Origin of the sequence: Rhizobium sp. R339 (assembly GCF_002211395.1) — a bacterium.
Taxonomy (GTDB): domain Bacteria; phylum Pseudomonadota; class Alphaproteobacteria; order Rhizobiales; family Rhizobiaceae; genus Rhizobium.
In genome coordinates, this window is sequence record NZ_LOKV01000004.1 from 113,617 (window position 1) to 203,649 (window position 90,033).

Below are 90,033 nucleotides of genomic sequence, written 5' to 3' on the forward strand. Positions count from 1 at the left end.
GCGTGCCGGGATACTGGAAGATCGCGCCGAAGACGTCGACAGGGTCGAGATCGGTGAAGGGATTGCCGACGATGACGCTCCAGCCGAGCGGCTCGGCGCGGGTGCGGATCAAGGCAATGGTCTGCGGATGGCAGTCGGCATCGACGAAAAAGGCCTTGGCCTTCGACTTGGAGACGCGCTCGGCCATCGCCATGCCTTCGGCGGCGGCCGTCGCCTCGTCGAGCAGCGAGGCATTGGCGACATCGAGGCCAGTCAAGTCGCAGATCATCGTCTGGTAGTTCAGCAGCGCTTCCAGGCGGCCCTGGCTGATCTCCGGCTGGTAGGGCGTATAGGCCGTGTACCAGGCGGGGTTCTCAAGGATGTTGCGCTGGATTACCGGCGGCGTGATCGTGCCGTAGTAGCCCTGGCCGATCAGCGAGACCAGCACCTTGTTCTTGTTGGCGGTCTCGCGCAGCTTGTCGAGCGCCTCGCGCTCGGTCATCGGCGCGCCCCAGACGAGCGGCGCCTTCTGGCGGATCGCGGGCGGCAAAGTCGCATCGATCAGGCCATCGAGGCTGTTATAGCCGATCACCTTCAGCATATCGCTCATTTCAGCCGGCGAGGGACCGATGTGACGGCGATTGGCGAAGTCGTAGGGCTGATAATCGGTGAACTGGAATTCCGTCGGCGTCGTCATTACGCGATGAGCTCCTTATAGGCGGCCTCGTCAAGCAGGCCGTCGGCATCGGCACGATTCTTGAGCTTCAGCTTGAAGAACCAGCCGGCGCCCTGCGGGTCGGAATTGACGAGCGACGGATCGGCGACGATCGCCTCGTTGACCTCGGTGATTTCGCCGTCGAGCGGACAATAGACTTCGGAGGCAGCCTTGACGGATTCGACCGTCGCGGCATCGTCGTTCTTCGCGAAGCTCTTGCCGACTTCCGGCAGCTCGACGAAGACGAGATCGCCGAGCTGTTCGACGGCAAAGGTGGTGATGCCGACGGTCGCGACATCGCCGTCGAGCTCGAGCCATTCATGTTCAGCGGTAAATTTCAGCATGGAAATATCCTCTCGGAAAACAGGGTTCAACGTTTGTAAGTCGGCTTGACGAAGGGCAGGGCGGAGACGGCAACAGGCAGGAACTTGCCGCGGACTTCGGCATAGACCTGAGTGCCTACGGCAGCGTGGGATACCGGCACATAACCCATGGCGACGGGGCCTTCGACGGAAGGGCCGAAGCCGCCCGAGGTGACTTCGCCGATTTCGGTCTTGCCCTCGGCATCGGCATAGAGCTTGGCATGGCCGCGCACCGGCGCCTTGCCTTCCGGCTTCAGGCCGACGCGGCGGCGCGCAGCGCCATTTTCGAGTTCGGACAGGATGCGGCCGGAGCCAGGAAAGCCGCCGGCGCGCGCGCCGCCGAAGCGGCGTGCCTTCTGCATGGCCCATTCGAGAGCCGCTTCGACCGGCGAGGTGGTGGTGTCGATATCGTTGCCATAGAGGCAAAGACCGGCTTCCAGACGCAGAGAATCTCGGGCGCCGAGACCGATCGCCTGCACGTCGGGATGCTCGAGCAACCGCATGGCGACATCCTCGGCCTTGTCTGATGGAACCGAGATTTCGAAGCCGTCTTCGCCGCTGTAGCCGGAACGCGAGACCAGACAGGAGACGTCGTGCAGGCGGCAATGACGCACGTCCATGAATTTCATCGCCGCGACGTCGGCCCAGAGTTCGGCGAGAACCTCGACGGCACGCGGTCCCTGCAGCGCGATCAGGGCGCGGTTCAGGAGGGTAATATCGCACCGGTCGCCGATATGGGTCTGCAGATGGGCGAGATCGGCCTCCTTGCAGGCAGCGTTGACGACGACGAAAAGATGGTCGTCGAGATGGGTGATCATCAGGTCGTCGAGAATGCCGCCGGTCTCGTCGGTAAAGAAGCCGTAGCGCTGGCGGCCCTCGGCCAGGCCGAGGATATCGACGGGGACCAGGCTTTCCAGCGCGAGCGCGGCATCCTCATAGCTGCCGGATTTCGCCTTCACGATGACCTGCCCCATGTGGGAGACATCGAAGAGGCCGGCTGCCGTGCGGGTTTGAAGATGTTCCTTCATGACGCCAGCGGGATATTGCACCGGCATGTCATAGCCTGCGAACGGCACCATACGGGCGCCGAGCGAAAGATGCAGGGCATGCAACGGGGTTTTCTTCAGGGCAGCAGTTTCGTCCAAAAGACGCCTCCGGGGTTTGCGCCTCTTTCCAAGGCGCGGGCTCAAATCTGAAGGCGCGGCTGCGCGCTTCTCTCCTGAGCCCCCTCTGTCCTTGACGCCTGAGATTGTTATCCCTTCGGCGAGCGTTTCGAGAACGCTTCTCTCCAGAGTTCCGTCTGCCCCTTGCTGGTCCTTTTGCCTGAGAGTTTCCGGGGCGGTTGCTCCTTCGGCACCGGTGGCGAAAGCACCGGATTCTCCCAACATGGTTGGCGCAATTATCCGGCGGGTGCGGCGCTTGGCAAGACCAAATGTCGTGACCTGACAAATTTTTGTCGCCACAGCCGGGGGTAAGCCCGTGATCTCAAGCAAATCTGCTTTTGCATTCGGGTGCGAAACCGGCTATCGCGACATGCTGTTGAAGGGGATCTCATGCGGCAGACCGGACTAAAAGCGACGCTCTTCCTGCGCATGCTTTGCGCACTGAGCCTGCTTTTCCTTGGCGTTGCCCACCGGCCGCCACAGGCCCTCGCTTCTGAAGGTTATGACGCCGCCGCCTATATGCTGCCCGACGGCACCTTTGCGTCCCTCTGCGTGACGGCAAAGGACGACGATGGCAAGACGGTCGCCTTCAAACCGAATTGCGAAGTCTGCCGATTGTCGGCTTCGGTCATCCTGCGGACGCCCGATGCGGGCTCATGGCTCGGGCGCAAAGTCGCCTCGCTCGTCAACGCGCCGATAGAGACCGCCGCCGTTGCCGGCGCAAGCGCCGTCAGCCGGGCGAATTCTCGCGCGCCTCCCATCCTCGTCTGATTTTCCCTCGCAATCAGAACGCAACAGCCGGTTCGCCTTTGAGAAGGCCGAGGCCGGCGAGGAGATTATCCGATGAGAATGATCGACACACAGACTATCAAGACATTGGGCAAGACCTTGGGGCTCGCCGCCCTTCTTTCCGCCTGCGTAGCAGCCGGCGCCGAGGCGCATGTGAGCTTTCTCGATAAGGAAGCGACGCAGGAAAGCACCATTCTCGCGACGCTGCAGGTCCCGCATGGCTGCGACGGCAAGGCGACGACCGAGGTGCGGGTCAAGCTGCCGGAAGGCTTCGTCTTCGCCAAGCCGCAGCCGAAGGCCGGCTGGGAGCTCGAGGTGATCAAAGGCGACTACCAGAAGACCTACGACAATCACGGCGACAAGGTGAAAACAGGCGCGGTCGAGGTGCGGTGGAAGAACGGCGACCTCTCCGACGACTTCTACGACACTTTCGTCATCCAGGGTAAGGTTTCGGGCGTTGAGGCCGGCACAGCGCTCGCCTTTCCGGTGACGCAGATGTGCGGCGAGGCGGTCGAGGCTTGGGATCAGGTCGCGAAGGACGGCGGCGATCCCCATAGCCTCAAAAGCCCGGCGCCGATCTTGAAAGTGGTCGCCGGCGAGGATCACGGCCACGGCCATGACGACATGGCCGGCATGGACATGTCCGGTATGTCAGCTGCCGCGCCGGCCGGCGAGGCGATCAAAGCAGGCGATCTGGAAATCTCCGGCGCGTTCGCCAAGGCGATGCTGCCCGGCCAGCCGGTCGGCGGCGGCTTTTTCACGGTGAAGAACGACGGCAAGACGGATGACCGCCTTCTATCGGTATCCTCGCCCGTGGCCGGCGAGGTTCAGATCCATGAGATGGTGACCAAGGACAACGTCATGCGGATGCGCCAGTTGAAGGACGGCATCGCCATTGCCGCGGGCGAGACCGTGAAGCTCGAGCCCGGCAACCTGCATTTGATGTTCCAGAAGGTGAAGACGCCGTTCAAGCAGGGCGACACGGTGCCGGTGACGCTGACCTTCGAGAAGGCCGGCAAGGTCGATCTGGTGCTGCAGGTGCTGTCGGCTCAGGGCAAGTGAGTAGAAACTGGTCAAAACAGAAAAGCCCGCGATGCGGGCTTTTCGCTGGAGGCAGCGGCCTTAGAAATCTTCGTAGGATTGCAGCGCCTGTTTCAGGCCGGCCTGCGGCTGGCGGTTGCCCTTCGTCATCAGGTCGAGCGCCACTTCGGTCGATTGAATGATGCTGGAGGGGTCGTCCACCCCTTCGGTGCTTTCGGCCTTCAGTTGCCGGTCCGCGAGACGGCGAGATTCGCGCGCGGCGGTGCTGTTGGCGACACGCTGCGGTATTCTCAGCGTTTCAGCGGCAATGGCAGCGGTATTTGCCGAAATGGAAAGGAGCTGGGTCATGCCGGCACAGTAACCGGCAGGATCTTGGCGCCAGCATAAGAAAACCTCTGGCATTTTACTGAATTATAAGAATTTATTCCATCACGACTGAAAGCGTTCCCAAGTCAGGATATTCCACCCATGATCCAGGCTCTCCTCGTCGCCGTCGGCGGCGCTATCGGTTCCGTGCTCAGATATTATGTCGGCCGATGGGCGCTGAAGCTCATGGGACCGGCGTTTCCCTGGGGCACGCTCGCCGTCAATGTCGTCGGCTGCTTCGTCATCGGTGTCTTTGCGGAACTGATCGCGCGAAAATTCAACGCCTCGACGGAACTGCGCCTGCTGCTCATCACCGGCTTCCTCGGCGGCTTCACCACTTTTTCTGCCTTCTCGCTCGACGCCATCTCACTGTTCGAGGGCGGCGAGGCGGTCGCCGGCGGCATCTATATCGCAGCCAGCGTCGGCCTTTCGATGGCGGCGGTGTTCGCCGGGCTCGCCATCATGCGCGCTTTGGTCTGATTCCGGTTTCCGTTTTCGATGAAAATGCTCTAAAGGCTCCGGCAAGAACGCCGGCTTGGCCGCGCTGCAATTTCCGAAAGGCCGTTCATGGCTGGCATAGAACATATCAAGGTTGAACCCGACGAAGCGGGCATGCGGCTCGATCGCTGGTTCAAGGTGCATTTTCCCGGGCTCGGCTTCGGGCCGCTGCAGAAGCTCTTGCGCTCCGGCCAGGTGCGCGTCGATGGCGGACGTGTGAAGTCCGATGCGCGCGTGCAGCCCGGCCAGATGGTGCGCGTGCCGCCGCTGGATGTCGATGCGAAGCTGAAATCCGGTCCGATCGCCGGCAAGGATCTCAAGCATTCCAGCGATTTCGAACTCCTGTCGCGCATGGTGCTGCATGAGGACGAAAAGGTGATCGTGCTCAACAAGCCGCCCGGTATTGCGGTGCAGGGCGGCTCCGGTGTGGCCCGGCATATCGACCAGATGCTCGAAGCCTGGACCAGCCCGAAGGGCGAAAAGCCGCGGCTCGTTCACCGCCTCGACCGCGACACCTCGGGCGTTCTTGTCATCGCCCGCACCCGCGGCGCCGCACAGAAGCTGACCGCCGCCTTCCGCGAGCGCGACACCAAGAAAACCTATTGGGCGCTGGTCAAGGGCGTGCCGCGCAAGCACGAGGACAAGATCTCGACCTGGCTCGTCAAGGAGCCAACCGCCGATGGCGACCGCATGCGCATCGCCAAACACGGTGAAGACGGCGCCGACCATGCGATTTCCTTCTACCGCGTGCTGGAGACGGCGGCGCAGAATCTCGCATGGCTTGAGATGGAGCCGTATACCGGCCGTACCCACCAGCTGCGTGTGCATGCCCTGCATATCGGCCACCCGATCATCGGCGATCCGAAATATTTCGACGACGATCCGAATTGGGATTTTCCGGGCGGCATCCAGAAGAAGCTGCATCTGCACGCGCGCCACATCGACATCCCGCATCCATCGGGCGGCCGCCTGCGCGTCAGCGCGCCGCTGCCGCCGCATATGGTGCAGACCTGGAACCTGCTCGGTCTCGACCTTGCCGGCGCTGAAAGGGACAGCGAATGAAAATCGCTCTTTTCGATTGCGACGGCACGCTGGTCGACAGCGCCGGGCTGATCCATGAAACCATGCGCCGGACTTTCGACAAATTCGGCAAGCCGGAACCTCGGTTTGAGGACACCAAGGCTATTATCGGCCTGTCGCTCGATATCGCGATCGCCCGGATGCAGGGCAGGCCGCATGTCGAGCAGCAGGACATCGACATGACAGCACATTACAAATCGCTGTTTACAGTCGTGCGTCAGGATCTCGATTATAAGGAACCGCTGTTTCCCGGCATTCGCGAGATGATTGACGCGATCAGCGGCCGCGAGGATCTGCTGATCGGTGCGGTGACCGGCAAATCCCGACGCGGGCTGAAGCTGGTGATGGAGACGCACGGCTTCGACCGGCATTTTGTCGTTGCTCGTACTGCCGACGATTGCCCGTCCAAACCGCATCCGGCGATGGTCACGGAATGCTGTGACGAAACCGGCATGAATGCGCGCGATGCCATTGTCATCGGCGATGCGGTTTACGATATGCAGATGGCAAAGGCTGCCGGCGCCAAGGCGATCGGCGTTGCCTGGGGCTATGCCAGCGTGGATGAGCTGATCGCCAACGGCGCCGATGCGATCGCCTATCATCCGAACGAGATATTGCGCCATTTTTCCTGAGGTGACGCCATGCGCGATCTTCTGAACGATCTTTCCGAGGGACTGAGCCATCCCGACCCCATCCGCCGCGCGCAGATCCAGATGAAGAAGCCGCTGCCGAAGCGTTTCTATTCCGAGGTCGCCGTCGCCGAGCACGAGGATGGTTTTGCGATCACACTCGACGGCAAGCTGGTGCGCACGCCGGCGCGGCAGGCCCTTGCCGTGCCGACGGAGGCGCTTGCAAGGCTCGTCGCCGCGGAATGGGAGGCCCAGAGCGAGGTCATCGACCCGATCACCATGCCGGTCACGCGGCTGGTCAACACCGCAATCGACGGGATCGCCACCAATACGCAGGCGATCTTCGAGGATATTCTGCGCTTTTCCTCGACCGACCTCATCTGCTACCGCGCCGAAGGGCCGGAACGGCTGGTCGAGCGCCAGGCCGAGCGCTGGGACCCCGTCATCGACTGGGCGGCCAACGATCTCGGCGCCCGCTTCATTCTCGTCGAAGGCGTGATGCATCACGAACAGCCGCGCGAGGCGACGGCCGCCTTCGCCGTCACGCTCAAGCGGCATGAGAGCCCGATGGCGCTCGCCGCTCTTCACACGATCACGACGTTGACGGGGTCGGCGATCCTGGCGCTCGCCTTCGCCGAAGGCCGGGTGACGATGGAGGAGGCGTGGTCGCTTGCCCATCTCGACGAGGACTGGACCATCGAGCATTGGGGGAGCGACGAGGAAGCCGAGGAGCGCCGCGCCAAGCGCTTTGCCGAGTTCAAGGCGGCGGCGGATGTTTTTTTCGCCCTAAGCGCCTGAAACATATTGCCTTCCCAGGCATTATGACGAAATCTGCGACTCCAATGGAGAGTGCGGGATTTTGCAATGAATTGGCTGAGGTCGTGTTTCTGCCGGGCCGCACTGATCTGCATTGCGCTCACGGCCTGCGTCAGCCTCTCGGCCAACAAGCCGGAGGCGCCGCTTTACGACGTTCGAAGCGCCGTCGTTCTCTCAGGCCCGAACATGCCGGCCGAATTGCTTTCCGGGATCAATGACCGCGTCAATGCCGCAATCAACGCAACCGTGCGCAACACCGTGCTGCCGCGGGTGGTGCTGACGATCCGCGTAGTGTCGATCCAGAAGGGGCTCGGCTTTCAGAAAGACCGCAACGTTGCGAAAATCAGCATAGACGCGGCCTCGGTCGAAGACGGCTCGGTGATCGCCGTCAGCGCGTTCGACGTCACCAGCATGGCAGCCGACCCGAAGCTTGCCGACGAGATCATGGCCGAGGATGTCGCCGCACGCATTCGCTCGGTTTTCTCACTCAGCGGACGCAGCCGCTAACCCATATCGACCACGGAGCGGCGAGGGGAGATCGCATGAAGGAAATTCTCGAAGAACTGGAACGCCGCCGCGGCGTCGCCCGCCTCGGCGGCGGCAAGGAGCGCATCGACGCCCAGCACAAACGCGGCAAGCTGACGGCGCGCGAACGCATCGACCTCTTCCTCGACGAGGGCTCCTTCGAGGAGTTCGACATGTTCGTCGAACATCGCTCCACCGATTTCGGCATGGACAAGAGCCGTATCGCCGGCGACGGCGTCGTTACCGGCTGGGGCACGGTCAACGGCCGCACCGTGTTCGTCTTCGCCAAGGACTTCACCGTCTTCGGCGGCTCGCTTTCGGAAGCGCATGCCGAGAAGATCATCAAGGTGCAGGACATGGCGCTGAAGAACCGCGCACCGATCATCGGCATCTATGATGCTGGCGGGGCGCGCATCCAGGAAGGTGTCGCCGCACTCGGCGGTTATGCCGAGGTCTTCCAGCGCAATGTGCTGGCCTCAGGCGTCATTCCGCAGATATCCGTCATCATGGGACCCTGCGCGGGTGGCGACGTCTATTCGCCCGCCATGACCGATTTCATCTTCATGGTGCGCGATACGTCCTACATGTTCGTCACCGGTCCCGATGTGGTGAAGACCGTCACCAACGAGACCGTGACGGCAGAAGAGCTTGGCGGCGCCACCGTGCATACCACACGCTCTTCGATTGCCGACGGCGCCTATGACAATGATGTCGATACGCTGCTGCAGGTGCGCCGGCTCATCGATTTCTTGCCGCAGTCGAATACGTCGCCAGTGCCGGAAATCGAATGTTACCAGTCGGTGACCGAGACGGACAATTCGCTGGACACGCTGGTGCCGGCAAATGCCAACAAACCCTACGACATCAAGGAATTGATCCACAAGGTGGCGGACGAGGGGGATTTTTTCGAGATCCAGGCGAGCTTTGCCAAGAACATCGTTTGCGGCTTCGGGCGCATCGAAGGATCGACGGTCGGCTTCGTCGCCAACCAGCCGATGGTGCTGGCCGGCGTGCTCGACAGCGACGCGTCGCGCAAGGCGGCACGTTTCGTGCGCTTCTGCGACTGCTTCAACATTCCGATTGTCACCTTCGTCGACGTGCCGGGCTTCCTGCCGGGTACGGCGCAGGAATATGGCGGGCTTATCAAGCACGGCGCTAAGCTGCTCTTCGCCTATGCCGAAGCGACGGTGCCGAAGCTCACCGTCATCACCCGCAAGGCTTTCGGCGGCGCCTATGACGTGATGGCGTCGAAGCATCTGCGCGGCGACCTGAATTATGCCTGGCCGACGGCGCAGATCGCCGTCATGGGCGCTAAAGGCGCGGTCGAGATCATCTTCCGCAAGGATATCGCCGATCCTGAAAAGATCGCGGCGCATACGAAGATGTACGAGGACCGGTTCCTCTCGCCCTTCGTCGCGGCCGAGCGCGGTTATATCGATGAGGTGATCATGCCGCATTCGACCCGGCGGCGGCTGGCGCGCGGACTGAAGATGCTGCGCAACAAGGACCTCGCCAATCCCTGGAAGAAACACGACAACATCCCGCTTTGACATTCGTCGGCGAATAGAACCGTTCGCTCAAGTGTTTACCTGATGTCGAGCAGGTCTTTCCGCTGTCGAAAAAGTGAACGGCCGTCAGTGATCCGTGTCTTCAAACCTTACCGGGGACAAGCTAACGCTCGGCTCTTATTCTTTTAAAGGAGAGGTTTAATGTCAAGTTTCGAGCGTCTTTCCGCCTATCGCCCCCATGCGCTGGCCGCTCTCAGAATCATCACCGCGCTCTTGTTCATCGAGCACGGCACGATGAAGCTTTTCGGTTTCCCGGCTTCGCAGATGTCCGGCCCGCTGTCGCCGCTGATGATTTTCGCGGCCCTTCTGGAACTGGTCGGCGGCCTGCTCATTCTCGTCGGCCTGCTGACGCGCCCGGTCGCCTTCCTGCTGGCCGGCGAAATGGCGGTCGCCTATTTCATGGCGCATGCTCCGAGCAGCTTCTTCCCGGCCGTCAACCAGGGCGACGCCGCGATCCTGTTCTGCTTCGTTTTCCTTTATCTCTTCTTTGCCGGTCCCGGCGCTTTTTCCGTCGATAACCGCAAGACGGCCTGAAGGATAAACGAGGGGCGTCGGTGACGCCCCTCAGATCCCATCAAGCTGTAAGCTTGAGACCGGCGATACCGGCGACAATCAGCATGATGCAGGCAAGGCGGGAGACACTTGCCGAATCGCCGAGCAGCCAGATGCCGAGAATCACCGTGCCGACCGTGCCGATGCCGGTCCAGACCGCGTAGGCGGTGCCGATCGGCAGGTGCTTCACCGCAAGACCGAGCAGCACGATGCTCACCACCATGGATAGAACGGTCAGCGTCGTCGGCAGCGGCCGCGTGAAGCCTTCGGTGTATTTAAGACCGACCGCCCAGCCACATTCGAAAAGACCAGCGAGAAAAAGCAGAATCCAGGCCATGCGCCTCTCCTTGTTAAAGAGCGAGGCCGTCCCCGCGACGTTGCATCCTGAGATGCCGCAGTCGTCTGCGATGGCATCTATATGCGCTAGGAGACGGCCGTCTTCAAGGTAGGAATCGGCATGGCTGCCATGCCACCCGTTTCCTGGCGCCTTGCATGGCCGGGCATCATCGCGGCCCGCCGGCCTCGCTGGAAAGGCTCTTGGCGCGGCGGCAGAGACGGTCGAAGGTTTCGAGGAAGCGCGAGCGGTCCTTGGGGCTGAAGGCAGCGTTGTAGCCCTTGCTCTCGCCGGTTTCGCGCAGGTGCGCGCCGAGATCGCGCATGGCGCTCGCCATGCCGATATTGGTCTCGTCGAAGACACGGCCCGTCGGACCGCTGACGAAGGCGCCGCCGGCAACACAGCGCACGGCGAGCGGCACATCGGCGGTGACGACGACATCGCCGGCGCCGGCGCGCTCGGCAATCCAATTGTCGGCGGCATCGAAGGCGTTGGAGACGATGACGTTATGGACCATTGGATCGCGCGAAGGCCGCAGGCCGGAATTGGCGACGAAGGTGACTTCGAGGCCATGGCGCTCCGCGACCTTCAGGACTTCCGGCTTCACCGGGCAGGCATCGGCATCGACGTAGATCATAGCGATATCCTCATGCCGGCTGAGCGGCCGGCTGGCGGACCATATCGATATGGGGAATGCCGTCTTCCAGATATTCCTGCGATGTCCCGATAAAGCCGAAGGATTCATAGAAGCGGCGCAGATGGGCCTGCGCCGACAAGGCGATGGGATTTTCTGGATAAAGCCGCTCGCAAACGGCGATCGCTTCGCTCATCAGCGCGTCGCCCAGGCGCTTGCCGCGATGGGCAGGAGAGACGACCACGCGGCCGATCTTCGACGCATCCCGCGGCTCATGCGGCTTCAGAATCCGCGCCGCAGCCAGCAATCGCCCACCCTCCAGCAACCGCAGATGCAAGGCATCGATATCCTTGCCGTCGAGTTCCGGATACGGGCACTTCTGTTCGACGACGAAAACGTCGACGCGCATTCTCAGGAGATCATAGAGTTCCCGTGCGGAGAACTCATCGAAACCCTTGAGATCGGTCGTGTAAGTCGTCGGAGCCATGAATAGAAACCACGTTTGGATGCCTCGCCGGAATGCACGAGGTCGAGGTTATATGTACGACGGGGCTGCTGACTTCAAGCGAGGAAGTGGCGGGCTGGCCCGCCCTGCCTCAGGCGAACTCCATGATCACGGCATCGACGGCCAGGCTTTCGCCGGCGGCGGCATTGATCTTGGAGACGACGAGATCCCGGTCGGCGCGCAGCACATTTTCCATCTTCATCGCCTCGACGACGGCGAGCGTCTCGCCGGCCTTGACCTCCTGGCCCTCAGCAACCGCGATGGCGACGACCAGCCCGGGCATCGGGCAGAGCAGCAGCTTGGACGTATCGGGCGGCAGCTTCACCGGCATCAGCCTGTCGAGCTCCGCATGGCGCGGCGAAAAGATCTTGGCGGCAACAGAAAGCCCCTGCCAGGCGATGCGCAGGCCGTTCAAAACCGGGCGGATCTGGGCGGTGACATCGAGGCCGCCGACCTTGCCGCTCCAGACCGGGTCGCCCGGTCTCCAATCGGCGACAACACCCGAAGGCTCGCCCTCTATCGCCATCTCCATATCGAAGGGGATGGTGACGAGACCGTCGAGCAACTTGGCGGCGACATAATTTTCCCCGAGCTTGATCACCCAGTCCTCGCGCAGCACGCCCGAGGCAACACGCAGACGATCGGCGAAACGCTCGCGGCGGTTCGTCTCGATCAGGAAGGCGGAGAGGGCGATTGCCGCAAGCACGGCCTCTTCGGCCCGGTCCGGCTTCATCGGTGCAAAACCGTCGGGATATTCCTCGGCGATGAAGCCTGTGGAAAGCCGGCCCTCGCGCCAGCGCGGATGTTTCATCAGCGCCGACAAGAAGGGAACATTGTGCTCGATGCCATCGACGACGAAGCCGTCGAGCGCCTGGCCCATGGCATCAATCGCTTCGCTGCGCGTCGGCGCCCAGGTACAGAGCTTGGCGATCATCGGATCGTAGTACATCGAGATCTCGGCGCCTTCGAAGACGCCGGTATCGTTGCGGACGACGACATTGCCGGTCCTGCCCTCCGCCGGCGGCCGGTAGCTCGTCAGGCGGCCGATCGAAGGCAGGAAGTTGCGGTAAGGGTCCTCGGCATAGAGCCGGCTCTCGATCGCCCAGCCGTCGAGCCTGATCTCCTTCTGGGTGAAGGGAAGGGGCTCGCCTGCGGCGACGCGGATCATCTGCTCGACGAGATCGATGCCGGTGACGAGCTCGGTGACGGGATGCTCGACCTGCAGGCGGGTATTCATTTCGAGGAAATAGAAGTTGCGGTCGCGATCGACGATGAATTCGACGGTGCCGGCGCTCTGATAATCGACCGCCTTTGCCAGCGCCACCGACTGTTCGCCCATGGCCTTGCGGGTCTTTTCGTCGAGGAAGGGCGAGGGCGCCTCTTCCGCCACTTTCTGGTTTCGCCGCTGGATCGAACATTCGCGTTCGCCGAGATAGACGACGTTGCCATGCGCATCGGCCAGCACCTGGATTTCGATATGACGCGGCTCGACGACGAATTTCTCGATGAAGACGCGATCGTCGCCGAAGGAGCTTTTCGCCTCCGAGCGGGCGCGCTCGAAACCATCGCGCACGTCCCCCTCGTTCCAGGCAATGCGCATGCCTTTGCCGCCGCCGCCGGCGGACGCCTTGATCATGACGGGATAACCGATCTCGCCGGCGATCGTTTCGGCGTGGGCAGCATCCTCGATGATGCCGAGATGGCCGGGGACGGTGGAAACGCCGGCGGCACTGGCGAATTTCTTCGATTCGATCTTATCGCCCATCGCCATGATGGCCTTCGGCTTCGGGCCGATGAAGATAATCCCCTGCTTTTCCAGCTCGGCGCAAAAGGAGGCGCGCTCGGAGAGGAAGCCGTAACCGGGATGCACCGCCTCGGCGCCTGTCGCCTTGCAGGCCGCAATGATCTTCTCGGCGACGAGATAGCTCTCGGCGGCAGCGGCAGGACCGATATGAACGGCCTCGTCGGCCATTTCGACATGCAGGGCATCCCGATCCGCATCCGAATAGACCGCGACGGTCAAAATACCCATGCGGCGCGCAGTCTTGATCACGCGGCAGGCGATCTCGCCGCGATTCGCGATCAGGATTTTCTTGAACATCGAGACTCCACCCAGAAATGCGTTCCGAAGTTTTACGCATAAAACACCGGAACGCACAATCGGGCTTGAGGCAGGCGCGCCGAAGGCAGCAGATTGCGCTTCGAAGGTCAGGCGACGGCGGCGGCCGAGACGGGTTCGTCGTCAACGATGCGCAGCCAGCGGCTGCGCCGCGGCTCGGGACGATCACGCAGCTCGACGGCGGCCATGATGCCGGTCCAGTGCGGGTGATTCGCGCCCGGCAGGGTTGCCTGCTCGATCTGCTGGAGCACGCCATATTCGGCCGGCGAGACGGGGATGACACCGCCTGCCGAGATGCTTCTGAAGATGCGCATCGCGAAATCGACATCCTGGCGGGCGATGCTTCGGCGGTCGACGGCGCGCGTCAGGTGGTAGCCGCCGATGCCGTCGGTGATCGCCAGACGAAGCTGATCGAGGGCAAGCGCTCTCAGTTCACCCGGGACTTCGGCCGAAATCTCCATGACGTGGAGAATGAGCTCGAGCTCCAGCGCCGAGTTGACGACGCCCTCGGTCGTGAACATGCGCATGATCCAGGCGACGTTGATTTCATCAAGCGAGCCTTGCGGATAGGTGTGGTTGACGATGAAACCGGCCAGCTGCTCCACGAAGAAAGCATTCCACTCGGCACATTTTTCAGGACAGGAATTGTTGAGCGCCAACATCGCCACGACATCCTGGGATGTCCGGATCCCCTCGGGAAAAGCATGTTTGCGCAGCAGCACTATATCTTCGGCCGTCAGCCGATGCTTGCCGGCCACGACACAGGCCGGAAAAGCGAGACGGAATTCGCTCATGTTTTAACTCCAGGCTTCATCATGAAGCCGGAGACAGTTTTACCGCCCGCGCATTGACGATCCCTCAAGAAGAGGAGTTAACCCTGTATTCTCCAAGTCAGGAGGATTTTAACGATCGTGCCTGCACCCGCTCGCGCCAAATGATGAAGAGGCCGGACGCGACGATGATGAAAATGCCGATCCATTTGGAGAAATTCGGGAAATCGTTGAACAGCGCATAGCCGAGCACCGTCGCCGAAATGATCTCGAAGTACTGGAACGGCGCGAGCAGCGACAGCGGCGCAAGCCGGAAAGCCTTAACCACCAGGATATGCGCGTAGCCCGAGATCGAGCCGAGGATGAGAAGCAGGACGAGGCCGAGAGCCGAGGCGGGCAGAGACATGGCAAAATCGGCGTTGCCGGCGCCGCTTCCGACGAGCAGGGCAGCCGCCATAAAGGCGGTTCCGCCGATGCCGGCCATCGTCTGCATGGTCAGCGGCGAATCGGCCACGCCGATCGCGCGGTTGAGAAAGAGGTAGAGCGAGAACAGGAAGGCGCAGGCGACCGGCAGCAGCGCCTTCAGGCCGAAGATCTCGTAGCTCGGCTGAATGACGATCATCGCGCCGCCGAAGCCGACCACGATCGCCATCCAGCGCCGCCAGCCGACCCTCTCCCCGAGAAACAGGGCCGACATGGCGGTCAGCATGAAGGGCTCGACGAAATAGATGGCGAAGACATCGGCAAGCGGCATGTATTTGACGGCGACGAAGAACAGCAGGCTCGCCGCGCCATGCAGCACGCCGCGCAGCAGGTTCATCCATGGCCGTTTGGCCGAAAGCGCCTTTCGTCCGAAAAGGGCGAAGAGAATCGGCACGGTGCAGGCGATCTGGAAGAAGAAGCGGTAGAAAGTGACCTGGCCAGGCGACATCGCCTCGAAGGTCGCCATATATTTGGCGATGGCGTCCATGATCGGCAGGATGAGCATGGCGCCGGACATGATGGCCATGCCCTGCATGGTGTTTTGATGGGCTGGATGCTCTGCCATGGCTGCCGATTCTTGCGGGGAACGGCCCCATCAATCACGGGAAACCCAAGCAGATCAAGCCACGGTTTCGCCGAAAACCGCCTCGAAAGCGGCGCGCAGCCGGATATCGACGTCCGACATCATGACAGGCAGGCCGAGATCGACGAGGCTGGTGACGCCATAGGCCGATATACCGCAGGGCACGATGCCGCTGAAATGATCGAGATCTGGATCGACGTTGAGCGACAGGCCATGGAACGTCACCCATTTGCGCAGCCTGATTCCGAGGGCGGCGATCTTGTCCTCGGCCATGGCGCCATCGGGAAGCAGCGGCTTCTCAGGACGGCGCACCCAAACGCCGACGCGATCCTCGCGCCGCTCACCGCGCACGTTCATCATGTCGAGCGTGCGGATGACGACATCCTCCAGCGCGGCGACGAACGCGCGCACATCCTGGCGCCTGCGCTTCAGGTCGAGCATGACGTAAGCAACGCGCTGGCCGGGCCCATGATAGGTATATTCACCGCCGCGCCCCGTCGCAAAGACCGGAAAGCGGTCCGGCTGAACGAGGTCGCTCGCATTGGCGCTGGTGCCGGCGGTATAGAGCGGCGGATGCTCGACGAGCCAGACGAGCTCGTCGCCGCCATCGGCGATTGCCGCCACCTCGCGCTCCATCGTCTCCACTGCTTCCTCATAGGGAACGAGTCCCTCGGCAATGCGCCAGCGCACCGGGCGGGCGCCGGGTTTCGGAAGCATGGAGAATTCGAGATCGGTGCGAAGCATGGCCATTCCTTGCCGCCTCCTCGAAATGCCTGACAGAAAGGGGCGGCAGAAGACCTATATGGACGCGTTTCGGCGGCAATTCAAATGCTGTGAAAGGTTTTGAAAAAAACTGTCATATCGCCCTTGTGCACCCCAAATGCTTTTGCTACATGCTGCCCCGCCGACGCAAATCGGCACCTACCACGATGCGGTCGTGGCGGAATTGGTAGACGCGCAGCGTTGAGGTCGCTGTGGGGCAACCCGTGGAAGTTCGAGTCTTCTCGACCGCACCATCTCCTTTCAGGAGAGCAATCGCCGAGCGACTATTCCGGCAGATCCCCTCTATTTGATATGCCTGTAGCTGTGGCTGCCGCCTGGCGTCGCGGCCGCCTTCTGCGGCCGAAACGAAATAACAAATCATCGCCATCGTGAGAATTGAGTCGGTTGTCTTAACCGACGATTAGCTGTCGCAAAGCTATAGATCAGCTTATTCTTATGGATGCGAAAGTTTGCGATCAATGAAAAAGAAGGCGGCGTCAAGCTGGTCACTCCTCGACGTCCATTTCGCTCTCGATATCGTCGAGAAGGTACTTATCAGCTATTTCTTTGTCGCTATCGTCATGCGCGTGCTGCCGCAGATGCAAGACAATCGTGCAGTCATCGATTGCCTGCTGCTCATTTCCGAGGGCGCGGCCGCCTTCCTCATTCTGATGCGCCGGCCGACGAGAAATACGTCGCTGCGCCTCTTCGACTGGACGGTCACGGCCGTCGGCACGCTTTTCCCGTTGCTGGTTTTGCCTTCGGCGACGCAGCCGCTCGCGCCTCTTACGCTTTGCGTGATGGTGATGGCTTTCGGCCTCGCCCTGCAGATCTCTGCAAAGCTGACATTGCGGCGAAGCTTCGGTCTGGTACCGGCCAATCGCGGCGTCAAGATCGGCGGACCCTACAAGTTTGTCCGCCATCCGATGTATGCCGGTTATCTGCTAACCCATATCGGCTTCTTCCTGGCTCACCCGAGCCTTTGGAATTTTGCGATCTACGCAACGGCTCTTATGGCGCAGTGCTTCCGCCTGCTGGCGGAAGAGCGTCTGCTCAAACAGGATGCCGCCTACACGGCCTTCATGGCCACGACACGTTACCGGCTCGTTCCATTCGTGTTCTGAGGCGCCATCGGACATTCATCGACAAGAAAAAGGGCCGTTTTCCGGCCCTTTCCTCCCGATATATGTCGCCGTCGCTCAGTGGGTCGCACGGCATGCATCCGTGCGGGACGCGCCGCTGTCGGCACCCTTGGTGTGGGAACCGCTTGGGCCGATCATGCTATGGCACGGGGGCAGGGGCTTGATGCTGGCGGTCGCGGTCTTGTCGACCGAAGGAGCCGTCATGGCGACGGGGGCGAATCCATCGCTGTCGTTGGTGTAATCGCTGGAATAGGCCGGAGCCTTGTGGTTGTTGCTGTAGTGAACGGGGGCAGGCTGTGCCATCTTGCTCGGGGCAAAGCCGTCACTGTCATTGGTGTAGTCGTCGGAATAGGTAGGCTGGGCGAAAGCGGCGCCTGCAAGGCTGACAGCGAATAGGGACGCGGCGAGGGCAAATTTGATACACATGGTTCATCTCCTCAATCTGCTGTTGAATTCAACAACATAAACCAACCCCTGGCGCTTCCAAGTTCGCGCCCCAATTCTGGCAATTTTGTGAACGAAAAATGCGCTGCCCGCGACCTTTTGTCCAAATGAAATCACGGTCTTGTCAAGGATTTTGACGTTTTCGTTACAGGGGCTAGATGACGAAAGCAGGCGACCGTCAGCAGCTTTACCCACAATCTGAAATTGTTAACTTTTGGTAATGTGGAATGGAGATATACGGGAGGCAGCGGACTTCCTCCCGTATAAGATTCCGTTCGTTTTCTGGGGTGTGATCAGTCCTCATTCGGAATATGCGCATCGACGCCGGTCAGCTGCAATTTGTTGCGGACATGATGAACGCCGTCGACCGAAAGCGCGCCGAGCTCAACCTTGCGGGCCATGCCGATGGTCTCCACAGAGCCTTCCAAAGTGACGACATGGCCATCGGCGTGAACTTCGATACTTTCGATGTCGACGCCGGGGATGTTCTCGATATTGTCGTTCACACGCGCTTCGAGATCGTCGCTTTCGTCGCGGTCGATCATACCGGCGCGCAACGAATCCTTCAGACGGTTTTCGTTGCCGTCCTCATCCGTGCCGTCGACCCGGAAACCCTGGGTGGGATCGCTGTCGAAATTGGCAGCCGTTTCGCCATAGGGGCGGTTGGCAGGGCCGCTGGCGCCATTGCCGTCGGCATAGGGCCAACCGTCGTCGAGATTGCGTTCCTCGAGGTCGCGATAATCTTCTTCGCGCGAAAGCTCCAGCTTTTCGCGAGAGGGCGAAGTCTTTTCACCTGTTCTTGCCATTGCATTCGCTCCTTGTTTCTCTGTTGGAAACGTCGGCAGCTGCGAATGGTTCGGCATGAAGCGGGCGATTTGTCAGCCCTGCGCCTTCTCCCATTTCTTGACGAGGCGCTCGCGTTTCAGCCGGGAAAGGCGCTGCAGCCAGAAAATGCCGTCGAGCTGGTCGACCTCATGCTGAATGCAGATGGCGAGAAACCCTTCGGCAGCATCCTCGTGCACGGCGCCTCCGGCATCCTGATAGCGGAAGCGGATCGCCCGCGGGCGCGTAACCTCGTCTGTTGCGCCGGGCATGGAAACGCTGCCTTCGGCATGGCTCATCGTCTCCTTCGAAAACCACGTGATCTCCGGGTTGACGTAGAGGCGTACGCCGTCGGCCTTGTCGAGTTCCAGCACCGTCACGCGGCTCGCGACACCGATATGCGCGGCGGTGATGCCGACGCCGGGAGCGGCGCGCATCGTCGCCAACAGGTCGTCGGCAAGTTCGGCGAGCGACGAATCGAAGGCCGTCACCGGCGCGCAGACAGTCTTCAGGCCGGGATGCGGATAGCGCAGAATCGGACGAATGGGCATGTGACGGGCTCTCTCTGCATGGATGGCGGCGGAAACTATCGCCGGCCGCGGGCATTGTCATCACGAAGCATGGTTTGCCGCTTTACGACAAGCATGCTTTGAGCTAGCAGGAGCAGGAATCCGGCTGCGGGAACCCCGCGTAGGATTTGCTTATCCGCTTGTTGATAATGTGTTTTCCGCCGACATTTGCGAATGCGGGCGGCAGTCGTTGAAATTCGAACCATGCGAGGGCGGCAGATGACGACGACCGACACAGACGACCGCATCCGCAGGCGTCCCGACGACGAGGAAGCCGATATCTACGATGAGGACGGCAATGTCCGCAGCGATTTTCTGGCGCTCGTCGGCGCCGCGATCGCCGACCGCGACACGCTGTTCCTGCGCGAGAACGTCGCCCGCCTGCATGAATCGGAGATAGGCGACCTGCTGGAATCGATCCAGCCGGATCAGCGCCTTGCGATGGTGCGCCTGCTCGGCGACGATTTCGACATGACGGCGCTGACCGAGGTCGACGAAGCGATCCGTCGCGAAATCGTCGACCAGATGCCGAACGATCAGATCGCGGCGGCGATCGGCGAACTCGATTCGGACGATGCGGTCTACATTCTCGAAGACCTCGACAAGGAGGATCGGGAAGAGATCCTCGCCCAACTGCCGTTCACCGAACGCGTGCGGCTGCGGCGGGCGCTCGACTATCCCGAAAGTTCGGCCGGGCGCCGCATGCAGACGGAATTCGTCGCCGTGCCGCCGTTCTGGACCGTGGGCCAGACGATCGACTACATGCGCGACGAGGAGGATCTGCCCTATTCCTTCTCGCAGATCTTCGTCATCGATCCGACCTTCAAGCTGCTCGGCGCCGTCGATCTCGATCAGATCCTGCGCACCAAGCGGCAGACGAAGATCGAGCAGATCATGCGCGAGACCAACCATCCGATTCCGGCCGAGATGGACCAGGAAGAGGCCGCGCAGCTCTTCGAGCAATACGACCTTCTCTCGGCCGCCGTCGTCGACGAGAACGGCCGGCTGGTCGGCGTCTTGACAATCGACGACGTCGTCGACGTCATCCATGAAGAGGCGGACGAGGACATCAAGCGCCTCGGCGGCGTCGGCGACGAAGAGCTGTCCGACAATGTGCTCTCGACGGCGCGTTCGCGCTTTCTCTGGCTGCTGATCAATCTCGGCACGGCGATGCTGTCGGCGAGCGTCATCGGCCTGTTCGACGCCTCGATCGAGAAGATGATCGCGCTTGCGGTGCTGATGCCGATCGTCGCCTCGATGGGCGGCAATGCCGGCACGCAGACGATGACGGTGACGGTGCGCGCGCTCGCCACCCGCGATCTCGACATTTACAATGCCGGCCGCATCATCCGCAGGGAGGCGGGCGTCGGCATCCTGAACGGCATGGTCTTCGCGACGATCATGGGCGCGATCGCCGGCACGTGGTTCCACGACTACCAGCTCGGCGGCGTGATCGCGGCGGCGATGATCATCAATCTAATGGCGGCGGCCCTTGCCGGCATCCTTCTGCCGCTGCTGCTCGACAAGATGGGGGCCGACCCGGCGATCGCCTCTTCCGTCTTCGTCACGACGGTGACCGACTGTACGGGCTTTTTCGCCTTTCTCGGCATCGCCACATGGTGGTTCGGCATCTAAGCCGGCTGCACAAATTGACTATTACGTAAAAGTCAATATTATGGCCCATGCAGATGGGGAAGACATGCCGGTGAACAAATATTATAGCATAACGGAGCTGACGCGCGAATTCGGTGTATCCACGCGCACACTTCGCTTCTACGAAGACGAGGGACTGATCCATCCGGAGCGGAGAGGGCGTACCCGTCTCTTCCGGCCCGCCGACCGGCGGCTCATCGCCGAAATCCTCCGCGGCCGGCGCATCGGTTTCACCATCGCGGAGATCCGCGAAATCATCCAGGTCTACAAGGAGCCGCCGGGCGAACTCGGCCAGCTGAAGCTCCTGATGAAGCGCGTGGACGAGAAGCGCGAGGACCTCCGCCAGAAGCGCAAGGATATCGACGACACGCTGACGGAACTCGACAATATCGAAGAGGCCTGCCTCGGTCGCCTCGCCGAAATCGGCGTCACCACCTAAGCGCTCACCACTCTTTATTCCGCCTCGGCGCTGCATTGCGCGGCAATCGTCTGCACGCGCTCGTCGTTCTGAACGTCGATCGTGCCTGCCTGCAATGGTGTGAGCAGAGCCTGCGACTGCAATTTCTGCAGCGTGCATTCGCAGAAACTGCGGCAGAGCGCTTCGCCCTGCTGCATCACGCAGGCGGCGTTGCATTGCTTTAGGTAAGTCTCGACCGGATCAGGCTTGGCCGGCGGGACCACAAGGGAAAGCCCGTAGGCAATGGCGATCAAAACCGGCTGGTGAATGAGGTAGAAGGCAAGGCTGTGACGGCCGAGCCTTGCCGGCCACGAGGAGCCGGTGCCGATGGCCGCAAGCCGGTTCGGAAGCCCGGTTCTGAGCGCAATCGAGGCGAGGCTCAACCCGACGAAAAAGGGCGTCGCCCAGGGAAACAGTGGCACATAATCGTTGGACCGCTCGGGCATCTCGGCAAGACCGATCCAGGCAAGATATCGGGGATCGAAGAAGGATGACCGAAGCAGCCCCGGCATTCCGAAATTGTCGGTGATCCAGGCGGCAAGGAGGGCGACCGTCATGACCAGCGTGAAAGCAAGCGGCAGCCGCACAAAGACCACGCCGATGAGCGTGAGCACCGCGATGCAATGCAGGATGCCGAAGTAGATCCACTCGTTGGGCATGGCGATGCGCGTGGCGACCGAAATGAGCGCGGCCGCCGCCGCGATCATGCCGAACCGTTTCCAGAAGGAGGGCCAGCGGATCTCGGGCGTGCTGGAGAGCACCAGGCTGATGCCGACAATGAGGATAAAGGTCGTGGCAATCGCCCGGGCGTAGATCTTCAGCCAGCCGGTCTCCGCCGCACCGGCCGGGAGATAGCCCATGAACTCCATGTCCCAGCTGAAATGGTAAGTCGCCATGGCGATCAGCGCGACACCGCGCGCGGTGTCCAACAGACCGATGCGCGGCGGCTTGGCCGCCGCGTCGGCTTCAAGTGCCGGCAATGTCATCAGAGGCCCTCGGGCAAATCGTTTCCGTCGCGCGACGGCATATCGCGGCGAATAGCAGAAAGGTGGAGATTTGATGGCGGGCCGGCATCCATGATCGCCAGTCTCGCCTCAGAAAAGAACTGCCGGCGAGCCAGCACGAAGATGACGACCGCCGTCGTCAAGATGAAGACATAGGGATTGATGAACCAGCCTAGATAACCGATCGACAGGAAGATCGCCCTCAGCCCCTCGTTGAAATTGCTGCCGGCAATGACATTCATGCGAATGACGCGTTCGGCGGCCCGTTCGGCGGCGATGACGTCGCTCTCGGTGTCGCGCACCATCGGAATGGAGCCGAAGAGAATCGTGCAATAGTTGAACAGCCGATAGGACCAGCCGAACTTGAAGAAGGCATAGCCGAAAAGCGCCGCAAGCCCGCCGACCTTGAGCTCGAACGCGGCGTGACCGCCATGGAAGACGAAGGGCAGGTCGGCGAAGACGGCATCGACCTTCTCCGTCGCCCCGAGCAGCGCAAAACAGCTGCCAAGCGCAAAGATCGAGGTCGAAGCGAAAAAGGCGGTGCCGTTCTGCAGGCCGGACATGATCTGCGTATCGATCATTTTCAGGTCGCGGCGCAGCGAATTGTAGATCCACTCCCGGCGCCTTTCGGTCATCGCATGCGTCAGGCTGGTGCGTCCGAAGAAGGTGCGACCCTTCAAAAGCCATGAATAGCCCATCCAGACACAGGCAAAGAAGGCCAGAGCGAGGTAATCCGCCGTCGTCATCAGTGATTCAGTCTCCGCATGAACGCGGGCCACTCTACATATGCATTGAAATGCTGCAATGACTGGTAAGGCGGCTCGTCTGCATTTAGTGTTCAGCCGGAATGTCGCACCGGCTCCATGCGATGTCGGTCCGCCGCCCGGGTCGCAAACCGGCCTCGCTTAAGCTTGCATCCTCCTGTTCAGAAAGCGCATCCATGTTTCTTTCGGTATTCGATGTCTTCAAGATCGGTGTCGGACCGTCGAGCTCCCACACGATGGGTCCGATGTCGGCGGCCAACCGCTTTCTCGAGCTGATCCTGTCGAACGAGTGGCCGCGTCCGTCATCGGGCGCACAGGTCGCCGCGATCAAAGTCAGCCTGCACGGCTCGCTCGCCCATACCGGCATCGGTCACGGCACGGGCAGGGCTGTGATTCTCGGCCTGATGGGTGAAGCGCCCGACAGCGTCGATCCCGACAAGATGGACGGCATTATCGATACGGTGGAGCGCAGCGGCCGCATCACGCCGGCCGGCCATCCCGGCTATCAGTTCCAGCCGAAAACCGACCTGATCTTCGACAAGAAACAGCCGCTGCCCGGCCACGCCAACGGCATGTCGTTCTCCGCTTTCGACAGGGACGGCCGGCTACTCCTCAAACGTATCTATTATTCGGTCGGCGGCGGTTTCGTTGTCACCGACACCGAACTCGAGCAGATGCGGGCAAAAAAGAACGCCGCCGGCGGTGCACGCGTACCCTATCCCTTCTCGACCGCCAGACAGATGCTCGACATGGCCGAGCGCTCCGGGCTTTCGATCGCTCAGATGAAGCGTGCGAACGAGGAGAGCCAGCGCCCGCGCGAGGAGCTCGACGAGGGGCTCGACCGCATCTGGGAGGCGATGCGCTCCTGCATCGAGCGCGGCCTCAAGGTCGAGGGCATTATGCCCGGCGGTCTCAACGTCAAGCGACGCGCGCGGCGAATTCACGACAAGCTGCAGGAGGAGTGGCGCAGCAACCGCATCAATCCGCTGCTCGCCAATGATTGGCTGAGCGTCTACGCGATGGCCGTCAACGAGGAGAATGCGGCCGGCGGGCGCGTCGTCACCGCGCCGACCAACGGCGCGGCCGGCGTCATTCCGGCGACGATCCGCTACTACGAGCATTTTCACGAGGATTGGGACCAGAACGGCATCCGCGACTATCTGCTGACGGCCGCCGCCATCGGCGGCATCATCAAGCACAATGCCTCGATCTCCGGTGCCGAGGTCGGCTGTCAGGGCGAGGTGGGCTCGGCGGCCGCGATGGCGGCTGCGGGGCTTGCCGCCGTCATGGGGGGAACACCCGAGCAGATCGAAAACGCCGCCGAAATCGCGCTGGAACACCATCTCGGCATGACCTGCGATCCGGTCGCCGGCCTCGTCCAGGTTCCTTGCATCGAGCGAAACGCGCTCGGCGCCGTCAAGGCGGTCACCGCGGCCTCACTCGCCGTCAAGGGCGACGGCCAGCATTTCGTGCCGCTCGACGCCTGCATCGAGACGATGCGCCAGACCGGCCACGACATGAGCGAGAAATACAAGGAAACCTCGACCGGCGGGTTGGCCGTCAATGTCGTCGAATGCTGAGTGTGTGGAGACTTTCGCTTCACACTTGACGCCCGCCGCCAAAAGGATTTCAACGGCGGCATGGCATTGCATCTCATCAAACTCTGTGTCGGCGCCGACTCGATCGACGATCTGCGCGAATGGGTGGCGGAACGGTCGCTGCGCGCCATCGCCGCCGGGCTAGAGCCGCATTCGGTGCACACGACGCGCATGGTGCCCAAGCGCATGGAGGATCTGCTCGACGGCGGCTCGCTCTATTGGGTGATCAAGGGGCAGGTGCAGGCGCGCCAGAAGCTGCTCGACATTGAGACCTTCACGGACGGCGAGGGGATTTCGCGTTGCCGCCTGATGCTCGGACCTGAGGTCATCGAGACCGCCGTGCAGCCGAAGCGTCCTTTCCAGGGCTGGCGCTACTACGTGCAGGACGACGTGCCGCCGGACCTGACGAGCCTTGGCGCCGGCATTGCGGAAATGCCGGCCGACCTTCGCCGCGAACTTACCGAACTCGGCCTGCTCTAAAACTCAGCGCAGACGCAGTTGCACCGGCGCGCTGCCGTCCGGCGAGGTCACATGCAGATGAATGCGGGCTTCCGGCTGGGAATAGCGCCAGGCGCGGGCGCCATGGCAAAGCAGCAGATTGATGAGATCCCGGGTCTTCGGCGATTTCGCCCTCGGCCGCTGCAAACCGATTTCGGCAAGGCGCATCGCCGCCTCGTGCAGAGGATGCAAGGATGAACGCGTCCTGGCCGCAGCGCGGCGCTCTGAAGGCGTTCCCGGAACATTCTCATTGATCGCCATTGTTTTCCCCGTAAGCAATACTGATCGAGTTCAAAAATGGTGGCCGGAAACGCAAACACCGATTCCGGCCGTCACCGATGCCGCCGGCACTTCTGTGGGCAGCATCGAATTCCTCATTGGGCAGCCGCCCAGCACTTGACGCCGGCCTTCTTCAAGGCCTTGCAGGCGTTGACGGCATCACGCTGATCGTCGAAGCCGCCGAAGCGCGCACGGTAGACCTGGTCGCTGCCAGCGCCGTAGGCGACTGCGAAGGGCTTTGCCGAGGCCAGCGCCTTGCCGCCCTTGTTCTTGGCGCCTTCCAGCAGGTCCATCGCCATCTCACGGCTTGGCGAAACGCCGACCTGTACGACCCAGCCGGTCGGGCCGGCATTCGTCGAAGCGGCGCTGGTCGAAGCGGTCGTGACGTGATCGACGCCGCTATCGCCTTGTTCCGCCGGAGCAGCGGCCGGAGCCTGCGGCTTGAAAGTCGAGGTCTTGACCTTGGTCGGCGCAGGCATTGCCTGTGTCACCAGCGGGTTGTCTGTTTTCGGCGCAGCGGTCTCGGCATAGGCGACTTCGGTCTCGGCGACCTGATAGCGTGCATCCGGCAGCGGCCCCTTATGCGGCAGGCTGAGATCGGCGGCGGCAGCAGAAACCGGCGGCTGCGCCGATGTAATCGTCTTTGCGACCTGCTGCGGCGTCTTCTTCGGCATAACGGGAGCGGGCGTTTCGATGATCGCCGGCGCAGGGGCAGGGGCTGCCTGAGCGATCAGCCCCGAGGACCCGCCGCGGCTCGATGCCTTCGGCAGATAGGTCGCGATCAGGTTGCGCATCTGGGCGTCGCGGGCAGGCGTCGAAGTGCCGCCCATGACGACGCCGACGATCGACTTGCCGTCCACCTGCACGGAGCTCACCAGATTGAAGCCGGCAGCGCGGGTATAGCCGGTCTTGATGCCATCGACGCCGCGCACTGAACCGACCAGGCGGTTGTGGCTGCGGATCGTGCGGCTGCCGAACTTGAAGGCGCGGGTGGAGAAATAGCCGTAATATTGCGGGAAATGCTGACGAAGGGCGATGCCGAGACGAGCCTGGTCGCGCGCCGTCGTCATCTGCGCCGTGTTCGGCAGGCCGTTGGCATTGCGATAGGTCGTGCGCGTCATGCCGAGAGCGTGCGCCTTAGCGGTCATCAATTGAGCGAAGCGATCCTCGCTGCCGGCCAGCATTTCGCCGAGGGCGGTCGAAGCATCATTGGCGGACAGGGTGACGAGACCGAGAATACCCTGCTCGACGGTGATGGTGCCGCCGGCGCGCACGCCGAGCTTCGTCGGCGCCTGGGCTGCAGCATGAGCGGAGAAGGGAACCGGCGTATCGAGACGGATGCGACCCTGCTCCAAGGCTTCGAAGACCAGATAAAGTGTCATCATCTTGGTCAGCGAAGCGGGATATTGCAGCCGGTCGGCATTCTCGCTGTAGAGAACGTTGCCGGTCTTGGCGTCGACGACGATGCCGGCATATTTCGGATTGGCCGTTTTCGCTTCGGCGCCTACCGAATCGACCAGGACGATCGTGACAGCCACCGAAAGGATCGCCAGCAGCTTTGCGACAAAACTGCCGGATCGGGACGATGATACGGAGGAGACTGACCTTGACACTATTCCACTCTTCGCTTGCATTTCAGTTATTTGGCGGGAACCGCACACACCCCCCGCCGCACAGTCCGTCTTTTGAAATTACCGATTGGGCGTTACCAATCCGTTTATGATGAATCGTTTATTTCATTGTCCGGGAAGCATTTTAGGGACTTGTCGCAGAACGGTTCATAAGACGCGCCTCCACAAAAGTCCGGATAGCGGCATCAATATGTTCCCAGTCACCGAGATGGCTGCTGGAGAAGCGATAAAGCACGCTGAGATCCTTGCCGACCTTGATATCGCGCTGGCAATCTCCGCTCGCCGCGTTGTCGGGGGCTGAAGGCAATATGCAGCGCACGACGTAATCCGGTCCATCCTTGGCGGGGGCCGTCAGCAGTACCTCGTCGCCATAACCCGCGTCGGCGCGCAGACGATGCAGCGTCAAGCCGTCGCGAAACGGCTCGGCCGCTCCTTCGAGCAGATGGGAATAGATCGGCTCCAGACGCCCGGACATGTCGCGCGACATCGTGCTCTGGGCGATCTGCAGGAAGATCAGGCCGGAGGATTGGGAGACATCATCGAATCGGAGATGATTTTCCTTGCCGTACCCCCGCATTTCCGGCCATGCGAGATAGAGGTCGACGCGTTCGGCGGCGCCATCATGTCTCTGGCTTGGAAAGCGGATGGCGTTCTCGGGAAATTTGACGGTATCGCGGCCGATGGTCAGCGTGATCTCGGCGGTGCTGTCGGTGTTGCCGGCAAGCGAGATATGCCGGCCGAACCAGCGCCCGCCAATGCTGATCGCAACGGTCAGCACGGCAAGGACGGCGACCACCGCCATGGTGCGGAGGAGGAAGCCCATGGAAAGAAGCGGCTGCTCGTCGGGTGCGCTCTGCACGGCGTGGCTCATGGCGGTTCTTCGCGTTTCGGCCCGCCGCAGGAAGAACATGAGCCGCCGGCGCCGATGATGAATCTCATCGGCATGATCGGACCGGCAAGGTTAATACTTCGCTAAAATTTCAGGGGGCGGGCTTCCAGGGAATGAAACGCCTGTGCCAAAAAAGGGCGAGCCGTTCCCGGGACAGCGGGAACGGCTCTTGGGCACCGGTCGGGGACGGGATGCGGGGACTGACCGGGCCGAGGCCTTCTGCCGGTATTGCCGGCGGCCTGTTCTTACTTGACGCTGCCGACCGCCTCAGCGCGGCCGTCCTGAAGCTTCGACCAGCGGCCCGGATCGCTGGCGGACTGGCGCTTCAGATAGGTATATTCGGTATCCGACCAGAGCAGCACCTTGTTGCGCATGTTGTCGAGGATGAAATCGCCGTGGTCGGTGCGGACGGTCAGCACGGCATGGCCTTCGCCGTTCGGCTGCAGCACGACGGTGATCAGCGTGTCGGACGGCGAGAAACCGTCCTCGATCAGCATCTTGCGCTTCAGCAGGACATAATCCTCACAGTCGCCGACGGTGGTCGGATAGGCCCAGCGCTCTTCGACACCGTAGATCTGTTCATCCGTTTCCGGCTGGATCGACGAATTGACGGTGTAGTTGACCTTGAGGATTTCCTTCCAGCGGTCCTCGGTGAGAATGGCCGGTCCGGCATCCCCGCCGGAATAGGCGCATTCCTTCGGGTTCGCCTTGCAGAATTCATAGTGTCCGATCGGCGGGCTGGCATTGCCTGCCAGGGCCATGCTGGCGGGCGTCGCCTGTCCCGAACCCGCCATTGCCATCATGATCGCACCGGCCAAAAAGCCGCCTTTCAGGATATTCGCACTTGTCATTGCCGTCTCCCCGTAAGTTGGGACGACAATGGCACACACGTTTTTATCTCACGGAAAATTACGCAATAGAATTAAAGGCTTAGTTGATTCAAATGCCGATAAATCTTGACTAAAAACAATCTCGAATGCGCATAAAATTTGAAGCGGATTTGTCTCGAATTCGATTAAAATTGAAACATCCGCAACAAGGCTTTCCTTCGTGAAAGGCTTGCATCGCCATTCCCGCGTTAAGGATTTTGCTGAGCCGGATAAACTGCCGCGGGGCTGCCAATGGTGGCTGGTCGGCGGGCGAATACTGTCGAGACGGATCGATTCGGCCGGTTCAGAACCGGAATATCGCTCACTTCCCTGATTTCGACGGAAAATTATTTTTGAGAAAAATCGCGAAATCGATCGGTGGCGGCGACGATTGCCGCACTCATATCCGGCTTCGCTGTGGAATGGGCTGCACGCGGAAGGATCCTGAGCTCGCTCTGCGGCCAGGCGCGCGCCAGTTCCCATGCGGTGACAAGCGGCGCCTCGATGTCGAATCGCCCCTGGAGGAGGATACCTGGAATGCCGGCAAGCCGCCCGGCGTTCTTCAAAAGTGCGCCTTCTTCCAGCCATGCGCCATGCACGAAGTAATGGGTGATGATGCGGGCACGCGTCAGCAGAAAGGCCGGATCGGACCACCGGGACGGCAGGCCTGCGGGGTCGGCAAGCAGGATCGGGGCTGCTTCCCACGCATGCCAGTCGCGTGCCGCCTTGAGGCGCGTCTCGGCGTCCGGATCGTTGAGGAGACGGTGATAGGCGGCAACCAGATCGCCTCCTCGGTCCTGACCGCCCAACGGAATGGCCTCACGGAAACGGTGCCATTCCTCGGGAAAGAGGGGCGCCATGCCGCGATAGAGCCAATCTATTTCAGAGCGCCGCGTCGTGGTCACGCCCGCAATCACAATGGCTGAGACGCGCTCGGGGTGGGTTTCGGCATAGGCGAGCGCCAGCGTCGCGCCCCAGGAATTGCCGAAAAGAAGCCAGCTGTCGATGCCGAGATGGATCCGCAACCGCTCGATATCGGCAACGAGATGCCAGGTGTTGTTGAGGGAGAGGTCGGTTTCGGAATCGGCGGCACTTGGCAGGCTGCGGCCGCAATTGCGCTGATCGAAGAGAATGATTCGATAGGCGTCGGGATCGAACTGCCGCCGCGCAGCAGCCGAACAACCGGAGCCCGGCCCGCCATGCAGCACGAGCGCCGGTCTGCCTGCCGGATTGCCGCAGGCCTCCCAATAGATCAGGTTGCTGTCGCCCGTATCGAGCAGGCCTTGATCATACGGTTCGATCTCAGGATAGAGAGATGACATCGGCGCGCCCAAGCGAGGAAACGAACCTTATCCACCATATTGGTGACGAGTAAAAGACAGCCTAGAGGAATTCGCGCAGCGTCTCGCGGGACTGGATCGAGAGGAATTCGATCGCGACGCCTTCGACGAAATGGCGCACGACACGGCCACGCATATTTCCGAGACGCACCGCCGTACCGATCGACGGGCGCATTTCGACGTCGATGGCGGCGCCTGACAGCGAAAGGTCCATGATGCGGCAGGAATAGCGCGTGCCGTCATCGAGCGTGAGTTCGGTCTTCACGTCGCGCGGCGTCAGACGGTCGTGGCGGCGATCCTCGGGCAGGCCCAGCTCGTGTTTGTTGGCAAGCCAGGTGAGCTGGGCGGCGAGCTTCTCACGCTTGCGTTCGGTCGCGTTGATCGACATGGTGAAGCCGCGGCCATCGAGCGTCTGGACATAACCTTCGACGCGGCCAAGATGGTCGATATAGGCGACGACGCGCTCATTGGCGCGCGGCCGGCCGATGCAGGTGACGTACATGTCGCCGGGCGACATGTCGATCACCATGCATTCGAATTCTTCGTAGTTCGCAAGCATCAGCCGGCCCTGCATGTTGATGGGCACACGCTGAAAAACGCCCTGTTCAGGGCGCGGCGCAGGTCGTTGCGTCTGTGCTGGCTGGAACGAGTGCATCAAAGGGCTTCTTCATCAAATCTGAGAGTCCGATCATTACCCGCAATCCATTAACAGAAGGTTGTTTCGCCTTATTCCCGTATAGCCGAAAACGAGTATGCCAGATGTTCCGAAACGGGACAGTCAGCGTGCCTCCGCGCTCAGCAGGTGCGACACCATGCGGCGCATGACCTGGCCGAAACGGGCGCTTTTGCCGGCGACAATCTTGTTGATCGGACGCATCTCGACCGACGCAGCCTTGCCGAAACGTGTCGGCAGCAGACGGCTGCGATCGAGCGCCAGAAATTCGAGCGGCACGATCTCCAGCCAGCTTGCGGCGGCGGTCGGCGTGATTGCGCCGAGCAGCCGGTCGCAGGCGCCGTCCTGTGAACGCAGCGGCATCATGATGATCTCGAAGGAGGCCTGGTGACCAACGGTGCTGTAGCCGGTGGCATTGAACAGCGCCGGCATGGCATGGTCCATGACGCCCATCGCCGTGCGTTCGATATCCATATGCTGACCATGCGCCCATAGCGACGAGAAACGCTCGCCGCGCAGATCGCGTCCGAAGAGATCGCAGATGCGTGTGCCGGCAAGCCGGAAGCCGATGTCTCTGCCTTCGCGCATCTCCAGAATGAAGAGGCTCTGGAGAAGATGGGGGACGGCAGAGGGTTCGACTTGTGACTTCAACGGCGCATCAGCAGTGCCGCGGATGCGATTCCAGTAGTCGAAGATTTCGATGGTCGTTTGTAAACGCATTTCACACCAACCTGTCCCATTCCGGAGCAATTTCAGGCCCTCATGGCCCTTACAGGCTTTACCATGCGGATTTCATGCCAAAGCCGGGCCGGTAAGGTTAACGAATGGTTTCGGTTGAGCTGCAATGCCCGTCGTGACACTGTTTCACATCGCTTCGACTTTCGAAGTTCTGCACAGCCTGACCGGGCCAAAGTCTTTCCTTGGGATCCCGGTATGCCGTCCGACACTCCGGGCGGCTTTTTTTTTGACAGGCGCTCCTGTATGGCTGTGGCCTCAACGAGGCGAAATACAGATGAACGAGCAGACGGCCGAGCCGAACACTGTGCCCGAACCTCCAAGGGGCCAGCCGCCGGCACAGCCGCCACGCGTACCGGTCTTCAACCTTCCGCCGGCGCTGTTCTTCAGCCTTTGCCTGCTGGTCGCGATCTATGCGGTGCAGGCGCTGGTGCTGTCCGACGATGCGGTGGAGTGGCTGCTTTTCACCTTCGGTTTCATTCCCGCACGTTATCTGATCCCGCTGTCGCAGCAGGGGCCGGAACTGTTCTGGACGCCGGTCACCTATTCGCTGCTGCATGGCGGCGTCGAACATATCGTCTTCAATGCCGTCTGGCTGATGGCCTTCGGCGCGCCGGTCGTGCGCCGCATCGGCACGCTGCGCTTCGTGCTCTTCTGGCTCTTTTCTTCCGTTGCGTCCGCAGCCCTGCACACGGCGTTGAACTGGGGGAACATATCGCTGCTGATCGGCGCGTCCGGCGTCATTTCCGGACTGATGGGGGCGGCCTGCCGATTCGCTTTCCCGCCTGAACGGCAGCCGATGCAGCCAGCGCATCTCAATGCGCGGCTTTCCATTTTCGAGGCGATGAGGAGCCGGACCGTCGTCATCTTCATGCTGTTCTGGCTGTTCGGCAATGCGCTGATTGCCGTCGGCGTCCCGCTTGTCGGCGACGGCAGTCAGGAAATCGCCTGGGATGCGCATATCGGCGGCTTCTTCTTCGGCTTCCTCCTGTTTGCGCTTTTCGACCGGGCGCCGCGCCCGCCTGTGGAACCTGCCGAAGCGGAGAAGGATCTGTTGCAATCCTGAGCCGGGCGGTGCACGATCGAACGATCCGCGATGGGGGGAGAAACTGCCGCGGATGCCTGTGACACTTGTTTCACGGACATAGGAGGTTCGAATGACCAGTTCAGTCAAAGCAATCCTCGACCTGAAGGGTAGGGACGTCGTCACCGCCGCGCCGAATACCACCGTTGCCGAGGCGGCCGCCATTCTAAGCAAGAAGAAGATCGGCGCCATCGTGGTCGTCGGCATGGAAAACCGGATTTCTGGCATGTTCACCGAGCGCGATCTCGTGCATGCCATTGCCAAGCACGGCAAGGAGAGCCTCGATCAGCCGCTCTCCCAGGTCATGACGTCGAAGGTCTATCGCTGTCACGAGGAGACGACCGTCAACGAGTTGATGGAGCTGATGACCAGCCGCCGTTTCCGTCACGTGCCGGTGGAAAGCAACGGCAAGCTTGCCGGCATCATCTCGATCGGCGACGTGGTGAAGTCGCGTATCGCCGCGGTCGAGCGTGAGGCTGAGGAAATTAAGGCCTATATCGCCGGGTGAGGTTTCGTTGCCTCGTTCCGTGCCGTTGTCCCAAGCCGCCTTGGGACGACGTCTGCATCAGGGATGGCTGGCGTAGACTTCCTGCATGCGCTTGATTTCGGGGAGTCTGGCCCTGGCTTCCTCATAGCCGCGTTCGATCGCTTCACCGGCCCGGTGAAACTCGGAAAGGCCGATGTCGCTTAGACGCGGCTGCAGCGAGATATCAGGCGGGTCGCCGGCAAGGCGGGCGCGGGCAATCCTATCCTGGATGATGTTGAAGGCCTGCACCATGACGCCGGTCATGCCGAGCCGCGCATAGGGCGCCTCTTCCTGCTTCTGAACTTCCTGCGGCGAGAGGCTGGCATTATGCCGGACGACGGCAGAGCGGCCGTAGAGATCATAATTGAGATTGACGGCAACGACGAGCAGCTGCTCGTAAGCGCGGCAGACGGAGACGGGAACCGGATTGACCAGCGCTCCATCGACCAGCGTGCGGTGATTGCTGCGCACCGGCTCGAAAATGCCGGGCAGGGCATAGGAAGCCCTCAGCGCCGTGATCAGCGAACCATTGGCGATCCAGACTTCGTGGCCGGTATTGACCTCGGCCGCGACCGCGACGAAAGGCCGGTCGAGATCCTCGACGTTGAAGCCTTCGAGATGTTCCTGCATGCGTTTGGTCAGCCGCATGCCGCCGAAGAGGCCGCTGCCGCCGATCGTGAGATCGAGCAGGCTTGCGATGCGGCGCATGGTCAGCGAGCGGGCGAAGCTTTCGAGCTCATCGAGTTTGCCGGCGAGATAACAGCCGCCGACCAGCGCGCCGATCGAGGTGCCGGCGATCATGCCTATCTCGATTTTGGCCTCGTCGAGCGCACGCAGCACGCCGATATGGGCCCAGCCGCGAGCCGCACCGCCGCCAAGCGCAAGCGCGATCTTGATTTTTTTTGCAGGCGCGGGGGGAGGGATCGTTTCGAGTGTGGTGGACATGCCGGAGCCGGAACCCTCGCCTTCAGAGCTTTGACGATGCAGACTCCAGCTCAGCATGGCGCTCTCCCCTCCCAGCAGAACACGTGATTTCCGATAGTGTGCCCGATCCGTTTCCAAATCGTATATAGAGGCGGTTTCTGGCGCAATAAGGGACAATTGTCAGGGAATTCGGGCTATTTTCCGTAGATGTCCTTGGGATCGAAATGACGCTCGTCGTCAACGATATCGAGCATCGGCTTTCCGTCCTGAAGGGTGACCGTCCGGTAGAAGCAGGAGCGCCTGCCGGTGTGGCAGGTGGCGTCGTGACCGGCGACCTCGACTTTCAGCCAGATGGCGTCCTGATCGCAATCGGTGCGGATTTCCTTGACAGTCTGGAGATTGCCCGAAGTCTCGCCCTTTTTCCAGATCTTGCCGCGCGATCGGCTGAAATAGTGGGCCGTGCCGGTCTGGATGGTCAGCGCCAGCGCCTGGGCGTTCATATGCGCCACCATCAGCAGCTCGCCGTCGCCGGCATCGGTGACGATCGCAGTTATCAGGCCGCGATCGTCGAAACGCGGCGTGAAATCGCCGGCGTCTTCCAAGGCGGACTTGTCCTCGGACGGTTGATTGAAGATCAGTTGCCCCATCGCGGCCCTCCTGAGGGAGCCGGTATCAGCGGCTCCGCACCATGCTCATGAAACGGGCCTGGTCGGCCGGCTCGGTCTTGAACGTTCCCGTAAATGTCGTCGTCAATGTGTTCGAGCCTTGCTTCTGAACGCCGCGCATCGCCATGCACATATGTTCAGCCTCGATCATCACCGCAACGCCGCGCGGATTAAGGATATCGTCGATCGCCCGGGCGATCTGCGCGGTCATGGTTTCCTGCGTCTGCAGACGGCGGCCGTAAATCTCGACCACGCGGGCGATCTTCGACAGGCCGAGCACGCGGCCATCGGGCATGTAGGCGACGTGGGCCTTGCCGATGATCGGCACCATGTGGTGCTCGCAATGCGAATAGAAGGGAATGTCCTTGACGAGGACCATGTCATCGTAGCCGGCGACCTCTTCGAAGGTGCGGCCGAGCACGTCTTCCGGCGCCATATCGTAGCCGGAGAAAAGCTCGCGATAGGATTTGACGACACGGGCCGGCGTTTCCAGCAGGCCTTCGCGCGTCGGATCGTCACCGGCCCAACGCAGCAAAACGCGAACGGCTTCCTCCGCCTCCTGCTGGGAGGGGCGGTCGGACTCGCGGTTCGTCTGCGGAAAGTTCTTCACGATGGCGTCCATGATCAATGGTCTCCTGGTCCGCACCGCGGACCCATCTGTCGGAATTGCCACTGGTCAGTCCCATTCGGGAATTCTTGCACCTTTGGCAGGCTCCGGGGCTTTCAGGGCCATTCAGCCCGTCCGGCACGGTTTCCCAATCAAACTTACACGAGGCCATTGCATTTTCATGGCCTTCGAACGACATACATATAGGAAGACGGCCGTGCTATGTAAGTATCCTTAGAGGACACGGTGTGTTTTTTGTTTCAACGATAATAACAGGCTGAAAAAACGGCCAATCCGCAGCGATTTTGGAGCGGAATCCAGCATGGACGACATCTACAACAGCAAGATCCTCGAATTCGCCGGTAATATTCCGTTGACCGGGACGCTCTCGGACGCCGATGCGAGCGCCCAGGCCCATTCCAAGCTCTGCGGCTCGAAGGTGCGGATCTGGCTGAAGATGGACGGCGATACGGTGACGGGTTTTGCTCATGACGTGAAGGCTTGCGCGCTCGGGCAGGCGTCTTCCTCGATCATGGCCCGCCATGTCGTTGGCGCGACATCGGTCGAGGTGCGCCAGGCACGCGAGGACATGCTCGCCATGTTGAAGGCGGATGGGCAAGGCCCCGTCGGGCGGTTCGAAGACATGCGCTACCTGCTGCCGGTGCGGGATTACAAGGCCCGCCACGCCTCGACGATGCTGACCTTCGATGCCGTCGTCGATGCGATCGGGCAGATCGAGGCAAAACGGACGGAAGTTGTCGAGGCGTAAGCGAGATGTGCGAGTTCTGCGCCCAGCAGATCGGCGATGAGGACGACGGCGGCGCCGCCGGCCCCGAAAAGGCGCGCGAAGCGCCGGCACACCGGTCCCGCAACTATGCCGGCCCCTTCCGGAAAACTCCCGACCGCCTTCTCGGCATGGGACTCATCCGTTTCTATCAACTTACGCTTTCCGGTTTTGTCGGCAATTCCTGCCGCCATATCCCGACCTGTTCCGAATATGGCTACGAGTCGATCGCCCGCCACGGCCTTTGGGCAGGCGGCTGGATGACGCTCTTCCGCGTCGGCCGTTGCGGCCCGGGCGGCACCAGCGGCCTCGACCAGGTGCCCGAGAGGCTTGGCGACGATTTTCGCTGGTGGACTCCGTGGCGCTATCTCGCCCTCGGGCGCAAGAAGGGGTGAGGGTGATGAGCATGTTCGTAGCGCTCCTGCACAGCATCGTCCTGACGCCCGACCGGCGCGTCATCATGGAAGATTTGCGCGCGCTTGCCAAAGAGCTCGGTTATCGGGAGCCGCGCACGCTGGTTTCGACAGGCAATCTCGTCTTCGAAGCCGACGACGTGCGGCCGCACGAACTCGAAGTCGCGCTGGAAGAGGCCTTCGAAGAGAAGTTCGGCAAACACGTCGACATCATCGTGCGCAGCGACTGCACCTGGATGGCGCTCTGCGGCACCAATCCCTTCAGGGATGGCAGCGGCGATCAGGTGATCGTCCGGGTGATGCGCCTGCCGATCGATCCCGAGAAGGTGGAGGCGCTTAAACCGCTGATGGCGGAAGGTCAGCGCATCGCCGTCGTCGGCGGCGATCTCTGGATCGATTTTGCCGGCAAGCCGAGCCAGTCCAAGCTGCTTTCGGCGCTGACGACCAAGCGGCTCGGCATCGGAACGATGCGCAACTGGAATACGGTCTGCGGTCTCGCTCAGATGATCATGTAGGCCGGCTTCTTCTTTACTCCCGCGGCAAATCTCAGTATCAGGCGACAGCGCATCCCACAGCGATGACGCTTCCGTTTCAACCACCCGCATTCGTTGGCGGGACTGGACAAGGAGAATTTCGATGTCCCAATTCGTTTCCCTGACATTTCCCGATGGTTCGGTGCGCAGCTTCCCGGCTGGCGCGACCGGCAAGGATGTCGCCGAATCCATTTCCAAGTCGCTTGCCAAGAGCGCTGTCGCCATTGCGATCGACGGCACCGTGCAAGACCTTTCCGATGCCGTCACCGACGGCAAGATCGAGATCATCACCCGCAAGGATGGCCGCGCGCTCGAGCTTATTCGGCATGACGCCGCGCACGTGATGGCCGAAGCCGTGCAGGAACTCTGGCCCGGCACGCAGGTGACGATCGGCCCCGTCATCGAGAACGGCTTCTACTACGACTTCGCCAAGAACGAACCCTTCACGCCCGACGATCTGCCGAAGATCGAAAAGAAGATGAAGGAGATCATCGCCCGCAACGCGCCGTTTACCAAGCAGGTCTGGTCGCGCGAGAAGGCCAAGGAAGTCTTTGCCGCCAAGGGCGAGCAGTACAAGGTCGAACTCGTCGACGCGATTCCCGAAGGGCAGGATCTGAAGATCTACCATCAGGGCGACTGGTTCGATCTCTGCCGCGGCCCGCATATGGCTTCCACCGGCCAGGTCGGCACCGCATTCAAGCTGATGAAGGTTGCCGGCGCCTATTGGCGCGGCGACAGCAACAACGCGATGCTGTCGCGCATCTACGGCACGGCATGGGCCGACCAGGCCGATCTCGACAATTACCTGCATGTGCTGGCGGAAGCCGAGAAGCGCGATCACCGCAAGCTCGGCCGCGAAATGGACCTCTTCCACTTCCAGGAGGAAGGCCCGGGCGTCGTTTTCTGGCACGGCAAGGGCTGGCGCATCTTCCAGACGCTCGTCGCCTATATGCGCCGACGGCTGGCCGCCGACTACCAGGAGGTCAACGCGCCGCAGGTGCTCGACACATCTCTCTGGGAAACCTCGGGTCACTGGGGCTGGTATCAGGAAAACATGTTCGCCGTGAAATCGGCGCATGCGATGACGCACCCGCAAGACAAGGAAGCGGACAACCGCGTCTTCGCGCTGAAGCCGATGAACTGCCCCGGCCACGTGCAGATTTTCAAGCATGGCCTCAAGTCCTATCGCGAGCTGCCGATCCGCCTCGCGGAATTCGGCCTGGTGCATCGCTACGAGCCGTCGGGCGCGCTGCACGGGTTGATGCGCGTGCGCGGCTTCACGCAGGACGACGCGCACATCTTCTGCACGGACGAGCAGATGGCCGCCGAGTGCCTGAAGATCAACGATCTGATCCTGTCGGTCTACGAAGATTTCGGCTTCAAGGAAATCGTCGTCAAGCTTTCGACCCGTCCGGAAAAGCGCGTCGGTTCCGATGCACTCTGGGATCGCGCCGAAGCCGTCATGACCGATGTGCTGAAGACGATCGAGGCTCAGTCGGAAGGCCGCATCAAGACCGGCATCCTGCCCGGCGAGGGCGCCTTCTACGGTCCGAAGTTCGAATATACGCTGAAGGATGCGATCGGCCGCGAATGGCAGTGCGGCACGACGCAGGTCGACTTCAACCTGCCGGAACGTTTCGGCGCCTTCTACATCGACAGCAACTCCGAAAAGACGCAGCCGGTAATGATCCACCGCGCCATCTGCGGCTCGATGGAGCGCTTCCTCGGCATCCTGATCGAGAACTTCGCCGGCCACATGCCGCTCTGGGTCTCGCCGCTGCAGGTGGTGGTGGCGACGATCACCTCGGAAGCCGATGCCTACGGGCTTGAGGTGGCCGAGGCGCTGCGTGATGCCGGTCTCAACGTCGAGACCGACTTCCGCAACGAGAAGATCAACTACAAGATCCGCGAGCACTCGGTGACCAAGGTGCCGGTGATCATCGTCTGCGGCAAGAAGGAGGCCGAGGAGCGCACGGTCAATATCCGCCGCCTCGGCAGCCAGGACCAGGTTTCGATGGGGCTCGACGCCGCCGTCGAGAGCCTAGCCGTCGAGGCGACACCGCCGGACGTGCGCCGCAAGGCCGAAGCAAAGAAAGCCAAGGCGGCTTGAAAATAGCCGGAATACGACAGCGCCGAACCTCGGCGCTGTCGAAAATGAAGGCGCGGCATTCCGAGACCGGCTGCTCTTCGAGGTATCTCTTCGCTAATGATGGAAACCGGCGCTTAAAGCGCCGGCCGATCGGCGCGATCTTTCACGCGGCCTAGGCGCGTGCGCGGTAAAATCAATCCAGGCTGGCTCCGTCGCCGCCTTGCGGTGCGAGCTCTTCATAGGAGGGCAGCGGCGCTTCCGGGGCCGGCTGGACACCCGGCGGCGGCGGCGTGCCGGCCGGCACCTGCTGCACCGTGCGCGCCGCACTTTCCGGCTGCTGCGGCTGCTGGTCCTTCATCAGAACCTCGACATCGGTATTCCTGCCGGCGACCACTTTGAAATCGCGCTGGTAGATCTTGTCTTTGTTGCGGGCGACGGCGGAATATTCGCCTTCGGCGAGAACCATGGTCGGAAAGGCGCTGACGCTTTCGCCGACACTGTCGCCGGCTGCCGTCAGGATCGACCAGGCGGTATCGGCGATCGCTTCGCCCCCGGCCTCCGAGACCAGCTTGAAGGTGACCTGTGCGGCGCGGTGCTGGATCGTCGCCTCGGTGAGCTTGCCGGCTTCGACCTGGATATCGGCGCGGATGACGGCGTTGACGCTGCCATATTCGGAAACGATGTGATAGGTGCCGGCATTGAGGCGTACGACGGTGTTCGGCGAGACATCCGCCACCACGAGACCGCGCTCGCCATCGTCGCGCACTTCCGAGGAATAGATCGAGAAACTCAACTGATCCGGGCGGATGCGGGAGTCGGTGCCGGAGACGGCGTTGAGCAGGAGACCGCCGGCATCGAGCACCATCACCTGCTTGTCGACCTCGCCGTCGGCAGGCACGGTCAGCTTCTTGGTGACGCCGGCGCGGCCGAAGGAGACGTTGACGAAATAGTCGCCGGGAGCAAGCTGGAAGGCGGCGGGTCCGCCCTTGGCGCTGGCGATCAGCGGGAGCTTGCCGTCCGTGCCGGCGATCGGGCTGAAGACGTACCAGGAAAGCCCATCCTCGACCGGCGTGCCATCGGCCGTCAGCTTGGCTTCCATCGCGACGTCGCGCAGCTTGTTGCCTTGCGACGCAGTGCCCGGCGCGATGAAGGCGTTGAGCTTCGGCATCTTCGATGTCGAATCGAGCTGTTTGAAATCCTTGAAAGCATCCTGCGCGCCGGCGCCGAGGGGCATCAGGACCATCAGGGCGATGGCGAGGCCGGTGCGTGCAAGAGGCGAAATGCCAAACATCTGTTTCGTGAACCGATTGACTTCTGAAATCGCAAAGGCCACTTCAAGACCAACGCGGTGGCAAATTCAAGACCCACCCTTTGCAGCAGCATAAAAATGAAAGCTTCTCCCGTATGAAATCCGATATCAAGCTGATCGACTACCTCGCGGTGCGCCGCTCCATCCCCGCTTTCCAGATGTGCGAACCAGGCCCCGAGAAAGCCGAGATCGAGGAGATCCTGCGGCTTGCCTCGCGAGTTCCCGATCACGGCAAGATCGCGCCCTGGCGTTTCATCGTCTTTCGCGGACAGCAGCGCGCCGAGCTCGGCGAGGAACTTCTGAAGCTCGCGCTCGAGACGAAGCCCGATCTGTCCGAGAAGATGATCCAGGTCGAGCGCACCCGCTTCACCCGCGCGCCCGTCGTCGTCGCCGTCGTCAGCAAGGCAGGTCCACATATCAAGATCCCGGAATGGGAGCAGTTGATGTCGGCCGGGGCGCTTTGCCTCAACGTCATCCTCGCCGCCAATGCCAGCGGCTATGTCGCCAACTGGCTGACGGAATGGTTCGCCTATGACGAGCGCGCCTATCCGCTGCTCGGCGTCGAGGCGGGCGAAAAGGTCGCGGGCTTCATCCATATCGGCTCGACGACATTTCCGGCGATCGAACGTCCGCGGCCGGAGCTTGCCGATACCGTCACCTGGGTCGGCGGAGAAGACTGATGTTCTACACCACCGACAGCAACCGGCACGGGCTCGCGCATGATCCCTTCAAGGCGATCGTGTCGCCGCGCCCGATCGGCTGGATCGGCAGCAAGGGCAGGGACGGGTCGATCAATCTTGCGCCCTATTCCTTCTTCAATGCCGTTGCCGACCGGCCGAAGCTGGTGATGTTTTCGTCCGCCGGACGCAAGGACAGCCAGCGCAATGCGACCGAGACCGGCGTTTTCACCTGCAATTTCGTCAGCCGCGATCTTGCCGAGAAGATGAACCTCTCCTCGGCGGCGCTGCCCTACGGCGAGAGCGAATTCGGCTTCGCCGGGCTGACGCCGAAGCAGGCCGAACTGATCGACGCGCCCTATGTCGGCGAGGCTTTTGCGGTGCTCGAATGCAGGGTCACCGAGATCATCGAGCCGAAGACACTCTCCGGCACGCCGTCCGAAAACGTCATCGTCTTCGGCGAGGTGGTCGGCATCCATATCGACGAGGCGATCGTCAGGGACGGCCGGCTCGACATGTCGATCGCCCGGCCTGTCGCGCGCATGGGGTATATGGATTACAGCGAAGGCAGCGATGTCTTCGAGATGTTCCGGCCGCAGATGCCAAAGGTGGATGTCTGAGAAGGCATACAAAGGCTTAAGAAATATGGTGAACCAATCTTAAACCTTTTGCCGCTACGGTCACAGCAATGAAAGGAACGCGAAGGAATCGCGTTCAAGTGCTGGGGCGTCGCGTGATCGTAGAAGCTTTCCTTCGTTGGATCGAAACCGCCAAGACCGGCGACCGGGCTCGGGCAGCCAATGCACTCGGGCGAGCCTATCTGCAGTCCGACATGTCCAGCGATGAAAAGAAGGCGGCCGAGATGGCGATGACCTTCCTGCTCGACGACCCGTCGCCGCGCGTGCGGCTTGCGCTCGCAGAAGCGATCGCCTGGTCGCCGGACGCGCCGCGCAGCCTCGTGCTTTCGCTCGCCGAGGACCAGCCCGAGGTCGCCTGCCATGCCGTCACCTGTTCGCCGCTTTTGAGCGATGCCGATCTTGTCGATCTCGCCGCGCGCGGCAATGGCGCCACCCGCATGCTGATCGCAGCTCGAGCCCATGTCACGCGCCCGGTCTCCGCCGCTCTTGCGGAGGTCGGTGACGAAGAGGAATTGCTCTGCCTGCTCGAAAACGACGGTGCGGCTATCTCCAGCCAATCGCTGAAACGCATCGCCGAACGGCTCGGCGACAGCTGCGACATCCGCAACCTGCTGCTCGACCGCAGCGATCTTCCGGCCGATGCCCGCCAGTTGCTGACCCAGCATGTCAGCAATGCGCTGGTCGGTTTGCCACTGGCGCAGGCCGCGATCGGCCTGCAGCGGCTCCAGCGCATCAGCCGCGAGGCGACCGAGGCTGCCATCGTTTCGATCGCCGGCGACATCGCGCCGCGCGAAATACCCGATCTCGTCGAGCATCTGCGCCTCAACGGCCGGCTGACGCCGTCCTTCCTGATGCATGCGCTCTGCGCCGGGAAGGTGGATTTCTTCGCGGCTGCGATCGTCGACCTGACGGGTTGCGGCGAGCGCCGGGTGCGCTCGATTCTCGCGACCGGACGCATGCATGCGGTGCGCGCGCTCTATGAATCCGCCGGCCTGCCGCGGGACATCAGCGTCATCTTCGTCGAGGCGACGCTGCTCTGGCGCGACGCCGCCAGGAAAGCGCCGGACAGCGTGCTCGGCAATATCTGCGGCCGCCTCCTCGAAAAATTCCGCCATCACGATGGTGCACATGGTGCGATCGGCGAATTGCTCGATATGGTGGAAAAGCTTGGCGTCGCCGAACAGCGGCAATCGGCCCGCGTCTATGCGGCGCTTGCTGCGGCCTAATCGTTCAGCCGCGTCACCACCCAGGAATAGCTGGTCGATACGAAGTGCACGGGCTTCGATAGGGTTTCTTTGACGTCGCGGCCGGATGGAAGATGCGCGCGGACCTGGCCGGCGATGTTTTCAGCGAAGCCGGCCAATCTTCCCACCGGCTCTTCGGCAGGCTCGGGAGCAGTTCCCGCTGCGGGCAAGGACGCAGGCTTCGGCGGCTCGGCGGCGGCAAGCGCTTTCGGCGCCTCGCAAACCGCGATGACCGAGGGGTAGCTGACATTGGCATAGGTTTTCAGCCGGCGTTCGGCCTCGGCATCGCAAGCGGCAACACTTTCCCAGCGCTTGTCGACCGTCGCGACATAATTGCATTGGGTAACGGAATCGTCGCAACCGAGAATGGTCATCGCGATGAGCACCGCTTGCATATTCTGTTTCCTTGCTTATTGAACCTGACATCGCCTTAGACGGCGCAATTCCAACCGAAACAAGGCGGAGACATTAACTCTTCGTCATGTCGGGGAAAAATTGCGCCTCTTGCAAACACCGGGAATCAGCATGTCCGTCACCATCGCCCAGGAGCCGCCGCGCCAGGACGGCGTCATTCGCCTTCTCGATCTGTCCGATGCCTATGCGCAATCGCTCTATCCCGCCGAAAGCAACCATCTGGTCGATCTCTCATCGCTGGAGAAGCCTTCGGTGAGCTTCTTCGTCGCCCGCAACGACGGTGCGATCGTCGGATGCGCTGCGCTGGTCGAGGCAGGCGACGGCACGGCGGAGATCAAACGTATGTTCGTCGATCCCGGGGCGAGGGGACTGAGGATCGCCAGCGGACTGATGAATGCGCTGGAGACGATCGCGAGGGAAAAACAGCTGACGGCGATCCGGCTCGAAACCGGCATCTATCAGCCCGAGGCGATCGCGCTGTACCGCAAATACGGATATCGGGACATCGAAGCTTTCGGCAGCTATCTGCCGGACCCGCTCAGCCTGTTCATGGAAAAGCGGCTGGGATAGCGCTCGGCGAAGGCGGCTCAGCCTTCGGCGACCCGGGGAATCGGTTTCGACGGGGGCGGCGCCTGCTCGTCGATGAGGACTTGCGGGCCTGTTTCGATCTTTTCGGCATTGCGCGCCTCGTGGATCCATTCACGCCAGATGGCGACGATCAGTGCCATCAGCACGGGACCGATGAAGAGGCCGAGGAAGCCCATCGTCTTCACGCCGCCGACGAGGCCGAAGAAGGTCGGCAGGAAGGGCAGCTTGATTGGGCCGCCGACGAGTTTCGGCCTCAGCGTCTTGTCGACGATGAAGAGCTCGACAGTGCCCCAGACGAAGAGGCCGACGCCGGCGACATGCGAGCCGCTCGCCAGGAGATAGACGGAAACCAGCGTGAAGGAGAGCGGCGCACCGCCGGGTATCAGCGCCATGACGCCGGTGAGCACGCCGAGCGTGACCGGCGAGGGAACGCCGGCGATCCAATAGGCCACGCCAAGCACGATGCCTTCGCCGATCGCGATCAGCGTCATGCCCATGACGGTGGAGCTGATCGTCGCCGGCACGACGCGGGAAATGCGCTCCCAGCGGTTCGGCAGGATGCGCTCGCCGAGCATATCGATCTGCTTGGAGAAGGAAAAACCGTCGCGATAGACGAAGAACAGCGCGATCAGCATGAAGAGCAGCGTCAGCAACAGATGGAAGGCGCCGCCGCCGGCCGCCAGCACGGCGCGATAGATATTGCCGATATGGGCGCCGCTGACCGCCTGGATGAGTTCACCCAGCGCGCCGGGGCTACCGATATATTTTGTCCAGAGATCATCGAGATAGGGGCCGGCAAAGGGAAGCGCGACGATCCAGTCGGGCGTCGGCGCGCCGGCGCGGTTGGCATGGATCGCCCAGGCGAGCCAGGTGCGCACTTCGCCGGTCGTATAGGTGACCGCAAGCCCGATCGGAATGACCAGAAAGGTGACGATCATGACGATGGCGATGGTCGCGGCGATCGTCGTATTGCCGCCGACGCGGGCGAGAAGCTTGCGGTAGAGCGGCCAGCTGGCAAAGCCGATGACGAGGGCGGCGAGCACCGGCACGAGGAAGCCGTAGAAGAAATAAACGCCGGCCGCGACGATCAGCACCAGCAGCCAGCGCGCCGCCGAGATGGATGGAATCAGCGGCGTGCGCGTTTGCGCTGACGACCCCAGCCATCGCGGTTCATGATTGGTTTTCTGACGATCGAACACACCCACGCGCGCCTCTTCTTTTTATACTCTGGTTATGGGCCATGATCCGGGCGGTTTCAAGGTGCGTGGCGTGAAAGCGTATACAAAGCGTCGCTATCCGTCCGTCAGACGGAGCATCTTACTGCTGCGGACGGCGCAGAAGCTTGAAGGCGTAAAACTGCGTCTTCTGAGCGACCGAGAAATTGTTGTCGGAGCCAAGGATGAGAACGTCGGTGCCGTCCTTGCCCTTGCCGAGCGACATGGCCTCGATATTGTCGGGGACGAGACCGATCGCACGGAGATCGAGGACCTGGCTCTTGCGGACGGGGACGACGCGCTGGTCGTTCTTGGCGAGCGAGGCGATGGCGGATATGTCGGTCGCGTCGGCGAGATCCATCATCATGATCTTGATGTTATTGCCGAAGCCTTCGGCATAGCTGCGCTCGACGGCGAGCAGGCGCTGATCGTCGAGAGCAAGCATTTCCGACATGCCGTTGTCATTGCCGCCGTCGGCCTTGGGGGCTGCCTGCGGGATTGGCGAGACAGGGTAGACATACTGCGCCTTCGGCTCGCCGGTTGCGCCGTCATAGCGGATGATGCGCGACAGGCTGCCCGTCGTCAGCGACGGCTTCGGGCCATCCTGATAGAGGGCGGCTTCGACGCCGAGGAAGACGTCGCCCGAAGGCGCGACAGCGAGATCCTCGAAAGCGAGGTTGTCGCGGATGCCGGTCGACTTGTCGACGGTCGGAGCAAAACCTTCCGGCAGCTTGAATTCACGCACGAACGACCCATCCGGCGCGGTGACGCGGACGAAGGGCGGCAACAGCACCTTGGCGTCGCCCTCGCTGCCCCAATAGATGCCGTCCTTGCCGAAACGGATCGATTCCGGATCGACGGTCTTGGCAGCGAAAGGCTCGCTATTCTTGGTCCTTCAGCGTCACGTGCTTGACGACGGAAACACCCTTGAGGCCGGACGCATCGACATCGATGTCCAGTTCATAGAAGCGGGCCGGGGCCTTGTCCGAGCGATCGTCGCTGAGGGCGATATAGTGCCCGGTGGCGGCATCGAAATCGAGGCCGGAAATGCCGCCGAATTCGACGCCGTGTTCCATCTGGCCGGTGGGTATAATGAATTCACCGAGATAGGAGAGCGAAATGCCGGCGGCGCAATCGCCGAAAGGGCAGGCGGTTTCGAAGGTGGCGCCGATATCTGTAGCGCTGGCGGTGACGGTGCTGGACAAAAGAACGAAAGCGGCAGTCGCGGCAAAACGCTTGGTCATGGCAAATATCCGGCAAGGGTTGAAAACGGTTCGAACCGGCGCAGCCGCTCTTCCCAAGGGAGGCCGTGCGCCGACCGCTTCATGCGCCGGTTGTTTGACGGAGTTGTTACGGTTCTTCGTCAGTTCCGTGAAATCGAAAATGCTTAAGTGCGACGCGCCGAATGGTATCTATCCGACCGTTCGGCGCCGCATATGCTTTAAATATCGAGGTTTTCGGCGAAGGCGGCGCGCTCCTGAATGAAGCGGAAACGGGCTTCCGGCTTGGTGCCCATCAGATCATCGACGGCGCTGCGGGTGCCCTCGAAATCCACCTCGTCGATCAGCACCCGGAGCAGGGTGCGCTTGGACGGATCCATGGTGGTTTCCTTGAGCTGGGCGGGCATCATCTCGCCGAGACCTTTGAAGCGGCTGATCTCGACCTTGGCCTTGCCCTTGAATTCCGTCTGCATCAGCTCGGCGCGATGATTGTCGTCGCGGGCATAGGCGGATTTCGCCCCTTGCGTGATCTTGTAGAGCGGCGGCACGGCGAGGAAGAGATGGCCGCCGCGCACCAGTTCCGGCATCTCCTGATAGAAGAAGGTGATCAGCAGCGAGGCGATATGGGCGCCATCGACGTCGGCATCGGTCATGACGATGATGCGTTCGTAGCGCAGGTCTTCGTCGCGGTATTTCGACCGTGTGCCGCAGCCGAGCGCCTGGATGAGATCGGCGAGCTGCTGGTTGGCGCCGAACTTCTCGCGGCCGGCGCTGGCGACGTTGAGGATCTTGCCGCGCAGCGGCAGGATCGCCTGATTGGCGCGGTTGCGCGCCTGCTTGGCCGAGCCACCTGCCGAATCACCCTCGACGATGAAGAGTTCGGCGCCTTCGGCGGTGTTCTGCGAGCAGTCGGCGAGCTTGCCGGGCAGGCGCAGCTTGCGCACCGCCGTCTTGCGGTTGACTTCCTTTTCCTTGCGGCGGCGCAGCCGCTCCTCGGCGCGCTCGATCACCCAGTCGAGCAGCTTGGCCGCCTCGTTCGGGTTGTCGGCGAGATAATGATCGAAGGGATCGCGAAGCGCGTTCTCGACGATGCGCTGGGCCTCGACGGTCGCCAGCTTGTCCTTGGTCTGGCCGACGAATTCCGGCTCGCGGATGAAGATCGACAGCATGCCGACGGCCGAGATCATTACGTCGTCGGTGGTGATCTGCGCGGCGCGCTTGTTCTGCGTCAGCTCGGCATAGGCTTTCAGACCCTTGGTCAGCGCGATGCGAAGGCCGGCCTCATGCGTGCCGCCCTCGGGGGTCGGGATGGTGTTGCAATAGGAATGCACCTGCGGATCGCCGCCATACCAGGTGATCGCCCATTCCATCGAGCCGTGGCCGCTGGTCTTTTCCGTCTTGCCGGCGAAGATTTCGCGGGTGACGGTGAACTCCTTGCCCATCGTCGCCTGGAGATAGTCCTTCAGGCCGCCAGGGAAGTGGAAGACCGCCTTATCCGGCACTTCGGACCCTTCCGGCAGCACGCCCGGCTCGCAGCTCCAGCGGATCTCGACGCCGCCGAAGAGATAGGCCTTGGAGCGCGCCATGCGGAAGACGCGGGCGGCGTCGAACTTCATGTGCTCCCCAAATATCTGGGGATCGGGATGGAAGCGCACGCGGGTGCCGCGGCGATTGTGGACGTCGCCCAGCTCTTCGAGCCCGCCCTGCGGCAGGCCGCGGGAGAAACGCTGGCGGTAGAGCTTGCGGTTTCGCGCCACCTCGACTTCGAGGAAGTCGGAAAGCGCATTGACGACGGAGACTCCGACGCCGTGCAGACCGCCCGAGGTCTCGTAGGCCTTGCCGTCGAATTTGCCGCCGGCATGCAGCTTGGTCATGATGACTTCGAGGGTCGACTTGCCCGGCACCTGCGGGTGGTTTTCGACCGGGATACCGCGGCCGTTGTCGGTAACGCTGAGATAGCCCTGCAGATCGAGATGCACCTCGATGAAATTGGCGTGTCCGGCGACGGCCTCGTCCATCGCATTGTCGATGACTTCGGCGAAGAGGTGATGCAACGCCTTTTCGTCAGTGCCGCCGATATACATGCCGGGGCGCATGCGCACCGGCTCAAGTCCTTCGAGGACGCGGATCGACGAGGCGCCGTAGTCATCCGCATTCGAGGCGGCGGGCGCAGGGCGGGGAGAAACGGGCGGGGCAGCCGCCGGCGCGCGTTCGGCCGCGGCGACGGGCTTCTGTGCCTCCTCGCGTTTTTCAGAAAGGGGCATTCCGGAAAAAAGGTCGTTGCTGTCGTCCATGGAGCCGTTCAGATCTTCATCCTGTCTTGAGCTGGCGCCGCCGGCCCAAAATCACCGCATTTCACGTCACGTTTGCGAATCAGGCAGATTCTGCCAGAAAGCACCTCTATACGCGACACCGCCTCATTTGGCGGGCTTTTCAGAAATGATTTGCGTTGCCGGGCGCGGAATGGCAAGCGGCGGCAGGCTTCAGGAAACCATCCGCATGCGAATGTCCACAAGTCATTGCACTGTTATATCGATAATTGCGGCCTTTTTGCTGTCCGCAGCTCTCCTTTCGGCCGGCGGACCGGCGCGGGCGGCCGATGCGCTGCCGCCGTTCAAGGACGATCTCTTCTCGAAACAGACCGTGCTGCAGACAAGCGACGACGGCGCTTTCGAGGTGATCGACTATGACGAGATGCGCGATATCAACGGCCGCGACCAGATCCCGGAGAAGCGGGCGCAGCAGAAATATGTTGCGCTCGGCATCCGCAAAGCCCAGACCGACGAAACCCTCTCGCTCGACGGCATCAGGCTCGATGTCACCAGGGTGGGACCTGTTCAGAATGCCGCGTTCACGGTGATCTTCATCCACGGCCGCGACGGCGACCGCCGGCTCGGCGCCAATGACTACAGCTTCGGCGGAAACTTCAACCGGCTGAAGAACCTCGTCGCCGGCAATGGTGGCGTCTATTATTCGCCGACGGTCAGGAGCTTCGACAGCAACGGCGTTGCTGCGATCGAAGGCCTCATCCGCTATGCGAGCGCGCAATCGCCCGGCCGGCCGATCATTCTTGCCTGCGCCTCCATGGGCAGCCAGATCTGCTGGGGCGTTGCGCGTGACGGCGACAGCGCCAAGCGGCTGAAGGGCATGCTTGTCATGAGCGGGGTCACCGATCCCGATTTCACCAGGAGCGCCTTTTACAAGGCGAAGCTGCCGCTCTGGTTTGCGCATGGCAGCCGTGATCCTGTCTATGCCGCCAGCGACCAGCAGGCGCTGTTCGAGACCCTGCACAAGGCGAAATACCCAACGCGCTTCACACTGTTTCAGACCGGAAACCATGGAACGCCGATCCGGATGATCGACTGGCGCAGGGTGTTGAACTGGATTCTTGCCCGCTGACGGCGATTTCGGCAGAAAAATGCGCGAGATCGCAGAGATTCCCGTTACGTCAAGGGCATGATGCTTTTCATTGCCGCAAGCTTTTGATAATGCGGCCGAGGATATGAAGTTAGGAAGGCCGGCATGACACCTGACGTGCGCCCGCTGGTGGCGGGAAATTGGAAAATGAACGGCACGCGTGCCTCGCTCGATCAGATCAAGGCGATCGCCGAGGGCGTTCGACCGCCGCTCTCCGGCAAGGTCGAGGCGCTGATCTGCCCGCCGACGACGCTGCTCTATGTGGCAACCGCGCTCTGCACCGAAAGCCCGCTTGCGATCGGCGCACAGGACTGCCACCAGAAGCCGTCAGGCGCGCATACCGGCGATATCTCGGCCGAGATGATCGCCGACAGCTTCGGCACCTATGTGATCGTCGGCCATTCCGAGCGCCGCACCGACCATGCCGAGACGGACCATCTGGTCCGCGCCAAGGCGGAGGCTGCTTTCGCCGCCGAGCTCACGGCGATCATCTGCATCGGCGAGACGGCCGACGAACGCCGCGCCGGGCAGGAGCTCGACGTCATCAAGCGCCAGCTTTCCGCCTCGGTTCCGGATACCGCGACTGCCGAGAACACTGTTATCGCCTATGAGCCGATCTGGGCGATCGGCACCGGTGTGACGCCGACATCGGCTGATGTCGAAAAGGCCCACGCCTTCATGCGCGCGGAACTCGTCGCCCGCTTCGGCGATGAAGGCCGCAAGATGCGCCTTCTCTACGGCGGCTCGGTCAAGCCCGCCAATGCCGTAGAGCTGCTCGGCATCGCCAATGTCGACGGAGCGCTGATCGGCGGGGCGAGCTTGAAAGCCGCCGACTTCCTCGCCATCTACCGGGCCTATGAGGCGCTGCTCGCCTGATGCATTGTTTATTCCTGGGTTTATTCCTGGCCGAAGGGCTTGGAATAGGCGAAAGCCTCATGTAAAGACCCGCCAGAATTCTTACTTATGTCCGTCTCCAGGCGGGCAGGACTGGACCCATGCAGACAGTATTGATTGTCATCCATCTCATGATCGTGCTCGCCCTCGTCGGCGTCGTGCTCATCCAGCGCTCGGAAGGCGGCGGCCTCGGCATCGGCGGCGGATCGGGCTTCATGTCGGCCCGCGGCACGGCCAATGCGCTGACGCGCACGACCGCGATCCTGGCGACCCTGTTCTTCCTCACTTCGCTCGGCCTCGGCATACTGACGCGATATGAACGCCGTCCGACCGACATTCTCGACCGCATTCCGGCGACGAGCGGCCAGGGCAGCGGCATTCTCGATTCGCTCGGCGGCGGCGCGCAGGCTCCGGCAACCCAGCCGGCCGGCAACGGCGTTCCGAACGGCGGCGCTGCTGCTCCGGCACCGGCCGCCCAGGCTCCCGCAGCGCCTGCGCCTGCAACTCAGGCACCGGCTGCCAGCGCACCTGCGGCGACTGCCCCGGCAGCTCCGTCGGCCACTGCTCCGGCAACGCCCGCTGCTCCGGCCACACCGGCACCGGCTCAGCCCTCCGGCGTCCCGACGGGACAGTAAACCGGGCAACGACATAAACCGCCGGCAGGCCCTCGGGTCTGCCGGTTTTCTTTTGTTCAGATTCCCGCGGCACGCTCCGAAAGTTCTGGAAAAGAATTTTTGGGCTGGTGGAATCGTTTTTGAAAAGGTATCCGGTGAATCCCATGGCGCGATACGTATTCATCACTGGCGGCGTGGTTTCTTCCCTCGGAAAAGGAATCGCGGCCGCGGCTCTCGGAGCGTTGCTGCAGGCCCGTGGATATCGGGTGCGGCTTCGCAAGCTCGACCCCTATCTGAACGTGGACCCGGGCACGATGAGCCCGACCCAGCACGGCGAAGTCTTCGTCACCGACGACGGCGCGGAAACCGATCTCGATCTCGGCCACTACGAACGCTTCACAGGGCGTTCGGCGACCAAGACCGACAACATCACCACCGGCCGCATCTACAAGAACATCATCGACAAGGAGCGGCGCGGCGACTATCTCGGCGCGACGGTTCAGGTCATTCCGCACGTCACCAACGAGATCAAGGATTTCGTCATCGAGGGCAATGACGACTACGATTTCGTCATCTGCGAGATCGGCGGCACGGTCGGCGATATCGAGGCGATGCCCTTCATGGAAGCGATCCGCCAGCTCGGCAACGACCTGCCGCGCGGCACCGCCGTCTATGTCCACCTGACGCTGATGCCCTATATTCCGGCTGCCGGCGAGCTGAAGACCAAGCCGACGCAGCATTCCGTCAAGGAACTGCAGGCGCTCGGCATCCACCCCGACATCCTGCTGGTGCGCGCCGACCGCGAAATTCCGGAAGCCGAGCGCCGCAAGCTGTCGCTGTTCTGCAACGTGCGCCCGTCCGCCGTCATTCAGGCGCTCGACGTCGCCAACATCTACGACGTGCCAATGGCCTACCACAAGGAAGGCCTCGACGGCGAAGTGCTGGCTGCCTTCGGCATCGAGCCGGCGCCGAAGCCGCGCCTGGAACAGTGGGAAGAGGTCTGCAACCGCATCCGCACGCCGGAAGGCGAGGTGATGATCGCGATCGTCGGCAAATATACCGGCCTGAAGGATGCTTATAAGTCGCTGATCGAAGCGCTGCACCACGGCGGCATCGCCAATCGCGTCAAGGTCAAGCTCGAATGGATCGAGTCGGAGATCTTCGAAAAGGAAGATCCCGCACCCTATCTGGAAAAGGTCCATGGCATTCTCGTGCCAGGCGGCTTCGGCGAACGCGGCTCCGAAGGCAAAATCCTTGCGGCCCGTTTTGCCCGCGAGCGCAAGGTGCCGTATTTCGGCATCTGCTTCGGCATGCAGATGGCCGTGATCGAAGCGGCCCGCAACCTGGCCGACGTCGAGGCCGCATCATCGACCGAATTCGGCCCGACGAAGGAGCCGGTGGTCGGCCTGATGACCGAGTGGATCAAGGGCAACGCGCTGGAGAAGCGCACGGCAGCCGGCGATCTCGGCGGCACGATGCGCCTCGGCGCCTACAAGGCGGCGCTGAAGAAGGGTACGAAGATCTCGGAGATCTACGGTTCCACCGATATTTCCGAGCGCCATCGCCATCGCTATGAAGTCAATGTCGATTACAAGGACCGGCTGGAAAACTGCGGCCTCGTCTTCTCCGGCATGTCGCCGGACGGCGTGCTGCCGGAGACGATCGAATATCCCGATCATCCCTGGTTCATCGGCGTACAGTACCACCCGGAACTGAAGAGCCGTCCACTCGACCCGCATCCGCTGTTTGCAAGCTTCATCGAAGCAGCAACGGAACAGAGCCGTCTCGTCTGACCACTGCCAAGGCCAGATCGCGCAGCTTCGCGCGGTCTGGATAAGGCTGGTATTTGCGCTATCTCACCGGCATGACGACAGGACGCAGCACGACCGTTTCATGCCTCATTGCGGCGCCGCCAGAGCGCATCTACCGTGCCTTTCTCGATGCGGAGGCCGTCGCGACCTGGCTTCCGCCCGGCTCGATGACGGGCATCGTCCACGCCTTCGAAGGCTGGGAAGGCGGCGCCTTCAGCATGTCGCTCGTCTATCCCGATGACGAAACTTCGCAACTCGGCAAGACCTCGGAGAAGACGGACCGGTTCGAAGGCCGCTTCGCAAGGCTCGTCCCCGACCAGCAGATCGTCTGGGTCACGGTTTTCGATTCCGAGGACGAGAGCTTTTCCGGCGAAATGACCCTTACGACGACATTGTTGCCTGTCGATGGCGGCACCGTTGTAACGATGGTCTGCGAAGACATCCCCTCCGGCATTCGGCTCGAAGACAATGAGGAAGGCTGCCGTTTGACGCTCGACAAACTTGCCGCCTTCGTCGGCGGTTGACGATCGGCAACGGGAGTTTCCCGCCGCCGAATTCAAGCTTCAGGCAGCGGCCGGCAATGGGCCGATATAGACCGAGCGCGGGCGGATCAGCCGGCCCTCGAGAGCCTGCTCGCGGGCGTGCGCCAGCCATCCGACCGTTCGGCCGATCGCAAAGACGCCGGTGAAAGCCTCACGCGGGAAGCCGAGTGCCTCGAGCAGCAGAGCGGTGTAGAACTCGACGTTGACGTCGAGCAGCCGGTTCGGCTTGCGGACTTTCAAAACTGCCAATGCAGCGGCCTCTACCGCCTCGGCCAGTGCGCCGCGAGCGCTGTCCACCTGGCCGGTTGCGATCAATGGCTTCAGTACGCCTTTCAGCGCATCGGCGCGCGGATCGCGGACGCGGTAGATGCGGTGGCCGAAACCCATCAGCCTTTCGCCGCGATCGAGCGCTTCGCCGAGCCATTGGCCGGCATTCTCCGCCGTTCCGATCGCATCCAGCATGTCGAGCACCGGACCGGGCGCGCCGCCATGCAGCGGTCCCTTCAGCGCGCTCAGCGCCGCCAGCACGGAGGAGGTGAGGCCTGCCTGGGTCGAGGCGATGACGCGTGATGCGAAAGTCGAGGCGTTGAGACCGTGATCCGAAATCGTCACGAGATAGGCATCGAGGGCTGCCGTCTGCTCCTTGCTCGGCGCGTTTCCGGTCAACATGCGCAGGATATCGGCTGCCTGTGACAGCGAGGCGTTGGGTTCGATCGGCTGTTCGCAGCACTGAAGGCGCAGGATCGCCGGCAGGAAGACCGCCGGTGCGGCCAGAAGGGCGAGGGCGGTGTCGAAATCTTCGCCGTCCGGCAAGCGGGCGATCAGCGCCCGCATCGCATCGACGGGCGGCAGAGTAAGCAGCGAAGGATCGGCCGTCCTGATGTGATCGAAAACCCTTGTTCGCGCCTTCGCCAGCCATTCGCGCAGCTGCGTTTCGTCAAAGCTTCGCTCTACCAGCCCGTCGAGCAACAATGCGGCGACGCCCTCATAGCTGCTGCCCGCGACCAGTTGATCCAGCGATATGCCGCGGATGATCAGCCGTCCCGCTTCGCCATCGACATCCGAAAGCTGCGTTTCGGCGGCAATGACGTCTTCCAAGCCGTTTTTCATGATGTTTTCTCCTTTACGAGAGGGATGATCCGATCTAGCCTTGTTGACGTCAATCTTGATGCAATTGATCAATATGAGGCACCGATGTCGTGGCTGACCGCCGAGGAGGCGCTGCGGGCGCTGAAGACCAAGCCGCAGACGCTCTACGCCAATGTCAGCCGTGGGCGCATTCGTGCCAAGCCCGATCCCGCCGATCCACGCCGCAGCCTTTACCAGGCGGCCGACGTGCAGCGGCTGGCCGAGCGCCATGCCGGTCGCCGCAAGGCCGAGACCGTCGCCGCCGAGACGATCCGCTGGGGTGACCCGGTTCTCTCATCGGCGATCTCGACCATCATCCGCGGGCGTCTGTTCTATCGCGGACAGGATGCTGCCGATTTTGCTGCGGCGGCGACGCTGGAACAGACGGCCGCCTTGCTCTGGAACGGGGCGGCAGCAGCTTCCTCGGACAGCGCCGGCAAATATGCCCCTCCATCGCTTCAGGCGGCCTTTCTGGCGCTGGCCGGGCGGGTGACGGCGGATCTACCATCGCTCGGCCGATCGCAGGCAGCACTTCGGCGCGACGCGCATGATGTTCTGTCCACGGTCGCCGATGCATTGGCTCCCGGGCCCTCCGACCAGCCGCTGCATGTCAGGCTTGCGGCAAGCTGGCAGCGGCCGCAGGCGGCCGATTGCCTGCGCTGCGCTTTGGTGCTGCTTGCCGATCACGAACTGAATGCCTCGACCTTCGCTGCGCGGGTGACGGCATCGGCGGGTGCTGCCCTTTCGGCCTCGGTGCTTTCCGGCCTTTCGACCCTGACAGGACCGTTGCACGGCGCCGCCTGGCAGGGTGTCGACGCATTGATCGAGGCGACGGCTGGCGTCGGGGCGGAGCAAGCGATCCGCCGCACGCTTGCACAGGGCAACTCCCTTTCGGCCTTCGGCCATCCGCTCTATCCCGACGGCGATGTCAGGGCCTTGACGCTGCTGTCGCATTTCCCTCTGCCAGCGAAATTCACCGAACTCCGGGACGCCGGCGAGGCGATGGTCGGCGAGAAGGTCAACATCGATTTCGCGCTTGCCGCGATGGCCTCCGCCTTCGATCTTCCCAGGGAGGCGCCGATCATCGTCTTTTCGCTTGCCCGCACGACGGGCTGGCTGGCGCATGCGATGGAGCAGATCGAAAGCGGACAGTTGATCCGGCCGCGAGCGCGCTACGCCGGACCGGCGCCCGAAACCATCGCCAGCCGCTGAGGGCTTGGGGCAGTTTTTTCGCATGGGGAAATATCTGAATTCAGCTATCATGCCCCAAATGGAAGAAGACGGTTGGCGGACACTTTCGTAAAAGCTGCTCCGCACAGTCAAAGGGGCTTTCCATGACTAAGATGCTTCGCAGTCTATTTACTGCCGCACTCGCGGTCGGGCTGTTTCCCTATGGGACCGCCTTTGCTCAGTCCGCCGGCTGCTTGGTATCGCGCGATGCCAGCTCCCGTCAGGTCCTCACTTGCCCGGGCGGCGTCAAAGTGACCGCGGAAGCCGGCGCGTCCTTCCGCCTCAGCGATCGCAATCGCGACGGCAGCCCGGATTCCCTGTCGCTGCGCAGCAAGGCCGTCCTCGTCGATGTCGACAGCAGCCAGCACGCGGGCGGTTTCCAGGTCGTGACGCCGCAGGCGATCGCCGCGGTGCGCGGCACGCAATGGGCTGTCGATGTTGCAAGCGGCAAGACCTCGGTGCTGGTCGTCAGAGGCAGCGTCGCCGTCCGCCGTCCGGCCGGTGCGCCGGTAGTGCTGTCGCCGGGCGAGGGCGTCGATGTCAGCGGTGGAACCGAGCCGCTTGTCGTGCGCCGCTGGCCGGCGACGCGTGCGGCCGCCCTTCTTGCCCGCCTGGGCCAATAAATCCATGAATCATCGCCTGCTGACGACGATCATGCTGCTGCTCGCCGGCCTTTGGGGGGCTGCGCTCGGCTATCTCAATCTCGATGCGCGAATCGGCCTTCTCGACCGGATGGAAGCTTCGCTCACCGACATCCGCAGCGTCGTCGTCGGGGCGAAAGCGCCGCCGCCTATCGTCTCGATCGTCGCGATCGACGACCGCACCGCCGTAGCCCACGGCTATCCGCTCGACCGGGCGACGCTTGCGCGGCTCGTCAGCGCGATCAACGCGCTGAAGCCGAAAGCCGTGGCGCTCGACATCCTGCTCGTTGATCCTGGGCCGGAGGAGGGTGATGCCGCGCTCGCCTCCGTCCTCCGCGAAGGGCCTTCCGTGATTGCAGCAGCGGCCACCTTTGCCCGAAGCAGCCAGCAGGTCACAGATGCGGCCGGTGATCCGCTTGCCGCCATTCCCGAGGCAAATCATCTTCTCTTGCCGCTTCCGCGTTTTGCCGAGGCGGCGGCAGTCGGCGTCGTCAATGTCGCAACCGACCAGACCGGCACACCGCGCTTCATTCCGCTGATATCGCGCGCCGCCGACCGGCTGGATCCAGCTTTTCCGCTGCGCGCCGCTTCGGTGGCGCTCGGTGTCGATCCCGCGATCGAACCCGGTGCCATCATGCTGGGGAACCTGCGCATTCCCACAGATATCGGCCTGCGCCTGCCGGTGACTTTCTATGGTGGACATGGGAGCATCGCCACCTTCAGCGCCGCCGATGCGCTGGCTGGCAAGCTGCCGGCGGATGCCGTTTCGGGCCGTGTTGTCGTCATCGGCTCCACCGTGACCGGCGGCGGCGATGTCTTCCCGACGCCGTTCGATCCCGTCATGCCAGGTGTGGAGGTGATGTCGACGGCGATCACCCATCTCATCGCCGGCGACGGCATGGTGCGGGACCACAGGATACGGCTGATCGACGCCGGCATCGCTGTCGGGCTGTCCGTCCTGCTCGTTTCGCTGATTGCATGGCGGCGTAGTGCCGCCGGCTATGTCGTCATCGTACTGACGCTCATCGTCTGGGCGATGCTCAACCTGTCGGCCTTTGCACATGGCTATTGGCTGAGCGCAGCACTGCCGATCGCGGCTGCATTGCCGCCGGCGCTGATCTTCGGGGCAGCCGAGCTTTGGCTCGACCGCGGCCGCGCACGCCATTTCGCGGCTCAGAGCGCGCTGCTCCAGCGCATCGAGGCGCCTGGCCTCGGAGAGTGGCTGGCGCACAACCCGGATTTCCTTGCCAAGCCGGTGCGCCAGGACGCCGCCGTGGTCTTCATCGACCTCTCGGGCTTTACAGGCCTCAGCGAAGATCTCGGACCGGTGAAGGTCAGCGAGGTTCTGAGCGGTTTCTTCGAGCTGATCGACGAGGAGGCACGCGCTCACGGCGGCGCCATCACCAGCTTCATGGGTGACGGCGCGATGATCCTGTTCGGCCTGCCGGAGCCCGCCGACGACGATGCAGCCCGTGCTGTCGCCTGTGCGGTCCGCCTCTGCGACCGCACGCGGGCCTGGCTTGCGGTTCATGCCGGATTCGCCGAGAAGAAGATCGGCTTCAAGGTCGGCGCCCATTGCGGGCCGATCGTCGCCTCGCGGCTCGGCACCGGCGACCGGCAGCAGATCACGGCGGCGGGCGACACGGTCAATGTCGGCAGCCGCCTGATGGAAGTGGCCGCGCGTCACGGCGTCGAGCTGGCGCTCAGCGCCGAAATCGTTGCCGCCGCAGGCGAGGACAGCGTGCTCCTTCAATCGGGCCAGATCGAGGGTCCGCTGGAAACAGAGCTGCGCGGCCGTACAAGCCATATCGATGCCTGGCTGTGGCGAAGCCGCACGCTTTGACAATCGCCGCGGGAGCGGCTAGGAACGGCGCAAATATCCCGCCGGCTGGCTCCGGCCATGGCGCAGTTCGCGCCTGACAGTTCCGAAAGATCGAACCCATGACAGAATTCAACGGCGTCGTTCCGGCGATCGCCAAGGCGTTGCAGAAGCGCGGTTACGCCGAACTCACCCCGGTGCAGCAGGCGATGCTCGATCCCGGCCTTGCGGCATCCGACGCGCTGGTTTCGGCTCAGACCGGCTCCGGCAAGACCGTCGCCTTCGGACTGGCGCTGGCCCCGACGCTGCTTGAGGGCAGGGAGCGCTTCGGCAATGCCGGCGCGCCGCTCGCCCTCGTCATCGCGCCGACGCGCGAACTCGCGCTGCAGGTGAAGCGCGAGCTGGAATGGCTCTACGAGATGACCGGCGCGGTGATCGCCAGCTGCGTCGGCGGCATGGACATACGCAGCGAGCGCCGCGCGCTCGAACGCGGCGCTCACATCGTCGTCGGCACGCCGGGCCGGCTCTGCGACCATATTCGCCGCAATGCGCTTGATATGACGGACCTCAAGACGGCGGTGCTCGACGAGGCCGATGAGATGCTCGATCTCGGCTTCCGCGAAGACCTGGAATTCATTCTCGAATCGGCGCCGGACGAGCGCCGCACGCTGATGTTTTCGGCGACCGTGCCGGCGGCGATCGCCAAGCTCGCCAAGAGCTATCAGCGCGATGCCGTGCGCATCAGCACCGCGGCCGAGGAAAAGCAGCATGTCGATATCGAATATCGCGCACTGGTGGTTGCCCCGAGCGACCGCGAGAACGCGATCATCAACGTGCTGCGCTATTACGAGGCGACGAACGCCATCGTCTTCTGTTCGACGCGCGCTGCCGTCAATCACCTGACCGCGCGCTTCAACAACCGCAATTTTTCCGTCGTGGCTCTCTCCGGCGAGCTGACGCAGAACGAACGCAGCCATGCGCTGCAGGCGATGCGCGATGGGCGCGCCCGCGTCTGCATCGCAACTGACGTCGCCGCCCGCGGCATCGACCTGCCGGGCCTCGATCTCGTCATCCATGCCGATCTGCCGACCAACCCGGAAACGCTGCTTCACCGCAGCGGCCGCACCGGGCGCGCCGGGCGCAAGGGCATCAGCGCCATGATCGTGCCGCTGAACGCGCGGCGCAAGGCGGAGCGGCTGCTGGAGAATGCCGGCATTTCGGCCGGCTGGGCGCGGCCGCCGTCGGCCGAGGAGGTGAGCGAGCGCGATGACGAACGGCTGCTCGCCGATCCGATCTTCCACGAAGCGCCGCAGGAGGAAGAGCAGGGGCTGGTGCAGCAGCTGCTTTCGAGCCACGGCGCCGAAAAGCTCGCCGCCGCTTTCCTGCGCCTCTATCGCACCAACCATTCGGCGCCGGAAGACCTCATCGAGGTCACCGTGCAGGACGAGCGCAACCGCAAGCGCCGCGACAATGCTGCGCCCTACGAGCCGGCGCAGAAGGGACCGCGCGAAGATTTCGGCCCCAGCGTCTGGTTCTCCGTCTCGGTCGGGCGCAAGCAGAATGCCGAGCCGCGCTGGCTGATCCCGATGCTCTGCCGCAACGGCAATGTGACGAAGCGGGAGATCGGCGCAATCAAGATGCAGCCCGAGGAAACCTATGTGGAGATCGCCGCGGCGAATGCCGATAGTTTCCAGGAGGCGCTCGGTCCGAACAAAACGCTCGAACGCGGCATCCGTGTAACCCGGCTTTCCGGCACGCCGGATTTCAGCCGCGCGCCCTCGCCGAAGCCCTATGCCGGCAAACCGTCGCGTGACGAACGGCCAGGCGACTCCTTCCGCGATGAGCGGCCGAAGAAGAAGTTCGGCAAGGGTTCGGGCGGCGGTTATGCCGCAGCCGACGCTGGCGGCCAGGAGAGAAGGGACAGCAAGCCCTGGAGCAAGAAATCCGGCAAGCCCGGCTTCGATGGCCCGAAATCCGACAAGCCCAGATATGACAATCCGAAATTCGAGGGCGGCAAATATGAGGGCAAAGGTGGCTCCGGGCCGAAAAACAAGTTTTCGAAGAAGAAGCCCGGCTGATTTCGTCGGCTGCAATGCCGAATCATTGGATTTCGTGACCGGCGGTATCAGATGATGATGAAACGCCCCGGCACGCCGCGTCCCGATCCGGCCACCTTCATCCAGGCCAATCTGCCGATCTCGCCGGTGCCCTCCATCCCCGAGATCCGGCTTCACACCGCGGGGCCTGCGAGCGGGCTTTGGCGGCTTGCCGGCCGCGGAGAAGCCGATCCGCCGCCTTACTGGGCCTATCCCTGGGCCGGCGGCGCCGTCCTTGCCCGCCATCTGCTCGACCGGCCGGAAACGGTCGCCGGCCGCCGCGTCCTCGATTTCGGCGCCGGCTCCGGACTCGTCGCCATCGCGGCGGCGAAGGCCGGGGCGCGCGCGGTCACTGCGGTCGATATCGATGTCAACGCGGTTGCTGCAATCGGCCTCAACGCGGCTCTGAACGATGTGCACATCGCTGCCGCCGCGACTGACATAATCGACGGACCGCCGCCGGAGGAGACTGATCTCCTTCTGGTCGGCGACCTGTTCTACGATCCCGCACTTGCCTTGCGGGCGATGGCTTTCGTCAGGCGTTGCCAGGCTGGCGGTATTGAGGTGCTAATCGGCGATCCCGAGCGCGCGCATCTTCCGCATCGGGAACTCAATCGAATCGCAAGCCATACAGTTGTGGATTTCGGCGCGGGACGTGAGCCAGTACAGGCGGGCGTCTACTCGCTCGTCTGATCCAGCAGAAGGCGTCTAAGCCAGCAGGTCCGGCCGCAACAGCATGACCGGGCAGGGCGCTCCGGCCGGCAGTTCCGGCGCGTGCGGCGGGCGGATGATGAGGCAGTCCGAACGGGCAAAGGTTTTCATCATCGAGGAATCCTGCTTGTCGAAGGGCTCGACCAGCCGGTTTCCGGCAGCGGATTTCGAAAGTTTCGCCCTGATATAGTCCTGCCGGTGGTCGTTGGCGCGCAGCGTCACGGCCGCCTCCACCATTGTCTCTCGCTGCACTGGCGGCAAGCAAGCGAGCTTGCGGATCAGCGGCTCGAGGAAGAGCAAGGAGCAGACGAGGCTCGAGACCGGATTGCCGGGCAGGCCGAGCACATGCGTCTCGCCGAAACTGCCGACCATGAGCGGCTTGCCGGGGCGCATGGCGATGCGCCAGAAATCCAGCTGCATGCCGGCCTCGACCAGCGTCGCCTGCACCAGATCATGATCGCCGACCGAAGCGCCGCCGAGCGTGACGATGACATCGGCCTTGGCGCCCCGTGCTGTGCCGATCGCTGCCGTGATCTTAGCCTTATCATCAGGCACGATACCGAGATCGAGCACCTCCGCGCCGGCTCTGCGGGCGAGGGCTGCGATACCGAACGTGTTGGATGCAATGATCTGCGAGGGGCCGGGCGTGCTTCCGGGCGGCAGCAGTTCGTCGCCGGTTGCGAGAATGGCGATCAACGGGCGGCGCAGCACCTCGAGATCGGGCCGATTCATGCCGGCGGCAACCGTCAGCCGCGAGAAATCAAGCACGGTGCCGGCAGGGAGCACGGCTTCGCCTTCGACGAAATCCTGACCTCGGGGACGCACATGCTGGCCCTGGCGGACGGGGAAATTGGTTCGGATGCCGCCTTCGGTCTTTTCAGCATCCTCCTGCAACAGGACGCTATCGGCGCCTGCGGGAACAGGGGCGCCGGTGAAGATGCGGACGGCTTCTCCCTGGCCGACGCTTCCCTCAAAGCCGTGGCCGGCGGAGGAGGTGCCGATGACCTTCAGCACGGCGCCCGGCTCCGGCGCGTCTTCGCGGCGCAGCGCATAGCCGTCCATGGCGGACGCGTTGAAGGGCGGCTGGGTCAGACGGGCAGTGAGATCGACGGCAAGGACGCGGCCTTCAGCCCCGGTGAGTGGCAGCGTCTCGGATGCCGCGATCGGCTTTGCGCGGGAGAGCAAGCGGCTCAGTGCCTCGGCGACCGGCAGAAGGTTCATTTCGCCTCCGGATGGCGGAAATCGCCGGATTTGCCGCCGGACTTTTCGAGCAACCTGATACCGCCGATCTCCATTGCTTTGTCGGCGGCCTTGGCCATGTCGTAGATCGTCAGGCAAGCGACCGAGACGGCGGTCAGCGCCTCCATCTCCACGCCGGTCTTGCCGGTCAGCTTGGCGGTGGCGGTGACGCGGAGACCCGGCAGGGCGGCGTCCTCCTCGATCTCGACCGTGACCTTCGTCAGCATCAGCGGATGGCAGAGCGGGATCAGATTGGCGGTCTGCTTGGCGGCCATGATGCCGGCAAGGCGCGCTGTGCCGATCACATCGCCCTTCTTGGCATCGCCTTGACGGATGAGGGCAAGCGTTTCCGGCGCCATCTTCACATAACCTTCGGCCGTGGCGATGCGCACGGTCTCGGCCTTGTCGGAGACATCGACCATATGCGCCTCGCCGGAGGCGCCGATATGGGTCAGGCCAGGCTTTTCGCCGCTCATGTCACTCGGCCGCGATGGCGGCTTCGCCCAAGAGTAGCGCGCGGGTGGCAGCCGCCACGTCGTCCTTGCGCATCAGGCTTTCGCCGACGAGGAAAGTATTGATGCCGGACGCCTGCAGGCGCTTGCAATCGGCATGGGTGAAGATGCCGCTTTCGCCGACGAGGAGCCGGTCGTCCGGAACCATGGAGGCAAGCATCTCGCTGACCGTCAGGCTGACCTCGAAGGTCCTGAGGTTGCGGTTGTTGATGCCGACGAGCGTCGAGGAGAGCTTGAGCGCCCGTTCCATTTCCGGCGCATCGTGCACCTCGACCAGCACGTCCATATCGAGAGAAAACGCTTCGTCCTGCAGGCGCTCCGCATCGTCATCGCTGAGCGACGCCATGATCAGCAGAATGCAGTCGGCGCCCCAGGCGCGTGCCTCATGGACCTGGTAGGTCTCGAACATGAAATCCTTGCGCAGCGCGGGCAGGCCGCAGGCGGCGCGTGCCGCCGTCAGGAATTCCGGCGCACCCTGAAAGCTCGGCGTATCGGTCAGCACGGAAAGGCAGGCAGCGCCTCCAGCTTCGTAGGCCCTTGCCAACGCGGGCGGATCGAAATCGGGGCGAATGAGGCCCTTCGAGGGGCTCGCCTTCTTGATCTCGGCAATCAGGCCGAAATTGCCGGCGTCGCGCTTGGCGGCAAGCGCCTTGTGGAAGCCGCGCGGAGCGGACTGATCGGCCTGCATCGCTTTCAAGTCGGCAAGCGACACGGCGGCCTTCGCCGCAGCGATTTCCTCGCGCTTATAGAGTTCGATTTTCTTCAGGATATCGGTCATCGGCCAATCCTAGTCGATATCATTCGAAACGGCGACGAGTTTGTCGAGGGCAAGTGCGGTGGCGCCGCTGTCCAGCGAATGCGCGGCAAGCGCCATGCCGTCGCGGATCGTCTCGGCCTTGCCGGCGATGACGAGCGAGGCTGCGGCATTGGCAAGCGACACGTCGCGATAGGCATTCCTTGCGCCGCCGAGAACTTCACGAAGCGCTGCGGCATTGGCGACGCCGTCGCCGCCCTTGATGTCGGCGAGAACGCAAGGGCTGACGCCGAAATCGGCGGGCGACAGCTCGAAGGTGCGAATCTTGCCGTCTTCGAGGGCCGCGACCTGCGTCGTTCCCGTCGTGGTGATCTCGTCGAGGCCGTCCCCATGCACCACCCAGACGCATTCGGAGCCGAGATCGCGCATGACTTCGGCCAGCGGCACCAGCCATTGCGGCGAGAACACGCCGAGCAGCTGGCGGCGGACGCCGGCCGGATTGGAGAGCGGCCCGAGCAGGTTGAAGATGGTGCGCGTGGCGAGCTCGACCCGGGAGGGGCCGACATGGCGCATAGCCGAATGATGGAGCTGGGCGAACATGAAGCCGACGCCGGCCTCCGCGATGCAGCGGGAGATAGTATCGGGACCGGCATCAATGTTGACGCCCAGTGCGGCCAAATTGTCCGCCGCGCCGGATTTCGAGCTCAGCGCCCGGTTGCCATGCTTTGCGACGGGCACGCCGGCGCCCGCGACGATAAGCGCCGCCAGCGTCGAAATATTGTAGGTGCCGCTGGCATCGCCGCCGGTGCCGACGATGTCGATCGCATCGGCCGGCGCTTCGACGGTCAGCATCTTCGAGCGCATGGTAGTGACGGCGCCGACGATCTCGTCGACGGTTTCGCCGCGTACGCGCAGCGCCATCAGGAAACCGCCGATCTGCGAGGGTGTCGCCTGGCCCGACATCAGGATGTCGAAGGCAGCGCGGGCCTCGTCACGCGTCAGCGGCTCGCGGCTCGCGGCCTTGGCCAGGAACGGCTTCAGATCGGTCATGCGGTTTCAAGCCTCCCAGAGCATGATGCCGAAAAGTGTGAGCGGCTTTCGGCATCATGCTCTAACTCTTTAATTTAGAACAGAATTCAGATTTTAGGCCGACCTGGCCTAAAATCATCCTGTTCTAGCGGACGGTCGCCTGTTCTGCGAGCGTCTGGTTGATCTGCGCGCCATACTGCGTCTGCAGCAGGTTGACCATCTGATCGAGAATATCGTCGCCGGCGGCATTGGCCATGGCGGTGATCTGGGCGTCGCGGTTGTTCAGCACGTCGCCGGTCGGCTGGGAGTTGACCTCCGTCACCTTCATCAGGATCTGCGTGGAAGGATCGGCGCCGACGGCACTGGCCACCGTATCGATGGGACCAGAGAAGGCGGCGTTGATGCCTGCGCGGCCGAGAACCGGATCGTCGGTGGAGCGGGTGAAACCGCTCTTGCTTTCGACGGCGATGCCGAGCGGGGCTGCGATATCGGCAAGAGCGGTGCCTTTGGCCGCCTCGGCCTTCAATTCTTCAGCCTTCTTGGCGAGCGCAGCCTTCTGCTGTTCGGCCGTCCAATCCTCGACGGCCTTTTCGCGCACTTCGGCGACAGGCCGCTCGCGGTCCGGCGTGATTTCGCGGACGTTGAACCAGACATAGCCGTCATTGCCCATCGGGAGCGGTGGCGCATCGACGCCGACCTCGGTCTTGAAAGCTTCGCCGAGCAGCTGCTGCTTGATCGGAACATCCTTGACCTCGTTGCCGTCCTTGCCGGCGCCGGTCATATCGACGGCATCGACGGTCACCGCCTTGAGCTTCAGCTGGCCGGCGATATCCTCAAGCGTCGAGCCGCCGGCACGCATATCCTCGATGCGGTCATGAACGTTGATCACTTCCTGAGAGGCATTGGCGAGCGCCAGCTGCTTGCGGATATCTTCCTTCACCTCGTCGAAGTTCTTGACGGTCTCAGGCTTGATATTGGTGATGCGCAGGATGACCGGGCCGAAGGAACCGTCGACGACCGGCGTGGTGCCGCCATCCTTCGAAACCGCGAAGGCGGCATTGGCAACGGCCTGATCCGGGACCTTTTCCTTGGTGAATTCGCCGAGCAGCACGTCGCTCGCCGTCTTGCCCTGGTCGGAAACCAGCTGATCGAAGCTGGTGCCGCTCTTCAGCGCCGTTTCGGCTGCGGTGGCGAGATCCTTGCTCGCGAAGGTCAGCTGTTCGATCGTGCGGCTTTCCGGCGTGCGGTAGGCATCCTTGCCCTTGTCGAAGGCTTCGCGGATCTGATCGTCGGTGACGGTCGCGGCGTCGGCGATATCGGCGGGCTGCAGCTTCAGATAGATGATCTTTCGATATTCCGGTGCGCGATAGCGCTGCTTGACGCCTTCGAACCAGGCGGCCAGCACGTCATCGGCGGGCGCCTTGATCGGCTCGATATTGGCATTGGTGAGCAGCAGGTAATCGACGCTGCGGCTTTCATCGCCGTAGAGCTTGAGCGCGTCGACCAGCGTCTTCGGCGCCGTGAAGCCGTTGGAGACGGCATCGACGATCTGGCTGCGGACCGCGACCTTGCTGCGCTCCTTGATGTAATCCTCCTGGCGAATGCCGGCATTGCGCAGGCGCGAAATGAAGAGCTCACGGTCGAACTTGCCGTTGACGGCCTTGAAGGCCGGATCGTCGCCGATCAGTTGGGCGAGGCGATCCTCGGACAGGCCAAGGTTCATGTCTTCGGCGAGCTGATCGAGCGAGGCGCCGGCGACGAGCTGGGCGAGCACCTGCTGTTCGACGCCGAAGGCGCGGGCTTGCTCGGGGGTGAGGCGCATGCCGAACTGCTGGCTGAGGCTTTGCACCTGGCGCTGATAAGCGAGATGGAATTCATTGACGCCCACCTGCTGATCGCCGACGGTCACGACCGTGGTGCTGCTGCCGCCTGTCAGCAGCTCTCGCGACACACCCCAGATGCCGAAGGAGGCGACGAGGAGAAGCAGGAGCAGCTTGGCAACCCAGGTCTGAGCAGCTCTTCTCAGAAAATGGAACATGAAAACGCAAACCTCGCAGTATCATTGACCCGCACGACGGGCAGACATTCGTCGTTCCTTAAAACAAACCCGACAGGAAATGAAGGGTTTGTCGCGCGAAAAGCTGCGTGGGGCGATGACCGGCGTAAACGGCCCTGGCGGGGAACAAAAGATCGGCTGGAGCGGAACCTTTCTGGCCGCCATTTCGTTGAAGCGGCATCCCATGAAACAGGAGCAGACCATGGCAGAATTGAAAACCGCTTCCGCCGAATCCACCGCTGCGCGCGTCAAGGCCGATATCGCAGCAGACGATCTGTCGGCGCAGGTCACGGCGCTGCGCGAAGACCTCTCCAGACTGACGGAAAGCGTGCGGGCGCTGGGGCAGGGGGCAAAGTCGGTGGTAACCGATGAGGCTTCGCTGATGACGGAACGGCTGCGCGACAAGGTACGCGAAGAACCGCTCATGGCGCTCGCGGTGACGGCGGGCGTCGCCTATCTTTTCGGCCTGCTGAGCCGCCGCTGAATTCGGAAATCGGACAAGGAAAAGCCGGACGCCATAAACGCCCGGCTTTCAGTCGTGTCTGTGACCAATTGGGTCAGCGGCGGATGACTCGCCCGAGCGCGATCAGGATGCACGCACCGACGAAACCGGTGATCAGGTAACCCAGCCAGCCGGCCAGCGGCTGAATGTGCAACAGACCCAGGATCCAGTTGGCGACGATTGCGCCGACGATGCCGAGCAATATGTTCATGAGCAGGCCCATATTGCTGCTCATGACCTTTTCCGCCAGCCATCCGGCGATACCGCCGATGATGATGGCCGCGATCCAACCCACGCCTGCGTTTTCCATATAATTTCCTCCTGATGAAATGCCTCGCCACTATGCACGAAAAGAAAAAAAGTTCCACTCCTAGAGGAACTTAAGCATTTACGGCTGCAGGAGGGTGACGGGAGTTTCCAGCGCGTAAACGGCGAGCTGAAAAAGAAGGCCAGCAACGGCGAGCAAGGCGAAGCCGACCGGCATGATGAGGCTTTTGCTAAACATCTTCTTCTCCCCTTTTTATGAAGCATAAACCGAAGCGGGAGGCACGCAAGGCTATTATTAATAGTTAGTTAAGCCTCGTTTTTAAGTAAAATTTAAAATATCGAAATGGCACATGTCGTTATCTTGCGAAACAATGAATAAAGTACACGGACACCGGTCCAGCTGTCTTCGCACTGACTTGGAAATGTTTTTATTGACCTATACTGGCGTAAAGGTCGTCAACTAATACTAGCCATTCCGGATTATTGCGTTGCAGATACCGAGGCGGCCGGTGGCCACAGTCTCTCTGAAACGCACGTTTCGGGAGCCGCAGACTGTGCCAAAGCTGTTCAGCAGCGGACTGAGATCAGGGCAATTGCGCAGTCTTCACATTCTGTGGATAAGCAGCATGAAGAACAGGAAAGATGCTGTTGCGACGGTTGCGGCGAAGGCGATCTGATAATCCATATCGTTGACCCCGGTAGATGGCTCTCGTAAACGCCCGCGGCGTCACCGGGTTCCATACCCGCGATCGTGCCATCCCATCGGCGGATTGATTTTACCGTAGAGTGTATCATTTTCTTCAGATCGCAATTCATTTGGGGAAGATACCTGATGCCACAAGCTGCCATCGCCATTGCCTGCATCTGCCTGCTTACGCTTTCCGGTTGCGGCAATACCGCATACGGACTGAAGAAGGACGGGCAACAAACGAGCCATGCATTGGACAATGCAACACATCGGGTACTTTCAGCCGGCGCCAAGAAGTGAAGCCGCGACGGAATGACCGGGTAAAAAAAGCCCGCCTGGGGTGAGGCGGGCTTGGACTAACGGAGAAAATGGACGGGTGAAACCGCCTTCTTGAAAAAGCACTTCCTTAAGTGGATGGCTTTTGCGTCATGCGAGCGACCGACGCTGTTAGAGCAAGCGGTCGCGAGGATAGAATCAGAAGTTGCCCCAGTTTTGAGCGCGGGCACGAGCGCGAATGATCCGGTATTCGCGACCGCCATAGAGCGAACCGATTGTCAGCAGAAGCGTAAGAACGTCCCAGATGATATGCATCATACCCTCCTAAGGTTGGACGGCTCTGCCGTCGATCGGTGGAGCTACAATAGCAATCTTTCGAATCTGCTTATATGACAAGAAATCGGGATAAGCGGAGAAGCGGGCAGGGCGCTTCCAAGGGAGAGGCGGCATGGCCGCTTTGGAGCAGCAACGTGAATAGATTGCGGGGCGGCGGCCCATGACAATTTTCACCGTCCGCCATATCACCTCCTATCGCTACGTCAGAGAGGTCTATTTCGGGCAGCACCGCCTGATGTTCCGGCCACGCGACAGTTTCGACCAGCGGCTCCTGGAGGCGTCTCTGGCGATCTATCCGGAGCAAGGCCGGGTGCGCTGGATCCACGACGTCTTCGGCAATTGCGTCGCACTCATCGATATTCCGACACCGTCCGACGAGCTTCGGTTCGAAACCTGGATCACGCTCGACCATACGCCTCAGGTCGCACTCGATCTCAGGGTCGACAACGCCGCCCTGACCTATCCCTTCCCCTACGACCAAGACGAGATCGCCGATCTCGCGCCCTCGGTGCAGCGCCATTATCCCGATCCGAACAACGAGGTCGGGCGCTGGGCAATGCGGTTCGTGCGCCAGGGGCGGCCGACGGAAACCGGGCATCTGCTGATGACGCTCTGTTACGCTATCCGGGAAAGCTTCGTCTATTCGCGGCGCCTGGAGCATGGGACGCAGCCGCCTCTCCAGACCTTGCAGCTTCGCTCCGGCACCTGCCGGGATTTCGCGCTTCTGATGATGGAAGCGGCGCGCGCGCTCGGCCTCGCGGCGCGCTTCGTCACCGGCTATGTCTATGTTCCCGACCGGGATGGCTCCACCGTGCTCGGCGGCGGCTCCACGCATGCATGGTGCCAGATCTATCTGCCTGGCGCCGGCTGGGCGGAGTTCGATCCGACCAATGGAATCGTCGGCAACCGCGATCTCATTCGCGTCGCCGTCGCCCGCGATCCCCGCCAGGCCGTCCCGCTAAGCGGCAGCTACGACGGGGGACAAGCGGATTTCGACAGCATGACGGTTCAGGTCAACGTCACGACCAGCTAACCGCGCGGAGACGCTTGCAGTCCGTGGAACCGCGCCGCGCGGATCAACGTTCGATAGGCAGCCGCATATGCGCAGACGCGACGAGGAAGCCGCCATGAGGATACGCGCCGGGTTTCATCTGGGGTACGAATGCGTACAGCCGACACCCATGCTGCTCGTCCTCAACATTCATCCCTCCCGGCGCGCCGATCTCTTGAGCGAGCAGGTGCTGACATTCGACCGGCCGATCGAGGTCTGGGAGTATATCGACGTGTTCGGCAATGCCTGCAGCCGGATCGTGGCGCCGCCGGGACTGACGACGATTTCCACCGCGTTCGAGATCTACGACAGCGGGCAGCCCGACATCATTCCTGAGAATGCCGTTCAACACGCGATCAAGGACCTGCCCGACGAAGTACTCGTCTTCCTGCTCGGCAGCCGCTACTGCGACACCGACAGGCTTTCGGATTTCGCCTGGGCAACCTTCTCGTCGACGCCGCTCGGATGGGCGCGGGTCCAGGCGATCTGCGATTTCGTCCATAACCACATTACCTTCGATTACCAGAAGGCCGACGTGCTGAGGACCGCGCATGGCGGCTTTACCGACAAGAACGGCGTTTGCCGCGATTTCGCTCATCTCGCGATCGCGCTCTGCCGGTGCCTGAATATCCCGGCCCGCTACTGCACGGGCTATCTCGGCGATATCGGTGTTCCGGTCGATCCCAATCCGATGGATTTCAGCGCCTGGTTCGAGGTCTTTCTCGGCGGTCATTGGCATACGGTCGATGCCCGCCACAACACGCCGCGTATCGGCAGAATATTGATGGCGACCGGCCGCGATGCCACTGACGTCGCAATGTCGACGGCCTTCGGCCCGGCGAAGCTTTCCCGTTTCGAAGTGATCACGGAGGAAGTGCCGCAGGAGACCCCCGACGATCCTATGCCTTCTTCAGGAATTCCGTTTTCAACACCAGACCCTTGACCTGCTTGGTGTTGCACTCGATTTCGCCGGGATTGTCGGTCAGACGGATGCCCTTGACGAGCGTGCCGCGCTTCAGCGTTTCCGAGGTTCCCTTGACCTTGAGATCCTTGATCAGCGTGACGGAATCGCCGTCGTGAAGCTGGCTTCCGTTGCTGTCCTTTACGATGATGCCGTCGGTCATGATGTCCTCGCTTGATGGATGCGAGAGGGGAGATCACGGCAGCACGGGATAGTCAACCGCCGACACAGGATCGCTCTCGGGCCTTCAATCAGGTCGCGGCACAGGCATCGCGAAGGCAGCCGCGCAGCCAGCGGTGGGCGGGATCGGCATCCATCCTGGGATGCCAGAGCAAGGAAACCGTGATGTCAGGCATCGATACGGGGAGCGGAAAACTGTGCATTCCCGCGCGCAAGACGCCGGTATGCCGTTCGGGAACAGTGGCGATCAGATCGGAAGCCCGCGCGAGGGCGAGCGCCGTCGAAAAGCCGCCGACGATCGTCACGATCTGCCGTTCCAACCCGAGCAGATCAAGCGCCTCATCGATCGGCCCTTTCTCGAGACCGCGCCTGGATACGCTGACATGCCGGCCGGCCGCATAACGGGAGAGCGTCATTTCGCCCTGGCAAAGCGGATGTCCCGCTCGCACGACACCGACGAAGCGATCCCGAAACAAGGCTTGCGCCCGCACTTCGGGTCCGGTCGCCTTGCCGACGACACCGGTTTCCAGATCGACGGTGCCGTCGCGCAAGGGGGCGCTGTCTCTATCCGGCTTCTGCACGAAGCATAGCCGCACGCCAGGCGCTTCTTCGCCGATCCGTGCGATGAGACCTGGCCCGAAATTCTCGACGAAGCCTTCGCTGGTGCGCAGCGTGAATGTCCGGTCCAGCCGTTTCAGGTCGAGCGTCTCGACAGGGCGCAGCACGGCTTGCCCCTCCTCGACGATCCGGCCAACCCGCTCGCGCAGCTCGAGCGCCCGCGGGGTAGGGACGAGACCGCGTCCGGCACGGACCAGCAGCGGATCACCCGTGGTTTCGCGCAATCGCGCCAATGCCCGGCTCATCGCCGAGGGACTGAGCCGCAATCTGCGGGCCGCTCGGGCAACGCTGCCTTCGGCAAGCAGCACATCGAGAGTGACAAGCAGGTTGAGATCGGGTGTCGACATCGGTCGACGATAACACGGTTCGATCGTGATGTAGCGTCAAATGCATCAATGAAATGCAAATCGTGCGCCTTCCGCCATATCAAACAGATCACTAGGCTTCGACGCTTCATTCCCGAAAACGCCAAAAGGAGGTCATGATGAAGCCGGTCACTGCGGAACGAGGCGAGGCAATTGCTGAGCGGGCGCCCTCGATCCGATGGACGCTCGCCAGCCTTTCCTTCTCCATGCTGCTGCCATCACTTGGCACCAGCATCGCCAATGTCGGCCTGCCGAGCCTGGCGCAGGCCTTCGACGCCGCCTTCCAGGATGTCCAGTGGATCGTGCTCGCCTATCTGCTTGCCATCACCACGCTGGTCGTCAGTGCCGGGCGGCTCGGCGACATCGTCGGGCGCAAACGGCTGCTGCTCATCGGCATCCTGCTCTTCACGATGGCGTCCATCCTGTGCGGCCTCGCGCCTACTCTGTGGGTGCTGATTGCAGCGCGTGCCCTGCAAGGCCTGGGCGCAGCCATGATGATGGCTCTCACCATGGCCTTCGTCGGCGAGACGGTGCCGAAGGCGAGGACCGGCAGCGCCATGGGGCTGCTTGGAACGATGTCGGCGGTCGGCACCGCTCTCGGTCCGTCGCTCGGCGGCGTTCTGATCGCCTCGTTCGGCTGGCCGGCGATCTTCCTCGTCAACGTGCCGCTCGGCGTGGTCACCTTCGCTCTCGCTTTTCGCCATCTGCCCGTCGATACCAGCGGAAAGAAGACGGATCGGGCGCGCTTCGACATTGCCGGCACATTGCTGCTTGCGCTGACGCTTTCGGCTTATGCGCTTGCGATGACGATCGGGCGGGGCAGGTTTGGTCCGCTGAACGCAGCCCTGTTGCTGGCCGCCGCTTTCGGCATCGGTCTCTTCATCTTCGCCGAGGCGAGAACAGCATCGCCGCTGATCCGATTGGCGGCGTTCCGCAACTCGGCATTCAGCGCCAGCCTGGCCATGAACATCTTGGTCTCGACGGTTATGATGGCGACGCTGGTGGTCGCGCCCTTCTACCTTTCCCGTGCGCTCGGGCTCGACGAAGCCTTCGTCGGCGTCGTCATGTCGAGCGGCCCCGTCATCTCCACTTTGAGCGGTTTGCCGGCTGGTCGTCTTGTCGACCGCCTGGATGCGCCCTTTGTGATTGTCGCAGGGCTCATTGCCATGGCGGCAGGCTCGATCGCCCTGGCCGTGCTTCCCGGTATTGCCGGCTACATCGCCGCCATCGCCATCCTGACGCCGGGCTATCAATTGTTCCAGGCCGCCAACAACACGGCCGTCATGGCGACTGTCCGGCCCGATCAGCGAGGCGTCATCTCGGGCATGCTCAACCTGTCGCGCAATCTCGGCTTGATCACCGGCGCATCCGTGATGGGCGCCGTGTTCGCTCTCGCATCGGCAACATCCGATATCGCCACGGCGCACCCTGAAGCGGTCGCCTCAGGAATGCGGATCACCTTTGCCGTCGCGGCGGCGCTGATTGCCGTTGCACTCGCCGTCGCGGTCGTTCTCTACCGTCACCTCCCACGCTCGGAGCGGTGATAGCGTGGGTTAAATGCTCGAACTGAGACCAAAGTCCGATCCATCCCGGACTTCGTGCCCATACCAAACCGTGGATCGCTGAAATAGATCTTCGCGGGGGCGTGCGGAGATTCGGAGTTTTCTAATGACAAAAGTCATCGTCCTTGGATTGATACTTACGCCTGTTGTGTTTTGGGGCTCCGTCGGACTTCTGATATACTCTTTCTTCTCGTAAACATTCTTCATTTCCTGAAATATAAAGTGATCTTGAAGATGTCACGAAATGAGAATGATAGGACCTTGCGTTCGGCGCGCTTCCAAATCTTCGTGCACCTTGACCGCATCGCCGAGCCTGTATCTCGATATATTAGGGGCCTTGACGATGCCGGCCTCGATGGCGCCAAAGAGATTGCTCGCCGCCGCCTCGTAGTCGCGGCGATCGGCCGTGTAATGGGCGATGGATGGACGCGTGACGAACAGCGATCCTTTTGCGCCGAGCGACGCGATGTTTAAAGGCGCAATCGGACCGGAGGCTTCCCCGAAGCTGACGAGAGTGCCGCGGGCTCGCAGGCAATCCAGAGATTTGGCAAACGTGTCGGCGCCGACCGAATCGTAGACGACACGCACGCCCTTGCCGTCGGTGATCTCGGCCACGCGGCCCTGGAAATCCTCTTTGGTGTAAACGATCGTGTGATCGCACCCATTGCCCCGTGCGATCCCAGCCTTTTCCTCCGAGCCGACAGTGCCGATCACTGTCGCTCCGAGATGTTTCAGCCACTGGCAGGCGATCGATCCGACCCCGCCTGCGGCAGCATGGAAGAGGACAAGGTCGCCTTTCGCCACGGGCACGCAGGGACGGCGAAGGCGCTGGATACCCCCGGGGCGCTCGCCCTCAGAAGACCGCTGGCCAAGGCAAAGCGGCGGGTGGAACTGGTGCGGATGGGAGTTGGCCGTCCGAGCGCAACTGGGCTGAGGATCTCGGGGAGGTGCGGGGGATTGTGGTCGACGAGGAAGGGATTGCTGACAGGTTGAAGGCGACAAGATTGAATGTTGATGACGCGGGCGCACCCAATCATTGAACGAGGTTTGCCCGATTAGTTGAAAAGAACTCTTTGCATTTGGCTCCAAGTTGGAAACGAACTCTTTCCCGTGTCGCCACCGGTTCATCCGAACTGACTTTGGAGTAACAAGCAATAATTTTGTCGCGGTATGATTCCTCGACTTCCCGTTCTATTCCGTACCCTGTCGAGTACACGGCAGGCCCGTTGAAGTTCACCTCTCTCGGTTCAGTGTTCAGTATCTTCATATTTTGTGGGGCGAAGGCGAAACCCAGGAATACAATTTGCCGAGCACTCCTTATCGCCTTTCGGATTTCAACCCGTCTCTCCTCCAATTCCTCCTCATCGTCGCCCGTTTCTGACCACGTAATTAGGTTTTTCGCCATGTTCTCCAGGAGGTTTTCAGTCTCCCCGAATGGAAACTGATCAAGGTCGCCAAGGGTGCCGTAGGGATGGATGATGTTAATGTTTGAGACTATCGAGCGCGCTTCTTCTTGACCCAGACCGTGATAGGTTCGCATCAGAAAATGTTCCAGATAGTGCTCAATACACCGGTCGTAGTTGAAGCAAACGATCGTAACGCCAGAGCCGATCCACTTCACCTCAGACGCCTTAACTCCCATCACGAGTGACTTCGCGAAGGCCCATATCCACGTGTTGTTGAGGGTATAGAAGCCTTTTTCAAGGTGGAAGTCGCGCTCTCTTGCGAGAAGCGAATTTGACTCGGCAACCGATATAAGGTGCGCTATCTGGAGTTTGCCCGCTTCAGCGACTAGGGCATCGTCGCTATAGCGGTAGATGTACTCATCGATGCTTTCGGCGCTCAAGATCCCGTGATTGATCCGCCCGAACGCAGCAATCAGCTCTCTTGCCGCTTTCAAATCTTCTTCTGAATAGAAATCATAATGCTTGCGGATGTAGGTTGTTATGGACTTAGGGCCCTCATCTCGATCCGGGTAGTTATCGAACCGAAGTCGAGAAGACCCCCTGATCTGATCGGTCAACGTTGAGCCTATCGGCATCCCGAATTCGTCGCTTGCCCCGGCCCCCACCACAAAGACAGAGTTTTGCTTAAACATACGAATCTCCCAACAGTTGTGGAGACAATAGAGATCCGCCGTCTGCTTGTTAATCGCTGTATTAAAGCAATTAAGGTGCATTCACGTTCTCGCTTGAGACGACCCCGCAAAATACGAAACACGCTCGCCCCAATCGCCAGCTTTTCTGCAATTGCATCCGCCGTCGTTCCCTCGGCCTTCAGGCGCTTAACGTCATTCCCCTTCGCCTTCGCAGTCGGGGCGCGTCCCCGGTACTTCCCCTCGGCCTTAGCTTTCGCGATGCCCTCGCGTTGGCGCTCCAACATCAGATCGCGTTCGAACGCCGCAATCTCGCCGAGGATCGTCAACATCAGCTTCCCGGTCGGCGTTGCCGTGTCCACGTTCATTAAGAGAATGCGAAGCGTGACGAGCTTCTTTTCGAGGGTGTTTGCGATGGCTAGGAGATCCGCTATGGTCCGTTGATTTAATCAACGGTATGGCTCTCACCGGTCGTGAGCGGGGACTCGGGTTCTAAAGGATCGCGGTTGCCGATTAGTGAGTGGCAACGGCCACGGGTCGGGCCATGTGATGCGGTGGACGGGTTGCGGTGGCATCGGGTCGGGGGGCACACGATGATCGCGCCACACGTAAGCGTTGTTACAGCGGCATAAGGCGTTAAGTTATGCATTGAGGGGTAAGGGGCGAGTCGGAAAGGGCATGACACCAGATCTGTCGGGATTCAATCCGTTCAAGACAATCAAGTTTGGCAGCGGCGTTCTTGGCAAGACCGCACCGGTGATGATCGCTTTCATCACGCTGGTCGGCATAGCTGTGTACAAATTGCCCGCGAATTTTCCCTATGCGGTTATCGGGTTAGTCGCATTAGCTGCTGCGGTTGTAATGATCTATTGTTTCAAAGCATTTGGCTACGCGGAGCGCCATCCGGGTCCTTCCGTGCTTGAAGGCGCTCAATTGGTAAAATATCGACTCAACGAGATTGCGGCCAGTGATCCAAAGATAATCGATCATTCACCCGATGGAGCTCAAGGCACGCTGCCTCCGAGTCAGCTTCGAATAGGGGGCGAGGACCGCAATGTCTAAGATTTACCTCGTAACCCTAAGGTGGATCGAGACGCCACAGAACGCCGAAATGGTTGATGCGCTCCTTGGTCAGTATGGCGATTGGCTCCGATGGAATGGTTGGACATGGTTTGTGTCAACGGACTACGCGCCTTCCGCTCTCCGAATGGCTCTGATGGCTAGGCTGACTGCGGCCGACAACATAATTATTTCTGAATTAACGCCACAGGCCCTTGAAGGGTGGGCTCCGCAATGGGTGTGGGAATGGTTCAACACGCGATGGTTCCCTAATCCACCACCGCCCCCGCCACCGGCAATCCCCCCAACGCCGCCAGCGTCGTCAGGCATTTTCGGAGCGCTTATGGGCAATACGAAGAAAAACTTTTGGGAATCCTAGTTGTAAGGGACTCCCTCCGTTTTCTGACGCGCGTCACCTCCCATTGATTCGGTTTGTCGCGAGTTGCAGCATTGTTGCAGTTTCCGTTGACTAAGTCGCGCACCAGCTTGAAGATTGCTCGCACGGAGCGATTGAAATGTGCGGAACTTTCAATGGGATCGTGGCGGAAGAGGTGGGATTCGAACCCACGGTACGGTTTCCCGCACGCCGGTTTTCAAGACCGGTTCCTTAAACCACTCGGACACTCTTCCAGGCAAATTGAGAAGCCCATGGAAATCCCGTTTCGGCATTTCCCTTGAATCGGCGCTTTCGCCGACGTGCGACCCATTCACTCACAGGCCGGCTTTGTAGCAGCTTTGACCGCAGCGTCAACTTGTTCTGCAGCACTTGCCGGAGGAGGGAAGCGGCTTTGCGGGCCGCTTGCCTGATGTCGTCAGACGAGGACGGTGAAGTTGTCGAAGGCGAGCTGCGGAAAGCCTGTGGGCTCCACGTCCGGGTCGATATCGAAGCGGACGAAGTCGACCGCGCCCAGCTCTGCCAGTGAAATATGCTGGCCGTCGGCAATGGTATCGCCATAGACCTTGACGGTCATCTCGCTCACCTTATTGCCATCGACGTAGCCCTCGAAGGTGACGAAGGCATCGACCCCTTCGTAGCCGGGGTCGAAAACGGTCGCGACGTCGACGCCCTCTACCGTGAAGAGCTTACCGTCAACACGGTCGAAAAAGGGATTGTAGGGATTGGTGACGACGTATTCGTTGCCGTCGGCTTCAGCGACCGCCCAAAGGTTGCCGTCGACCTTGTCGCCGAACTTGAAGCCCGCATAACCCGAAGCGATATCAGGCTGCCCGGGATATTCCGTCGGCGCATTTTCGAAATCGATCGAATAGAGGCCTTGCGGCGGCGCGTTGACGGCGATGTGAAAATTGGCGACGTCGGTGCCGCCTTTTCCATCAGAGACCTTGAAGGAGAATTTTTCGGAGAAGGCTTGACCGGGCTCAAGGCTTTCCGGGTCAGTGACCGTGTAACTATAGCTGCCATTGCTCCAGATGGTCAGCGTGCCGTGATCGCCTTCGACGGTCAGATATCCGGGTTCACCTGCCTTGTTGGGAATTCTGACGCCATTGACGAACTGAACCTGAAGCAGATCGCCATCCTGGTCCGTCGCGCCGTCGAGAAGGCTTCCTTCAATGGCTTCCGTTGGTGAATAGTCGTGGATCGACACGCTAGGCACTGCTGGTTTGTGATTTGCCATGGCTCGTCCCCCTAAAGATGAGCGTGGAAAGGACGCCGGGCTTCACCCGAACGGCCGCAACTAAACTTTCTACTCCACTTTGAGTCAAGCAACAAACTACACGGTGTAGGGGTAGCGCAGTCGATCCGGCGGCGGTGAGCGATAACTTCAGGGCGATCTCTTTGAAAGAAAACTACCAGTGGCTGAAACCCGCAACTTGGCCGGCACCCTCGACGAAAGTCTTTTTGAGCGCGCCAATCCCGTCGGCCGCTTACTATGTCACATATCGGCACGGCGATTCCGGCCCTGATTGCGGCGGCGAAAGGGCCGGGCGCAGGCGCCGTTGTTAGCAATTTATAAACCATAATTATCGGAATTGCCGCTATCGCTGCGAAATCGTTCGTAAATTTGCCATGAAGCTCACAAGATTAAAGTCTCGTTAGGCGGGCGGGGATAAGGCGCTATTGACCCATTATCGGGCAGGGTTCCTTAACCATATGAGCGGCGTGGGACATATGAGACTGGATTACGGGGCGGCGTCATTCGCAACGGCAGCGCGATGGCTGGCGATATCGGCGATGTGTGCGACGGTTGCGGCGTGCGGCACGACGCAGGCGGTGCCGAAGAAAAAAGCCCACGGCAAAGAATATTTTTCCGAATCCGAATATGGCGTGAAGGCGAGCCCCCGCGTCGCCACCGGCAACAACATCCCGAAGGGCGGCGGCCGCTACATCGTCGGCAATCCCTACGAGGTGAAGGGCAAGTGGTATTATCCGAAGGAGGACTTCGCCTATAACAAGGTCGGCGTCGCCTCCTGGTATGGCTCCGCCTTTCATGGGCGCCTGACGGCAAACGGCGAAGTCTACGACCAGATGCATCTTTCGGCCGCCCACCCGACCTTCCCGCTGCCGAGCTATGCCCGCGTCACCAATCTCGAAAACGGCTCCTCCGTCGTCGTGCGCGTCAATGACCGCGGTCCTTACCACGAAGGCCGTATCATCGATCTTTCCAACAAGACGGCCAACATGCTGGATCTGCAGCACAGCGGCACCGGCAAGGTGCGCGTTCAATATGTCGGCCGCGCCCGCATGGACGGCCATGACATGCCCTATCTGATGGCATCTTATGTCCCGAAGGGCAGCCGCATTCCGGCAATCAATCCTGAGGGACAGATCGCAACCGGCGTGATGGTCGCCTCCAACAGCCGCAAAATGACGCGCGACCAGTTGCAGAGCTCGGACAGCTACGAGACGCCGGCCAACGTGCCGGTGCCGATGTCGGCGACCTCCTACGCCGGTTCGACGCCGAGCGCGCGCTACAATGCGGCGCCGGCGCTCGCTGCTCCGGCCAATGTTCTGGTCGCACCGTCTGCCCAGTCGGCAGGGAATGGCGCTCCGGCCTTCGAGCAGATGGTCGTGCTGCCCGAGATCGGACCCATGCCTTATGAGCGCCCCTATGGCGGGCGTCAGGGTTCGCTGGCACTTGGCTACCAGAACGAGGACGTGAAGACAGTGACGGTCGATCTCGCCTTCGACGCAGTGATGGTGCGCAATGACGGGCTGACGCAGCAGTCGATCCTGGCCTCTGCCAAGCGGCAGCAGGCAAAATCCGCCGCGCGCTAAGCATGCCAATTGCATCGGATTCCCTCTCGCTCTAACCTCCTGAAATCCGCCGCTCGATCGATGGAAATCGCGATGCTGAAGCCATTGCTTCGCCTTTTTGCATGCCTGATACCCCTGGCCACCGGCGCGCTCGCTGCCGATGGCGGCGCTGGCGGATTTGCCACGAAGGCAGCGCAGGCCTACATGATCGAGGCCTCCACCGGCACCGTGCTTCTCGCCAAGAACGAGGATCAGGGTTTTTCGCCAGCCTCGCTCGCCAAGCTGATGACCGTGGATCTCGCCTTCGAGGCGGTGACGAAGGGGCAGATCAGGCTCGACACCGAATATCCGGTTTCGGAATATGCCTGGAGAACGGGCGGCGCACCGTCGCGGACGGCCACGATGTTTGCCGCGCTCAAATCGCGCGTGCCAGTCGACGACTTGCTCAAGGGCATTACCATCCAGGGCGCCAATGACGGCTGCATCGTGCTGGCCGAAGGCATGGCGGGAAGCGAACAGCAATTTGCCGAATCGATGACCCGCCGCGCCCGCGAACTCGGCATGGCGAAGGCAGTATTCGGCAATTCCACCGGCCTTCCCGATGGCAAGAGCAAGGTGACCGCGCGCGAAATGGTGACGCTTGCTGCCGCCCTGCAGCAATCCTATCCGAACCTCTATCCCTATTTCGCGCAGCCGGAATTCGAGTGGAACAAGATCCTCCAGCGCAACCGGAATCCGCTGCTCGGGCTCGATCTCGGCGCCGATGGACTGGCGACCGGCTTTGCCGAGGGCGAGGGCTATTCGATTGTCGCCTCGGTCGAGCGCGACGGCCGGCGGCTGTTTCTGGCCCTTGCCGGCATCCCTTCCGACAAGGAACGGACCGAGGAAACCAAGCGTGTGCTCGAATGGGGGCTGACGGCCTTCGAGAACCGCCAGGTCTTTGCCGACAAGGAAGTGATCGGCTCAGCCAGCGTCTATGGCGGCACGGCGCGCACCGTCGATCTCGTCGCCAAGGCGCCGGTCAGCGTTTATATCCCGGTCAGCAATCCGGACCGGCTGTCGGCACGCATCGTCTACCGCTGGCCGCTGATGGCGCCGGTCAAGCCGGACTACCAGGCAGGCACGCTGAGGATTTTCGCGGGCAGCCGGCTGCTCCGCGAAGTGCCGCTCTATACCGTGCAGGCAGTGGAGGAGGGCTCGCTCAGCAGCCGGGCCGTCGATGCCATGCTGGAACTCGGCGAATCGCTGTTCTTCTCCTGGCTCTGGGATAAGTCCGCGCCCGGCTGAACGCCTTCTTTCCGATGCGATTTACCGGGAAAGGTGAATATGTCGCCGCGCCGAAAGGTTTTCCTCCCTGGCATCTTCGGATAGATAGAAGGAGCGAGGCGCATATGGCGCCTGGAATGCGGGAAGCTGTCATTGTCGTCCGGTACGGGATTGTTCGTTACGTTTGAAGGCGGGGAAGGCGCTGGGAAATCCACGCAGATCCGCCGCCTTGCCGAGGCGTTGAAGAACGAGGGCCACGACGTGCTGGTGACGCGGGAGCCGGGCGGATCGCCCGGCGCCGAGGCCGTGCGCCACGTGCTTCTCTCCGGCGCCGCCGAAGCCTTCGGCACGCGCATGGAGGCGATCCTTTTTGCGGCAGCGCGCAATGACCACGTTGAGGAGGTGATCCGGCCCGCACTTGCCGAAGGTAAGGTCGTGCTCTGCGACCGCTTCATGGATTCCTCCCGTGTCTATCAGGGCGTCACTGGCAATCTCGAGCCGGATTTCATCGAGACCCTGCAACGCGTCGCCATCAACGGCGTCATGCCGGATTGCACCGTGATCCTCGACATCCCCGCCAGGATCGGGTTGGAGCGGGCGCAGAAACGCGCCGCGGCAGATGGTCCCGACCGCTTCGAAAAAGAGCAGCTCGAAACGCATGAGAAACGGCGCGAAGCCTTTCTCGATATCGCCGCCCGCGAGCCCGAACGCTGCCACGTCGTCAACGCTCTGCAGACGGAAGAGGCGATCGCCGCCGAGATCCTGGCGATCGTCAAGCAGCTCAGGTCGTCGCCCGCGGGCCATGCCCGCACACCGGAAGCCGCCCACCATGAGTGAGGAGAGGCCCGGACTGCTCGACGGCGCGATCTGGCCGGCGGAAAATACCAGGCTGTTCGGCCATGAGGAGGCGGAGGCATTTCTTGCCCAGTCCTACCGGTCCGGCAAAGGCCACCACGCCATACTGATCGAGGGACCCGAAGGCATCGGCAAGGCGACGCTCGCCTTCCGCTTCGGCAATCATGTCCTCTCGCATCCCGATCCCCAAACAGCGCCGGAGACGATCGGCGATCCCGACCCGGCCTCGGCCGTCAGCCGGCAGATCGTCTCCGGCGCTTCGCACAATCTCCTGCACCTTGCCCGGCCGGTGGACGAAAAGACCGGCAAGGTAAAGTCGGCGATCACGGTCGACGAGGTGCGGCGCGCCGGCAAGTTCTTCTCTCAGACCTCAGGCACCGGCAACTGGCGGATCGTCATCATCGATCCGGCCGACGACATGAACCGCAATGCCGCCAACGCCATCCTGAAAATCCTGGAGGAGCCGCCGAAGCGAGCGCTGTTCCTGGTGCTCTCGCACGCGCCGGGACGGCTGCTGCCGACGATCCGCTCCCGCTGCCTGCCGCTGAAACTGGCGCCGCTTGCCGACGATGCGCTCATTGCCGCCCTTGGCCATCTCGGCATCTCGGGTGAGGGCGGGGCGGTGCTTGCCGCCGCCAAGGGCAGCGTCGGCGAAGCCCTGAAACTCCTGAACTACGGCGGCGGCGAAATCATCGCCGCCTATGACGACATGCTTTCATCCGAAGGGCCGGCGGCACGCAAGGCGATGCATCGATTGGCCGACGCCCTGTCCGGCAAGGAAAGCGACACGATCTTCGATTTCTTCGTCAGCCATATCGGCGACGACATCATGAACCGCGCCCGTGCGGCCGCGGCTGAGGGGCAGATCGCTGCTGCCGAACGGCTGGCACGGCTCTATTCCGAAATTACCGAGCGGCTGACCGTTTCGGATGCCTATAACCTCGACCGCAAGCAAACGATCATCAGCATTCTTTCCGATATCAAACAGCCGGGCCTCTGATCAGCCGATCAACAGCTTCGATGCGACGACTGCCAGCGTCACGGCAAGGACGATGCGGATGGTGCGTTCGTGCAGCTTCGGCGCCAGAAGGCTTCCGGCGATGATGCCGGGAATCGAGCCGATGAGCAGGGCGAACAGCATCGACCAGTCTATTTCGCCGATAAACCAGTAACCCATGCCGCCGATCAGGGTCAGCGGCACGGCGTGGACGATATCGGAGCCGACGATCTCGCGCACATCGAGCCTGGGATAGAGGACCAGCAGGATGGTCACGCCGAGCGCGCCGGCGCCGACCGAGGTCAAGGTGACGAGAACGCCGAGAAGGAACCCGAGGACGACGGTGAAGGCGACGATAGTCGCCGGCTTTGGCGGCGTGCGATCGCCGATGGCGCGACGCGCCATTTCGAGTATCGGGCCTCGGAAGACCAGCATGATCGCGGTCATGACGAGAAGCCAGCCGAGCGCGGTGGTGATCGTATTCGTCACGCCGATGCTCTTGCGATCGACGCCGGCCAGCAGCCAGAGCATCAGCAGGGCGGCGGGCACGCTGCCGGCGGCAAGGCCGCCGACGATCTTCCAGTTGACGCGCCCGTGCATGCCGTGAACGGCAGTGCCAGCCGTCTTGGTGATCGCCGCATAGAGCAGATCGGTGCCGACGGCAGTGGCGGGATGGACGCCGAAGAGGAGCACCAGCAGCGGCGTCATCAGCGAGCCGCCGCCAACGCCGGTAATGCCGACAAGGGCCCCCACAACCAGGCCCGAAAGCGAATAGAGAGGCTCGAATGTCAATCAAGCGTCTCCGACGGCGCACGCCCACGGCGATTCCGATAGATGAAAACTGGCACTGCGTTCTTGTCCCGCCCTCTTTTCCAAGACGGGTAGATTGCGTGAGAAGCTGAGTCAAGTTCACGCTCCCCAAGTCCCGGAAATCGTCGACGACTGGAAAGTTGAGGTTTCGCTTGACGGTGACATGCGCTAAGAGCGGCTGACCATTTATATAGAGTAAGCCGGACATTGGCCGCCATGACAGACAAGACACCTTTCTACATCACCACCGCGATTTCCTATCCCAACGGCAAGCCGCATATCGGCCATGCCTATGAGCTGATCGCGACAGATGCGATGGCGCGCTACCAGCGTCTGGACGGCCGGGACGTGTTCTTCCTGACCGGCACCGACGAACATGGCCAGAAGATGCAGCAGACCGCACGCGCCGAGGGAATAACGCCTCAGGCGCTCGCCGATCGCAACTCCGGCGAATTCCAGGCAATGGCGACGCTGCTCAACGCTTCGAACGATGACTTCATCCGCACCACGCAGGAGCGTCATCACGAGACGTCGCGCAACATCTGGAACCTGATGGCCGATAGCGGCGACATCTACAAGGACAGCTATGCCGGCTGGTATTCGGTGCGCGATGAGGCCTATTACCAGGAAAACGAAACGGAGCTCCGCGCTGACGGCGTGCGCTACGGGCCGCAGGGCACGCCCGTCGAATGGGTGGAGGAGGCAAGCTACTTCTTCAAGCTTTCCGAGTACCAGGACAAGCTGCTGAAGCACTACGAAGAGAATCCCGACTTCATCGGTCCGGCCGAACGCCGCAACGAGGTGATCTCCTTCGTCAAATCAGGCCTCAAGGATCTCTCGGTCTCGCGCACCACCTTCGACTGGGGCATCAAGGTGCCGAACGATCCGGCCCATGTCATGTATGTCTGGGTCGACGCGCTCACCAACTACATCACCGCGACGGGCTACATAGAGGACAGGAATGGTCCCAGGGCGAAATACTGGCCGGCAGATGTCCACATCATCGGCAAGGATATCATCCGCTTCCACGCGGTTTATTGGCCTGCCTTCCTGATGTCGGCGAAGCTGCCGCTGCCGAAGCGCGTCTTTGCCCACGGCTTCCTGCTCAACAAGGGCGAGAAGATGTCGAAGTCGCTCGGCAACGTCGTCGATCCGGTCAATCTGGTGAACCATTTCGGCCTCGACCAGGTGCGCTATTTCTTCCTGCGCGAAGTCTCCTTCGGCCAGGACGGCAGCTACAGCGAAGAGGCGATCGGCACCCGCATCAATTCCGATCTCGCCAACGGCATCGGCAACCTCGCCAGCCGCTCGCTCTCGATGATCGTCAAGAACTGTGACGGCAAAATCCCGGAATGCGGGCCGCTGACCGATGAGGACAAGGCGATGCTGGCGCAGGCCGACGCGCTGCATGCCTCGACGCGCGAGGATATGAGCAAGCAGCTCATCCACCGGGCGCTCGCCTCGATCATCGCTGTCGTTTCAGAGGCCGACCGCTACTTCGCCGGCCAGGCGCCGTGGGCGCTGAAGAAGACCGATCCGGCGCGCATGGGCACGGTGCTTTACGTCACGGCCGAGGTCGTGCGCCAGATCGCGATCTTGCTGCAGCCCTTCATGCCGGAATCGGCGGGCAAGCTGCTCGATCTCGTGGCAGCGCCTGAGGACAAGCGTGACTTTGCCGCGCTCGGCGAAGCGGGCCGCCTCGTTGCCGGGACTGCGCTCGAAGCACCGGCGCCGGTCTTCCCGCGCTATGTCGCTCCGGAGGCCTGAGTCCGTGCTGGTCGATACGCATTGCCATCTTGATTTCGCCGACTTCGAGGCGGAGCGCGACGAGATCGTCGCGCGCGCCCATCAGGCCGGGGTCAGACAGATGGTGACGATCTGCACGCGGGTGCGCAAACTCGACGGGCTGCTCGCCATCACCGAAAAATATCCTTCCGTCTTCTGCTCGGTCGGGACGCATCCGAACAATGCCGGCGACGAGCTCGATATCCAGACGGACGATCTGGTGCGCCTCGCCAATGCCCATGAAAAGGTAGTCGCGATCGGCGAAGCCGGGCTCGATTATTTCTACGATACGCAGAAGCCCGAGGACCAGCAGACCGGCTTTCGCCGGCATATTGCCGCCGCCCGGCAGACGCAGCTTCCGCTCGTCATCCACAGCCGCAGCGCCGACGAAGACATGGCCGACATCCTGGTCGAGGAGACAGGGAAGGGGGCCTTTCCCTTCATCCTGCACTGCTTCTCGGCGGGCCCCGAACTGGCCAGGACCGGCGTCGAGCTCGGCGGTTATATTTCTTTCTCGGGCATCCTGACCTTCCCCAAATCGGAAGAGCTGCGCGATATCGCCAAGACCATCCCGCATGAGCGGCTGCTGGTGGAGACCGATGCGCCCTATCTCGCGCCGAAGCGCTGGCGCGGCAAGCGCAACGAGCCGTCCTATGTGGTGAACACAGCCGAAGTGCTCGCCGAGACAATCGGCCTTTCCTATGCCGACGTCGCGCGGATCACGACGGAAAACGCTTTCCGCTTGTTCTCGAAGATGCCGAGGATCTAGCGCGTGCTCTATCGGCGGCGTTTCACCATCCTCGGCTGTTCGTCGTCACCGGGCGTCCCGCGCATTACCGGCGACTGGGGCGCCTGCAATCCCGACAATCCAAAGAACCGGCGCACGCGCGCCTCGTTCATGGTGCAACAAATCGGGCCTGATGGCGGTGTGACAACCGTCGTCATCGATACGGGGCCGGATTTTCGCGAGCAGATGATCAGGGCAGGGGCAGACCATGTCGACGCCGTGCTCTACAGCCATCCGCATGCCGATCATATCCATGGCATCGACGATCTGCGCGGCTATTTTCACAATACGCGCCGCCGCGTGCCGATCTTTGCCGACCAGTTTACGATGGACAGACTACGTGATGCCTTCGGCTATTGCCTGGAAACGCCGCCCGGCAGCAACTATCCGCCGATCGTGCTGCCTATCGTCATCGAAAATCTCGATGAACCCGTCGAAATCCGCGGTCCGGGCGGCAGGATAAAATTTCATCCCCACATTCAGCAGCACGGGGATATTCACTCGCTCGGCTTCCGGATCGGCGATGTCGCTTATTGCAGTGATATCAGCGATTTCCCGCCGCAGACGGTCGAGAAGCTTCAAAACCTCGACGTGCTGATCATCGACGCGCTGCAGTATACCTACCATCCGAGCCATCTGTCGCTGAAACAGTCGCTAGACTGGATCGGCCGGCTGAAGCCAAAACGGGCGATCCTCACGCATATGCACACGCCGCTCGACTACGACGCGGTGATGGCGCAGACGCCGGACCATGTGGTTCCGGCCTATGACCAGATGAGCTTTGAGACCGAGTTCAGGACCGAGGGCTGAAGCTACGACATCGCGTACGGGCATCACCCGCTGCACAACGCACGGGGCGTCAGCCCCGTAGCGTCATGCACGCCGGCTCGTTTTATTACACGTACGGCATAATCTCGACAGCGCCGCGATAGATCATGTCGAGCGAGACGTAGAGGATGATCAGCAGGCCGACATAGGCGATCCAGCGGTGGTTGTTGAGCAACCGTGCGATCAGGTTTGCAGCAAGGCCCATCAGCGCGATCGACAGTCCGAGACCGATGATCAGAACGCTCGGATGTTCGCGCGCTGCGCCGGCAACGGCGAGCACGTTGTCGAGCGACATCGAAACGTCTGCGATAACGATCTGGGTGGCAGCCTGGAAGAAGGTCTTTTTCGGCGCGCCCTGGGCGCCCGCCGATTCGTGATGCTCGCCATGGCCGGCGCGAAGCTCACGCCACATCTTCCAGCAGACCCACAGGAGCAGCAGGCCGCCGGCCAGCAGCAGACCGACGATTGCCAGCAAATATACCGCGACGCTGGCGAAGAGGATGCGCAGAACAGTCGCGGCCAGGATGCCGACGATGATCGCCTTGCGGCGCTGTGTAGCTTCAAGGCCCGCAGCGGCGAGACCGATGACCACGGCGTTGTCGCCGGCGAGAACGAGGTCGATAGCAATGACCTGCAGCAAAGCCGTCATAGCGGCTGCCGAAAAGAAATCCATGATGAATTATCCCCGATACGTTGAAAGCGTGCTAGCGCCTCGAAGGTTTGACGTCAACCGCTGACGGCCCGCATCGGGCAGCGCAATCCACGAGACTTGGTATCCGAAGCAGAATGGCCAAGTTATGGAACCGCAGGCGAGGGCGGCTGATCGCTCGTTCTTCCGTGGAACATTCACCGCATCCGCCGGTTTTTCGAGTCAGGAAGCCAGACGTCTATCGGCGGCTGGATCTGCACATCGAGAGGAGAGTCCCGTGAGCAGCATTTACAACGATACCAATCCGGCCTTTTCAGGTCCGACGGGCGGCAGCAGCCTTGCCGCGTTTTTCGATAGCCGGTCAGAAGCCGAGTCCGCCGTTTCACGTCTTGAAGACGCCGGCGTGCCGGTCGCACGAATACGGCTGCTGCCGGGATATGAGGCCGACGGAAAAAATGCCGGCACGATGAGCGACGACCGCAGCGGCTTCTTTGACGCGCTGGCAGATTTCTTCTTTCCCGACGAGGATCGCGCGGTCTATGCCGAAGGGCTGCGGCGAGGCGGCTTCCTCGTCCAGGTCAATGATATCGACGACGCGCTCTATGAGACCGTCCACGATATCCTGGACGACGAAGGCAGCATCGACATGGATGAGCGGGCGGATCTCTGGTCGTCCGAAGGCGCATTCCAGGGCGCTTCGAATACCGGCTATGCCGGATCGGCCCATGGCGGCAAAGCCTCGGAAAATCTCGCCGTATCGGAGAGCGCATTCGACGATCCGCGTCCGATCGCCACGCGCGATACCACGCATGGAAGCGCCAAGGTGCGTGCCTATACCTTTACCGGCCCGGCGCCTTCGAGCGATGCCGACCGGCAGTCGCAGAGCCAGTCGCAAGGTGGATCGCAGCAGAACCAGGGTTTCCGGCGCGATCACTAATGTTCACGAGGCCCTGCGGTAGTGCGGGGCCTCAATTCGTCCTGCTCGCATTCGAGGATACGTCCATGCAATCATCCATCAACCGCCACGGCTTTCCGCCTGATCCCGATGAACTGATCGCCGAAGGCGAGCCGCCTTTCGCCGATGCCGCGAGCGACGACGCCGACGAAAGCCTGGCTGCTCTGCGGCACGAGGTAAGGCTGCTGCGCGCCCGCATCGGCATGCTGCGCGAAGATGCGGAAGCAGCGCTGAAAGCCAAGGCGAATTCGATCGATGCAAACGCTCACGTCCAGCTCGGCGATTATCCCTGGGCAAAGCTTGCGCTGGCCACGGGCGCTGCCTTCGTTGCAGCCAGGATCATCCGAAGCCTTCCGCTCGGCGTCGTGCTTGCCGGCTTGGCGGGGCATCTCTCGGATGCGAGACGGCGGTGACAGGTCGTGCGCATCGAACGTGGTGTGCGATGCGCATGGCAACCGGAAAGAATTCGGCACGTTTGGCCGGCCAATTCAGGGCAGGATGCTGTAAACACTCACGTATCCAGGCGCGTGCGCATGTTCCATAATCTATCTTATGCGATGATTGTTTGTAGCGGGTACATTCTATTTCCAAGCGCGACATGCCAGAAAAAACAATGGCTTCCCTTTGGAGATTTTGGAATGTCCCGATACTATTTGCAACTGACCCTCGCCGATCGCCGTCGCCTGCACCAGCTTGTCGAACGCAAGGTGCCGGTCAATGAGATGGCGCGCCAGCTCGGCCGGCACCGCTCGACGATCTATCGCGAGATCAGGCGCAATACATTCCATGATCGCGAGCTTCCCGAATATAGCGGCTATTTCTCGACGGTTGCCAACGACATCGCCAAGGACCGGCGGCAGCGCCT

The 90,033-nt window shown here is 61.9% G+C and carries 94 protein-coding genes, 2 tRNA genes, 2 pseudogenes and 2 riboswitches (1 of these 100 only partly in view); of the genes and pseudogenes, 51 read left to right on the forward strand and 47 right to left on the reverse strand.

What is annotated here, in order from left to right; genetic code table 11:
* The 3 genes in view from gcvP to gcvT are tightly spaced (at most 26 nt apart) and all read right to left on the reverse strand, a layout consistent with a single transcriptional unit that may run on beyond the window.
* Positions 1–676, reverse strand: the 5' portion of a protein-coding gene (gene gcvP / locus ATY76_RS08285; RefSeq protein ID WP_088674282.1) for an aminomethyl-transferring glycine dehydrogenase. The gene continues 2,189 nt to the left of window position 1, outside the view; only the first 676 of its 2,865 coding nucleotides appear in the window; it begins with the start codon at positions 674–676; its stop codon lies off the left edge, out of view.
* Complete coding sequence (gene gcvH / locus ATY76_RS08290) at positions 676–1,038, reverse strand: glycine cleavage system protein GcvH (protein WP_088674283.1); 363 nt, start codon at positions 1,036–1,038, stop codon at positions 676–678. The genes gcvP and gcvH overlap by 1 nt, the downstream gene beginning before the upstream one ends.
* A gap of 26 nt (positions 1,039–1,064) precedes the next feature.
* Positions 1,065–2,201 (reverse strand): glycine cleavage system aminomethyltransferase GcvT, encoded by a 1,137-nt coding sequence (gene gcvT / locus ATY76_RS08295; RefSeq protein ID WP_088674284.1) that lies wholly within the window; start codon positions 2,199–2,201, stop codon positions 1,065–1,067.
* Positions 2,202–2,276: 75 nt separating this feature from the next.
* Positions 2,277–2,358, reverse strand: a riboswitch (glycine riboswitch).
* Positions 2,359–2,361: 3 nt separating this feature from the next.
* A riboswitch (glycine riboswitch) is annotated at positions 2,362–2,450 on the reverse strand.
* A gap of 159 nt (positions 2,451–2,609) precedes the next feature.
* Here gcvT and ATY76_RS08300 point away from each other — a divergent pair.
* Both ATY76_RS08300 and ATY76_RS08305 read left to right on the forward strand, forming a co-directional pair.
* The gene (locus tag ATY76_RS08300) at positions 2,610–2,990 is read left to right on the forward strand and encodes a hypothetical protein (RefSeq protein ID WP_088674285.1); all 381 of its coding nucleotides are present in this window, start codon (positions 2,610–2,612) and stop codon (positions 2,988–2,990) included.
* A 72-nt stretch (positions 2,991–3,062) separates the two neighbouring features.
* Entirely contained in the window at positions 3,063–4,070 is a 1,008-nt protein-coding gene (locus tag ATY76_RS08305) for a copper chaperone PCu(A)C (protein WP_088674286.1), read from the forward strand.
* Between the two features lie 60 nt (positions 4,071–4,130).
* Here ATY76_RS08305 and ATY76_RS08310 read toward each other — a convergent pair whose 3' ends face one another.
* Entirely contained in the window at positions 4,131–4,397 is a 267-nt protein-coding gene (locus ATY76_RS08310) for a hypothetical protein (protein WP_038692570.1), read from the reverse strand.
* 120 nt (positions 4,398–4,517) lie between these two features.
* On the opposite strand from ATY76_RS08310, the gene crcB reads away from it, so the two are divergent.
* The 7 genes from crcB (at position 4,518) to ATY76_RS08345 (ending at position 10,065) form a co-directional block, all read left to right on the forward strand.
* Positions 4,518–4,895, forward strand: a complete 378-nt coding sequence (gene crcB / locus ATY76_RS08315) for a fluoride efflux transporter CrcB (protein ID WP_088674287.1) — start codon at positions 4,518–4,520, stop codon at positions 4,893–4,895.
* An 87-nt stretch (positions 4,896–4,982) separates the two neighbouring features.
* Positions 4,983–5,975: an RluA family pseudouridine synthase gene (locus tag ATY76_RS08320; RefSeq protein ID WP_088674288.1), complete on the forward strand. Its 993-nt coding sequence runs from the start codon at positions 4,983–4,985 to the stop codon at positions 5,973–5,975.
* Complete coding sequence (locus ATY76_RS08325; RefSeq protein WP_088674289.1) at positions 5,972–6,625, forward strand: HAD-IA family hydrolase; 654 nt, start codon at positions 5,972–5,974, stop codon at positions 6,623–6,625. Before ATY76_RS08320 ends, ATY76_RS08325 begins: the two co-directional genes overlap by 4 nt.
* 9 nt (positions 6,626–6,634) lie before the next feature.
* Entirely contained in the window at positions 6,635–7,420 is a 786-nt protein-coding gene (locus tag ATY76_RS08330; protein WP_088674290.1) for an ATP12 family chaperone protein, read from the forward strand.
* A 66-nt stretch (positions 7,421–7,486) separates the two neighbouring features.
* The gene (locus tag ATY76_RS08335; RefSeq protein ID WP_088674291.1) at positions 7,487–7,945 is read left to right on the forward strand and encodes a hypothetical protein; all 459 of its coding nucleotides are present in this window, start codon (positions 7,487–7,489) and stop codon (positions 7,943–7,945) included.
* A gap of 35 nt (positions 7,946–7,980) precedes the next feature.
* Positions 7,981–9,513, forward strand: a complete 1,533-nt coding sequence (locus ATY76_RS08340) for an acyl-CoA carboxylase subunit beta (protein WP_088674292.1) — start codon at positions 7,981–7,983, stop codon at positions 9,511–9,513.
* Positions 9,514–9,672: 159 nt separating this feature from the next.
* On the forward strand, positions 9,673–10,065 hold the full coding sequence (locus ATY76_RS08345; protein WP_088674293.1) for a DoxX family protein: 393 nt from the start codon (positions 9,673–9,675) through the stop codon (positions 10,063–10,065).
* Between the two features lie 40 nt (positions 10,066–10,105).
* Here ATY76_RS08345 and sugE read toward each other — a convergent pair whose 3' ends face one another.
* The 7 genes from sugE to lipB form a co-directional block, all read right to left on the reverse strand.
* Positions 10,106–10,420 (reverse strand): quaternary ammonium compound efflux SMR transporter SugE, encoded by a 315-nt coding sequence (gene sugE, locus ATY76_RS08350; RefSeq protein ID WP_088674294.1) that lies wholly within the window; start codon positions 10,418–10,420, stop codon positions 10,106–10,108.
* Between the two features lie 166 nt (positions 10,421–10,586).
* Positions 10,587–11,054 carry a YaiI/YqxD family protein gene (locus tag ATY76_RS08355; RefSeq protein ID WP_088674295.1) on the reverse strand — a complete coding sequence of 156 codons (468 nt, stop codon included), beginning with the start codon at positions 11,052–11,054 and terminating at the stop codon, positions 10,587–10,589.
* Between the two features lie 10 nt (positions 11,055–11,064).
* Positions 11,065–11,538: a GNAT family N-acetyltransferase gene (locus tag ATY76_RS08360; protein WP_088674296.1), complete on the reverse strand. Its 474-nt coding sequence runs from the start codon at positions 11,536–11,538 to the stop codon at positions 11,065–11,067.
* A gap of 109 nt (positions 11,539–11,647) precedes the next feature.
* Entirely contained in the window at positions 11,648–13,657 is a 2,010-nt protein-coding gene (locus ATY76_RS08365) for an acetyl/propionyl/methylcrotonyl-CoA carboxylase subunit alpha (RefSeq protein ID WP_088674297.1), read from the reverse strand.
* Positions 13,658–13,764: 107 nt separating this feature from the next.
* On the reverse strand, positions 13,765–14,469 hold the full coding sequence (locus tag ATY76_RS08370) for a hypothetical protein (protein ID WP_088674298.1): 705 nt from the start codon (positions 14,467–14,469) through the stop codon (positions 13,765–13,767).
* A gap of 97 nt (positions 14,470–14,566) precedes the next feature.
* On the reverse strand, positions 14,567–15,493 hold the full coding sequence (locus ATY76_RS08375) for a DMT family transporter (RefSeq protein WP_088674299.1): 927 nt from the start codon (positions 15,491–15,493) through the stop codon (positions 14,567–14,569).
* Positions 15,494–15,547: 54 nt separating this feature from the next.
* Entirely contained in the window at positions 15,548–16,261 is a 714-nt protein-coding gene (gene lipB, locus ATY76_RS08380) for a lipoyl(octanoyl) transferase LipB (protein ID WP_088674300.1), read from the reverse strand.
* A 181-nt stretch (positions 16,262–16,442) separates the two neighbouring features.
* On the opposite strand from lipB, the gene ATY76_RS08385 reads away from it, so the two are divergent.
* Together ATY76_RS08385 and ATY76_RS08390 are read left to right on the forward strand one after the other, a co-directional pair.
* Positions 16,443–16,527: transfer RNA gene (locus ATY76_RS08385), tRNA-Leu, on the forward strand.
* Positions 16,528–16,752: 225 nt separating this feature from the next.
* Positions 16,753–17,397 carry an isoprenylcysteine carboxylmethyltransferase family protein gene (locus ATY76_RS08390; protein ID WP_088674301.1) on the forward strand — a complete coding sequence of 215 codons (645 nt, stop codon included), beginning with the start codon at positions 16,753–16,755 and terminating at the stop codon, positions 17,395–17,397.
* A gap of 75 nt (positions 17,398–17,472) precedes the next feature.
* Here ATY76_RS08390 and ATY76_RS08395 read toward each other — a convergent pair whose 3' ends face one another.
* From ATY76_RS08395 to ATY76_RS08405, 3 genes are all read right to left on the reverse strand, one after another.
* A complete protein-coding gene (locus ATY76_RS08395) occupies positions 17,473–17,841 on the reverse strand; it encodes a hypothetical protein (RefSeq protein ID WP_088674302.1) in 369 nt (122 codons plus the stop codon).
* A gap of 311 nt (positions 17,842–18,152) precedes the next feature.
* Positions 18,153–18,665: a BON domain-containing protein gene (locus ATY76_RS08400; protein ID WP_088674368.1), complete on the reverse strand. Its 513-nt coding sequence runs from the start codon at positions 18,663–18,665 to the stop codon at positions 18,153–18,155.
* 72 nt (positions 18,666–18,737) lie between these two features.
* Complete coding sequence (locus tag ATY76_RS08405) at positions 18,738–19,232, reverse strand: peptide deformylase (RefSeq protein WP_088674303.1); 495 nt, start codon at positions 19,230–19,232, stop codon at positions 18,738–18,740.
* A gap of 237 nt (positions 19,233–19,469) precedes the next feature.
* Between ATY76_RS08405 and mgtE the strand changes: the two genes are divergently transcribed.
* Both mgtE and ATY76_RS08415 read left to right on the forward strand, forming a co-directional pair.
* Positions 19,470–20,885: a magnesium transporter gene (gene mgtE / locus ATY76_RS08410; protein ID WP_088674304.1), complete on the forward strand. Its 1,416-nt coding sequence runs from the start codon at positions 19,470–19,472 to the stop codon at positions 20,883–20,885.
* A 64-nt stretch (positions 20,886–20,949) separates the two neighbouring features.
* Positions 20,950–21,342, forward strand: coding sequence for a MerR family DNA-binding transcriptional regulator (locus ATY76_RS08415; RefSeq protein ID WP_037171273.1), 393 nt, complete (start codon positions 20,950–20,952; stop codon positions 21,340–21,342).
* A 14-nt stretch (positions 21,343–21,356) separates the two neighbouring features.
* Here ATY76_RS08415 and ATY76_RS08420 read toward each other — a convergent pair whose 3' ends face one another.
* Positions 21,357–22,346 carry a heparan-alpha-glucosaminide N-acetyltransferase gene (locus ATY76_RS08420; RefSeq protein WP_088674305.1) on the reverse strand — a complete coding sequence of 330 codons (990 nt, stop codon included), beginning with the start codon at positions 22,344–22,346 and terminating at the stop codon, positions 21,357–21,359.
* A complete protein-coding gene (locus ATY76_RS08425; RefSeq protein WP_088674306.1) occupies positions 22,346–23,110 on the reverse strand; it encodes a DUF599 domain-containing protein in 765 nt (254 codons plus the stop codon). The genes ATY76_RS08420 and ATY76_RS08425 overlap by 1 nt, the downstream gene beginning before the upstream one ends.
* A gap of 194 nt (positions 23,111–23,304) precedes the next feature.
* On the opposite strand from ATY76_RS08425, the gene ATY76_RS08430 reads away from it, so the two are divergent.
* Positions 23,305–24,708 (forward strand): L-serine ammonia-lyase, encoded by a 1,404-nt coding sequence (locus ATY76_RS08430; protein WP_088674307.1) that lies wholly within the window; start codon positions 23,305–23,307, stop codon positions 24,706–24,708.
* A gap of 60 nt (positions 24,709–24,768) precedes the next feature.
* Entirely contained in the window at positions 24,769–25,206 is a 438-nt protein-coding gene (locus ATY76_RS08435; RefSeq protein ID WP_088674369.1) for a DUF1489 family protein, read from the forward strand.
* A gap of 3 nt (positions 25,207–25,209) precedes the next feature.
* Here the strand turns inward: ATY76_RS08435 and ATY76_RS08440 are convergent, their stop codons facing one another.
* The 7 genes from ATY76_RS08440 to ATY76_RS08470 all read right to left on the reverse strand — a co-directional run bounded on the left by ATY76_RS08440 (position 25,210) and on the right by ATY76_RS08470 (position 31,655).
* Complete coding sequence (locus tag ATY76_RS08440; RefSeq protein WP_088674308.1) at positions 25,210–25,485, reverse strand: hypothetical protein; 276 nt, start codon at positions 25,483–25,485, stop codon at positions 25,210–25,212.
* A gap of 113 nt (positions 25,486–25,598) precedes the next feature.
* Positions 25,599–27,137 carry a D-alanyl-D-alanine carboxypeptidase gene (locus ATY76_RS08445; RefSeq protein WP_088674309.1) on the reverse strand — a complete coding sequence of 513 codons (1,539 nt, stop codon included), beginning with the start codon at positions 27,135–27,137 and terminating at the stop codon, positions 25,599–25,601.
* 121 nt (positions 27,138–27,258) lie between these two features.
* Complete coding sequence (locus ATY76_RS08450) at positions 27,259–28,044, reverse strand: hypothetical protein (protein WP_088674310.1); 786 nt, start codon at positions 28,042–28,044, stop codon at positions 27,259–27,261.
* Positions 28,045–28,268: 224 nt separating this feature from the next.
* Positions 28,269–28,874: a transglutaminase-like cysteine peptidase gene (locus ATY76_RS08455; RefSeq protein ID WP_088674311.1), complete on the reverse strand. Its 606-nt coding sequence runs from the start codon at positions 28,872–28,874 to the stop codon at positions 28,269–28,271.
* 365 nt (positions 28,875–29,239) lie between these two features.
* Positions 29,240–30,214, reverse strand: a complete 975-nt coding sequence (gene pip / locus ATY76_RS08460) for a prolyl aminopeptidase (protein WP_088674312.1) — start codon at positions 30,212–30,214, stop codon at positions 29,240–29,242.
* A 61-nt stretch (positions 30,215–30,275) separates the two neighbouring features.
* Positions 30,276–30,887, reverse strand: a complete 612-nt coding sequence (locus ATY76_RS08465) for a PilZ domain-containing protein (RefSeq protein WP_088674313.1) — start codon at positions 30,885–30,887, stop codon at positions 30,276–30,278.
* 123 nt (positions 30,888–31,010) lie between these two features.
* A complete protein-coding gene (locus ATY76_RS08470; RefSeq protein WP_088674314.1) occupies positions 31,011–31,655 on the reverse strand; it encodes a PAS domain-containing protein in 645 nt (214 codons plus the stop codon).
* 262 nt (positions 31,656–31,917) lie between these two features.
* Here ATY76_RS08470 and ATY76_RS08475 point away from each other — a divergent pair, with 262 nt between their 5' ends.
* A complete protein-coding gene (locus tag ATY76_RS08475) occupies positions 31,918–32,706 on the forward strand; it encodes a rhomboid family intramembrane serine protease (protein WP_088674315.1) in 789 nt (262 codons plus the stop codon).
* A gap of 91 nt (positions 32,707–32,797) precedes the next feature.
* Positions 32,798–33,232, forward strand: coding sequence for a CBS domain-containing protein (locus tag ATY76_RS08480; protein WP_088674316.1), 435 nt, complete (start codon positions 32,798–32,800; stop codon positions 33,230–33,232).
* Between the two features lie 57 nt (positions 33,233–33,289).
* On the opposite strand, the gene ATY76_RS08485 is transcribed toward ATY76_RS08480, so the two are convergent.
* The 3 genes from ATY76_RS08485 to folE all read right to left on the reverse strand — a co-directional run bounded on the left by ATY76_RS08485 (position 33,290) and on the right by folE (position 35,461).
* Positions 33,290–34,252 carry a patatin-like phospholipase family protein gene (locus ATY76_RS08485; RefSeq protein ID WP_088674317.1) on the reverse strand — a complete coding sequence of 321 codons (963 nt, stop codon included), beginning with the start codon at positions 34,250–34,252 and terminating at the stop codon, positions 33,290–33,292.
* Between the two features lie 116 nt (positions 34,253–34,368).
* Entirely contained in the window at positions 34,369–34,821 is a 453-nt protein-coding gene (gene hisI / locus ATY76_RS08490; protein WP_088674318.1) for a phosphoribosyl-AMP cyclohydrolase, read from the reverse strand.
* A gap of 25 nt (positions 34,822–34,846) precedes the next feature.
* Positions 34,847–35,461 carry a GTP cyclohydrolase I FolE gene (gene folE, locus ATY76_RS08495; RefSeq protein WP_088674319.1) on the reverse strand — a complete coding sequence of 205 codons (615 nt, stop codon included), beginning with the start codon at positions 35,459–35,461 and terminating at the stop codon, positions 34,847–34,849.
* Between the two features lie 307 nt (positions 35,462–35,768).
* On the opposite strand from folE, the gene ATY76_RS08500 reads away from it, so the two are divergent.
* From ATY76_RS08500 to thrS, 4 genes are all read left to right on the forward strand, one after another.
* A complete protein-coding gene (locus tag ATY76_RS08500) occupies positions 35,769–36,215 on the forward strand; it encodes an iron-sulfur cluster assembly scaffold protein (protein ID WP_088674320.1) in 447 nt (148 codons plus the stop codon).
* Between the two features lie 5 nt (positions 36,216–36,220).
* The gene (gene yidD, locus ATY76_RS08505) at positions 36,221–36,625 is read left to right on the forward strand and encodes a membrane protein insertion efficiency factor YidD (protein ID WP_088674321.1); all 405 of its coding nucleotides are present in this window, start codon (positions 36,221–36,223) and stop codon (positions 36,623–36,625) included.
* A gap of 5 nt (positions 36,626–36,630) precedes the next feature.
* Complete coding sequence (locus ATY76_RS08510) at positions 36,631–37,158, forward strand: DUF1697 domain-containing protein (RefSeq protein ID WP_088674322.1); 528 nt, start codon at positions 36,631–36,633, stop codon at positions 37,156–37,158.
* A gap of 121 nt (positions 37,159–37,279) precedes the next feature.
* Positions 37,280–39,286, forward strand: a complete 2,007-nt coding sequence (gene thrS, locus ATY76_RS08515) for a threonine--tRNA ligase (RefSeq protein ID WP_088674323.1) — start codon at positions 37,280–37,282, stop codon at positions 39,284–39,286.
* Positions 39,287–39,458: 172 nt separating this feature from the next.
* Here thrS and ATY76_RS08520 read toward each other — a convergent pair whose 3' ends face one another.
* Positions 39,459–40,556 carry a hypothetical protein gene (locus tag ATY76_RS08520; protein WP_088674324.1) on the reverse strand — a complete coding sequence of 366 codons (1,098 nt, stop codon included), beginning with the start codon at positions 40,554–40,556 and terminating at the stop codon, positions 39,459–39,461.
* Positions 40,557–40,669: 113 nt separating this feature from the next.
* Here ATY76_RS08520 and ATY76_RS08525 point away from each other — a divergent pair, with 113 nt between their 5' ends.
* From ATY76_RS08525 to ATY76_RS08535, 3 genes are all read left to right on the forward strand, one after another.
* Positions 40,670–41,254 carry a nitroreductase gene (locus tag ATY76_RS08525; RefSeq protein WP_088674325.1) on the forward strand — a complete coding sequence of 195 codons (585 nt, stop codon included), beginning with the start codon at positions 40,670–40,672 and terminating at the stop codon, positions 41,252–41,254.
* Positions 41,254–41,871 carry a flavin reductase family protein gene (locus tag ATY76_RS08530; protein WP_088674326.1) on the forward strand — a complete coding sequence of 206 codons (618 nt, stop codon included), beginning with the start codon at positions 41,254–41,256 and terminating at the stop codon, positions 41,869–41,871. Before ATY76_RS08525 ends, ATY76_RS08530 begins: the two co-directional genes overlap by 1 nt.
* A 98-nt stretch (positions 41,872–41,969) precedes the next feature.
* On the forward strand, positions 41,970–43,115 hold the full coding sequence (locus tag ATY76_RS08535; protein ID WP_088674327.1) for a DUF2336 domain-containing protein: 1,146 nt from the start codon (positions 41,970–41,972) through the stop codon (positions 43,113–43,115).
* Here ATY76_RS08535 and ATY76_RS08540 read toward each other — a convergent pair.
* Complete coding sequence (locus ATY76_RS08540; protein ID WP_088674328.1) at positions 43,112–43,528, reverse strand: hypothetical protein; 417 nt, start codon at positions 43,526–43,528, stop codon at positions 43,112–43,114. The two genes, ATY76_RS08535 and ATY76_RS08540, sit on opposite strands and share 4 nt — an antisense overlap.
* A 130-nt stretch (positions 43,529–43,658) precedes the next feature.
* Here ATY76_RS08540 and ATY76_RS08545 point away from each other — a divergent pair, with 130 nt between their 5' ends.
* On the forward strand, positions 43,659–44,117 hold the full coding sequence (locus ATY76_RS08545; RefSeq protein ID WP_088674329.1) for a GNAT family N-acetyltransferase: 459 nt from the start codon (positions 43,659–43,661) through the stop codon (positions 44,115–44,117).
* A gap of 17 nt (positions 44,118–44,134) precedes the next feature.
* On the opposite strand, the gene ATY76_RS08550 is transcribed toward ATY76_RS08545, so the two are convergent.
* The 3 genes and pseudogenes from ATY76_RS08550 to parE form a co-directional block, all read right to left on the reverse strand.
* On the reverse strand, positions 44,135–45,340 hold the full coding sequence (locus tag ATY76_RS08550) for an AI-2E family transporter (protein WP_088674330.1): 1,206 nt from the start codon (positions 45,338–45,340) through the stop codon (positions 44,135–44,137).
* 112 nt (positions 45,341–45,452) lie between these two features.
* Positions 45,453–46,593, reverse strand: a pseudogene (locus ATY76_RS08555) (esterase-like activity of phytase family protein).
* Between the two features lie 197 nt (positions 46,594–46,790).
* The gene (parE, locus tag ATY76_RS08560) at positions 46,791–48,863 is read right to left on the reverse strand and encodes a DNA topoisomerase IV subunit B (RefSeq protein ID WP_088674331.1); all 2,073 of its coding nucleotides are present in this window, start codon (positions 48,861–48,863) and stop codon (positions 46,791–46,793) included.
* Positions 48,864–49,068: 205 nt separating this feature from the next.
* Between parE and ATY76_RS08565 the strand changes: the two genes are divergently transcribed.
* From ATY76_RS08565 to ATY76_RS08585, 5 genes are all read left to right on the forward strand, one after another.
* Positions 49,069–49,968, forward strand: coding sequence for a phospholipase (locus tag ATY76_RS08565; RefSeq protein ID WP_088674370.1), 900 nt, complete (start codon positions 49,069–49,071; stop codon positions 49,966–49,968).
* 123 nt (positions 49,969–50,091) lie between these two features.
* Positions 50,092–50,862 carry a triose-phosphate isomerase gene (gene tpiA, locus ATY76_RS08570; protein ID WP_088674332.1) on the forward strand — a complete coding sequence of 257 codons (771 nt, stop codon included), beginning with the start codon at positions 50,092–50,094 and terminating at the stop codon, positions 50,860–50,862.
* Between the two features lie 119 nt (positions 50,863–50,981).
* Complete coding sequence (secG, locus tag ATY76_RS08575) at positions 50,982–51,515, forward strand: preprotein translocase subunit SecG (RefSeq protein WP_088674333.1); 534 nt, start codon at positions 50,982–50,984, stop codon at positions 51,513–51,515.
* A gap of 143 nt (positions 51,516–51,658) precedes the next feature.
* Positions 51,659–53,287, forward strand: a complete 1,629-nt coding sequence (locus tag ATY76_RS08580; RefSeq protein WP_088674334.1) for a CTP synthase — start codon at positions 51,659–51,661, stop codon at positions 53,285–53,287.
* A gap of 71 nt (positions 53,288–53,358) precedes the next feature.
* Complete coding sequence (locus tag ATY76_RS08585) at positions 53,359–53,829, forward strand: SRPBCC family protein (RefSeq protein WP_088674371.1); 471 nt, start codon at positions 53,359–53,361, stop codon at positions 53,827–53,829.
* Between the two features lie 39 nt (positions 53,830–53,868).
* Here ATY76_RS08585 and ATY76_RS08590 read toward each other — a convergent pair whose 3' ends face one another.
* Positions 53,869–54,957 carry a citrate synthase/methylcitrate synthase gene (locus ATY76_RS08590; protein ID WP_088674335.1) on the reverse strand — a complete coding sequence of 363 codons (1,089 nt, stop codon included), beginning with the start codon at positions 54,955–54,957 and terminating at the stop codon, positions 53,869–53,871.
* Positions 54,958–55,041: 84 nt separating this feature from the next.
* On the opposite strand from ATY76_RS08590, the gene ATY76_RS08595 reads away from it, so the two are divergent.
* The 5 genes from ATY76_RS08595 to ATY76_RS08615 all read left to right on the forward strand — a co-directional run bounded on the left by ATY76_RS08595 (position 55,042) and on the right by ATY76_RS08615 (position 61,454).
* Positions 55,042–56,187 carry a citrate synthase gene (locus tag ATY76_RS08595; RefSeq protein WP_088674336.1) on the forward strand — a complete coding sequence of 382 codons (1,146 nt, stop codon included), beginning with the start codon at positions 55,042–55,044 and terminating at the stop codon, positions 56,185–56,187.
* Positions 56,188–56,309: 122 nt separating this feature from the next.
* The gene (locus tag ATY76_RS08600) at positions 56,310–56,828 is read left to right on the forward strand and encodes a FecR domain-containing protein (RefSeq protein ID WP_088674337.1); all 519 of its coding nucleotides are present in this window, start codon (positions 56,310–56,312) and stop codon (positions 56,826–56,828) included.
* 4 nt (positions 56,829–56,832) lie between these two features.
* The gene (locus ATY76_RS08605; RefSeq protein WP_088674372.1) at positions 56,833–58,689 is read left to right on the forward strand and encodes an adenylate/guanylate cyclase domain-containing protein; all 1,857 of its coding nucleotides are present in this window, start codon (positions 56,833–56,835) and stop codon (positions 58,687–58,689) included.
* Positions 58,690–58,787: 98 nt separating this feature from the next.
* On the forward strand, positions 58,788–60,743 hold the full coding sequence (locus ATY76_RS08610) for a DEAD/DEAH box helicase (RefSeq protein ID WP_088674338.1): 1,956 nt from the start codon (positions 58,788–58,790) through the stop codon (positions 60,741–60,743).
* Positions 60,744–60,800: 57 nt separating this feature from the next.
* The gene (locus ATY76_RS08615; protein WP_088674373.1) at positions 60,801–61,454 is read left to right on the forward strand and encodes a 50S ribosomal protein L11 methyltransferase; all 654 of its coding nucleotides are present in this window, start codon (positions 60,801–60,803) and stop codon (positions 61,452–61,454) included.
* 15 nt (positions 61,455–61,469) lie between these two features.
* Here the strand turns inward: ATY76_RS08615 and glp are convergent, their stop codons facing one another.
* The 5 genes from glp to ATY76_RS08640 all read right to left on the reverse strand — a co-directional run bounded on the left by glp (position 61,470) and on the right by ATY76_RS08640 (position 67,044).
* Positions 61,470–62,693 (reverse strand): gephyrin-like molybdotransferase Glp, encoded by a 1,224-nt coding sequence (gene glp / locus ATY76_RS08620; RefSeq protein WP_088674339.1) that lies wholly within the window; start codon positions 62,691–62,693, stop codon positions 61,470–61,472.
* Positions 62,690–63,187: a cyclic pyranopterin monophosphate synthase MoaC gene (gene moaC / locus ATY76_RS08625; protein ID WP_088674340.1), complete on the reverse strand. Its 498-nt coding sequence runs from the start codon at positions 63,185–63,187 to the stop codon at positions 62,690–62,692. Before moaC ends, glp begins: the two co-directional genes overlap by 4 nt.
* Position 63,188: 1 nt before the next feature.
* A complete protein-coding gene (gene trpC, locus ATY76_RS08630) occupies positions 63,189–64,001 on the reverse strand; it encodes an indole-3-glycerol phosphate synthase TrpC (protein WP_088674341.1) in 813 nt (270 codons plus the stop codon).
* 9 nt (positions 64,002–64,010) lie between these two features.
* On the reverse strand, positions 64,011–65,027 hold the full coding sequence (gene trpD / locus ATY76_RS08635) for an anthranilate phosphoribosyltransferase (RefSeq protein ID WP_088674342.1): 1,017 nt from the start codon (positions 65,025–65,027) through the stop codon (positions 64,011–64,013).
* A 124-nt stretch (positions 65,028–65,151) separates the two neighbouring features.
* A complete protein-coding gene (locus ATY76_RS08640; RefSeq protein WP_088674343.1) occupies positions 65,152–67,044 on the reverse strand; it encodes a peptidylprolyl isomerase in 1,893 nt (630 codons plus the stop codon).
* Between the two features lie 220 nt (positions 67,045–67,264).
* Between ATY76_RS08640 and ATY76_RS08645 the strand changes: the two genes are divergently transcribed.
* Positions 67,265–67,546 (forward strand): hypothetical protein, encoded by a 282-nt coding sequence (locus tag ATY76_RS08645; RefSeq protein WP_088674374.1) that lies wholly within the window; start codon positions 67,265–67,267, stop codon positions 67,544–67,546.
* A gap of 73 nt (positions 67,547–67,619) precedes the next feature.
* Here ATY76_RS08645 and ATY76_RS08650 read toward each other — a convergent pair whose 3' ends face one another.
* Positions 67,620–67,874, reverse strand: a complete 255-nt coding sequence (locus tag ATY76_RS08650) for a GlsB/YeaQ/YmgE family stress response membrane protein (RefSeq protein WP_088674344.1) — start codon at positions 67,872–67,874, stop codon at positions 67,620–67,622.
* Positions 67,875–68,663: 789 nt separating this feature from the next.
* On the opposite strand from ATY76_RS08650, the gene ATY76_RS08655 reads away from it, so the two are divergent.
* From ATY76_RS08655 to ATY76_RS08665, 3 genes are all read left to right on the forward strand, one after another.
* Positions 68,664–68,819, forward strand: a complete 156-nt coding sequence (locus tag ATY76_RS08655) for an entericidin (RefSeq protein WP_088674345.1) — start codon at positions 68,664–68,666, stop codon at positions 68,817–68,819.
* A gap of 472 nt (positions 68,820–69,291) precedes the next feature.
* Positions 69,292–70,164, forward strand: a complete 873-nt coding sequence (locus ATY76_RS08660; RefSeq protein ID WP_088674346.1) for a transglutaminase family protein — start codon at positions 69,292–69,294, stop codon at positions 70,162–70,164.
* Between the two features lie 94 nt (positions 70,165–70,258).
* On the forward strand, positions 70,259–71,125 hold the full coding sequence (locus ATY76_RS08665; RefSeq protein WP_088674375.1) for a transglutaminase family protein: 867 nt from the start codon (positions 70,259–70,261) through the stop codon (positions 71,123–71,125).
* Here the strand turns inward: ATY76_RS08665 and ATY76_RS08670 are convergent.
* Both ATY76_RS08670 and ATY76_RS08675 read right to left on the reverse strand, forming a co-directional pair.
* On the reverse strand, positions 71,082–71,306 hold the full coding sequence (locus ATY76_RS08670) for an alkylphosphonate utilization protein (RefSeq protein WP_088674347.1): 225 nt from the start codon (positions 71,304–71,306) through the stop codon (positions 71,082–71,084). The two genes, ATY76_RS08665 and ATY76_RS08670, sit on opposite strands and share 44 nt — an antisense overlap.
* A gap of 88 nt (positions 71,307–71,394) precedes the next feature.
* A complete protein-coding gene (locus ATY76_RS08675; RefSeq protein ID WP_088674348.1) occupies positions 71,395–72,288 on the reverse strand; it encodes a LysR family transcriptional regulator in 894 nt (297 codons plus the stop codon).
* Between the two features lie 137 nt (positions 72,289–72,425).
* Between ATY76_RS08675 and ATY76_RS08680 the strand changes: the two genes are divergently transcribed.
* Complete coding sequence (locus tag ATY76_RS08680) at positions 72,426–73,850, forward strand: MFS transporter (protein ID WP_088674376.1); 1,425 nt, start codon at positions 72,426–72,428, stop codon at positions 73,848–73,850.
* Between the two features lie 255 nt (positions 73,851–74,105).
* Here ATY76_RS08680 and ATY76_RS08685 read toward each other — a convergent pair whose 3' ends face one another.
* The 3 genes and pseudogenes from ATY76_RS08685 to ATY76_RS08695 all read right to left on the reverse strand — a co-directional run.
* Positions 74,106–74,672, reverse strand: coding sequence for a zinc-binding dehydrogenase (locus ATY76_RS08685; protein ID WP_245309764.1), 567 nt, complete (start codon positions 74,670–74,672; stop codon positions 74,106–74,108).
* 229 nt (positions 74,673–74,901) lie between these two features.
* Positions 74,902–75,966 carry a hypothetical protein gene (locus tag ATY76_RS08690; protein WP_141104995.1) on the reverse strand — a complete coding sequence of 355 codons (1,065 nt, stop codon included), beginning with the start codon at positions 75,964–75,966 and terminating at the stop codon, positions 74,902–74,904.
* A gap of 83 nt (positions 75,967–76,049) precedes the next feature.
* A pseudogene (locus ATY76_RS08695) lies at positions 76,050–76,397 on the reverse strand (recombinase family protein); the annotation flags it as partial.
* A gap of 244 nt (positions 76,398–76,641) precedes the next feature.
* Between ATY76_RS08695 and ATY76_RS08700 the strand changes: the two are divergent.
* On the forward strand, positions 76,642–77,025 hold the full coding sequence (locus ATY76_RS08700) for a hypothetical protein (protein ID WP_088674350.1): 384 nt from the start codon (positions 76,642–76,644) through the stop codon (positions 77,023–77,025).
* A gap of 537 nt (positions 77,026–77,562) precedes the next feature.
* Here the strand turns inward: ATY76_RS08700 and ATY76_RS08705 are convergent.
* A tRNA-Ser gene (locus ATY76_RS08705) sits at positions 77,563–77,652 on the reverse strand.
* Between the two features lie 182 nt (positions 77,653–77,834).
* Complete coding sequence (locus tag ATY76_RS08710) at positions 77,835–78,656, reverse strand: Ig-like domain-containing protein (protein ID WP_088674351.1); 822 nt, start codon at positions 78,654–78,656, stop codon at positions 77,835–77,837.
* A gap of 494 nt (positions 78,657–79,150) precedes the next feature.
* Between ATY76_RS08710 and ATY76_RS08715 the strand changes: the two genes are divergently transcribed.
* From ATY76_RS08715 to ATY76_RS08730, 4 genes are all read left to right on the forward strand, one after another.
* Positions 79,151–80,257 carry a septal ring lytic transglycosylase RlpA family protein gene (locus ATY76_RS08715; protein ID WP_088674352.1) on the forward strand — a complete coding sequence of 369 codons (1,107 nt, stop codon included), beginning with the start codon at positions 79,151–79,153 and terminating at the stop codon, positions 80,255–80,257.
* A gap of 72 nt (positions 80,258–80,329) precedes the next feature.
* On the forward strand, positions 80,330–81,523 hold the full coding sequence (locus tag ATY76_RS08720; protein WP_088674377.1) for a D-alanyl-D-alanine carboxypeptidase family protein: 1,194 nt from the start codon (positions 80,330–80,332) through the stop codon (positions 81,521–81,523).
* Positions 81,524–81,655: 132 nt separating this feature from the next.
* Positions 81,656–82,339, forward strand: a complete 684-nt coding sequence (tmk, locus tag ATY76_RS08725) for a dTMP kinase (RefSeq protein ID WP_088674353.1) — start codon at positions 81,656–81,658, stop codon at positions 82,337–82,339.
* Positions 82,332–83,357, forward strand: coding sequence for a DNA polymerase III subunit delta' (locus ATY76_RS08730; protein WP_088674354.1), 1,026 nt, complete (start codon positions 82,332–82,334; stop codon positions 83,355–83,357). Before tmk ends, ATY76_RS08730 begins: the two co-directional genes overlap by 8 nt.
* Here ATY76_RS08730 and ATY76_RS08735 read toward each other — a convergent pair whose 3' ends face one another.
* The gene (locus ATY76_RS08735) at positions 83,358–84,146 is read right to left on the reverse strand and encodes a sulfite exporter TauE/SafE family protein (protein WP_088674355.1); all 789 of its coding nucleotides are present in this window, start codon (positions 84,144–84,146) and stop codon (positions 83,358–83,360) included.
* Positions 84,147–84,380: 234 nt separating this feature from the next.
* On the opposite strand from ATY76_RS08735, the gene metG reads away from it, so the two are divergent.
* The 3 genes from metG to ATY76_RS08750 are packed head-to-tail and all read left to right on the forward strand — an operon-like array spanning position 84,381 to position 87,546.
* On the forward strand, positions 84,381–85,931 hold the full coding sequence (gene metG, locus ATY76_RS08740) for a methionine--tRNA ligase (RefSeq protein ID WP_088674356.1): 1,551 nt from the start codon (positions 84,381–84,383) through the stop codon (positions 85,929–85,931).
* 4 nt (positions 85,932–85,935) lie between these two features.
* Positions 85,936–86,718: a TatD family hydrolase gene (locus ATY76_RS08745; RefSeq protein WP_088674357.1), complete on the forward strand. Its 783-nt coding sequence runs from the start codon at positions 85,936–85,938 to the stop codon at positions 86,716–86,718.
* A gap of 3 nt (positions 86,719–86,721) precedes the next feature.
* Complete coding sequence (locus ATY76_RS08750) at positions 86,722–87,546, forward strand: MBL fold metallo-hydrolase (protein WP_088674358.1); 825 nt, start codon at positions 86,722–86,724, stop codon at positions 87,544–87,546.
* Between the two features lie 85 nt (positions 87,547–87,631).
* Here ATY76_RS08750 and ATY76_RS08755 read toward each other — a convergent pair whose 3' ends face one another.
* The gene (locus tag ATY76_RS08755; RefSeq protein WP_088674359.1) at positions 87,632–88,237 is read right to left on the reverse strand and encodes a TerC family protein; all 606 of its coding nucleotides are present in this window, start codon (positions 88,235–88,237) and stop codon (positions 87,632–87,634) included.
* Between the two features lie 253 nt (positions 88,238–88,490).
* On the opposite strand from ATY76_RS08755, the gene ATY76_RS08760 reads away from it, so the two are divergent.
* The 3 genes from ATY76_RS08760 to ATY76_RS08770 all read left to right on the forward strand — a co-directional run.
* Entirely contained in the window at positions 88,491–89,150 is a 660-nt protein-coding gene (locus ATY76_RS08760; RefSeq protein WP_088674360.1) for a hypothetical protein, read from the forward strand.
* 65 nt (positions 89,151–89,215) lie between these two features.
* The gene (locus ATY76_RS08765) at positions 89,216–89,581 is read left to right on the forward strand and encodes a hypothetical protein (protein WP_088674361.1); all 366 of its coding nucleotides are present in this window, start codon (positions 89,216–89,218) and stop codon (positions 89,579–89,581) included.
* Between the two features lie 225 nt (positions 89,582–89,806).
* Positions 89,807–90,033: helix-turn-helix domain-containing protein (locus ATY76_RS08770; protein ID WP_141104996.1), on the forward strand; the 227-nt coding region annotated here is incomplete at its 3' end.

Bases quoted from the DNA above. Each gene is read 5' to 3' on its own strand.
- gcvH (WP_088674283.1), bottom strand. From the start codon at position 1,038: ATGCTGAAATTTACCGCTGAACATGAATGGCTCGAGCTCGACGGCGAT.
- ATY76_RS08300 (WP_088674285.1), top strand. From the start codon at position 2,610: ATGCGGCAGACCGGACTAAAAGCGACGCTCTTCCTGCGCATGCTTTGC.
- ATY76_RS08305 (WP_088674286.1), top strand. From the start codon at position 3,063: ATGAGAATGATCGACACACAGACTATCAAGACATTGGGCAAGACCTTG.
- ATY76_RS08310 (WP_038692570.1), bottom strand. From the start codon at position 4,397: ATGACCCAGCTCCTTTCCATTTCGGCAAATACCGCTGCCATTGCCGCT.
- crcB (WP_088674287.1), top strand. From the start codon at position 4,518: ATGATCCAGGCTCTCCTCGTCGCCGTCGGCGGCGCTATCGGTTCCGTG.
- ATY76_RS08320 (WP_088674288.1), top strand. From the start codon at position 4,983: ATGGCTGGCATAGAACATATCAAGGTTGAACCCGACGAAGCGGGCATG.
- ATY76_RS08325 (WP_088674289.1), top strand. From the start codon at position 5,972: ATGAAAATCGCTCTTTTCGATTGCGACGGCACGCTGGTCGACAGCGCC.
- ATY76_RS08330 (WP_088674290.1), top strand. From the start codon at position 6,635: ATGCGCGATCTTCTGAACGATCTTTCCGAGGGACTGAGCCATCCCGAC.
- ATY76_RS08335 (WP_088674291.1), top strand. From the start codon at position 7,487: ATGAATTGGCTGAGGTCGTGTTTCTGCCGGGCCGCACTGATCTGCATT.
- ATY76_RS08340 (WP_088674292.1), top strand. From the start codon at position 7,981: ATGAAGGAAATTCTCGAAGAACTGGAACGCCGCCGCGGCGTCGCCCGC.
- ATY76_RS08345 (WP_088674293.1), top strand. From the start codon at position 9,673: ATGTCAAGTTTCGAGCGTCTTTCCGCCTATCGCCCCCATGCGCTGGCC.
- sugE (WP_088674294.1), bottom strand. From the start codon at position 10,420: ATGGCCTGGATTCTGCTTTTTCTCGCTGGTCTTTTCGAATGTGGCTGG.
- ATY76_RS08355 (WP_088674295.1), bottom strand. From the start codon at position 11,054: ATGATCTACGTCGATGCCGATGCCTGCCCGGTGAAGCCGGAAGTCCTG.
- ATY76_RS08360 (WP_088674296.1), bottom strand. From the start codon at position 11,538: ATGGCTCCGACGACTTACACGACCGATCTCAAGGGTTTCGATGAGTTC.
- ATY76_RS08365 (WP_088674297.1), bottom strand. From the start codon at position 13,657: ATGTTCAAGAAAATCCTGATCGCGAATCGCGGCGAGATCGCCTGCCGC.
- ATY76_RS08370 (WP_088674298.1), bottom strand. From the start codon at position 14,469: ATGAGCGAATTCCGTCTCGCTTTTCCGGCCTGTGTCGTGGCCGGCAAG.
- ATY76_RS08375 (WP_088674299.1), bottom strand. From the start codon at position 15,493: ATGGCAGAGCATCCAGCCCATCAAAACACCATGCAGGGCATGGCCATC.
- lipB (WP_088674300.1), bottom strand. From the start codon at position 16,261: ATGGCCATGCTTCGCACCGATCTCGAATTCTCCATGCTTCCGAAACCC.
- ATY76_RS08390 (WP_088674301.1), top strand. From the start codon at position 16,753: ATGAAAAAGAAGGCGGCGTCAAGCTGGTCACTCCTCGACGTCCATTTC.
- ATY76_RS08395 (WP_088674302.1), bottom strand. From the start codon at position 17,841: ATGTGTATCAAATTTGCCCTCGCCGCGTCCCTATTCGCTGTCAGCCTT.
- ATY76_RS08400 (WP_088674368.1), bottom strand. From the start codon at position 18,665: ATGGCAAGAACAGGTGAAAAGACTTCGCCCTCTCGCGAAAAGCTGGAG.
- ATY76_RS08405 (WP_088674303.1), bottom strand. From the start codon at position 19,232: ATGCCCATTCGTCCGATTCTGCGCTATCCGCATCCCGGCCTGAAGACT.
- mgtE (WP_088674304.1), top strand. From the start codon at position 19,470: ATGACGACGACCGACACAGACGACCGCATCCGCAGGCGTCCCGACGAC.
- ATY76_RS08415 (WP_037171273.1), top strand. From the start codon at position 20,950: ATGCCGGTGAACAAATATTATAGCATAACGGAGCTGACGCGCGAATTC.
- ATY76_RS08420 (WP_088674305.1), bottom strand. From the start codon at position 22,346: ATGACATTGCCGGCACTTGAAGCCGACGCGGCGGCCAAGCCGCCGCGC.
- ATY76_RS08425 (WP_088674306.1), bottom strand. From the start codon at position 23,110: ATGACGACGGCGGATTACCTCGCTCTGGCCTTCTTTGCCTGTGTCTGG.
- ATY76_RS08430 (WP_088674307.1), top strand. From the start codon at position 23,305: ATGTTTCTTTCGGTATTCGATGTCTTCAAGATCGGTGTCGGACCGTCG.
- ATY76_RS08435 (WP_088674369.1), top strand. From the start codon at position 24,769: ATGGCATTGCATCTCATCAAACTCTGTGTCGGCGCCGACTCGATCGAC.
- ATY76_RS08440 (WP_088674308.1), bottom strand. From the start codon at position 25,485: ATGGCGATCAATGAGAATGTTCCGGGAACGCCTTCAGAGCGCCGCGCT.
- ATY76_RS08445 (WP_088674309.1), bottom strand. From the start codon at position 27,137: ATGCAAGCGAAGAGTGGAATAGTGTCAAGGTCAGTCTCCTCCGTATCA.
- ATY76_RS08450 (WP_088674310.1), bottom strand. From the start codon at position 28,044: ATGTTCTTCCTGCGGCGGGCCGAAACGCGAAGAACCGCCATGAGCCAC.
- ATY76_RS08455 (WP_088674311.1), bottom strand. From the start codon at position 28,874: ATGACAAGTGCGAATATCCTGAAAGGCGGCTTTTTGGCCGGTGCGATC.
- pip (WP_088674312.1), bottom strand. From the start codon at position 30,214: ATGTCATCTCTCTATCCTGAGATCGAACCGTATGATCAAGGCCTGCTC.
- ATY76_RS08465 (WP_088674313.1), bottom strand. From the start codon at position 30,887: ATGCACTCGTTCCAGCCAGCACAGACGCAACGACCTGCGCCGCGCCCT.
- ATY76_RS08475 (WP_088674315.1), top strand. From the start codon at position 31,918: ATGAACGAGCAGACGGCCGAGCCGAACACTGTGCCCGAACCTCCAAGG.
- ATY76_RS08480 (WP_088674316.1), top strand. From the start codon at position 32,798: ATGACCAGTTCAGTCAAAGCAATCCTCGACCTGAAGGGTAGGGACGTC.
- ATY76_RS08485 (WP_088674317.1), bottom strand. From the start codon at position 34,252: ATGCTGAGCTGGAGTCTGCATCGTCAAAGCTCTGAAGGCGAGGGTTCC.
- hisI (WP_088674318.1), bottom strand. From the start codon at position 34,821: ATGGGGCAACTGATCTTCAATCAACCGTCCGAGGACAAGTCCGCCTTG.
- folE (WP_088674319.1), bottom strand. From the start codon at position 35,461: ATGGACGCCATCGTGAAGAACTTTCCGCAGACGAACCGCGAGTCCGAC.
- ATY76_RS08500 (WP_088674320.1), top strand. From the start codon at position 35,769: ATGGACGACATCTACAACAGCAAGATCCTCGAATTCGCCGGTAATATT.
- yidD (WP_088674321.1), top strand. From the start codon at position 36,221: ATGTGCGAGTTCTGCGCCCAGCAGATCGGCGATGAGGACGACGGCGGC.
- ATY76_RS08510 (WP_088674322.1), top strand. From the start codon at position 36,631: ATGAGCATGTTCGTAGCGCTCCTGCACAGCATCGTCCTGACGCCCGAC.
- thrS (WP_088674323.1), top strand. From the start codon at position 37,280: ATGTCCCAATTCGTTTCCCTGACATTTCCCGATGGTTCGGTGCGCAGC.
- ATY76_RS08520 (WP_088674324.1), bottom strand. From the start codon at position 40,556: ATGTTTGGCATTTCGCCTCTTGCACGCACCGGCCTCGCCATCGCCCTG.
- ATY76_RS08525 (WP_088674325.1), top strand. From the start codon at position 40,670: ATGAAATCCGATATCAAGCTGATCGACTACCTCGCGGTGCGCCGCTCC.
- ATY76_RS08530 (WP_088674326.1), top strand. From the start codon at position 41,254: ATGTTCTACACCACCGACAGCAACCGGCACGGGCTCGCGCATGATCCC.
- ATY76_RS08540 (WP_088674328.1), bottom strand. From the start codon at position 43,528: ATGCAAGCGGTGCTCATCGCGATGACCATTCTCGGTTGCGACGATTCC.
- ATY76_RS08545 (WP_088674329.1), top strand. From the start codon at position 43,659: ATGTCCGTCACCATCGCCCAGGAGCCGCCGCGCCAGGACGGCGTCATT.
- parE (WP_088674331.1), bottom strand. From the start codon at position 48,863: ATGGACGACAGCAACGACCTTTTTTCCGGAATGCCCCTTTCTGAAAAA.
- ATY76_RS08565 (WP_088674370.1), top strand. From the start codon at position 49,069: ATGCGAATGTCCACAAGTCATTGCACTGTTATATCGATAATTGCGGCC.
- tpiA (WP_088674332.1), top strand. From the start codon at position 50,092: ATGACACCTGACGTGCGCCCGCTGGTGGCGGGAAATTGGAAAATGAAC.
- secG (WP_088674333.1), top strand. From the start codon at position 50,982: ATGCAGACAGTATTGATTGTCATCCATCTCATGATCGTGCTCGCCCTC.
- ATY76_RS08580 (WP_088674334.1), top strand. From the start codon at position 51,659: ATGGCGCGATACGTATTCATCACTGGCGGCGTGGTTTCTTCCCTCGGA.
- ATY76_RS08585 (WP_088674371.1), top strand. From the start codon at position 53,359: ATGACGACAGGACGCAGCACGACCGTTTCATGCCTCATTGCGGCGCCG.
- ATY76_RS08590 (WP_088674335.1), bottom strand. From the start codon at position 54,957: ATGAAAAACGGCTTGGAAGACGTCATTGCCGCCGAAACGCAGCTTTCG.
- ATY76_RS08595 (WP_088674336.1), top strand. From the start codon at position 55,042: ATGTCGTGGCTGACCGCCGAGGAGGCGCTGCGGGCGCTGAAGACCAAG.
- ATY76_RS08600 (WP_088674337.1), top strand. From the start codon at position 56,310: ATGACTAAGATGCTTCGCAGTCTATTTACTGCCGCACTCGCGGTCGGG.
- ATY76_RS08605 (WP_088674372.1), top strand. From the start codon at position 56,833: ATGAATCATCGCCTGCTGACGACGATCATGCTGCTGCTCGCCGGCCTT.
- ATY76_RS08610 (WP_088674338.1), top strand. From the start codon at position 58,788: ATGACAGAATTCAACGGCGTCGTTCCGGCGATCGCCAAGGCGTTGCAG.
- ATY76_RS08615 (WP_088674373.1), top strand. From the start codon at position 60,801: ATGAAACGCCCCGGCACGCCGCGTCCCGATCCGGCCACCTTCATCCAG.
- glp (WP_088674339.1), bottom strand. From the start codon at position 62,693: ATGAACCTTCTGCCGGTCGCCGAGGCACTGAGCCGCTTGCTCTCCCGC.
- moaC (WP_088674340.1), bottom strand. From the start codon at position 63,187: ATGAGCGGCGAAAAGCCTGGCCTGACCCATATCGGCGCCTCCGGCGAG.
- trpC (WP_088674341.1), bottom strand. From the start codon at position 64,001: ATGACCGATATCCTGAAGAAAATCGAACTCTATAAGCGCGAGGAAATC.
- trpD (WP_088674342.1), bottom strand. From the start codon at position 65,027: ATGACCGATCTGAAGCCGTTCCTGGCCAAGGCCGCGAGCCGCGAGCCG.
- ATY76_RS08640 (WP_088674343.1), bottom strand. From the start codon at position 67,044: ATGTTCCATTTTCTGAGAAGAGCTGCTCAGACCTGGGTTGCCAAGCTG.
- ATY76_RS08645 (WP_088674374.1), top strand. From the start codon at position 67,265: ATGGCAGAATTGAAAACCGCTTCCGCCGAATCCACCGCTGCGCGCGTC.
- ATY76_RS08650 (WP_088674344.1), bottom strand. From the start codon at position 67,874: ATGGAAAACGCAGGCGTGGGTTGGATCGCGGCCATCATCATCGGCGGT.
- ATY76_RS08655 (WP_088674345.1), top strand. From the start codon at position 68,664: ATGCCACAAGCTGCCATCGCCATTGCCTGCATCTGCCTGCTTACGCTT.
- ATY76_RS08660 (WP_088674346.1), top strand. From the start codon at position 69,292: ATGACAATTTTCACCGTCCGCCATATCACCTCCTATCGCTACGTCAGA.
- ATY76_RS08665 (WP_088674375.1), top strand. From the start codon at position 70,259: ATGAGGATACGCGCCGGGTTTCATCTGGGGTACGAATGCGTACAGCCG.
- ATY76_RS08670 (WP_088674347.1), bottom strand. From the start codon at position 71,306: ATGACCGACGGCATCATCGTAAAGGACAGCAACGGAAGCCAGCTTCAC.
- ATY76_RS08675 (WP_088674348.1), bottom strand. From the start codon at position 72,288: ATGTCGACACCCGATCTCAACCTGCTTGTCACTCTCGATGTGCTGCTT.
- ATY76_RS08680 (WP_088674376.1), top strand. From the start codon at position 72,426: ATGAAGCCGGTCACTGCGGAACGAGGCGAGGCAATTGCTGAGCGGGCG.
- ATY76_RS08690 (WP_141104995.1), bottom strand. From the start codon at position 75,966: ATGTTTAAGCAAAACTCTGTCTTTGTGGTGGGGGCCGGGGCAAGCGAC.
- ATY76_RS08700 (WP_088674350.1), top strand. From the start codon at position 76,642: ATGACACCAGATCTGTCGGGATTCAATCCGTTCAAGACAATCAAGTTT.
- ATY76_RS08710 (WP_088674351.1), bottom strand. From the start codon at position 78,656: ATGGCAAATCACAAACCAGCAGTGCCTAGCGTGTCGATCCACGACTAT.
- ATY76_RS08715 (WP_088674352.1), top strand. From the start codon at position 79,151: ATGAGACTGGATTACGGGGCGGCGTCATTCGCAACGGCAGCGCGATGG.
- ATY76_RS08720 (WP_088674377.1), top strand. From the start codon at position 80,330: ATGCTGAAGCCATTGCTTCGCCTTTTTGCATGCCTGATACCCCTGGCC.
- ATY76_RS08730 (WP_088674354.1), top strand. From the start codon at position 82,332: ATGAGTGAGGAGAGGCCCGGACTGCTCGACGGCGCGATCTGGCCGGCG.
- metG (WP_088674356.1), top strand. From the start codon at position 84,381: ATGACAGACAAGACACCTTTCTACATCACCACCGCGATTTCCTATCCC.
- ATY76_RS08755 (WP_088674359.1), bottom strand. From the start codon at position 88,237: ATGGATTTCTTTTCGGCAGCCGCTATGACGGCTTTGCTGCAGGTCATT.
- ATY76_RS08765 (WP_088674361.1), top strand. From the start codon at position 89,216: ATGCAATCATCCATCAACCGCCACGGCTTTCCGCCTGATCCCGATGAA.